We start from the raw sequence: 115,343 nt of genomic DNA on the forward strand, positions 1-115,343 counted from the left end.
GTGAGATCCAAAAACGTCTTGTAATAGTCATTACGAGATCACTACCTTCCCGAAGAACATGTCCATGCCGCAGCTAAATTCAAATTCTCCAGCTTGATCGGTTGGTACGTCAACGGTCTTAGTCACATTGATAGGTAAGTCTTCCTCAAAACCTAAGGCTTTAGAATGTACTACATCTAAGCAACCTTGATCTTTAGTTCTTGTAAATGAAATTTTTGCGGGAACACCTTGTCTCAAATTAACAACTTCTGGATTGTAGCCCCCTGCAACTTCAACTGTGATTTCTTGTGTGTTTTCGCTCATAATAACATCCTCCGATTATTTACTTGATAATTACTTTTCCATGGAACATATCCATACCGCAAGCCCACTGATATTCCCCAGCCTTGCTAGTGTCGATTTCGATTCGTTGTTCTTCATTAATTGGTAAAGCTTGATTGATACCAAAATCTGAAAATACTACTCGGTCCAAACAGCTAGACTTATCTTTTCTAGTGAAATTTAGAATAGCTGGGACACCTTGCTTCAATACTACTGTTTCCGGTGAATAACCACCGTTAACCTCTACGTCGATACTCTGTGAGTCGTTCGCCATATCCGCTTCCACTTCAGCAACTTCATGCTTACCGAAGAACCACCATACGATGAAGCCTATAATAACGAAGCCAACTATCACTACTGCAATCTTTGTCAAAATCATTCCCCCATTTCTTGTTTACATCTGTAATCGTTAAATTCATTTTATTCCTAGTGTCTACATTTGTCAACACAAATATTTTACAAAAAAATAAAGCCACATCCTATTAGGGATATGACTAAGTTTTGACTACACTATTTGATTCAAAATATCGTTCTTATACTTCATGTATTCAGCATCCATATCGTTAGAAGCAATATTAAAATATGGATTCTTGGTTATCTTGATCGGCACTCCTTTGTCAGGCGTCATGATCGCGATTCGATTACCTAACTTGATGGCCTCATCAATATCATGTGTGATGATAAAAAATGTTAGATGCAACGATTTCCACAGATCCAAAATAACTTGGTGGATATCATTGCGAGTAAATTCGTCTAAGGCACCAAATGATTCATCAAACATTACTAACTGTGGTTGATTTGCCAAGGCTCGCGCAATAGCGACACGTTGCCGCATTCCACCTGACAATGAGAAGACATAATCATCCCTCTTGTCAGCCAATTGAACTTGTTCGAGTAACGTATCAACTCGCTTCTCGATCTCTGCCTTGTCGATGTGTCTCATCTTCAAACCAAAGCCAATATTATCAGCCACATTGAGCCACGGATAGAGGGCGTTGTCTTGGAAGACTACTCCGATTTTCCAATCAGGACCAGTTACCAATTCGCCATTTAATAACACTTCACCTGATGTTGGAGGTAGATAGCCTGCGATCGTGTTGAGTAAAGTACTCTTGCCACAACCTGATTTTCCAATCACAGTGATGATCTCTCCGCGATTGATATCAAGCGATAGCGAATCTATCGTTGGCTTATCTGCCTCTGGATAAGTAAGCATCAAATCCTTTACTTCGATAATTTTTTCCACTTATTTATCCCCCAATTCCGTCACATATTTGTCTGCAACGAATTTACTGATTTCCTTTTTGCTAGGTGCATGATCGATCGTCTGTTGTTGCGCCATGAACTTACCTGTAATATACAGTTGCTCCTGAAAAGTCTTCGACAAAAACTTTTGATTTTTCATTTGTTTAGCCGTCAGCCACTTGGAAGTTCCGATTTGGGACTTAGCTTCATTGTATCCCAAGTCATTTTGCTTAGCGGCAGCAGTGATGATTGCCTTTGGATCACTCTGAATCTCTTGATGAGTGCGATTCAATTGCTTCAACAGACCTGCGACTAATTCTGGGTGGCTACGTTCAAAGCCGCCCCGCACCAATGTCACATTAGCCGTGATTCGATTTTGATTACGTAGATCCTCACTAGTGATCAAGAAATGACCATTCTTCAACATCGGAGTCAGTGTCGGTTGCCAAGTATAGGCGGCAGAAATATCGCCACGATTCCACGCCGCCACGATGTCTTGAGTATCCATATCTAATAGTGAGACCTTATTCAGCAGATGGTGTTTCTTCAGCGTCATCATCAAACTGTAATGAGAAGTCGAGGCAAAAGGTGTCGCGATCCGCTGACCTGCCAAATCTTGAAAATCCTTAATCCCGCTACCATTGCGGACTACCAATCCTTCGTTGTTGCCTAAAACGTCATTTGCCCAGATCAATTTGGCATCGATCTTCGACGACATGGCTACAACAGCATTGGTATCACCCATCGTCGCAAAATCAATATCACCAGAGATCAGTGCCTTGTTGGCATCAACTCCGGAATCGAAAATAATATATTTAGTTTCGATATGTTGTTTATCAAAATAATTTTTCACGTAATCTCGTTGCCGAGCTGCGGCGACGTCATTTGGTACTTGTAAAATACCAATCCTAACTTCACTAACTTTTTTTGGGTCGTCCTTTTGCTTTGAACACCCTGACAGGATCAACAGAGCACTGAATAAGACCGCCAAAAGTTTGATTGTCTTTTTCATGATTTACCACTCCAAAAGACGATCTTTCTTTCGATCAGCTTCAATAATTGATCTAAGATAACGCCAGTTATTCCCAAGATGATAATACCAACGAACATGACGTCACTCTTTAGATATTTAGAAGCGTTGATGATCATCCAACCGACACCGTATGTGGCCGCAACCATTTCAGCCGCAACAACTGTCGTATAAGCCATCCCGATCGCAGTTCTAAGTCCCGTGAATATATCCGGTAAGGCCGAAGGAAAAATAACATGGAAGAAAACTTGAGTTTGAGTTGCTCCAAGAGATTCGGCACTCTTGATGTAATCATCATTGACCTTGCGAACGCCAGAGATACATGCCAAGTAAATGGGCGCAAAGGCTGCTAAGTACAAAAGCACTACCTTAGAAGTCTCGCCGATACCAACCCAAAGGATCAGAATCGTGTAATAAGCCAATGGTGGAATCGGTCTAATAAATTGAATTATAGAATCAAAGATCGAATAAATAACTCTGATCCGTCCACTGATCAGTCCCAATGGAATAGCAGTGATGATCGCCAAAATGACGGCACTGAATAGTCTCATCATAGTAATGGCGAAGTGATACCACAAGGGAATCCCATTGTATCCATACTTGCACAAGCCGATAAATGTAGAGATGACCCGTTCAGGACTAGGTAATAATATTTCAGGTGTAATTTTAAATGTTGTAACTAGTTGCCAAACGACTAGTAATATCAGCCATGTGGCAACGGTGATCGCCCAATAGGGTTTCTTCTTGGTTTTCATATTTCCCCCCAAAAAAATAAGTCTAAATCTGATAGTTCGTTAATAAATAGCAATAAAAACAGGGCTGAGACAGACATCATCACAGCCCCTGTTACTATTTAAACACTAAAGTAATCAAAATATTACTCCATAATTGAATCTCTGTCCTCTGTTTGGTCACGGTAATATTCGTATGCAGCTATTCCTAGGTATGATCCCATAATATTATAAATATTCGTATATCCTAAGTTACCTAGTGCACGAGTTACATTGTAACCACGTTGACTAGTTCTGCAGTGGATATAAACAGGAACATCATGTGGAATTTCATCCAATCTGTCTCTGAATTGACTCAATGGAATATTGACAGTACCTTTGATACGACCTGCTTTGTATTCGCCGGGTTCACGAACATCAATGATCTTAGCACCTTTTTCAACTAAACCACGGACATCTGACATAGGAACTTGTTTGAACTCACCATTAAGAACATTTGTAGCAACCAAGCCTGCCATATTAACAGCATTCTTAGCTGTACTGAACAATGGTTGGTAACATAATTCAAGATTTTGTAAGTCTTCAACGTGTCCATGCATGGTGATCATCGTTGCGATAATATCCACTTGCTTGTCCACTCCACTCTCACCTATGGCTTGAGCACCCAAGATTTCACCAGTTGATTTGCCAAAAATCAACTTGAAGAATAGTGGTTTAGCACCTGGCATCAAGCCAACTTTATCTTGTGGGATGACCATAGCAACTTCGTAATCAATATTATTGTCGATACATTGCTTCTCATTCAATCCAGTTGAAGCAGCGTTCATCTTAAATAATCTGATCACTTGTGAGCCGATAACTCCACGTTGCATGATTGGTCTTCCATAGATATGATCGATCACGCCACGAGCTTCCATTTGAGCTGGAAATGCTAGTGCGAGACGTTGTTTCTTTCTGGTGATCATATTTGTTACTTCAATGGCATCACCAACAGCATAGATATCAGGTAGGTTAGTTTGATATCCTTGATCGACTGCGATCGAACCAGTGCTACCCAATTTAACACCGATCTTTTCAGCCAAGTCTGTATGTGGTTTAACACCAATAGCTACAACAACTGCATCAGTTGGAATAGTTTTTCCAGATTGCAAAGTAACATTTTCATCTGAGATTTCTGTTACTCCATCATTAACGATCAAGTTAACATCGTTATCGATGATTTCTTTTTGGAGAATCTGAGCCATGTCGTCATCCAATGGAGCCATAACATGTCCTGCAGCTTCAACAAGCGATACGTTCTTGCCAGCCTTTTTCAAGTTTTCCATTACTTCAAGACCAACGAAGCCACCGCCGATAACAGTCAAATTCTCGGCGTCATTGTCCTCAATGTAAGCTGACAAAGCTTTGATATCCACAACATTACGAACTGTAAAGACGTTCTTATTGTGAATACCTTTGATTGATTCAGGCAAGATAGGATCAGCTCCTGGTGAGAGAACTAGCTGATCATAGCTTTCAGTTCTAGTTTCACCACTGTTCGTGTCCTTGATGGTAGCCGTCTTAGCCTTATAGTCAACATCGACCACTTCACTGTTAACCTTAACGTCAAGATTGTATTGGCTCTTGAATTCCTCAGGTGTTCTCAAGACAATACTATCGGCATCAGGTACATCGCCACTCAAATGATATGGCAAAGCACAGTTTGAAAATGCAACGTTTGGTCCTTTTTCATAGACCGTAACTTCAGCGTCCTCATCTAGTCTTCTAACTCTGGCAGCAACTGAAGCACCGCCGGCAACTCCACCTACTACTATTACTTTTCTACTCATTATTCTTTCACCCTCCTTAGCTCTAATAATACGCTTACATTACCGATTTAGTACATAGTATGACGCAAATTTGTTTAATATATTGCATTATTGCTGTAATCGCTTGACTAACTTGCATTGAAAGTAATTAGTCTCCTATCTCTAGTCAAAAAATGATAATATGAAACTACTAATAAACGAAAGAGGGATTTTTAAATGAAGATTTATTTTGCGAACGGATTATTTTCTGAAGCAGATCGCTTATACAATGACATGGTTGTAAAGAAAATTCGTGATATGTCCGATGATATCGAAGTATATTTACCTCAAGAAAATGGTGATATCAACGATAAGATGAATTACGCTGATTCAATCAAAATTGCACAAGAGGACAACAAAGAACTTCTTTCGTCTGACATAGTTGTTGCCGTCTTGGATGGTGACACAATGGATGACGGTGTTGCGACTGAGATCGGTTTGGCATACGGTAAAGAAATTCCCGTTGTCGGTCTCTGGACAGATCTACGCCAACATGGCTTCAATAATCCAGCAAAACTAGAAGCCGTTAAGACTATTGGTGAAAATCCATTCAGTTACATCAATAACTATACGATCGGCTTGATCAAGATGAATGGCGTTGTTATCAATACGGTCGATCAACTCTTGGTTGAAGTTAAAAAGTACCTCTAATATTTCAATAGTGTTACATAAGCTTTACAGTTGGATTATACCTAATTTACGTTTAGGTTATATCCAACTTTTTTTGTCTTATCCGTTATATGATGTTTCTCGGTTAGAAAAATTAACAAATACGTTTTTATTATCTAAGGGGATATATCTTTTATGAAAATCAAAAGTTTCGCTGCTTCTATATTAACTGTTGCTTCACTTGCACTAGTAACATTAGGTTCAACATCAACTGTGCAAGCTGCTACGGTTACTACTCAAGCTACGTCAGGTGTTCTTTACATCAGTAATGAATCTGGCGCTCGCATCTACGGAACACCTAATACAGACAACGGAATTACTGCTACTGGTGCCAGCCTTACCAATAATTCTGCTTGGGCTTACAGTAAAGCCGCTTCTGTGAATGGTGAATTGTTCTACGCTGTTGGTAAAAACCAATGGGTAAAGGCTTCAGATACATCATCACAAGCTGCATCTACTCAAGCAAATACACAATTGAATAAAATCATGTACGTTAAAGCTAACGGTCAAGTAAATCTATATAGCTCAGCTAACAACGGCTACTTCACAGGTAACACTGTTACTGGTGGTTACGGTTATACAGTTTACGAATCAGCAACTGATGCCAATGGTCAAGTTTGGTACAATGTCGGCCAAAACCAATGGGTTAATGGTCAATTCATGTCAGACGATAACGTTAAACAAACACTTACAATGAACGCAACAGCTTATGATCCAGCTGTATTAGGTTCAAGCATGGGTTACAGTGGTGTTGCCGCTAACCTATCAAAATTCCCTAAGGGAACTCATTTGAGAATCACAGACGGTAACGGTACAGTTTATGATCGTGTTGTCAACGATACTGGTTTGTTTGCTTATAGCAATCCCAACCAATTAGATATCGCAATGCCTAACTCACAAGCATTACAATTCGGACGTCAAAACGTTACAGTTGAAGTTTTAGGATAATATCAAAAAGCCAAATTTCATCAATTAAGATGAAACTTGGCTTTTTTTGTATCCTCACCTGACGTTGATGGTAGACTATTATTTTTTACGCAAGTGCAGTTCAGTCAGTTCACCGATTTGGGTGCGATCGACCACCGTTAGTCGCTGTGCGTAGTCGCCAGTCGGAAACAGACGCTTACCACTACCTAGTAACACTGGTACAATCTGTATCCAAAATTCTGAGATCAGATCTGCCTCTAATAGTTCTGCGACGATCTGACCACCACCAACTATCCAAATACCGCTACCCGAATCTTTTTGTAGACGATCCACTAATTCAGCTACCGGTTCAGCCACAAAATAAGTCTCAGCTGGTGCCGGTATTTGTGGATGGTGGGTCAAGACGTACTTAGTCTTGCCGGGATACATTGGTTCGTCACCCAATTCTTTACTGGTCCATTGATAAGTAGTGCGACCCATGATCAAGGTGTCAAAGAGTGGTTCGAACTGTGAGAACGTTTCTTTATCCTCTAAGTTGGAAGCTAGCAACCAATCCAGTTGATCATTATCAGTGGCTAAATAGCCATCTAGACTGATTGCTCCGTAGAAATACACTGGTTGTTTCATCGTTTTTCCTCCGTTTTGGTCAGTATAACATTTGTTAACTAATAGAGGCGTAGAAGCATCCGGAAGGGTGTTTCTACGCCTTTTAGATTAGTATTAGGTACAATGTAAAAAAATGTTTTTAAAGATGTTTAAACAAATCTGTTGTATTTAATATAATTCCCTTTATAATTATGGATGAACATAGCTCTGCTATTGGGAGGGAAATTTATGAATTCTAACAAATTTGTTCTGACGCTGGATGATCTTCAAGATAAAGATGCTTCATTCTTAGAAACAATTTTTTCAATTGCCAATGGTCACTTCGGTGTCCGTGCCAGCAATCCGATCACCGATGCCGAAAATTTCGACACTCTGGTCAACGGCTTCTATGAGACATCTCCAATTCACTACGGTGAATCTGCCTATGGATATGCCAAATTCAATCAGACTATTATTAATGTGACTAATTTACGTCACATAAAAATCAGTAACGATACCGGTATCGATTTCAATAAATCCGAGTTAATATCAATGAAATTAGATATGAGAACGGGTACATTGACTGAAGATTATCATCTGTTCAATTTAGCCAATGATGAGATCAAGATGGAGATAACTTCATGCATCAGTCAGCACAATCGAAATTGGTATACTATCTCTTATCGCTTCAGCCCTATCACTTATCACGGGAAATTATCGGTCAGTAAATCAGTTTTATTCGATACCACTGCCAAAGTGATCAATTCTGATGACCCTCGTAAATCCAACGTTTCCTATCCACTGTCAATCTACGGAGAACGCAAGGCGATGAATTCGTACAGCTGTATCTTAACAACTAAACAATCTAGTTTGACCGTTCCATTCACTATCAGGACTGCTGATCCACACGACCAATTGATCAACATGAGTCTTGATTTGAATCAAGAACCGACCCTTTCATATGTTGTCGGAATCGGCAATATTTCCAAAACTGGCGATGTGGAACCCTTACCTGAACATTCAATCGCAGAAATAAACGCTGATGCACAAGAGTTTTGGAGTAATGTCTGGCAAAACTCAGAAGTCACTATAAAAGGAGCCGAGCAGCTGAATACGGCTATCCTATATAATATTTTTCAATTGAACCAGTCCGCCGGTAAAGATGGTAAAACTAGTCTAGCCGCCAAGGGATTGAGCGGTACTGGTTACGAAGGACACTACTTCTGGGATACCGAGACTTACGCCCTACCGTATTTTTCATACACTTCACCAAAGATTGCCCGCCGTATCCTTAAGTATCGTTACAGTACCTTGCCACAGGCTAAGAAGCGTGCCGCGGAATTAGGCGTAGCGAGCGGTGCCTTATTCGCTTGGAGAACCATCAATGGTGAAGAAGCCTCGGCGTTTTTCCCAGCCGGTACAGCTCAATATCATATTGATGCGGACATCGCCTACGCGGTTGATTTGTACTGGAAGTCCAGTGGCGACTTCGATTTCATTGAAAAATACGGCTTCAAGATCATACTTGAGACTGCAAGATTCTGGGCCGCTTTTGGTAATTGGAACCAAGACAAGTTCGAGTTCTGGTCAGTAACCGGTCCAGATGAATATACCGCTTTGGTCAATAACAACTATTACACCAATCGAATGGCAAAACACAATTTATCGCTAGTTAAAAAATACGCCGATATGTTAGTTAAGAAACATAATATTCAAATCTCAGATTACGGTACTAATATAGACGAAATAATTAATTTGAATAAAATTTCTCAGGCCGTCTGTCTCCCTTATGATGCTGACAAGCAGATCAACGCTCAAGATGATAGCTTCTTGAGTAAACCACTCTGGCCATTCGACGAAGTTCCTAAGGATAATTATCCACTATTGCTACATTACCATCCCTTGACCATTTATCGCTATCAAGTCGCCAAGCAAGCCGATACCATCTTGGCAGAATATCTATTCCCCGATGAAATTTCCAGTGACCAATTAAACCGTGAGTACAATTACTATAATGCCGTCACTACGCACGATTCTTCATTATCTAAGTCAATCTTTGGAATCATTGCCGCTCGAATGGGCAAGCCAAGTGTGGCTTTTGAGGCATTTCAGGAGTCAGCCTTTACTGACTTGTTGAACATTCATAATAATACAGACGATGGCTTGCATATGGCTAATCTAGCCGGTTCTTGGTTGTCAATTGCTTCAGGATTCTCAGGGATGAAATTGTATGATGATCATATTTCATTTGCCAATCATGTGCCAGAACAGATCAAGAGTTTCAGTTATCGTATCGTGTATAAGGGTAGCTTGTTGGAGATAACTCTTGATCATGAAACTTCCAAAGTTACACTTTTGAATGATAATCCTGCTAGGATCAATTTATGTGGACAGGATGTTATTTTGAACTCGGAGTGTTTGGATATTGAGGTGTGATTTGTTTTGGTACTAAAGTAAGGATATATTTCTATTAGTTAATCGAATATTTAATTTTAACAAACTAGTTAACCTATTATTATCAATCAGTCAGATAGATGTGGATAATCCCATGTCTATTTTTTTGTAATTTCATCACAAAATTAATTACTAATATTTATGTGTAAATTTTCGTTGGCCTTTTTATTTTTATTGACATTCACTATCCGTAGATATATTATTTCCATAGATAATAAATATCTACGCAACTAAATTATTTCAAGGATAAATAAGGAGAAAAAATGAATATAATCTTATTAGGTGGCAATGGATATATTGGCACTGCCGTAACTGAAGAACTTTTAAAACGCACGGATGCAGAAATATACGTCACTTCTAGAGGACAAAAATTAAAGATCATCAATGAACGAGTACATCTGATTCAAACCGATTTAAGTAGTGTGAACGAAATATTGCCACAACTACCTGAAAAAGTGGATACGATTGTCGACTTTATCGGTGCACCGGACAAGGACCTGGGCAAGTTAAAGCAACTCAATGAACTACCAGTCGATTTCATGCTGGAGCTAGCAAACCGTTTAAACGTAAGTCAACTAGGTTATATCGGTGGTAAACTAGGACCAAAGTCATTTACACAATTAAAGTCGGCCTTGATTCAAAAATTACGCGCAAGTGGTCGTAGATTGGCATTAGTTGAACCAAGCGTAGTCTATGGTAACGGTCGCTCAGACTCCATCACTAAAATGGTTCCAATCTTAAAATTATTAGGTGTATTCTCAAAAAAATTAAGACCCAGTTTAGTAACCGAAGTCGCCAGTGAGATGGTAGATCAATTAACAGAAAAGTAGGTGTGGTATTGAAAATATCTAAACAATTCGAAGAAGCAATTTACGTGTTAATAATTTTAGCAACGCAAAAAGACCAAGAGTCTATCAAGAGCAGTGTCTTGAGTGAGCTATTAGAAGTGTCAGATTCATCACTAAAAAAATTGCTTAGAAAGTTAGTCGTAGCTCAAATGATCGAATCATATGCTAGTAAAGATGGCGGATTTCATTTGAAAAAGGACATCGGTTCGATCAACTTAGCGGATGTCATGTATGCCGTAGAAGGTAAACAACCCATAAACTATCAGATCTCCAACCTAGCTGATAAAATCTTTGATGATCCCAACCACATTCAACGTAGCAAAGAGTTCGTGACGACTAGTTTGAATCAGGCCATCAACGGATTTGATGATAATTTAAAACAAGTCCATTTGGATCAGTTGATCCCTGAAAATCGCAATTTAGGTGTGGTTGTTGATTGGAGCAAGCGAAAACCGCATCATTAAATAACATCTGTGCACAGATTTTTGTCAATTCCTCGCTTGTCATAAAATAGTTTATCAAGCAAATTTACCTGCAATGGTAAAATTCATGCAAACGTTTTACTAAGATGATAAATTTTGCGTAATTAACGCAAACGATATCAGAACGAAAAGCGATCTCCCTTACTCCGAAGCGTTTTTTCGAAGCAAAGGAGATCGCTTTTTTTATTAATTACTACAATTATATTTTTTTGTATAAAAAAAGACCTCGTCCAACTGACGAGGCCAATTCTTTTTGAAGTGGTAAGATGAAATCCACTGTAGTTTCATCAACTTCTTATTTATCATTTTACTTATAAATCTGAATCTGAATCTTGCTACTGTAAAAACAAATCTTACTACTAACACTTGTTGTTCAACTAAGGATCCTAGCAAACCATGTATTGAGCTTGCGCGACTACTATATTTTAAGTCGATTTTATGTTAACTTTTGTTGCTAGTCCCAAAATGCCGTTGAACCGTACTACTCTAAGTTTTCTTTGCTCTTTATTAAATCCTACCAGCTCCTAACGGAAACAGTTAAAACTTTTAAATTAGCATCAAATTTTTTAGGGCTACAGTTCCAGGCATTTCATCTTTACCACGTCTTAAATATAACATCACTCGGAAGCGTTTGCAACAATTTTAATTAGACTTTTTATAAATTCTTTCATTTTCTTTTATCTCACTCAAATAATAGTTATCATATACGTCTGAAAGTGGCATGACATAGCCATTTAAGGCCTCTTTTTCGAAGATGCTTTCGTAGTCAGAAATACTGATTTTTTGGCGACTTTCTAACTCTTTTTTAATGAATTCGCTGTCTAAATATTCAGCATATCCGGGAACGATTTCAGCACTGTAAATCTCACCGATCGCACCTGAACCGTAGCTAAAAAGCAACAGTTTCTCATTCGCTTTTACATCACCATTGATCAAATAAGATATCAATCCGAGATACAGCGATCCAGTATACAAATTGCCGACATTGCGACTGAACGCAATACTCTTTTGATAGTGTTCAACTAATTCGGCATACTTGTCTTTCTCCATCGTACCTTCAAGTGTTCGCAATGCTTTCATGCCCATCTTCGTATATGGAATATGGAATAGCATCGTATCAAAGTCAGATGCCGAGAAGCTATACTTCTTCTGAAATCTTTCCCAAAGTGTCGTAAAGAACTCGACGTAAATTTCATTTGAGAATTTACCACGAGCAAAGGCAGTTTTAGAAAATGTCGGTCTCCAAAAATCGCCGACATTGCGGGTCATATATACCGATTGATTTTCTAATTTTAAAATATGCGGATTCTGACTAACTATCATCGCCACTGCACCGGCACCTTGAGTTACTTCACCCGGTGTTTTGATTCCATATCTAGCAATATCACTGGCGATCACTAGCGCTTTCTTATCAGGGTTCATTGCTACAAAATTATAGGCCATCTGTAAACCAGCGGTCGCACCATAACATGCATCTTTGATTTCAAAGGCACGCACGTCTTCTGGTAAATCTAACAAATCCATCAAAAAGGCTGAGATGGACTTTGATTCATCGACGCTACTCTCACTACCAACGATCACTAGACCAATATCTGAATTGTCATCTGTCAATACTCGATCAGCTGCCTCAGCTGCCATCGTAACCGCATCTTGATAAACATCAGGAACAGCTTGTTTCGATTGACCAATACCAATTGTGAATTTATCAGGATCAACATCCCTAGCATTTGCCAACTCAACTATATCGATATATTTTTTTGGTGTATAAAATCCTAGACTATCAATACCAATGTCCATTACTTATTCCTCAATTCCTTTAGAACTTTTTTTGCATTATCCAATGAGTAATTTTTTTCTTTATTCAATTGTGATGCCACGAGCCCAATCTCCGCTTCGGTCGCTCCAGCAGAAACTGCCAGAGACTTGCTCTGCAGGCTCATGTGACCTGCTTGAATCCCGGTCGTTACTAAAGCTCTCAGTGCGGCTAGACTGTTTGCCAGTCCAACCGAACCGATCACAGCACGTAATTCCTTGCTGTTAGCTATTCCCATGATGGCAAGACTCAATTGTGCCATAGGCATGGAACTGATCGCACCACCGACACTACCGATCTCTATCGGCATGATCAAACTACCGTGCAGATGACCGTCCACTATGTACCAATCGCTGAGCGGCTGGTAAGATCCTGAATCACTAGCAAATTGGTGTGTTGCTGATTCTTGCGCACGAAAATCATTACCGGTCGCTAAGACAACGGCGTCAACACCGTTCATGATACCTTTATTGTGCGTTATTGCCCGTTTAACGGACTTTTTAGCAAACTCGGTCAGTAAGACTATCCTCTGAGCAACTTCTTCACCAGACATCGTTTTAGTAGCCAAATTGGCAAAACTAACATCAGCTTGGACCTCGACTAATTGACCTGTACCACTATTCGACAATATGCTACACAGTACATCACAATTTGTTACTTCTGAAACTTTTTTGGACGTTTTTTCTAAAATCGAATTGACGATATTAGCACCCATCGCATCAACTGTATCTACACCTATTTCTAACTCCAACATGTCACCATGAACCTGAAAGTTAAGTGAACCAACCCCACCACCACGTTTGATCAAACTAGGATGAGCTGCATTGGCAAAATCAATTATGGCGGTCTTGTGTTGCTCCAACACTTGCAAAGTATCAGCATGGATAGATTCTAGAACGATCTGTCCATATACAATGTGTTCACTGACCGAAGTCGTAAATCCACCGCTCTGAAATATTCGCTTGGCGGCATTAGAAGCTGCAGCAATAACTGACGGCTCCTCGATCGACATCGGAACGAGATAATCTTTGCCATCTACTCTGAAGTCAGTCGCAAAGCCGTACGGTAGTCCGAATATGCCGATTTGATTCTCACTCAAGCTGTCAGACAGATCTTGTGACAATGGTTTTCTTGAATACAACAACTCAGCCTGTTTGCTGTCGATAATCTGATTCTCCAACAAATAATTAATACGTTCTTGATCAGTTAATTCATATAATTTCATGATAATTTAATTCCCAACGCCATACCCATACCACCACCGATACAAATCGAAGCGATTCCGGTATTTTTATCAGTGCTTCGTAACGCATTGATGAGTGAGACGATCAATTTGGCACCAGTGGCTCCAAGCGGATGACCGATTGCAATGGCACCACCGTGGATGTTCAGTTTTTCATTCGGCAAATCCAAATCTCTAGCGACTGCGACTGCCTGTGAAGCAAAAGCTTCGTTGATTTCAAATAGGTCGACATCATCTAAATTAGTTTTGTACTTTTGGATGTATTTCTTTATTGCATAATATGGTGCGTATCCCATAAAATTAGGGTTGATACCTACCTCTGTATAACCTGTGATTTCAGCCAGATAGTTCAATCCTAGTTCTGCTGCCTTAGTCTTCGTCATCATGATCAAGGCAGCGGCGCCATCATTAAGCGGTGAGGAATTACCGGCAGTTACTGTGCCCCCTTCTTCAAAGGCTGGCTTCAAAGTAGCGATTTTTTCGAGGGTGGTATTAGCTCGAATAGACTCATCTTGAGTGATCGTTTCACCATTAACTTCAATAGGAATGATTTCATCCTTCAACTTGTCCACTGAACTAGCAGCTTTCTGTTGCGACATGAAGGCGAATTGATCCTGCTGCTGTCTGGTAACTGCATATTTTTGAGCGACATTTTCGGCAGTTATTCCCATGTGTTCGTTGTTGAATGCATCCCACAATCCATCACGGAATAACGTATCACCCTTTTTGTCACTGGCTTCCAATTTACCAACACGTTTGGCGTAAAAGGGAGCATTAGACATGCTTTCTACACCGCCAGCAACGATGATATCAGCATCTCCCAATAACAAGGCATTCGCTGCTTCATGCACCGCCTTCATACCTGAGCCACAGACTTGATTCAATGTCATTGCGGTCGATTCGAATGCGGCTCCAGCGTTGATTGCAATCTGTCTGGCGGGATTTTGTCCTGCACCAGCTTGATAGACATTTCCAAAAATAAATTGATCGACAGATTTAGGATCAATTTTATTTCTCTCAAGGAGTTTTTTTACTAACTGTGTACCGAGCTCAACTGCTGATACATCAGCAAATTCTCCACGGAACTTGCCGATAGCAGTCCGCTTAGCATCTATAATTACAATTGAATCCATAAATTTGTACCCTCTCATTTGGTAGAATTACTCTAAGCTTTAATAATAATTTATCTGCTAAATAAAAACAATGAAAACGGTGGTGTTTATCTTATGAGAATCATTGACTTAATCTTATTGTTAAGTGACTTCAACCGAGACAAGCGTGTTTTTGTCGAAGTGGACAAACAAAAAACTGCAGTTGTCGATTTAGAAGCCAAGGACGATGGCGTATATTTAAAAGTTTCCGATAAACTACGAGGCATTAAAAACTGGGAATTCATCTTGTTGATGAATCAAAAAGAATATTATGAGTTACCTCTTTATTATGGTGATAAAAAAAATCATCACCAACTCTTCGGATTCAGAGTCGCTGATGATTGTATTTTGTTAGGTTGATTATTTGGTAGTTTTTTTACCTTTGCTATCTTCAGCTTCAATTTTTTTGCTTAAGTCCAAGATATACTTTTTCAATTCATCTTTAACTTCTGGATGAGTCAATCCGTAATCAATATTTGTCTTAACATAACCGAACTTATTACCAACATCAAATCTCTCACCTTTGAATTCATGAGCAAATACTCGTTGAATCTTATTCATGCGATCGATTGCATCGGTTAATTGAATCTCGTTACCAGCACCGGGTTTTTGAGTCTTCAAAAGATCAAATATCTCTGGTGTCAATAAGTAACGTCCAATTATAGCAAGGTTGCTTGGTGCTTCTTCAATACTTGGTTTTTCAACAAAATTCTTGACGTTATATAGACCGGGAGCTTGCTCGCCATCTGGTTCGATAACGCCATATTTTGAAACGTCCTTTTCAGGAACTTTCATGACCGCGATAGTTGAAGCATGTGTCTTCTCATAGTCGTTGATAAGTTGCTTGGTCAATGGAACCTTATCTGTCATCAAATCATCACCGAGCATGACAACAAATGGTTCTCCAGAAATAAACGATTGTGCTTGAGCAACCGCATCACCCAAGCCATTTGGATGAGCTTGGCGACTGTAATACAAGTTAACACCTAAGTCAGTGGTTGCTTGAACTATCTTCAACAACTCAGTCTTATTCTTAGATTCCAAATTTTGTTCCAATTCCGGAGCAGCATCGAAATGATCCTCGATGGAACGCTTATTCTTACCAGTGATGATCAAAATGTCTTCAATGCCTGAAGCTTTAGCTTCCTCAACGATGAATTGAATTGTTGGTTTATCAACAATTGGCAACATTTCCTTAGCTAATGCCTTAGTGGCTGGTAAAAATCTTGTTCCTAATCCTGCTGCTGGAATGATGGCTTTTCTTACTTTCATTACTTATCTCCTCATTTATTATTCTCATGCATCTTCAAATACATACTCAACCGGCCAGTATTCTTCCGCAAATATGGACCTTTACTTGCTTCCGCAAAACCAACATTAACAGCATTTCCAAACAGAAATATCGTTACTGACATATTGATCCAAAGCAAAAAAATAATGATTGCTCCAATCGTCCCATAATTATCCCAAGCTGATCCGAAATACTTCAAATAGTAAGAGAATAATTGCGACAAGATCAATATGCCTGCGGTAGAAATAATTGAACCGAGTAAGACATAGTGAAGTTTTAATTGAACATTAGGTAAAAAATAAAATAAAGCAAAAACGATCAAGAACATTATAACAATAGCCAGCGGCCATTTCCATCTCATAAACTCATCTAGAGCTGTCTGGAGCTCTTTTACTTCGATCAAACTGATCAGCCAATTCAAGACGGTCTGACCAAAAGTGAATACGATAATTACCACTACGGCAATAACGATCAGGAAGAACGTCATGATGAAGGCCAGCATGCGTCTAATAATATAGTTCAGAAATGTTTGGTTGACGAATAGACTATTGATGTCCAATCCATAAGCCTGGTTCATCGATAACTGTGCTGTATTCAATCCACGTGAAATGGCCCATAACGCCAAAACAATACCTATCGACAAGATGCCAGTGTTAGAACTAGTGATGACCTTTTCTATCACTGGTATAAAAGTAGAGTGTAAATTCTTCGGCAAAATGAACTCCACAAACGCAACTACCGTCGGTCGATCTAAATGTAATAATGGTATCAAGTTACCTACAATAATGAAGGCTGGAAATAAAGAGAGCAGCAGATAATACGTAATGGCTTTTGAAGCCATTGGTATATTAGCATCACTTACGGCTTGCACAACAAATTTCACAAACTCAATGAACTTTTTATGTCGCGGAATATCTTGAGCAAACACGGGCACCTGCTCATTTTTATTTTCGTCCATTTAAATCACCATTATTTCAATAGATATTTAGCGTCAAATTCAGGGTCTTGAGATGTAAGAATCTTAGGACCATCCTTTGTAATAGCAATCGTATGCTCATATTGAGCTGAATTAGAACCATCGGCTGAAACGAAATATTCCCAGCCATCGGCTTTAACGAACTTATCTTTGATCTCCCAAGTACCTAGGTTGACCATTGGTTCGATAGTGATAGTCATCCCTTCACGTAAGCGTAAGCCTTGTCCGGGTTCGCCATAGTGAGGCACATTAGGAGCCTCGTGCATTGTTGGCTGGATACCATGTCCGATAAGGTCACGGACATCCCCCATGTGTTGCTCATCTTCAACATAGTGTTGAATGGCATATCCAATGTCACCCAAGCGATTACCGATCACAGCTTGATCGATACCCAAATAAAGTGCTTTGTGAGTTACGTCCATCAAGTGTTGATCTTCATCTGAAAGATCACCCACAGCATATGTCCAGCAAGAATCACTCTCATAGCCATTCAAATTAACAGTCATATCGACCTTGAGGACATCACCGTCTTTTAAGATCAAGTTTTTGCGTGGGATACCGTGAGCAACTTCGTCATTCACACAGACACAAGTTGCATACTTGTAACCCTCAAAGCCTTTCTCTGATGGTCTCCCACCATGATCAGTTATGTATTTATCAGCGAAATTTTCAATTTCCATTGAAGAAATTCCCGGTTTGATAATATCTCTTAATCCAATGTGAACATTAGCGAGTAGTTCACCAGATTTTCTCATACCTTCTATTTCACGTGCAGATTTTAATGTAATCAACTTTTTGCATTTCCCTTCAAAAAAAATAAAGTCGTTATTATTATAACATTGTCCAGTATTTTCATTTAGATAGTTGTTTATTTTTGCTATAATGTCTCAAGAATATAAATTGAGAGGCATTGATATGACAAAAGTAAAAATCGTTTTTGCTAGTATTACTGGCAACGATGAGGATATCGCATACGTCCTAACGGAGAAATTCGAAGAATTGGGCATGGACGTTGATATGAGTGAAGTTTCACAGACAGATGCTTCAGACTTTGAAGACGCTGATATTTGTGTTATTGCAAGCTATACCTATGACGATGGAGTTGTGCCTGAAGAGGCATTAGACTTTTATGAAGATATGAAAGACCTTGATTTGACTGGCAAAATCTACGGTTCCTGTGGTTCTGGCGATCATTTTTATGAGGACTTCTGCCGTGCGGTTGACGAATTCGCTGATGTTTTTGAGGAAGCCGGCGCAACCAAAGGTGCTGACCCCGTATACGTAGAACTAGCTCCAGAGCAAGCTGATATAGATGACTTAGATAAATTTGCGGAAACAATTGTGGAAAAAGCTAAAGAAATGGATGACTAAACATGGATTTCATTAGAAAGCACCGCGACTTCGCAGTGTATTGTCTATTTGGATTTCTCGCATCTATTATTAACATCGTTATTTTCGACCTATCTCACAATAATTTTGGCATTCCCTTGTGGCTTGCTAATACGATTGCTTGGTTCGTTTCGAATGTATTCTCATTCTTCGTAACTAAGAGATTCGTCTTCAAAACCCCCATGGGTAATTACAAAAAAATCCTTAATGAGGGATTGTATTTTATTTTATCAAGACTGTTCTCATTACTGTTCGACGATGTATTCATGATCGTCGCCGTCTTGATCTTCCCACTCAACAACATCCTCATCAAGGCAATCGACCAGTTAGTAGTGGGACTATTCAACTACTTCTCATCCAAATGGATCTTTAATTACAACAATCGAAACATCATCGAGAAAATCAAACAATTCAAGATTTCTCAAAAGAATGATTCAAAAAAAGAAAGTGAAGCGAAGAGGATTTAACCTCTCGCTTCACTTTTTTATTCGAACTCATCTGGTTCTTCGTCTGTTTGACCAAAGTGATAACTGATAGCATCCATGATCCTATCTGATGCTTTACCGTCACCATATGGATTCTTAGCGTTAGCCATCCGATCGTACTCTGGCTTGTCTTCGATCAAGCGGCTCATTTCACGCTCAACAACTTCTGAGTCAGTTCCCACTAACTTCAACGTACCTGCTGTGACTCCCTCAGGACGTTCAGTTGTGTCACGTAATACCAAGACGGGCTTACCTAGCGAAGGAGCTTCTTCTTGAACACCACCGGAATCAGTCATGATAAAGTAACTCTTCGATGCTAAGTTATGGAAATCAACCACGTCTAGCGGGTCGATCAAGTGTACACGGTCAACGTCGCCGAGAATATCCTTAGCCGTTTGTTGGACAACCGGATTCAAGTGAACCGGATAGATCAATTCAATATCATCGTGTTTCTCAACTACCCGCTTCATAGCTCTGAAGACTTGCTTCATAGGTTCACCTTGGTTTTCGCGACGGTGCATCGTGATCAAGATCATCTTTTTGTCAGGATCGATGATATCTAAGATATCATGGTGGTAATCTTGATGAACTGTACTTCTCAAGGCATCGATAGCCGTGTTACCAGTAATAAAGATGTTGTCACCATTATGATTTTCTTTGAGCAAATTAGCCTTGCTTTCGCTCGTTGGAGCAAAATACAAGTCTGACAAATCGTCTGTCATTTGGCGATTCATTTCCTCAGGCCATGGAGAATATTTGTTCCAAGTCCTTAGGCCGGCTTCAACGTGTCCGATGCTAGTCTGATGATAAAAGGCCGACAAAGCCGCACTGAACGTCGTCGTAGTGTCACCATGGACTAGGACGATATCAGGTTCTTCGGCTTCAATGATACTGTCGAGTTCCTTCAACACTAAGCCGGTAATACCACTGAGAGTTTGACGTTCCTTCATGATATTTAAGTCATAGTCAGGTTTGATCTTGAATATTTCCAATACAGAGTCCAACATCTCACGGTGTTGAGCTGTAACAACGGTGATCGTTTCAAATCGATCACTGTTTTGCTTTAATTTCAAAACTAACGGAGCCATTTTAATTGCCTCTGGTCGTGTTCCAAAGACTGTCATAACTTTGATTTTTTTCAAATTAATCACCTCAATAATCATCTAAAAGTATATCAGAATAGGAATATATTATATAGTCGCCATCTAGTTCGATTATTTATGGATATTTTCAGAAAAAACTTGATATAATAAGTTTTATGATAATAAATATTCCGATGTTAATGATATTGAGTACTCTCACTATATTGCTGGCTTTTTTTATGGTGATGGCAATTTACAATACTTTTATGAAATCCGACAGTAAAAAACACTGGTGGTTTATTTTATTAGGGCTTGTAATACTCTATATCATCGCATTTGTGGTCTATTTTCACATCAAAGGTACACCTTTACTGTAAATACTTTTACAAAAAACATATGAATTAGTTAAGATTTGAGTTAAAATGACTATTGTATTCAAAGATGAATTTATTGGAGGATTATCGATGGTTTTAACAAACGGAAATGAAATTTTCTCAAACGCCCGTAAAGGTAAATATGCTGTTGGTGCTTTTAACATCAACGACTTGGAATGGACTCGCGGTATTTTAGCTGCAGCCGAAGAAACACAAACACCTGTCTTGGTACAAACATCAATGGGTGCTGCTAAGTACATGGGTGGTTATGAACTTTGCCTACACCTAGTACAAGATACAGTTAAAGCAATGGGTATCACAGTTCCAGTTGTTATGCATCTGGATCATGGTAACTATGAAGCTGCTAAAGAATGTATCGAAGTTGGTTACAACTCAGTTATGTTCGATGGTCATGACCTTGACTTTGACGACAACCTTGAAAAGACAAAGGAAATCGTTAAGTTAGCACACGCTAAAGGCATTTCTGTTGAAGCAGAAGTTGGTTCAATTGGTGGTACAGAAGATGGTATTACTGGTGCTGGTGAATTAGCTGATGTTGAAGAAGCTAAGACACTTGCTGCTACTGGTGTTGATTACCTTGCTGTTGGTATTGGTAACATTCACGGTGTTTACCCTGACAACTGGAAAGGTTTAAGCTTTGACCGTCTACAAGAATTAGCTGACAACATCGAAACACCACTTGTTCTTCACGGTGGTTCAGGTATTCCTAAGGAACAAATCATCAAGGCTGTTTCAATGGGTATCTCAAAGGTTAACGTTAATACTGAATTACAACTTGCTTTTGCTGAAGCTACTCGTAAGTACTTCGAAGCTGGCAAAGATCAAGATACAGATGCAAAGGGTTACGATCCTCGTAAGTTACTTGCTCCTGGTACACAAGCTATTACAGATACTGTTAAAGCACGTATCGAATGGTTTGGTACACCTTCAGTTAAATAATTAATTTATTTAATTAATTAATTAAGAAGATGAATAATTCATCTTCTTTTTTTGTGTTCTAATTTTAAATTGGTATACATCAGTTGAACTATTCTTACAGAAAAAGACAATTGTGAAATATTTTTGCATCTTATTTATCACAAATAAGATTGTCACATCAATACCTATGGGTTATTTGACTTGTGAAAACATCCTGTAAGCATCTTTATATATTGTGAATCAAAAATAATGCTGGTATAATAAAACCATAAAAAGGAGAGCAATCCCCTAAGTAAGGAGGTCCTGTGATAATATTGGTATACTCAACAATTTTATCCACGCCTACTCTGCTTCCTACTCAAGCCTCCCTGGAAAAACAAAGCGTGGATGAATCTCTGTAATAGATATCCCCCACAGTTTTATAAGTATCAAACCCCTAATAAAAAAAGGGAACCTAAGATATTTGCCGTCTTAGGTTCCCTTTTTATTTGCTATTCTAAATTCAAAGCTATTCTTGCCAGTCGACTCATCTTATCGACTGTCCACTTTGGTTCTGTAACTAACTGAACATCACAAGTATCGATCCCTTCGACCGACTTTGCAGCATGGTTGACCATCACTTGAAGATAATCACTGACTGGACACCACGAATGTGGCAATGCCATCGTGATGTCACACCTATTATCTTCGATCTCAACATCATAGATCATTCCGAGATTGACTACGTCCACTCCTAATTCTGGATCGATCACATTTTCTAGTGCACACATTATGTCCCCTGCCCGCTGATCAGCAACATCCACTCTCTTATTCATATCTACGACTCCCTTCGAAATATGAATCTATTTGTCTTCACTTTCACAGCTTAAATATAACATCTTTCTAATATTTTTTATACAAAAAAAGACAATTTTATTTATAAAAATTGTCTAAATAGTTGATAAATTAATCGTTATTTACGATTCCATAATCTAACTTATTGATGGCTAATTGTGCGACTAAGTTAAGATAATTCCATGGATTATCGTAGTATGGTTGGAACATCATATCGACGAATGCCAAGTCATCAATCGTATTATTGTTTTGGATGGCAATCGAAACAGCATTAGCTGACTGTGTAACTTCATGCTTGCTGAAGAATTGTGCACCCAAAATCATACGAGTGTCCTTATCATAAACTAAGAAGATCGTCAGCATTTCATTAGTGGGCATGAAATCAGGACGATAATTAGCGTGGTACATGACCCGATCGGCATTGATCCCGGCTTCCAAAGCATTGTGCAGCGTGATACCTGTCGAAGCTAAAGTATAGCCGAACAGTTGCATTGCCGTCGAACCTTGTGTACCCATGTACTTTTGCACATTACCGAAGACGTTCTTACCTGCCAAAGTTCCTTGACGCACGGCATTAGAAGCTAGCGGAATATACAGCGGCTTCCTAGTCGGATTGAAGTTGACTGCGCAGGCATCCCCGGCAGAATAAATATCTGGGTCAGATGTTTGAACGTACTCGTTGATGATCAAAGCATTTCGGCCGTCCATATCGACTTGTCCCTTTAACAGACCAGTATTAGCATCAAAACCTGTACACATGATGACCAAGTCAGCCTTATGCGTATCCTTATCTGTCTTGATGGTGATTTCCTTGCCATCTTCAAACCCTTGAACACGTTCATTCAAATAAACGTGAACGTAATGATCTTTTAATGATTGAATGATCTTATCAGAAAGTGGCTTATCAATATAGTTCTTCAAAATCTGATTACCTGATTGGATCAAAGTAACCTCATGAACTGTATTGGCGTAACTTTCAGCTAGTTCTACACCAACGTAACCCCCACCAACGATAGCGATACTTTGATAATTCTTAGCTGATTCATAAATTCCCTTAGCTTGTTCATAATTCTTACAAAAGAGTATCCGTGGATTCTTGATACCATCAATATTAGGTGTACTTACAACTGAACCCGTAGTCATGATCAGCTTGTCATAGCTATCCTCAAACTCTTGTCCAGTAGCAAGATCCTTGATGATCATCGTCTTATTCTTAGCATCGATCTTCTCAACACTATGCTTCATCTTTACTGTTGCACCAAGGCTCTCCAGTGTACTTGGATCCGCATAAAACATATCCTCAAGTCTATCAACGATCCGACCTAAGTACAGAGCAATTCCACATGACAAAAATGAGATGTTATCTTCACGCTCATATACCGTAACATCTGTTTCAGGATGATCTTTTAAAATCTGTTGAACTGCAGCCGTACCAGCGTGTGTACAGCCAACAATAATAACCTTCAATATGTACCTCCCCATGGGACTTGTTAATATAATCTTATCTAATAAATCAAAAGCCTTTAACATTAAAAGTAACACACTTACATCTATTATTTTACTAAAATGTCCCGAATTGTGTGAGCCTTTTCTTAATGCATTATAATTTAATTTTACACCATTCAATTATCAATTTAGACAAAATAGTTTGTTCAAAAAAGAATACAAAAACGGAATATTTATAATATTCTAATATTATGTCATCTGTTGTCAGATTACCCTATAAATAATTCGGTTATTAGAGTAAAATAATTTAAATTCAATAATTGAAAGTAGGTATAATATGCAAGAAATTAAGTATTCAAATGATTTAACTTCACAGATTTATCAAGATGCCCTGAATATTCGTAAAAAAGTATTTATCAAAGAGCAAAATGTCGACCCTGATCTAGAAATCGACGGTGAAGAAGCCTGCACTCACGTAACTATCTATGTGGATGGCACGCCAGCTGGTACAGCTCGCTATTACCCAACCGATGATAATGGCATCCATGTCCAACGTGTAGCTGTGTTAAAAGAATTTCGTCACCAGAGCCTTGCATCAGCACTACTGCAAGATATTATCGAAAAAGCCAAATCAGCTGATTATGACTACGTGATACTAGGAGCGCAGGATCATGCTCAGGATTTTTATTTGAAGCTTGGTTTTGAAGTTATCGGCGAGCAATATCGTGAAGCTGGTATTCTACACCACGACATGAAGTTCTTGTTATAAGATAATTACCATTGCTTATTGTATAATGAAAAGATAAGCAATTAGTCACAGGGGGATCCGTATGTACAGATATTTTATTCAACCACAATTGAACAAGTACACCAACACATTGATTGGTTATGAGTTATTGATGAAAAAGAAAACCAAAGACGGATGGCGACCACCTCTACATTTTTCTGATATACCATCACACACTATGGCGGAGGTCTTGATCGACACTACCAAACGTCTATCACTCAAGATCGGATCTGTCTCTGTCAATATCAACCGTACACAATTGATGGATGCCGAGGTCAGAAAAGCTATCATCACATCCCAACTGCAATTACGACCACTAAAACTTGTCGTTGAACTGACTGAAGAACCAGGAGATGAAAAGTGGACCAACGATGAAATGATTCCACTGATCAGACAGTTCCTTGAGTTCGGTATGGACTTCAGTCTAGATGATGTAGGTACTGGTGAGAACAAACTAGAACACATCAAGCCACTGATTCCACTAGCATCAGAAGTTAAGTTTGCGCTCCAAAACTTCAAAGAAAAATTTCGTGATCCTAACATTGAAGAAAAAGTTATTTTTTGGCGTGATTATACCAATCAGCACAACTTGCGTTTGATCCTGGAAGGGATCGAAAACGAAAGCGACGATAAACTAGCTGATTCATTACAAATAGACCTTCGCCAAGGTTATTTTTATGGCAAGCCGCATCTACTGAAGATCAAAGAAGACGACGATGTTTTCGAGGATTAAAAAAGCTGATTCCAACACAAATCAAGGTGTTGAGATCAGCTTTTTATTATGCACTTTTTTGTAATTTACGTTGGATCAATTTTACGATTTCCACGAATGGAATGACCGCAAATGATGAGCCTAATACAATAGCCCATTGATGCATGTCTAAGTGAGCCACTCTAAAGGCATCATTTAGTCCAGGCACTAAGATAACTGCCATCATCATAACTAATGAGGCTAGTATAGCCCAGTTAAAGGCCTTGTTCTTAAACAATCCGACCTTGAAGATCGATTGATGAACTGACTTAACGTTGAACGCATGGAACAGTTGGATCAATCCTAAAGTTGCGAATGACATTGTCAAAGCGTCGGCGTGAATCAAAGTTGTTCCACTGTGAACTGGCCAAATAATAGCCGTTGCATAGACCATCAAGACCATCGCTGCTTCAAAAATACCTTGATAGATCACGCTACCTAATACACCGCCAGAGAAGAAATTAGAATTTCTTCCACGTGGCTTGTGATTCATCAAGTTGGATTCTGCTGGTTCCATACCTAGCGCGATAGCTGGGAAGGTATCTGTAACTAAGTTGATCCAAAGCAAATGAATCGGCAACATAGTATCCCAAGCTAACAATGTGGCGATGAATAAGGTCAAGACTTCACCTAAGTTAGCTGCCAATAAGTACTGAATCGCTTTTTGAATGTTAGAGAAGACCTTCCGTCCCTCTTCTACTGCTACCACGATCGTTGCAAAGTTGTCATCTGCCAAGACCATGTCTGAGGCACCTTTCGATACTTCTGTTCCCGTGATTCCCATTCCAATACCGATATCAGCTTGCTTCAATGCTGGAGCATCGTTAACACCGTCACCAGTCATGGCCACTACTTTACCAAGTTTTTGCCAAGCCTTAACGATTCTAACCTTATGCTCTGGTGAAACACGAGCGTAGACTGAGTAATCTTTAACCTTACTATCAAATTCTTCAGTGGACATCTGATCTAACTCAGCACCTGTCAGTACCGCTGCATCGTTACCAGCTTCAATAATACCTAATCTAGCTGCAATGGCTTCAGCTGTGTCGCGGTGATCACCAGTGATCATCAATGGACGAACACCAGCCTCTTTAGCTACACGTACTGCTTCAGCGGCTTCTTCACGTTCTGGATCGATCATCCCGACTAATCCCGCAAAGACCAAATCGTTCTCCACTTGTTCAGAGTCCAATTCAGCTGGAACTTTATCGATATATTTATAAGCCATTTCCAGCACTCGCAAGGCTTGTTGAGCCATATCTTTGTTGTTGTGCAAAATGATTTTTTTATCTTCGGCGGTGATATCACGAATACCCGCTTCAGTCTGAATCTTCGTGACACGTTCTAGCAAAATATCTGGTGCCCCTTTGACCGCAACTAAGAACTTGTCACCAGCTTCATGGATCGTTGACATTAATTTACGATCAGAATCAAATGGTAACTCTGCCACACGAGGTTGTTCTTGTAATTTAGCTGACAAATCAAAATTGTGTTTTTCACCAAAAGTTATCAATGCTGTTTCAGTTGGATCACCGATCATCGTTCCATCTTGTGAGATTTTCGTGTCATTAGCGAAGTTCATCACTCTGAGGGTCATGTCGTCAGTTGATAATTCATCGTCCGCAGTTTGTTGATGATCGAATGTGTATACTTTTTCCACAGTCATCTGATTCAAAGTCAAAGTACCAGTCTTATCTGAGGCAATGATCTCAGTTGAACCGAGCGTCTCAACTGCTGGTAATTTCCGGATAACTGCATTCCGTCGTGCCATTACTTGCGTACCTAAAGCTAAGATAATCGTTACGATAGCTGGAAGTCCCTCAGGTATCGCTGCAACAGCCAATGAGATTGACGTTAGCATCATGTTGATTGGATCCATACCATTAAAGAACGTCCCGACTACGTACATCACGACTGCGATAATTACGATCGCAACGGTCAAGAACTTACCTAAGTGATTGAGGTTTTGTTTCAATGGTGTTGCTGTTTCATCTGCTTTGGCAATCATATTAGCGATCTTACCAACTTCAGTCGACATACCAGTATTAACAACTACACCAGTTCCACGACCATAGGTAACATTACTATTGGAGAACGCCATATTGACACGATCACCGATACCCGCTTGTGCATCTTCGATGACTTTTATTTCCTTCTCAACAGAGACTGATTCACCAGTCAGAGCTGATTCTTCGATCTTCAGAGAATTGGATTCCAATAATCTAAGATCTGCTGGAACCACATCACCAGCTTCTAGTAAGACGATATCGCCGGGGACTAATTCATTACTCTTGATCGTCACCGTATCGCCATTTCGTAATACGTTGGCATGAGGTGTTGACATCTTCTTCAACGCCTCGATGGCAGCCTCAGCACGTGATTCTTGAAAAACACCCAAGATGGCATTAATGATAACAACTGCTAGGATAATGACCGAGTCGATAACATCATGTGATACGACTGCGGAAATGATCGCGGCTGCTAATAAAACTAAAATCATTAAGTCTTTGAATTGCTCCAAAAACTTTTGTAATAATGATTTTTTCTTGCCATCGTCAAGTTTATTGGGACCGTATTCCTCGGTTCGCTGCTTAACTTGATCTGAGTTCAGTCCTTCTTTAGTTGCATCTAACTCCGCCAATACTTCGGCTTCAGTCTGTGCATAAAAGGCGTTAGAAAGTTGGTCATGTTTTTGTTCTGACAATTTGATTCCTCCTTAATCTCGCTAGGTCCCTGTCAAAACAAAAAGAGACCTACGCGCGTTAAAAACACACATAAGTCTCACTATTTATAGCAATACCAGAAAAATCCCTTCGGGTTGATGATATTGCTACAGCGTTAGCTGCTAGTTACTCCCTCATGAATAACAATTCTATGTTATTCAAAGTATATCTGATTGATTCCTCAAGAGCAACTATCATTGATTCATAATTATTTATTAGTTTTTTGCTTGTTCTCATCACGTTCTTTAGCAACTGCCAACTGTCCAACTAAGTTCAAATAGTTAAATGGATTATCGTAATTTGGTTGGAACAACATATCCACGAAGGCTAAATCATCGATCGTATTATTGTTCTGGATCATTACTGAGATAGTATTAGCTGATTGCGCAACTTCATGCTTGCTGAATAATTGTGCGCCTAGGATTTTACGATTGTCCTTATCATAGACTAATCTGATCGTCAGCATCTCCGTTGTTGGCATGTAATCTGGACGATAATAATCATGATAGACGACCACGTCAGCGTTGAACTTCCATTCCAAAGCATTTTTTAGTGTCAGACCAGTCGATGCTAAGGTGTAGTCGAATAGTTCCATGGCCGAGGTAGCTTGTGTGCCCATGTATTTTTGGATGTTACCAAAGACGTTAACTCCAGCTAATGCACCTTGGCGAATGGCATTAGTAGCCAACGGCATGTATGCTGGCTTGCCAGTGGGATTGAAATTAACCGTACAAGCATCACCAGCAGCGTAAATATCGGGATCAGAGGTTTGAACGTAATCATTGATCACGATGGCCCCACGCCGATCCATCTCAACTTGACCGCGCAGTAATTCTGTATTAGCAATAAAACCTGTGCAGACGATAACTAGGTCAGCTTCATGCTCAGCCTTATCTGTCTCGATCATTACTTTATCACCACCGATGAAGCTACTTACACGCTCATCTAAGAAGATGTTGACGCCGTTTTCTTCCAATAAGTCAGTGATATTTTTTGACATGGGTTTATCGATATAGTGATTCAACACTTGATCACCAGACTGAATCAAGGTGACTTCGTGGTCAGTGTTAGCATAACTCTCAGCCAACTCTACTCCAATATAACCTGCACCGACGATCGCAATGTGCTTATGATTCTTAGCAGTCTCGTAGATCTCTTGAGCTTGCGCATAATTCTTACACATCAAGATACGTGAATTGTCGATTCCCATGATCGGTGGAACTTGGACGTATGAACCCGTCGTCATGATCAACTTATCGTAAGTATCCTCGAAGACATCACCAGTATTGATGTTTTCGATCATTAATGTTTTATTCTTAGAATCGATCTTCAAAACATCGTGCTTCATGAAGATTTTAGCACCGAGTTTTTCCAAATCTGAAGGATCCGCGTAAAACATATCTTCTAGACGTTTTACTTTATGTCCTAGATACAAAGCAATTCCGCATGACAGAAAAGAAATATTATCGTCACGCTCGTAGACTGTTACTTCTGTTTCTGGGTGATCCTGCAAGATTTGATCCACAGCCGCCGTACCAGCATGTGTACAACCTACTACAATAACTTTCATAAAAAATTCCCTCCAACTTGGAAAAAAATACCATATTTATTATACCGAAATAACACCTAATTGGATAATATTTGGCTTAAACGGTGATCACCAAAATTATCGACAGGCTAACAATAAATATATTAATATTAAACAATAATATATTATTAGTAGCGTTATACTTAAGGTAGTTATTGTTTAGTAAAAGTATAGAGGGAGGGTCAACTTTGGATAATCTAACAATTGTAATTCCATCTTTGGAACCAGGACAGCGACTACTGCAACTTCTGGATGAAATCATTGCTAAAGCATCTGAAGTTCCCATTATCATCGTTAATGATGGAAGTAGTGAAAAATATAATTCCATCTTTGAGCATGCATCGTCAAAAAGCCCTAACATCCGGGTACTATCTCATGACATTAATAAAGGCAAGGGTGCAGCTTTAAAAACTGCCATGAACTACATTCTAGATAAGATGCCTAACATTACTGGTATCGTCACCATGGACTCTGATGGACAGCACTTATATGACGATGCCTATAAATGTATGGAACTTTTTCAATCACATCCCCACGATCTAGTTCTAGGAGTGAGAAAGTTTGAAAAGGATATTCCTTGGCGCAGTCGCTTCGGTAACAATCTAACTAGTAAACTCTTAGGAGTTCTTACTGGGATCAAAATAACTGACACGCAGACGGGATTGAGAGTAATCCCTCGCAGCTTCATGCAACACTTAGTCGGTGTGGCCGGAGATCGGTTTGAATTCGAAATGAAGATGTTGTTTGAAGCTAAGGAGTCGAATATTCCTATCATCGAACAACCAATAACTACTGTGTATTTGGAAAATAATGCCAGCTCACATTTCAAAGTTATCGCTGACTCAGTATCGATCTATTCTATCTTCTTCAAATACGCTATCCCCTCTTTCTTTCGCTATACCATATCTTCGCTACTTTCTTTTGTCGTAGACATCGGTGTCTTCGCTCTGACGTTGTTGATACTTGGACGAAATAATTACCTGTCCATCACCATTGCGTCAGTCCTATCCCGATTTCTCTCGTCAGCGTTCAATTATCTAGTTAATCGCCACGCCGTCTTCCAAGGCAATTCACAGTACAGTGTCATCAAGTATGCGACCTTGGCAGTAGCACAAATATTTGTTTCTAGCACCTTGGTCTCGGCAGTACACGCACTGACATTGTTCAACCCTACTTACATCAAAGTAGTCGTTGACTGTTTACTGTTCTTTGTTAGCTACCACATTCAAAAGAAATATATCTTTAAAGAATTGTCAGTCTAGAAAAATTTATTCTTAAAATGAAATTTTATTTTTATTATCTAAAAGTGAATTATTACTATAAAAATAATTTGCACAGGATATAAACAGCAAGATTTTGATAATTATTTTATATATTTCAAAATTATATCCTTTTAGACAAAAATATAAAATATTATTTCCTTTTTATAACTTAACAATATATATTACTTCATGGTAATATTGATACTAGTTGCTGTGATATTCATATTTGTTTATGAATTTACCATGTTATGGCAAATGAGTTTTATTATTTAATATTTAGGGGGTGGAGAATGTCAATCAATTTTAATTTTGATAGTTTCCAGTCACTTCTAATCTTAGATGCCAACATTAACGCGGTTATCGTTGGTTTGATAACCGTTGGTATAATCACAATTATAACTGTCATGTCATATTCCTTCGAAAGCATAATGCACGGTAACTTCAGTGTTACCTATCGTATTATCTTTGAATTGATCGAAGGTGTTGTCTTAGCTATCAGTATGATCCTAGTCCAGCATATTTTTAAGGCATTGAATGCTGGAGATATGAGGAATTGGTTCTATGCCACTACTCAGCTGACAATACTCCTATACAGTTTATATACGATGCAAAATAAGGTCGTTGCGGCCATTAATATCATTGCACCGCTTTATATCTTCGGCTATCGAGCAGTCACTGGATATAACAACTATCTATTATTGTTTTCGGCAGCGTTCATCGCGCTGACCTTAACAATTATTTATATCTCTAAAAACACGGACTTGATTTTAACCTCACAATGGCGCTATATCGTACTCCAAGCCATGTACGGCTCGTTTTGGTGGGCGATCATCTGGCCCTTCCACAAGTTTACGCCCTACTATGCGATCAACATGGTCATCGGTTTCATCGTCTACATGTTAATCGTTCGTTACTTGGCCATGTGGGTTCGTAACTCGATCAAAAATTACAATCGCCTATCTGAACAAGTCAATTATGATGAATTGACAGGGATTCGTAATCGAGCTAGTTTCGATCAAGTATCTGAAGAAGTCTTCAAGGTTTATAACAATGAGTCAGCAGTCCCGTTGACCATTGCGATGTTTGACATCGACCATTTCAAGATCTTCAACGATACATACGGACACTTGGCGGGTGATAAAGTATTGAGATACGTTGCCAACCACTTCGAACATCAGTTATTCAGTAAAACTACTCGTGGACAGATATTTCGCTACGGTGGCGAGGAATTTCTGATCATCTTCCGAGGATTGGGTGCTGATGAGAGTGCTAGGATCATCCGTGAGATTAGAGATTCATTGATCAACAATCCACTGGAATACAATGGTGATAGACTTGATGTAAAAGTTTCATTCGGTGTGACTGAGCTCAAACCATCTGACAAGTCGTTCAAAGATATTTTCAACCGCGTTGATAAGTATCTCTACGACTCTAAGGAATCCGGTCGAGACAGGATAACAGTTGAAGATGAAACATTTAGCTTCGAGTAATAAAAATAGGCAAAAAAAACTCCTTGAATTGAATCAAATCAATCAAGGAGTTTTTGAGTTCTTTTGATATTAATCAGTACAAATCAAGCCTTCTGCCACAAAAAAAGATGAAACCATATGGCTTCACCCTCGGGAAGGAATCAGTTGTTTTAAATCTGGTAGTCCCTAAAAATCATAGTACAACATCTGACTTAGGTTCGCAATAGTATTCAATCAATTTATGTTAACTCTTATAACATTTTTATATTTTATTTTTACCATCTCTTAACATTCTTTTAACACGAATTTAAAGAACGTAATGATGTTTTAATGATGGCACTATTATTTTGTCCGCAAAACCGATAATAATCCCTTGAACAAATATTGCTAACAACGTCCCAATACCGACTGCCAACAGTTTGCCTGTGATCAAGTAGCAGATCAGCATGATGGTGATCGGTGGTGTGTAACTGATCAATTGTCCCCAACCAGCTGAACCGTGTAGAAATTGGAACCTTAATAGATAGGCTAACTCATCGTTAGGATGTTGGATCAAATTACAACGTTGATAGATGGAAACTGCTGTCGATACTCCTAACAATCCGATGAGGTCGATCACGACACGTATGGTGAGGCTCAACTGATCGATGTGGAAGGTCAGATAGAGATTCGAGAAGAATCCCACTAAATAACTGAATGGCAGTGAGAATAGCAGATTAGAAATAAAAATATGCCCGTCAAATTTACCGAGTAAGAATTGATTGATGATCGTCACTAGGACCGCATAGACGAACAGAGTTGTTCCGTATGGAACATTTATTAGCTGTGATATATTGACACCAGATGCCATCCAAACGGCACTACCAACGTTACTGTCGATCATCAGTGCATTTGCGGCAGCGTTGAGGATGATCGAAAATATTAAATACCCCATTCTTTTTTTAAAACTATTATCGTTCACGAACTCACCCTCAATTATAGATTAATATGTTTATATTATTACTTTTCACAAAGAGAAAAAAGCCAACTAGTTGAATTTTATCATCTAGTTGGCTTTTTGAATTATTATTTTATTTTGAAGGATGATGCATTTCTTCCATAGAGATCAAATGGAACTTGTGCTCGTGCTCAGGATCATAGGCTTCGATCTGAGCCATCATCCCGGTATCTTCGTGTTCCAAAATGTGGCAGTGATACATATAAACTCCAAACTTGGTGAATCGAACTGCTAGTCTGACTGTCTCACCGGCATTGACACCAACGACATCTTTCCAGCCGTGTTCGTTTGGATAGGCGTCCTTGCCGTTTCTACTCAATACTAAGAACTGATTGCCATGCATGTGGAAAGGATGGATCATGCCTTGCGCCATGTCATTGGTATTCGTTACATCCCAAATGACCGTGTCTCCAATCTTTTGTTTCCGATCGATTCGCTGCATGTCAAACAACTTTCCATCGAGACGGACTTGATCATCCATCCCTGACATGATTGTGTGCACAATCTCCGTACCCGGCGTTGGTACTGGCTCTGGTATCGTGGTCATGTGTTCTGGTAATTCAACATGCTCTGGTTGATATTCACCGATCTTAAACTTCATGATTGGCACATCATCTGTCATCAATGTGACAACATCACCCGGCTTCTTATCACCAAAATCAACGATGACTTCAGCACGTTCAGCGCAGGTCAGCATTAATTTGGTGAAGTGGACTGGCTCTGGCAATGTCCCACCATCGGAAGCAATCTGTGTGAACTCGTGATCGTCATCGAAATGTAGCCGCCACTCGCGACGATTGGCACCATTCAAGATACGTAGACGTACTCGTTGTGTCGTCACATCGAAGACTCCGTTGATAGTTCCGTTTACTAACGCATATTTACCCAGAGTGCCATCGAGATCGTAGTCAGCTTTATAATCCAATTGATTGTCATGATAAGTTCTATCCTGCAAGATCACCGGAATATCATCGACACCGTAATTTCTAGGGAATGGCAACTTTGCTTCCTCATCATCATTAACGATCACAGCAGCGGCTAATCCGTTCCAAACTTGACGTGCAGTATTTGGACATGGGTGGGCGTGTAACCAATCAGTTTGCGCCTGTTGATCGAGTGTAAAGTCAATATCGCGACTGCCATCAGGATAGACGGGAGCGTGTGGACCACCATCAACAATAGGTCCTGTAACGTTCAGACCATGCCAATGAAATGTCGTGACTTCTGGTAATTTGTTAACTAAGTGCACGTGATAATGAACACCTTGCTTGTAGACGACTGTTTTACCGAGGATATTAGTACTGTAACCCCAAGTCTTAGTTTTCTTACCCGGCAAAATCTGTGTCTCGCCTTCCTGTGCCGTCAAAGTATAATAAACATCATTACCTTCGACCTTATCAGGCTTGAGTAATTCTGGAACATTCAATGGTTTCTCTGGAACGTCAGGAACTTCCAACGGAATATAACCACCATCATGTAAGTCAAATATCGGCTCATCGAAGAAATAATCATTGTAAACTTTTGTTTTTCCCAATATTTTCGCCTTCTATACAAATTTTGTCTTACTTTTTGAAAACCCCAAAAGCATTCACAACTGCTTCTAATAACATTCCGATAGCCATCATATACATGGCTATCATATTATTATTGGCAATCACGAGAAAAAGTAATATGGCATAAAAAATCACCATGAATACCGAAAAAGCTTTAGATTCACTCATCAAAGTATCACCACCAAACTTTTTACACCTACATTTTAGTACAACTGGAATAAGTATGATAATAGATATCTAATTATATATTTATAAAAAAAGACCGAGACAGAATTTATCCATCTCAGTCTAAGTCACCTTCTAAGACAACTTACCATTTAAGAACTGTGCTTCACCATTACCAAAGCTCCAATCAGCTTTGGTGTTGCTAGTGATATTTATCATCACATCGGCTGGCGAAATGCCCACCCCTTCATGTAAGGCTTTGACTAAACTAGCGTAAAAATGTTCCTTGTCGATCTGTTCTCTGGGGCTGGACGTAAGACTAAACAACAAGACCTTGTCCGTCCTCTCCAATCCTAGACCAACATCCCAAATAATCATTTCCTCTGGGTCGTGTTGAGTGACTATTTGATAGCGGTCGCGTGGCAATAAGTGTAGTTCATCCGTGGCTACTTTGTAAGAAATATCCAAAATATCTCTGATTTCTTTTTTGTCGCGACCTTTGATCATATCTATTCTCATTAATGGCATTGTATTTCTCCTATTATGAAATTAATTATCTTTGACGATCTTACCTACGGCAATCATGTCAGTCATTGCATCGGCGAATGAACAATTTCAATAATCAACATAAATTCGAAAAAATCTACTTGGTCCACGGAAACTTCAGACTTATATTATTATTGAATTCACGTTGACGTTTTAATTTTTGCATTCGGTCTGCTTGACGCATCTCATAACCTTGGCAGACGAAACGATATTCATCAGTATCGGGAACGATCTCTGGTAGTTCGATACCATGTTCCACTACTACAAATGATGAGAAGCAGGTCAGTCCTAAGAAGCGCTCACCAGTCTTCAAATGTTCACCAATTATTTTGGTGAATACTTCGATCGAGCGCTTGCCGACACCTGACACATATGACTCCGTACACATCGAGTCTTGCAGTCTGAAAGGCAAAATAAAATTAACTTGGTCAACTGATGCTGTGACCGTCTCGATCCTCGCTACTCGTGAAGCGGGAATCGATGAATTATCGTCGATCGTAGCCAGTATTCTTCCGCCAAAAACTGTATCATGCTCATTTAAGTCTGACGAAAAAACGCGGTGATTACTGATCGACAATGTCTGTGAAACATTGATAGTGTTCATACCTTAGATTTCCTTCCTATATAGTAATAATTAATATTATTATACTAGAAAAAATCCTTAATTAATTGTGCAATTACTTTGGCGTGTGTTTCTAAGGCAAAGTGCCCACTGTCCAGTAAGTCTACCTCTACATTCTGATCATCCTGTTTGAATGCCTCAGCTCCGGGGTAAACAAACGATGGATCATTTTTGCCCCAAACTGCCAAGAGTTTAGGTTGGTAATCACGTAAGTATTTTTGAAAATTAGGATAGTCTTTAATATTATTTTGATAATCAAATATTAAATCTAGTTGTCTCTGCGCATAGCCTTCGTCGTGAGTATAGGCAATATCGAGCATATAACCATCCGGTGAGACTGCATTAGTGCGTGTTCCCAATGTGTATTGTCCGATGATCGTTTGTGGCTCAAAGGCCGTACGGTATGAATCTCGTTTTTCTTCAGTTGGGTTGTTCCAAAAGTCTTGACGCGTAGCCCATTTAGACCCTAACCCCACTTGATAGACATTGCCATTTTGGCTGACGATACCTCTAATCCACTCAGGATGTCTGACGGCAATCTTGAAACCGATCGGTGCGCCATAATCGAAGACATACATGTAAAACTTGTCGATTGCTAATTCACTCAAAAAATCTTCCATGATCAAACTTAGATGATCAAAAGTATAGTCAAAAGTTTGATGGTCGGGAGACTCTGATCGACCGAACCCAGGATAGTCAGGGGCAATCAGATGAAAATCATTTTCTAGTTCCGGAATCAGATCACGAAACATGTGACTGGCGGAAGGAAATCCGTGAAATAAGATCATCGTTGGTTTGGATGAATCACCCGCCTCCCGATAAAAAATATTTAATCCATCCACATCGATCGTTTTATATTCTGTCATCTTAGTTATCTCCCAGTTTTTGATCATTAGTCGTCAATAATTTTGTCATCTTGACCTTATCTTCACCGAGTAACTCGTCAGTAACTTGTCCGAACTTCGTCAAGCATTGATTTACCGTCAGTAAAAATGTCCTACCTTTTGTAGTTAGTTCAACTTTTGTCGCTCGACCATCAGCTGATAACTGAACTAATCCTTTACCTTCAAGCGTCTTGACCATGCGTGAAACCGACGAACGTTCGTACCCTAGCTCTTTTGTTATGCTCATAATTGATGAAGGATTATTATCCTCTATATTCATCATGATATACGCATAAGCTGGTTTCATGCCGGTTGGTTCAAAGACTCTATCTGCGACTTTTTCCACCGAGCGCATATATCTGGCTGCCGTGAAATACGCACACGTCTTATAAAAATGATGTTCCATCAAATCACCTCACATCTATCGTGTATATACACTATATAACCATTTAACTCTTTTTTCAATAGCAAACAAAAAAAGCTTGATCGATTTCAAGCTTTTAACTGGTTAGATAGAATCTTCAAAGACCCACGTTAAAGTAGTTTGATAAGTTCCCGCTTTAAGGAATGAATCGTTTAGATACAGTAATAATCCAGTCTTTTTATCCCACCCGATCGAATCAAGCGTCTCACCAGATTGGGTTTGTTTTAATAACGTCTTGTTATTCAAAATATTAATATATTGCCCGTTCTCATAATATCTGAGGCTGGACGAGAGCGTATCGCCACTTTCGTTCTCGAACAATCCCGATTGTGCAACATAGACTTTTTTACTGCGTTTATCTCGGCGATTATCACTGATCTCCACGACATTCCCATTTGGCAAGTTATGCTCATCTTCTCGATATTGGATACTATTTGTATTTAGAGGATTGACTGTTCCGTAGTTCAAATCATTTATCGAGACGCTGAATCCATCCAGAGTATAATTTATCTTTTCGCTGATACCATTGGACCTGTATATCTCATTGTCATTCGCACTGCCGTAGACATACGGTGTATACGAGAATGACTCATCCCCACTGACACCAGCTACTGTCGTCTTCACTTCAACTGAATGACTACGCACATCCACACCGTCAAAGTTGATCTGACTGATGACTAGATCATCACTACCATCTTCAGAATTATTGACGACTGAATACTTACTAGCATCCAGAAGGGTATCGTCAAGTTTCACGCTATTTATCTTTGTACCTCGATGCATCGGGATGACGTAATAGCCATCTTTCAACACTCCGCGGTCACTGTTTTCGATTATATTAGCATCGTAAGTTATCACGTCATCATTACTGACATTATTCAAATTATGCTCTGTGTCATCTGAAGTGGAATAAGTCGTATTAGTTACCGTATTTTCGATCGAAATGTCAGGCTTGTTGATAACTGTTAGATTGGCCTTGTTGGTAGTCATCGTCTTACTCTTTGCATTCAAAATCCCATATTTAAAGGTCAGCTTAGCCTGATATTGCGTACCGTCATCATCCATAGTCGTACTAGGTGTGGTATAAGAAATATAGTCTTTGTAGTTGGAACTACTACTCTTCGCTACCGTCGTCTGCTTGCCATTCTTATCATACTTGTACCATTCGATCGTGATTTTTCCACTGTCAGACGAAGTATCGTCACCAACAGTATCACCATACATTGTAAATGTAGCCGTATCTCCGATATTGACCGTCTGATCGTCTAAGCCTCCGCCAACTCGGACCTCGGCCTTGTCACTAACTTCCGTGCCATCAGGGTTGTGTAATGTACCTGTGATCTCAACCGTACCGACTGCGCCCTTCTTAGCGACTAATTGTGTCGTCTGACCACCGTTCTCCGTATCGGCCGCAAAGTCAGCGATCTCTGGTTTATCGACCGTATAAGTGACTGGACCATTGGAATCTGTCGGAGTTGGGTGTGCATGTACGTAAGTGCTGTCATTAGCCAAACTATTATCGTTAATATTATATAAATAGTCTTCATCAGTCGTAATTGTTAAATCGGTTGCATTGACAGGAGATTTCGCATGAACAGCTGTCAGTTGTGAATAAATATGTGTCTTCGAGAGCCAACCAGTCAGATAGTTCCAATACTGCGTATCTAACTGATACCACGTAGTCCCAGTCTCCTTAGACGTGACTGGAAAGTTCATCCGATACCCACCTTCTGATTCAGGCACTTCTTCCCATTCCGCATCAATACTAGTCTTCTTATACCACCGATAATGAGGACTATCCAGTAGCCCTGTCAGTACCGACCAGACCGAACGACCAGCACTAGTTCTGATAATTACCTGCTGTCCGACTTGTGTGTAGTAATTACTCTCAGGTTGGAGTGAATATCCATTGGTCAACCAAATACCTAGAATTTTGACAACATCTTTATTAGGCGGCTCCATAGGTTCAACCACTACATCGTCAGCTTGAACTGTTTTGTCGGCGGCATCTACCACAAAAAACATAGTCATCGTAAACAAAGCTATGCTTAATATTTTGAGAATTCTTCGTTTGGATTTTTTCCTGTGCATTATTAGTTCTCCTTTGGCGGAAAATAAAATAATCTTTAAACAGTATCTCAAATATTTATTTAGGTTAAATGTCATTTAGTGATAAATATTTTTATATATATTGATATTACAGTTAAAAACAGTACAAAAAGGCTATTCCATACGCACTAATGTGCTTACAAATAGCCTTTAAACCCATATTTACAATATGTCTAATACGAGAATTCTAAAAACAGCTTTATAGATTGAGTTTTATTCCGACATCCTCTCCGATATAATATATTATCGTGGAGGAAATCATGAATATTTCTATTAATAAACGATTATCGATTAAGATCGTCGGCTTGATCTTGTTTTACGCACTGATTTCGACGATCCTAGCACTAACTCTGAATCCTCAAGGAATCATTTGGGGTGGCGATGATGCACCATTTCATATCGGTAGATTGATTTCTCTCAATTACTCATTTGAACACGGTAATTTCATCCCTAGTATTTCAAATTCCAACTTCCGACAAATCGGCTATGGTATCCATCTATTTTATCCTTGGGTCACTATCGCACCGATTGCTTGGCTTTTTTCCATCTTTAAAAATCCTGTAACAGCTTTTTACACTGGTATCGGGATTTATTTTTTCTGCTCTTTTTTTATTAGCCATCTTACGATGAAAAAATTCTCAAATTCAACTGTCAACGCTGTTGTTTTTTCACTATTCTACAATCTTTCCAACTACTTGCTGATAGAAGTTCTGCCACGAACCGATATCGCCGAATTCATTGCTACGATCCTATTACCAGTCTGCTTCCTTGGCTTCTACAATGTATTTTTTGGTGATTTCCACAAGTGGAAAACTCTTGCCATCGGCATGTCGGGCTTATTATTAACCCACCTATTATCCACCGTGATTGTTTCGTCCTTTTCCCTGATTATCTTATTATTCTACGTTATCAAGTCCAATCACTTTTGGGCTCGCTTCAAGTCACTACTCAAGGCGGTCATAATGACCATTTGTGCCAGCGCTATTTTTTTGATGCCTTTTTTGAGTGAGGTAACTTTTCAAAGCTATGCTCAACCCTCACCCTATCACCTTCGAGGAAAAGTCCTCGAAAAAATGGTTCAGGCTAGTTTAGCCAACAGCAGTATCCAGAGTGCGAATGGTAATACTTACAATCTGGGAGTAGTTTTGTTGGTCGCCTTGATACTGGGACTAGTCTTCTTTTACAAGTTCTCTCCGTTGTACCAACGCATCTACGTTTTAAGCTTTTTAGCTTTCTTCATGACGACGGATGTTTTTCCTTGGGATTTATTTCAGGATACTCCCATTAGAGTGATCCAATTTCCATTTAGATTTTTAATGGTCGCAACACTGCTCACAGCCGTCATTGCCGCAAGATTGGTCATGATTTTGATCGAGCGCTTCAGTTTCAAAGTTCAACTACCTGTCATCCTACTATTAACCACCGTTCTCTGTGGATTATGGATATCTTCAGCTCAAGTGGCACAAACACAAAAAATGATTTCTAAAAAATCTCAGGTAATTACTAGTCAGGAAATTCACAAAAAATCGTTTTATGAAGATTATTATGAACAGTATTCACCGGCATCAGCTAGTAAATTCATGCCATCAACTATCTGGCATATCGGTAAGATCAACCGAGAAAAAATCATATTTCACCCCAAAGCTGACGGTGAATCCATCGTCTTCAAGACCGGCGTGTTACTAAAAAATACCGTGGTCGAACTACCTATCGTGCGCTACCAAAATACCCGTCTCACGATCAATGGTAAACCCACAAATATCACCACTAGTAAGAATGGAACTGTTAAAGTCAAACTATCAAAAAAAATAAGCCATCCCGTATTCAGGACGACTTACCAAACGACTAACTTGGCGCTCTTCAGTGCTGCCTTATCATTGGTTGCTTGGATTTATTTATTATTAGGATTGGGAAGAAAAAAATCATATAAATGGTCCGAAATGGAACAAACTCTAAGAGATATCGAATATAATTAAATTAAACTTATTCAAAATTGGGGGAATCGATATGTTTGCGAGGTTGATCAATAGACGTACTAATGAAGTCAAAGTAGTTAAAGTCGGATTTTCATGGACTGAATTTTTCTTCGGGTTCTGGCCCGCACTATTCAGAGCGGATTGGAAATGGTTTCTTATCATGATCCTAGCAGATTTGATCTTAGGAGTATTCACTTGGGGCGGTGGATCATTACTATTCAATTTCATTTTTGCTTTCTTTTATAACAAATTATATGTTAAGGACTTACTTGCTAAAGGCTTTGAGCCTTCAGATAATGGCGACTATAACATTCTGAGATCGAAAGCATATATTTTTTAATTTAAAAAGCAGCACCTAATATCCAATACTAGGATATCAGGTGCTGCTTTTTTGGCGTCTGCGTAACTACTTTATGATCCCTCCCGGAATCGAACCGGGGACCTACTGCTTAGGAGGCAGTTGCTCTATCCTGCTGAGCCAAGGGACCAATATGGCACTATTAATAATAGTGCCACCAAATTAATTATATTTCAAGCAAATTAATCTTTATCCGACTTAGGTGCACGACGTTTACCCTTGTTCTTTTGATCGCGCTGACGTTTTTTAGGTTTAGCCTTAGGCTTGACCGACTGAGCGTGGCGCTTTTCTTTTCGATAAGTTTCCTTATCGGAGAAGGTTCCATCACGATTCAAGAAAACCTTTTTCACTTCTACATCAGCAAAATCTTGTAGATTACGGAAGTCATGACTATTACCAAATGTTAACACATTGCCTGACTTACCCATTCTACCTGTACGACCACCACGATGGACGTATTCGCTATTATCACGTGGGATCATGTAATTAATAACTGTTGTAATATCATCGATATCCATCCCACGTGCGGCAACATCCGTCGTCAACATCAAGTTGACTTTTTTAGTAGCGAACGTTTGTAAAGCTGACTTACGTTGTTGAGATGACATCTTGCTATCCAAGGCCACGAAGTTAGTCTTATTGTGATGCAAGTCACTGATCACCTTGTGTAATGAACGCGAGTTGTTAAAGAAGACGATCCCCTTGAATTTCTTATTGTGAGCTAGCTCTCTGATCAGGGCATCTTTAATATTATCTGTTGCAGCATTAATAAAGTAATGCTTGATACCAGCAGTATACGATTCGTCATCTCGTTGGTCGATCACTAAGAAGTCTTGTCCAAACCACTTGTGCATTTCCTTGAAGATATCATTGCCCGTAGCTGAGAAGAATGTCATCTGAACATCGGATGGCATCTGATCGATAGTTTCACGGACAGATTCTAATTTTGATTCGTTCAACATCTCGTCGGCTTCATCAACGATGACGGTTTGAATGTTGCCTAGCTTGACCTTGCGCATCTCTGTCAATTCTTTGAGACGTCCTAATGTTGCGACAAGTATCTCAGGTTTTTCTTTTAATTTCTTCAATTGACGCTGTGGATTTGCTCCACCAGTCACAGATTGCACACTGCACCCCACTAATTTGGCTAATGGTTGAATGACCGTTCTGACTTGAATAGCTAGTTCTTGTGAGGGTTCCAGAATCAATACTTGTAATCCGTCAACGGGCACTAAGGTCTCTAGCATCGGTATCGTAAATGCTAATGTCTTTCCTGAACCAGTGGGAGCCATTGCTACTAGACCTTTTCCCTCCTTGAATGGCAAATAAACCGATTCTTGGATTTTGGTCAACGACTCGAATTGATTCTCTTTAAAATAATCTTGATATAGTTTTGGTATTTCCACTTTATTTATCCTTATCTGCTTCAAATACAAGCCCAGCACTAGTTCTGGCTTGTTCTAACACCCGATTGACTTTGCGTGCATAAGCGCTCAACTTATCATAAGTTGCCGTGTCATTTTCGTTCATGATCCTAGCGAATTCAACCGCTTCAGAATCCATCGGATTGTCGCTCTTAGTTGTTGGGATCTCTGATAATTTCTTATCTGCACCGGCTTCAGTCAACTTAGTAATATCACCAGCACTATCCATCAAGAGTGTCTTCTTACCGAAGTATATCTCTGAAGGCATATACGAATTCTTAGTCTTCCCAACGATAATATTGACATCAAAGTCGTCATATTTAAGCGTCAAGCTACCTGAACCATCGATACCTGAACTCATGATCTCTGGCTGATAATTGACTTTTTTTGGTGCTCCAAATAACACGATAGAATCATAGACCGCGTACACTCCGAGGTCATATAGAGCTCCACCAGAGAACTTAGGATTGAAAATGTTAGGACTCTTTCCTTCTAGAAAACTATCCATTTTGCTAGAATACTTCATATAAGATAACGTAGCACCTGTTAATTGTTCACGATTGTCATCCACATATACTTGAACCTTCTTAAAGATAGGTTCATGGATGTGGCGAGCTGCTTCAAGCAAGTAAACACCTTTTTCGTGAGCCAAAGTATCCAAGATCGTATATTCACGGATGATGGACGCGCTTGGTTTTTCCACAATGACATTTTTACCATTCTCAATCGCCAATCTAGCTTGTGAATAGTGCAAAGCATTTGGTGATGCGATATAGACTGTATCAAAATCGTCACTTGTGAAGAAATCATTCAAATCTGTACTTATTTGAACGTCGGATTTATTCACATTAGCACTCAATCCATCAATGAATGTCTGTGCCTTTGCTTCAGTTCGTGAATAAACTCGTACCAGTTCAAAGCTCTCTGTTTCATGAGCCGCCTCAATGAATTGCTGTGTGATCCAGCTTGTTCCGATTATTGCTAGTTTTATCATAAAAATCACCTCTCTATTGATTTTACTGATATGTAGCGCTAATTACCACTAAAAACATTACCATACTTACTGATATGGTGTATTATATTATTTTACACTTCACTTAGGAGCATAAGGTTATGAACAAAGAAAAAGATAAATTCGATCTAAAAAGAGAGCTCGGATTTTTCCCCGCGCTCTCTACCGTTATGGGTCTGGTAATTGGTGGTGGAGTTTTCTTCAAGATTTCGAGTGTCACTGCTGCAACAGGATCGCCGAGTTTGACGATTTTCGTATGGTTGTTAGCAGGTTTCATAACGATCAATGCTGGTTTGACTATCGCTGAATTAGCCGCCGCATTGCCTGTTGCTGGTGGAATCTATAAGTATATCGAGTATATTTATGGCAAGGTGCCTGCTTTCTTACTAGCCTGGGCACAATCAGTTATCTATTATCCAGCCGGAATTTCAGCACTATCAATTATTTTTGCAACACAGGTCATTAACTTATGCAATCTTCAAGCGAGTTGGCAGATCCCGATAGCCATTGCTTTGGCAGTCTTCTTATTCTCAGTCAACTTACTCGGAGCTAAGGCGGGTGGCTACATTCAGTCCGTTGCCCTAGTAGCTAAGCTGATCCCGATCGCACTAATTATCGTCGTTGGGTTATTTACCCCATCTGGCAATAATGTCTCACTATTCCCTATCACATCTGGTACACATCCAGACTTCTGGTCTTCAATGGGTGGCGGATTATTATCCACCATGTTCGCCTTTGACGGCTGGATGAATGTCGGTACTATGGCTGGTGAAATGAAAAAACCTGAAAAAGATCTATCACGTTCTATTATTTTAGGATTGATCTTAATCACTTTGATCTACGTCTTGATCAGTTTCGTCTTCATCAAGGCACTACCATTCAACGTCATTCCCGGAAACCAAAACGCTGCTTCTGAAGCCGCAATTAAAATATTCGGTAATATCGGCGGAAAAATCGTCACTATCGGTATCTTGATTTCAGTCTTTGGAGCCGTCAACGGTTACACGATGACTGGACCTCGTGTCAGTTATGTCTTAGGAAACGACGACGAAATAATTTTTAGCAAGTTCTTCGCTAAATTGACAAAAGAAAGTCATGTTCCATTGAATGCTGGTATCGTTCAAACAGTTATCGCTATCATAATGATTTTTATGGGAAGTTTCGACTTTTTGACCGATATGCTAGTCTTCGTCATGTGGTTCTTCTCCATAATGATGTTCATCGGCGTGTTCATTCTTCGCAAAAAAGAACCCGAACTCGATCGTCCATATAAAATCAATTTTTATCCGATACCACCGATCATTGCAACATTAGGTGGTGGATACATAATTATTTCAACCCTATTCAGACAACCGGGATTAGCTATAACTGGTACCGTTATTACTCTGTTAGGCTTACCACTGTACTATTTACATCAATTTAATAAAAGAAAGGAGTCGCTATAATAGCGGCTCTTTTTTTTTAACGTTATAATCTAAATGATTCAATAAACCCCTAAACGTCGCAGGTGTTGATTATGGAAAATCTATTTAAGAATAAATTTGAACAAAAACTAGCTCGGATAACTTTAAAATTACAAAAATTATTAGTTTATCGTATTATTCAAAAAACAGTCATGATGATATTCCCTTTTGTTCTCTTTGGTAGTTTCATCAAGATAATCCAAATCACCATTCTGGGTAAGGATAGTTTCCTGACGGATGTTATTCCCAAGTTGAACAATGATTTTATCTTTGGACAGATCAACGATGTGGCGACGGTCTTATACAGTTTGACTCTCGGATGGGTGTCAGTGATGGCAACTTTTTGTGCCGCAAAATATACTGCTAAACATTTCAATCGTGATGATCAATTAGCTGGGTTAACGAGTATCAGTTCTTTATTGATCATCACTTTTACGTATTCTCGAGTACAGCCTCTGTCGTTTCACGCTGAAGTACTGGGGATACGAGGCTTGTTTTTTGCCATACTATTGGGGATGCTCGTTGGTTGGTTCTTCAAAGTTGCCAGTCCTAAAGCTCCGAATCATCGTTCCAAACACTTATCTAGTAACGTCTTGGAACGGACGTTTATTTCATTGACTCCCATCTCGATCATCATGATCTTGTCCGTTGTCTTCAGTTTTCTAGTCAATATAACCTACTACTCCGATCTACCTAACAGTATTGTTTTTTCATTAGCTACCAACTATCACAGTAACAACGCCTGGATTCAGCTGCTCAGTGCGCTTGGTTTTTCGCTGTATACGATAGTCGCTTCATTTTTTGGATGGTCAGGTATTTATTCACCGATCGAAATCGAAAAAGCCGATCCCACAGTTTTGGAAAATCTTAATTACGCTCTGACTCACCACACCGCTTGGGGTGCACCCAATTTATTTACTAGTAATACACTTTATCACTCGTTCGCCACTTTAGGCGGAACTGGTTCAGTCCTAGCCTTGATCATCGCTATTTTTCTTGTTTCCAAAGATCCGGACTTTCAAACCGTCGCCCGCTGGACGATGATACCAAGTATCTTTAACTTAGGCAGTAGCGTCATGTCAGGGATCCCCATCTTCTTTAATGTTATTTTTATCATCCCCTTTATCCTCGCACCTGTAATTTGCATGTTAGTAGCCGCCATTGCCCTTCAGCTGCATTTGATGCCACCGAGCGTATATCCAATACCGATTGGAACTCCGGGGCTGTTATCGGCATTTATTGGGACCGATGGAAGTTGGCAGGCTTTGCTCTTTTCTATCATAAGTATGATTATTTCAGTTTATATTTATATACCGTTCGTACGTGTGGCAGAAAAACTAAAGACGATCGACAACCTAGCACTTGACGAAGGGGGTATATCTACTGATGAGAGCCTTCAATAACCAAAAAAAGCGGCCTTTCAAATACTTAATAATCTTAGCGACCATCTTGATCATTCTTGGGATTCCTTCTTACATCTGGACCAGAAAAAACGTCTCGACTTTAGCTGGGCGTTACAATTCACCCACAGCACCAATCATCCTAATCCCCGGTAGTAGCGCGACCGCCGACCGATTTGACGGTCTAGTCAAGACGATCAATAACCAATACGGTGAAAATCATAGTCTACTAAAACTAACCGTTAATACCGACGGTAAAATAACTTATAAAGGTTCCATTCGAGCCAATGACGAACGCCCATTCATCGTCGTAGGATTCATCAACAACAAAGATGGTTACAACAATATCAAGAAGCAGGCCGAGTGGTTCAACATTGCCTTCAATCAGCTCAAGCAAAAATACCGTTTCAATAGCTTCGACGCTTTTGGGCACTCCAACGGTGGGCTCATCTGGACCTACTTCTTAGAGAATTATTTCGACGATTCCTCGATCAATATCGATTCGATGCTGACGGTGGGAACACCGTATAACTTCGAAGAAAAGAATAGTTCAAACCGCACACAGATGTTAAATGACTTTATTAAGCATAAGGACAAATTGCCAAGTAACTTGACATACTATTCTATCGCCGGAACACAGCTCTATACGGACGATGGAATCGTCCCCATCAGCAGTGTCGATGCCGGTAAGTACATCTATGAAGGTGACATCAAGCGGTATACCCTCATAACACTTACTGGTAGTAAGGCTCAGCACTCGGATATGATATCTAATAATCAGTTTATTTCGATTTTTCACCAGTATATTATTGGGAATAAATTGAATAATCGTCCCGAGATAAAGACCAATGTTGTCGTCGATTTTAAATAATCGACGATTTTTTTATTTATAGATATAAATTTATCAACTTGTTATTAGTTCGCGACTTCAATACAATTATGGTAGTTTGTATGGGAGGTGCCAGCATGCTGCCAGTTTACTTGTTGGAAGACGATGAAGTTCAGCGCAAGAACTATTCAGAATTTATCAAAAATAGCATCATGATCAATGATGTCGATATGGAACTAAAACTGGCTACTGCCAAAACCGAAGAACTGTTTAGCACCTGCGTCGCCCCAGAAAAAGGTGTCTTCTTCTTAGACATGGAGATCGACAACAATAACACTGCCGGTTTGGAAGCCGCTGAACGCATCAAAAAAGAAATGCCACTGGCACAAGTCGTATTTATCACCACGCATGACGAACTCTCATTAGTCACATTAGAACGACGGATCGCACCTCTGGATTATATCCTTAAAAACAAAGGCATCGACTCAATCAAAGAAAGTATCAATAACGACATCGTACTCGCTCAAAATTACTTTGAAAGTTTTGCACATCACTCTCAAAATTTATTCAACTATCGGATCGGCAGTAGATTCTTCAATGTTCTGATGGACGACGTAATTATGTTGTTCACGGAAAAAATCGCCCCCGGACAAGTCACACTGATAACCAAGAACCAACGTAGTTCGTTCCTAGGATCACTGAATTCGATCGAGTCGCTCTATCCTAGTTTGTTCAGGTGTGACCGTAGCTATTTGGTCAATCTAGATAACGCCATCACCTATGACAATAAAAATCATATTTTGACCTTTATCAACGACTACACTTGTAAAGTTTCATTTAGAAAAAGTCGAGATTTGTTGGAAAAACTTGAGGATGAAAAGGGTAAGTGAACTACTCGTCACTAAAGTAACGAGCTTCTAGGAACACTCCAAACTTGCCGATCAGTATTTCAACTAATCAGTAGAGGTTAAAGCTAATTTACTAAGGCTTGTTCCAAGCCCTTTAATTCTATATTTTTGGCAGCGTTTATATCTCTATCATGTTTGGCATTACATTTAGGACATCGCCACTGTCGGATATCCAATGTGTGTTTGCCGTCATCGTAACCGCAATTAGAGCAGATCTGACTGGTCTTGAATGGATCAACAACAATAAGTTGCTTTCCGTACCATTTACACTTGTATTCAAGCATCGATCTTAGTTCTCGCCATGATTGATTAGCGATAGCTCTTGCAAGCTTATGGTTCTTGATCATGTTCTTAGTCTTTAAATCTTCGATAACGATAATGTCGTTGTCTTTGACTAGTTGAGTAGTTATCTTATGCAAGCGATCGTTTCTTTGATTAGCTATCTTCTCGTTATACTTAGCTACCATGATTTTAGCTTTCATGTAGTTTTTGTATTGAGAGATGTCTTTTGGGGCTGTTAGTCCATACTTCTTATGATATTGAATATCCTTTAAAGCCAAGTTGCGGCGTCTAGCCAGCTTCTTTTCCCAGGCATGTTTCTTACTAGCGAGTATCTTATCAAAACGAATAGTAGGATATTTCTTTCCATCAGAACCGATCATAAGATCAGCTACTCCCATATCGAGACCGATAGTCTTATTAGTCTTATCGAAAGTTTGGTTTTCACGTTCAACAAGAAGAACTGCATAATATTTACCAGTGAATGATTTCTTGATTGTGACAGACTTTATTGTTTCTGGAACGTTCTTACCAGTTTTGTATTTCATACAACCAAGCTTTGGTAGCTTTATCAAACCATCCGTAGTTTCGATATTGTGATTGATACATTTCGACTGGTAGCTTTGCTTAGGATGTTTCTTAGACTTGAATTTAGGAAAATTATGAGTTTTTTCAAAGAACCTTTTGTAAGATGATTAGTAGCTTGTAAACTCGTACTCTCAGCTTTTTTAAGCCATGGATATTCTGTTTTTAGTTGTTTAAGTAAATTATTTAAATCAAAAGCATTAAGGAACTTACTATCAGGATTATTATCATAACGTTTAATGAGCATATCTAACATTTGATTCCAGACAAATCTATTCGCCCCAAAGTTATATTCGATAAGTTCTTGTTGATATTGATTAGGGTATATCCTCAGTTTTTGTCCCTTTAAAGTCATACGTTAGTCACCTCCTTTTATGTTGAAATACAACAATATTATAACATTATAATATTTAGGAGTATTTATATGCTAAAGAAACAACGAACTAATGTTTATGATTTTAACTTCCATGGTTAAGTCGTTTAAGGGTACGTCGGCAAGAACATGGTTTAAAAAATATCCAGAAACAAAAAAGAAACTATGGGGTGGTCACTTATGGTCGAGCAGTTTCTTTATGAGTACTTTAGGAAATATTTCTAAAGACGTAGTAGAAAAATATATTGAGGATCAATTAAAAGAATACAACAATGGTCGCCCAAGACGTTGATTCATCACAGCAATAAATTACCGTGTTTTCTCAATTGTCGACCTTATAAAAAGCAGAGCCTACTTAGGTTCTGCTTTTAACTTCCCAATCAGGTGTTGACTCCATCTAGGCTTCAGATCGATCCTCATCGTATCCTATTTCTTCTCTACCTACTAATCTGTCCAAGGTAACATTGTAGACATCCGCAAATTTAATCATCGTATAAATATCGGGTGTTCTAGTATTGTGTTCGTACTTGGAAATCGTAGTTATGTCTACGTGAAGCAGATTAGAAACTTCACGTTCGGAAAGATTACGTTCTTTACGAAGAATCCGAAGATTATCTCCTAATTGAAGATTTTCACCGAAATGAATATTTTTATTCATGACAAAATACCTCAACCTGTTTACTCTTTTTTTCATGCAATAGTATCATTATTTCATAATAAATTTTTATTGAACAAAAAATTTATAAACGTAAATAATCAACTGATAAACGTAAAATATGCACGGTTATTACTAATATCTTGTCTTCCTTGCAAAATATCTCTACAATTATTTTGGAAACTATGCTTAAACATCAGATACATTCAGAAAGGATCGAGACTAGTCAGTCTTTTTTCATGATATATATACAAAATTATATGAGCTCTTTTGGAAATATTTTTATTTTATTTGCGACACTTCAGCTAGTTCATTTATTTACCCATAACTTCAAATATTATTATTGGATCAACGATCTAATTATTTCTACTGCCTTCGGCATCTTAGGACTGTACACCAATAATTCTTTCATACTCTTCTTCGTCCTAGCTCTTCTCGGACTGCATTTGATCAGGAACCATCCCCATAAGATCGATTACAACAATGGCATCTCGATCGTATTAGCCGCCAACATTCAATTGACACTTTTCAGCTTAAGCACTTTTTTAGCTAGTTTCATCGTCTATGGTCTGACACATCAGTGGAATACTCAAACCATGAAACAATATCAACATATTTTTGCACCCGCTACCTTAATAATCAATCTCATATTGCTATTGATTTGTGTCGGTGTCATCAAGTATTATGAAGTGCAATTTCACCAAGCTAGGCTCAACATCACTCGCTATAATTTGGGAAGAAAAATCTTCGTCATGCTCTTTACCTTATTGCTGACGTTCATGGTCATCCTAGTTATCAGTGACATTGAAGACATCAGTCCCTTGATTCAAATGGTGATCTTGTTGGCCTTTACTGCTATGACCATCTCCACCTATTGGCAAACCCTCGTCTTCATCCAGTCATTCACGATGCGTAAAGAAACGAGTGAAGCTACCGAACGCTTCAAGGAACTAGGCGATTATCTGACTAGTTCACAGCAACAATATGACGACCTGCGTAAATTCAAACACGACTTCCAAAATATCGTACTGTCCTTGGGACAAGTGATAGATGAGCAAAGTTCAGATGAGATCAAACGCTACTATCACGACCTAGTAGAACAGCAGCAGACTTTTGAGAATGTCAAAACTCACAATCTAACTGAATTAAAGTCGATTAAGAATACGCCGATTCAAAGTCTACTCAACCAGAAGTTCTTTATCGCCAAGGCCAAAGATATCGAATTGAAATTCGAACTGACAGACGATGATTATCAAATAAAAAAGAATGACCTCTCAGTCATTCGCATATTAGGTATTTTGTTAGATAATGCCATCGAATATGTACAAAATATCGATGACAAAATAATCACCTGTGCCTTCATCAAGTCCCCCGAAACTTTGGAAATAACGATCGATAACCCACTACAAGATGAGATTAATATCAACCAGCTATTCCAAAGTGGTTATTCAACCAAGGATAAACATCCCGGTTACGGATTAGCAAACATCAAAGATATTACTGATACTTCTAACAATCTTTTCATCGATACTCAAGTAGTTCACCAACACTTGATGATGACTTTGATAATTCTCAATTCATCAGAAGAACAAATCTAAGAAACGCCAAAAAGGATTGAAACAGACATTTTGTTTCAGTCCTATTTTATTGCTCAATCAGCGGTAAGCGCTTACAAAAAATCGTATGTCAAAACACCTCTAAAAGTAGCATGATGCCACCTATAAACATCGAACCACCGACAAACCCATACCACGATGCCAACACATCATATATAACTATTTTTTTGGATACGCTTTCTTTAGGTATAGAAAAATATCCGATTGCAGCAAACAAACGCCAAAACGCAATAACTAACATTCCAATTGCGACAACTGTACGACCCAAGATAATGCTCCCCCTAAGAATTATTCATCAACTCCATTTTGGGGTAAAAAAATAGTGAGGTCAAGGTAATTTCACCTTAATCTCACTTTTTATCACTTTTTAGTTAATTTTGTTACGGATTCTATGTGATTTGTCATTGGGAACATATCGACCGGAGTAGCATCACCGATCTCATAAGTATCACTCAATAAGCGCAAATCACGTGCCAAAGTTGCGGGGTTACAACTAATATAGACGATTTTCTTAGGTTTGATATTATTGATCGCATCTATTAGTGAATTAGCTAACCCTTTACGTGGTGGATCAACCATTAATACGTCGATTTTCTTTTTATCTTTTGACCATTCGTTCAAGACCTCTTCGGTTTTTCCTACAATAAATTCAGCGTTATTGATTCCATTAATTTCAGCATTTTGTTTAGCGTCCTTAACAGCATCAGCAATAACTTCGATACCCGTAACGTGCTTGGCCTTGTCAGCCAATGACAATCCGATCGTACCGATTCCTGAATAAGCATCGACAACATTCTCACTACCAGTCAATTCTGCCTTGTCCACAGCCAATTGATATAAGCGTTGTGTCTGTGTTGGGTTAACTTGATAGAACGAACGTGGTGAGATGCGGTAAGTATGACCTAAGATCTCATCATCGATATAAGGACTACCGGCTAGGAGCATCATGTCCTTGCCCAAGATAACATTCGTAACCTTAGAATTGATATTTAAATAAAGTGATTTGACTTCTTTGTTAGCCATGATCTCTTGCGAAATAGCTTTGTAATGCGAAATATCACGCACACGAGATACCAAGACTACCATCATTTCTCCAGTATAATAAGCACGACGCACCATGATCGTACGAATCTGACCTTTATTCTTAGCCTCATCGAAGCCACGAACATTGTACTTACGTAAAATATCACGCACACGTTTGATCTCAGCATCAATCTTAGGATCTTGAATCAAGTAATCTTCCATCGGGATCAATTCATGTGAATGTCTACGATAAAAACCAGATGTTAATTTATCATTGATCTGGCGAACTGGCACTTGTGCCTTGTTGCGATAATGGAAGGGATCTTCCATACCAAGAGTTTCGTTGACATCAATATCCAAACCAGCTTTTTGAAAGTTGATCTGAATTTGTTTTTGCTTGAATTTCAATTGTTCTGAATACTTCAAATGACTCAATGGAGCGATACCTGTTCTCACATAAACATTGTCGATATCTTCCACTCGGTCTGGAGATTTCTTGATTATATCTAACGCCTTAGCGAATCCATAGCTCTTGCCCACTTTGAGAATCACAGCGTTGACTACCTCACCAGGTAAAGCATTGTCTACGAACAACGTGAAGTCGTCGACTTTAGCTACACCTTTACCTTCATACGACAGATCTTCGATCGTTAACTCTAATTTATCATTCTTTTTTATATTTGGTTTTTCCATATTTTTTCCTTTGCATAGAAAAAGGGTAGCTGGTACTAATTTCTCAGCTTCCCTTTTTCTTATTAGTTTTATATTCTAATCTAATTTCTTCTCTTCTTCAATGATCTTTTCTCCAGCATCTTTTTCATCCAGAGACGATTTCGTGTTGATCGCTTTGAGAGGAATAGAATCTACATTAGCATAAATATTTACATGTGCATGTAAATTAGTGAATTCCATCGGCGCATCCCCACCATATTCACCATCAAGGTTGACCATGATGCGATTGTCATCATTTGCTTTAACACTCAAGTTCTTAGTCTTCGTATAAATAATCTTTGGATTATAAACATGACGACCACCGTTTAGCACTAGAGCAATCAAATGGACTAAATCACGCAAGTTGGTTTCCTTAACGATGATCAAGGAGAATGTCCCATCACCGATAACTGAATTAGGTGCAATCTGTTCCATACCACCGATCGAATTTGTCAATCCGATCAAGAACATCGTGGCCTTACCATCAAAGACACCATCATCATATTCGATATGCATATCTATTGGATTGATTCGAGGTAACATTTCTGCACCCTTCACCAAGTATGCCAAATAACCAAGAATTGACTTATATGCTGAAGGCACTTCATAGGTCAATTCAGTCATTGAGCCACCACCAGCGATATTAATAAAATAATTATCGCCAGCTTTTCCAATATCGACTGGTAGTTTTTGTTTCTTCAAGATGACCTTAGCGGCTTCCACCACATCATCACGAGGTATCTTCAAGGCACGGGCATAATCATTAGTAGTTCCAGCCGGAATGATCGCTAGTTCAGGACGCTTGTCCAGTCCAGCAATTCCGTTGACTACTTCATTGATTGTACCGTCACCACCAGCAGCAACAACCAGGTCAAACCCCTCTTTGGCCACACGGTTCGCTTCGTTTTGAGCTGAATTTTCAGTTGGCGTAGTGCGAAAGGCACTAGCTTCATATCCAGCTTTTTCAATAATATTTAAAATATCTCCTACGTTGTTTCTCAGAGTTTCGTGTCCTGAGGTAGGATTATAGATCAGCCTTGCTCGCATTTACTTCTCCTCACTAACGACTATTCAACTCAGCCATTAGGATCTTGTTAACAACCTTAGGGTTAGCCTGTCCATGTGTCTGTTTCATAATTTGTCCAACTAAGAAACCGACAGCACGATCTTTACCATTCTTGAAGTCGTCGATCGATTGTTGATTATTATCTAAAATTTCCATGATGATTGGCTTCAAAACAGCAGGATCTGATTCTTGAACAAGTCCCTTTTCCTTGACCCATCCTTCTGGCTCGGTTCCATTACTGATAGTTTCTTTGAAGACTTTCTTAGCAATCTTAGAAGAAATAGTTCCATCAGAAATCAACTTAATCATCGTTGATAAATGTTCTGGTGTCAACTTAGTTTCTAACAAACCAATTTTCTTTTCGTTCAAGAACGCATTAACTTCACCCATCAACCAGTTAGAAACAAGTTTTGGATTTGCACCGAAATTGACTGCTTGATCAAAGAAATCAGACATTTCCTTAGTATCTGTTAAGACACCGGCATCGTATTCTGGAATTTCCAGTTCACTGATATAACGTTCACGTCTCTTGTCAGCAGGTTCTGGCAAGTTAGCCTTGATCTCTTCAACCCATTCTGGCTTGATCTCAAAGTCAGGAAGGTCTGGTTCTGGGAAGTAACGATAATCATCAGCACCTGATTTGACACGCATTAAGAATGTTTCGTTAGTCTTCTCATCGAAACGTCTAGTCTCTTGTTCGATCTTACCACCATTCTTGAGAATGGCAGCCTGACGTTTCTCTTCATAAGCTAGTCCTAATCTAACGTAGTTAAATGAATTAAGGTTCTTCAACTCGACTTTAGTACCATATTGGTCTGATCCAGCTGGTGTGATAGAAATATTCGTATCAACACGCATTGAACCTTCTTCCATCTTAACGTCAGATGCACCAGTAAATTGAACGATTTGACGAAGTTTTTCAAGGTATTGATATGCTTCTTCTGGTGAGTGCATGTCAGCCTTTGAAACGATTTCGATCAATGGTGTTCCTTGACGGTTCAAATCAACATATGAATAACCGTTGCTTCCGTGAGTATTCTTACCAGCATCTTCTTCAACGTGAAGTTCAGCGATACCGATTTTCTTCTTCTTACCATCCACTTCGATTTCGATGTAACCATCGTGAGCAAGTGGCTTGTCACTTTGGGTCAACTGATAAGCCTTAGGATTATCAGGATAGAAATAGTTTTTACGATCAAAATGTGTATGATTTTCTATTTGTGCATTTAATGCAAGGGCAACCATAACACCTAAGCGATATCCTTCTTTATTAACAGTTGGCAATGTACCTGGGAAACCAAAATCAATTACGTTAGTATTGGTATTTGGTTCAGCTCCATAAGCAACTGGTGACGGACTAAACATTTTTGACTTTGTCTTTAGCTCAACGTGAACTTCTAGACCAATCGTTGTTTCAAAATTCATTAGTCTTCCCCCTTTAATGCAGTTGGTGTTTTTTCATAGAATTTATTTTCTTCTTGTAATGCATAGGCAGCATTAAAGATTGCTTGTTCATTGAATGGTTTTGCCATGATCTGTAATCCAACTGGCATACCATTAGCTAATCCTGCTGGGACTGATGCTGCTGGAAGTCCAGCTAAGTTAGCGGGGATCGTTAGGATATCGTTCATGTACATAGCTAGAGGATCGTCGATCTTGTCGCCGATCTTAAAGGCTGTAGAAGTAGTAGAAGGTCCCATGATCAAGTCATAAGTTTCTAAGACTTTACCCATTTCTTGGATGAACAACGTTCTCACTTGTGCAGCTTTTCGGAAGTAAGCATCGTAAGCACCTGCAGACAATGCAAAAGTTCCTAGCATGATACGGCGTTTGACTTCATCACCGAATCCTTCAGATCTTGAGTTAACGAATAAGTCTTTGATGTTCTTAACATCATCGGCACGGAATCCATAACGAACTCCATCGTATCTTTGTAAGTTAGATGAGGCTTCACTAGAAGCTAAGACATAATAAACTTCAACCGCATGTTTCAATGTTGGTAAACTAACCTCATCAACTGTTGCACCGAGCTTCTTGTATGTATCGATAGCATTATTGATTTGATTAATGATCTCAGGATCAGTACCTTCATGCCAGAATTCCTTAGGAACGGCAATCTTGATACCTGTCATATCCTTATTGAGGTTAGCGCGATAGTCAGGAACTTCTTTTTCAGAACTAGTACTGTCATGTTCGTCATGACCAGCGATCGCTGATAGAACTGTAGCTGAGTCTTCGACACGTTTTGACATGACACCTACTTGGTCAAGACTGGATGCGAAGGCGATAATACCCCAACGAGATACACGACCATAGGTAGGCTTGATACCAAAGATACCATTGAAAGCAGATGGCTGACGGATCGAACCACCAGTATCTGTACCTAGAGCAGCAATGACTTCACCTGCAGCAACAGCAGCAGCAGAACCACCTGAAGAACCACCGGGAACTTTTTCGAAGTCCCAAGGATTATGAGAAGTTCCAAAGTATGATGTTTCGGTAGATGAACCCATGGCGAATTCGTCCAAGTTAGTCTTACCAATATTGATAGCTCCAGCAGCCGTTAATTTTTCTAAGACTGTGGCACTGTATACGGGCATGAAATTATACAAGATCTTGCTGGCAGCAGTAGTCTTGATACCTTCGCTGACGATATTGTCCTTGATAGCAATAGGAATACCTGACAATGATCCCTTGATACCTGCTTGATCGACTGCTTCGGCATCCTTTACAGCATCATCGTTCAAAGTTATAAAAGCAGCCAATTTTTTTTCGTTACCCTTGATAGTATCAAGTGTTTGACTAGTTAGTTCCTTTGAAGTTAATTCCTTATCAGCTAACTTCTTATGCAATGAGTCGATAGTTTCGTTTAAATAATTCACTATTCATCGTCCTCCTTATCGACAATTGTTGGTACCTTGATCAAATTGTTCTCAGAATCTGGAACGTTCTCAAACATTTGCTCTCTAGTTTGAGTGTGAATGCCCTTATCTTCGCGGAAGGTCGTGCTAGTATCACCCATGTTGTACGTAGGATCTATACCATCAGTATTGACACTTGCCAAGTTGCTTTCCATGTCAACAATTTTTCCTAGTTGATTCACAAAGCTATCAACTTCATCATCTTTGAACCTTAAATTTGCTAGTTCAGCAACATGTAGGATCTCTTCTTTTGAAATCATCAAATTTCTCCTTTTATTTTAGTACATTAAGACTTATTATCGCGTAATCAAGTTACAAGATGGCAACTTCATTAATCATCATTATATACGTGTGATACGAACTTACCGTCAGTACGTGTCACGACAGATTGTTGACTATTAACAGTCTGGATATTGATATCCAGATCAGCATCAGACGGAAGATACTTCGATGCGCTCTGTTGGACAAACTGGGTAAAACTAGTGATCTGTGCCAAGCCATCGAATTGAGTATTGATAGTAATGTCCATCGATTGCAATTTAGTACCATCATAATGAGCCTGCGCCGTTACACCTGAGATATTAGGGAAGTAGTCTTGGACGTTATCCTTGAAGTTGGAGAAGGCGTCTGAATCGCTACTACTAATAGGTGTGGAGCTGTTCACTGCTGGCAAGACTTGATTCTTATAATCTAGTTCCTTCCAACTGCCCAAATCGCCACTCTTACTTACAGAGTATTGGAAATACGTTCCTCCGACTAAGGTATCCTCAGGAGCTACAGAATATAGACCAATGACGATTGGAACATTGCCCACTTCTTTCAACTTCCGCAGACGCTTGACGACTTCCTTAGCTATGCGTTCACCTTGTGTCTTTTGTTCTTCCTTAGTAATCGTGGTGCTGTATGTTGCCCCGTATTGTTTCTTTTGGTAATAGTCGATCTTATTCATAGCTATACCAATTGAGACACCCGCCAGTTTATATTTTCCATCTTGCTTTTGCAGATAGTCTTCTTCAAGCATCTGCTGGAAATACATTGGCGCTCTCTTAGTTGGGCTCTTCGAACCATTGGCAGCTGGGTTCAAACCGTCAGGATTACTCTTAGACTTGCGCCCTAACCAATCCGTAACTTTGGACGATGTTAAAATTTGACCTTCTTGGAAAACATACGAATTAGTAGAGAATTCTTTCTTAGACAACTTTAATAGTCCACTTTCAAAGCTACGACTATTGAACTGATTACTATTATCAGCAGCAGTTATCCCTGAAATTGCACTAGTTTTGTATTTTCCATTACTCATCAAAACATCATATGAGCTTGAATCAGATGAGCTTGCGGTCTGAACAGTACTCTTACTGCTATCATTGCTACCAGACGACAGACTTGAATCTTGTAAATTACCACAAGCAGTCAAAAGAAGCGAGCACATTAATAGTAGTGCTGTAGCTTTTACGAATTTTTTCAAAACTTTTCTCCTAATCCTTAGCATCATCCAGATAATCAGATAATGTTCCTTCATCAATAATCTGCGTTCCCAATTGTTGCGCTTTAGTCAACTTACTACCGGCTTTTTCACCGGCGATCAAAATATCAGTCTTCTTAGTAACTGAACTCGTGACCTTAGCACCATAATTTTCTAGGATCGTCGCTAATTCTGAACGTTTATAATTTGTTAACGTTCCGGTTATAACCACTATTTTATCAGTAAAATGCGAATTTGTTTCATTTGAATTAGAACTACCGACAAAATCCATATTAACATTAACGGACTTCAGTTCATTGATAAGCTTTTGAACATCTTCATTGGCAAAATACATGATGATGCTATCAGCAATGATCTCACCCATAGTATTAACTTCTAGAATTTCTTCTTTAGTAGCAGTTATCAAATTATCTAAGCTACCAAAGTTTTCAGCTAGGATTCGACCGGCTTTGGCTCCGACGTGACGGATACCTAGACCAAAGATCAATCTTTCGACTGAATTACTCTTTGAATTATTTATTGCCGTAAGTAAATTATTGATTGATTTTTCTTTAAACCCATCAAGTGTCGCCAAATCATCAGCTGTTAGCTTATACAAATCGGCAACATCCTTGATCAAACTCTTAGTATACAACTGTTCGATGATTTTGGGACCTAAACCATCGATATTCATTGCATTTCTTGAAGCAAAATGCGTCAGCTGTTCCTTTATTTGAGCCGGACACTTAGGATTGATACAACGAAGAGCTACTTCATCCTCTAAGTGAATCAGTTCTGAATCGCAGTATGGGCAGTGCGTTGGTATTTCAGCTGGGACCGAATCTTCAGGTCGCTTGCTCAATACGACTTGCGAAACTTCAGGGATGATATCTCCTGCCTTGTGCAACAAGACAGTATCTCCAACTCTGATGTCCTTTTGTTTGATCATATCTTCGTTGTGCAAAGTAGCACGTGCCACAGTAGTGCCAGCTAATTGGACTGGATCCATGATAGCAGTCGGCGTCAACACACCCGTCCGACCGATCGTCCAAGTAATCTCGCGAACGATCGATTCGGCTTGTTCAGGCGGAAATTTATAAGCAATCTCCCATCGAGGAACTTTGACCGTGTTGCCCAGACTTCGTTGCATTGCTAAGTCATTGACCTTCAAGACCACTCCGTCGATACCATAGTCCAAATCGTCACGGACTTTGCCGAAACGTTCGATATATTCTTTGACCCCATTCAAACCAGTCGTAACCTCAGCCGTAGGATTAACGTGGAACCCTAATTCTTCAAGTGTTTGAAGAGCTTGGCTCTGAGTTGTGACATTGAGATCATCGAAAGTAACGATTGTATAGATGAAGGTATCTAATTTTCTAGATGAAGTTACTTGGGAATCCAACTGACGTAAACTTCCTGCAGCTGCATTTCTCGGATTAGCGAAAACTTGTAGTCCTTCTTTTTCACGTTCGTCGTTCAAACGCAAAAATTCTTTCTTAGACATAAAGCATTCACCACGAACTTCAATATTCAGTGGACGGTTAAGCTTTTGCGGAATCGTTTTGATCGTCTTTAAATTATCAGTAACATTCTCTCCGATGGTTCCATTACCACGTGTTGATCCTTGGACGAGGATACCGTTCTCATAAACTAGAGATATAGCTAAGCCGTCAATCTTTAATTCCACATTATAGTCAACTTCTTTGCCAACGTTTTTTTCGATCCGTTCGTTATATTCGGACAGCTCCTCCTCAGAGAAGACATCCCCCATTGATAGCATCGGAATATCATGTGTGACCTTACCAAAGTCTGGCAAAGTGACATCACCGACTAATTGTGACGGAGAATCCGGCGTCACTAAATCAGGAAATTGTGACTCTAGTTCTAATAACCGATTGTACTTTTGGTCATACACGTTATCTTCAACTTCAGGGGCATCCTTCGTATAGTACGCTTCACGATATTCGTTAAGTTTTACACGTAATTCAACTAATTCTTCATTGGCTTGTTCTTTAGTGATCTCTGCCATATTTTTTCACCTCTGTAATCATTAGGCTTTTTTAATAGGAGCAAACTCTGCTAACAATCGTTTGATACCTTCATTATCAAATGCGACATCTAATTCAGCATTTTTACCGGAGCCATTAACTTTGACAACTGTTCCTTGACCCCACTTCTTATGGTTGACCTTGTCACCGATATTCCAGTTGATATTTTCAGCACCTTGGGCTCCGCTGGCCTTTTGAGCTTCATCGACTTTGTAACTGGAGTGAAAGGCTGATTGACGACGACGCTGTACATACGGAAGTTTTTGTTCATCAACCTTTTTAACATCAGAACCAGCCATTCCGCCAGCATTTTTATTGACCCAATTGATGTTATCGTCATTGATCTCCTCAACAAAGCGCGAAACTTGATTGCTCTGCAAACGTCCATAAAGCATACGACTGTATGCATCAGTCAAGTACAGACGTTTTTCGGCACGTGTGATACCAACATAGGCTAGTCGGCGTTCTTCTTCTAGTTCTTCTTGCTTCAGCAGCGCCCGACCTAGTGGGAAGATTCCTTCTTCCATACCAACCAAGAAGACGATTGGAAATTCCAAACCCTTCGCAGCATGTAATGTCATCAAGGTTATTTCTTGTTGGTCTTCTTCCAATTCATCTTGATCACTGACTAATGATAGTTCTGTCAAGAATGATTCCAAACGAGTTTCATCCACTTCAGGGTCTGGTTCATAAGCTGAATCAAACTGAGTCGTTACCGTCAAAAGTTCTTCGATATTTTCGATTCGTGATTGCGATTCAAGGTTGTTTTGTGATCTCAATTCTTCCACGTAGCCTGACCTATCCAACAAGTGGTCCATCAAGTCAGTCATTGAAACGGTCTTAGATTCTTCAGCCAAGTCGTCGATTATTTTCGCAAACGATGCAAACGTCTTTCTAGGCTTAGCTGCTAAAGACGACAGTTCGATATTCTCAGCTGCTTCTAGTAGCGACCAACCGTGTTCATCCGCATAGGCTTGGAGTTTGTCGATCGTTCCCGGTCCGATGCCACGCTTAGGGGTATTGATGATTCGTTGAAAACTCATCGAGTCATCTGGATTAGCCACCAACCTTAGATAAGCCATGATGTCTTTGATTTCCTTACGATCGTAGAACTTGTGACCACCGATTATCTTGTATGGGATATTAGCTTGAAGGAGTTTTTCTTCAAAAGTACGAGATTGAGCATTCGTACGATACAAAATGGCAAAGTCGCCGTAGTTGTAGTTCTTGGCAGTTAATTCTTTGATTTGAGAAATAACATACAGAGCTTCGTCTGATTCGTTCTGGCCACGATAAAAATTGATCTTAGCGCCTTGATCATTATCTGTCCACAACTCTTTTGGTTTTCTTTCAGTATTATTGTTGATAACTTCATTAGCAGCATCAAGGATCGTCTTCGTGGAACGGTAATTTTGTTCCAACTTGATCGTAGTTGCCTCTGGGTAATCTTTTTCAAAATTCATAATATTTTTCATGTTAGCGCCACGCCAACCGTAGATACTCTGATCAGCATCACCAACGACACAGACGTTACGATACCTAGCACCTAATTGTTGAACTAACTTATATTGAGCCTCATTAGTATCCTGATATTCATCCACATGGACATATTGGAACTTCTGTTGATAATACTCCAAGACATCTGGACATTGTTCAAATAAGACGTTAGTCTGCATGATCAAATCATCAAAATCCATCGCTTGATTCTTATCCATTTCTTTTGTATAAGCATCATAACAATTGGCTACGACTTGTTCATAAGGTGACTTAGCGTTTTGAGCGAAAACTTCGGGGTTTTGTAGGTCGTTCTTAGCATTACTGATCGTTCCCAAAATAGCACGTGGGTCGTATTGCTTAGGATCCAAGTTCATCCGCTTCAAAATTTGCTTCATCAAAGTTCGTTGTTCGGAAGGATCAGAAATCGTAAATGAACGGGACTTGCCCATCTTGTCAATGTCTCGTCTTAATATTCGAACACACAGTGAATGAAAGGTCGAAACCCAAACATCTTCAGCTGCTTCATCTAGTAGTTTACCGATTCTTTCTTTCATTTCTTTGGCAGCTTTATTCGTAAAAGTGATAGCAAGAACATGCCAAGGCATTACATTCTTGTTTTCGATCAAATAAGCTACACGGTGAGTTAAAACTCTGGTCTTTCCACTTCCGGCACCGGCCATGATCAATAGCGGACCTTCTGTTGTGCGAACAGCTTCTTGTTGTTCTGTATTTAAACCTTTTAACATTGCTTCTTCCAATTTTAACTCCTTCAAATCCTTAATATATCAACATTTGCAAAAAACATCTATTTTACATTGTAGCAAATTTATTATAACAATTATACTATTTAGGACGCGACAACAATTGTGGATAACTTGGTTAGAAACCAAAAAAAGAGACTAGGACTAAGCCTAACCTCTTCATTAAAATCATTCTAAACCTACACGCTTGAAAACTTCGTCAACGTGTTGTAAATGCCAGTGATAATCAAAGGCATCATCAATGTCAGCTTTTGATAGTCGATCTGTTACACGACTGTCAGCTTCTAGTAATTCACGGAAATCTTTTTTCTCATCCCAAACTTCGGCTGTCTTAGGTTGAACGATGTCATAAGCTTGTTCACGACTGAGACCTGATTCTACTAGCTTCAACATGACACGTTGTGAGAAGATCAACCCATGTGTCAAATTCATGTCTTCGAGCATCTTATCTGGGAAGACTGTGAGATCCTTTGTGATCTTAGTAAAACGTGTCAAAATATAATCTAATAATTCAGTTGTATCAGGAATGATGATACGTTCAGCTGAACTATGCGAGATATCACGTTCATGCCATAGTGGTACGTCTTCCAAAGCTGTGAAGGCATGTCCTCTGATGACACGAGCTAATCCTGTTACGTTTTCAGATCCGATCGGATTACGTTTGTGAGGCATTGCGGAAGAACCTTTTTGTCCAGCAGCGAAGTACTCTTCTGCTTCTCTAACCTCAGTTCTTTGTAGATGTCTTACTTCCAAAGCAAAGCGTTCGATCGACGTTGCGATCAAAGCCATTGTTTGAATATACTCAGCATGCAAGTCACGTGGCAACACTTGCGTTGAAATCTCTTGAGCACGGATTCCTAATTTGTTACATACTAATTCCTCAACCTTAGGTGGGACATTGGCAAAACTACCAACTGCACCACTGATCTTTCCAGCCTCTACACCTGTTGCGGCGTGATCGAAGCGTTCAATATCACGTTTGATCTCTGAATACCAGTTAGCTAAGACCAAGCCAAAAGTAGTAGGCTCAGCGTGCACCCCGTGAGTACGACCGATCATGACTGTATCCTTGTACTCAAGTGCTTTTTCTTTTACAACTTCTAAGAATATTTGTAGATCTTCACGAATGATGTCGTTAGCTTGCTTCATCAAGTAACCGTAAGCTGTGTCAACCACGTCAGTTGAAGTGAGTCCGAAATGAACCCATTTCTTCTCTGGCCCTAAGTATCGTGAAACGTCACGTGTGAAGGCAACAACATCATGTTTAGTTTCTTTTTCAATTTCTTTAATTTCATCAATATCAAACTTGGCATTTTTTGCAACCAATTTAGCGTCTTCAGCAGGAACTTCACCTAATTCACTCCACGCCTCTGTTGCAGCAATTTCAACTTCCAACCATGCCTGAAATCTATTCTGATCTGTCCAAATGGGACTCATTTTTTTAGTTACGTATCTGTCAATCATAAGTTATTCTACTCTCCAAATATTAGTTGATAGGATATCTTCCTTTAGTTCTTCTGCGTCGTCTGAAACTATCGAGATATAACCAACATCCCGATTAGCCTCATTCTTGGCCTTGAATCCTGTGTAATAATTGAATTTCCATTGTGCCTTTTCCTGCAATAGATCCAAACTCTGAGGTAGATTACCTTCGACTATTTTCAAAGTCGCAGCATTTACCGTCGGATATATCTCAGGAATCGGCCAATCACAAATAGCTCTAACGTGTAATTCGAATTGTGAAACTCCGGTAGCTTCTTGATAGACATTAGCTGAATAATTGATACCGGGAAAAATCCGTTTCACATATAACACATCAGCTTGTGATACCAAAAATCCAATCCCAAAAATACCAACATAATCTATATTGTCAGCAATTTTTAAAGCCACTCTCTGCATTTCCGCTTCAACATCCGGATTGTTCTTCTTAAACAAATAAGAACTCATCAAATGTGATCCATCGTATATTTCTCTGATCATAGGGAAAGTATGAACCTTACCATTCTTACTCTTACTTACCATAATAGAATATTCGGCTTTGGTATCGATCCAAGCTTCCAAAATGTAAGTACCATTTTCCAGTAAGCTAGTAACTTGATCGACATCACTCTCGTTGTACAAGATATGTTGTCGAAGAATAGTTTGGTTCTTTTGAATTGGTTTCATGATACAAGGAAAACCAATCTCCTCTATCGCCTTTTTGATATCATCAGTCGTTACGATTGAAAAGAAAGGTGGGACGTTGATGTTCAGATCGTTCAACAGCGTACGCTCAATATACCTGTCCTGTGCGATAGATAATAAACCAGAGCCTTGTGCCACGTTGAATTGTGCTTCAAGTTGTGACAATAGGCTACTATTAAAGTTTTCATCCATGTACAAAAGCAAGTCACTTCTACGGCCTAATTCACTTAGATTTTCGATGTTTTCTAATTCACCAACTAAATAATTGTCAGCTGCTTGTGTAGCAATGTCGTCTTCTTCGGTCGTCAAAAGCATGGTTCTAAAGCCCATTCTCTTAGCTTCCAATTCGAACAAATAAGTTTCACTACCGCCGCCAATTATTCCCAGTGTCTTACCGGGCGCAATAAAAGTCATAAATCCACCTTCCTATAAACCAGTCGCTAGTCGTTTTCAGGTTCAAAAACAACTTGTCCATTTTCAAAAGCCTTGATTCGTGCTAACGAGTAAATCGGAGTTCCAGCTTTATCAATCATCTGTCTTCCCTTTTGGAACGACTTTTCAATAACGATTCCGATACCTGCTAGTTTTGCTCCAGCATCTTCTATAATTGTGTTCAAACCGTTAACAGCCTGACCATTAGCTAAGAAATCATCGATTATCAAAACAGTATCCTCACTTGATAGGTACTTCTTAGCAATACTGATATGGTTAGTTGTCTTCTTAGTAAAAGAATAAACCTCAGATGTGTATAGATCGTCGCTCAAGGTGACTGACTTGTGCTTTCTAGCAAACACGACAGGCACTCCAAATTTCAAACCTGTCATTACTGCTGGGGCAATCCCTGAAGATTCCACAGTAAGTATCTTGTCGATGCCTTCATCTTTAAAACGGTTGTAAAATTCTTCACCCATTTTTTCCATTAACATTGGATCAACTTGATGGTTCAAAAAGCTATCAACTTTTAGCACATCTTTGCCTAAAACGCGACCATCTTTTTTTATTCTTTCTTCTAGTTCTTTCACTGCGTTATCCCCCATTTATAGAATAATTAGAGTCTATCATATTTTGATTTTCACTTGATACCTTCATCGTACTTTTTTAGATTATATTTTTGTATAATCCGAATAATTTTGCTTGTATATCCGGGATCGGTCGCATATCCATCCGTTTGAAGTGCAACAGCGGCATCAATATAATCTTTTGATTGTATGACTTGTTTGTATTGTTCGGAATTCCACGTTGTTCCGTTGACTAACAGTTCGGCGTGATCCTTCATTGATTCTCTAAAATCTGCATAGACTCTAAATCGGCCATTGATGGTTACCCATTGACCATTTGTATACTCTTTCGTTTGTAATACTTTGGTGTTATCAGGGTTATCTCCTTTAACACCATAATAATTGTTATAATCCTTCGCTAAAGTGCTGTTGCCCCAATCACTCTCCAGTATTGCCTGTGCAATAGTGATGCTTGGTAAAACTCCGTATTCTTTGCCCAAAGTTACGGCATATGGAGCAAGTTTTTTTACGAATGAATTATGTTCTTGGTCCACCTCTTCAGTTCGAGTATCTTCGCGATATTGAGTGTATTGGCGATAACCGAAAAAGCCAATAAAAATAACTGCAAGGATCATTACCAAAGTTATTACAGATGTATTACTATTCTTCTTCTTACGTCGTGAATTCCGACGACTAGTGTATCTCCTCTTTTGCGGCAATTGCTCACTCTATCCCTTTTTTGTCATTATCTTATATTATAGCCGATATGTTTCAAAAAAATATGACAATAATATGACAATCTAACCTTAATTTTAATTTTTTATCTTTAGATTATGATAATAAATAATCCAGCTCAGCATGGCGATAACTTCTAGCATCCCTGTGAAAATGAAAATACTGCGATAACCACTAAAATTAGCTATCCCAGCTGCCATCATTGGGCCGATGACACTTCCCATTGATTGTGCTGATTGGTTATAGCTGAAGACTCTCCCGAAAATCGCTTGCGGAACTTTTTGAACCGTCAAGATCTGAATGGCTGGCAACAAGGCGGCGTCCGCCATTCCTAAGACAAATCTTAACCCAGCTAATTGCCAGACGTTTTGAATCAAACTAGTCAAAAATAAAGTCACGATGGCTAGAATTAAGAACGCCATCAGATTTATTCTAGCGCCATACTTGTCGATCAACCTACCCACGATGCCTGACATCAGAATCGTTGCCACCCCCGGTGCAGATGTAACTATACCAGTAACAAGATTCAGATGACCTGTGTCAGGCAAAAGTTGCTTCACGAACAAACTCACCATAGGAGTGATAGCGTTAGTCGTGGCCTGAATTGCTAATAGCGAACCAAACAAGGCGATAAAGAAGCCTGCACCGATCTTACGCATTGCTGGTAACAGTGGTTGTAACTCACTTTTAGTAATCGGTGTGAAGTCCTCCTTAACGCCCACTAGCGTCATCAGAAAAACCGTTCCCATTAAAATACTTGTAAGAAAGAAGGCTCCTCGATAGCCAACTAAGGTCGCCAATATTCCACCTAGTAGCGGACCGATCAAGGTCCCCGTGATACTGCCAGTGACTAATTTACTCATCACACGACCGCGCATTGCAACCGGAGCCTCCACCGACATCAAGGCGTTAGCGTTGTTGATATATCCGGAAAAAGCTCCCTGTAAAGTTCTAAAAAACAATAAGAACCAGACGTTAGGTGATAATCCGACCAAGAATATCGTCAAAGTCATCACACCTGACGCTCGCAGACACATCAGCTTGCGTCCCTTTTGGTCAGCCAACCGACCCCACAATGGTGAAACTATTGCCTTAGCCAAGTATGTCAACGAAAAAGCCATGGCTCCTAAAATATTCAACTCAGAACTAGTAAAGTTACCTAAAGTGTCAATGTACAATACAATAAAGGGTATCGTCATCGCATTACCTAGTTCGGTAATCATGCTTCCCAGCCACAAAATATAAAAATTCTTATGCCAATCAGTTTTACTAGCCTTCACCATTGATCACACTCCTAGCGTTTAATTGTTAATTATAGCGTTAGAATGTAAGATTTATTGATGAAAAATGTAAATTTTATGTAAACAAAAAGCCAACTCCTAAGAGTTGGCTGAAAATTTAATTATTATTAGTCCTTAACAACGTTTGAAGCTTGTGGTCCACGATCACTATCTTCAATGTCAAATGTTACAGCTTGACCTTCTTCAAGTGTCTTGTAACCGTCGCCTTGGATAGCTGAGAAATGTACGAATACATCACTACCATCTTCGCGAGTAATAAAACCATAACCCTTTTCTGCGTTAAACCATTTTACTGTTCCATGTTCCATCAGACTGTTCCTCCTGATAACTAATATTTGTGCATCATCTCGTGGTACTTTATGGAAGAAAGCCTTTATTATATAAAACCATTCGAACCATTAACCATTCAAAAATACAACTCTTATACTAACATGTATCCGAAATCATTTCAAACCGTTCCCAAAAATCTGTTTAAATAAATTCATATAATTTATTACAAATTTATTTGTTTTTCAAAGGGATAAAACACTGTACCAACTGTTCTTGAGTAGTGATTGAAGATGCTTCACTGGCAATGTTCATAGCGTTTTCAGTATCTGACAGAACTCCGATTTAATTAACTGCTAAGTGTCCAATCAAGATATCACCTGCCGCGGTCTTGTCGTCGGTAGTGACTTTAAAGACCTTGACAAATCCGTCTTATTTTGAATCAAACGTCCGCTTAGAGTTGATAGTCGTCAAAGCATTTTTGCACCGAGCACAGGTAGTCTAGCGGCGACCAAACGTATAGACGACTCGTCTGCTACTTTGGTACCTATTCATCAAAAATCACCTTTATTCATAATATGAGTATAAACATATCAGCATAACCTAAAAAATCATTGCTTGATGTCATTATTATAGATATCCTATTATTAATAAAGCGCAAAGGATGTAATATGAAAAGAACAGTTAAATTAAGTTTTTATGTTATGATTTTCTTGATTTTTGCTCTAATCGGATATTGGATGCCCATGGTCGGAGACGACCTCAATTGGTGGAGTGCCTGGGGTCTCCAGTATTTCCAGAGTGGCACTTTCACACACTATGATGGTAGATACTTTGGTGACTTGTTGATAATCTTAATGATGAAGTTCAAAAGTATCTCTTTTCTCGCCTACGGTATCTTTCCCACTCTGATCGTTTATCTAACGCAAAAAATACGAGAAGAGATCTCACCTGCCAAAGGACTAGGCTTGGTATCAGCTGGTATCACTGCTACCATTATGTTATTGGCACCCAAACTCATCTTCAAGCAGATTTGGGGCTGGCATTCAGGTTTTGCTAATTACGTTCCTTCGGTCGTCTTTCCATTATTTTTGATCTACTTAGTAATAAAAAATCTCGATCGTGACAACCGTTATTATCGAACCTCAACCATGCTCATCTTCTTTGCGGCTATGTTTGCACAGTTTTTTGCGGAACATATAACGCTCCTAAACTGTTTTAATATCGTCTTAGTATGGCTGTTCTTCCGCAAACGATTCGGCAAGTCCTTCCAAAAAGTTATTTACGCCATCATGGCAGGTAACTTCTTGGGTGCCATCCTAATGTTCATCAATGGCGCATACTTGAAAGTCTTCGCTGGAACTGATCCGTATCGTCACCTCAGTGGCAAACAAGATACGATGTATAACTACTTCCAAAATTATTACAGATTACCAGTCATCATCTTGGCAGTGATCATCTTGTTGCTATTCATCTCAGTGGTAGTTATCGTTTCATTGAGACTGCGGAACCGTCGTAAGCAACAACTAGTGAATATTTCCTTGATTTTATTTTCAATCGTTTCAGTTGCACCATTTCTAGTCATTTCACCATTTGGATCGCGTTGCCTCTTCGCGGCCTTCTGCTTCATAAGTGTTCTGATTGCTATCAACTTGGATATATTGTTAGACAAGTATCACAATTTTATTCTACCGGTCGTTATCTTAGCCACCGTCTCAGCCGGTCTACGTGCCGACTATATGTCAAAGGATTACGGCGATACTTTTGCCCTTGCGATCAATTACTCTGCATTCCAAACCAATGCTAATCGTGATGTTTACTACATACCGTCTTACAAGGACATTGATTACATCTGGTCCGGCGACACACACGATGATGCAATGTTCAAGAGCTATTACATCACCCATAAGGAAAATCCCGTCGTTGCGGTGAGTTACGCGGACTGGACGGATGCACTTCGAATAACTAATAAGAAGTCCTACAAGTCCCAATACTTCATGATGGTAGAATTCGACAAACAAATTCAAAAGAAAATTAACCTGATCAATGAGAAATATTCTAAAAAATAGTGCTTATACTATTTAAGTGATATGTCATGTTAAACATATGATATTTTTTATACTTTTATGACATAAATATTGTGTTATAATCTTTTTGTAACAAGCTGCCACCCCAATCAGGTAGCTTGTTGTATCCGTATTTAGATATCTGCCTCTAAAAAAGGCCATCAATTCAACTGCGAATTGATGGCCTTTTGTTTGGTTCAATATTTATTATTTGTTGACATCGAATACATAACTCGATGAATAAAATGGAACTCGATAAGCACGATATGCATATGCTTTAGATGAAGCATTCTTCATCGTTACATTGAAGACTTGATTACCTTCAGGGTCAACTTCGATGATATTGCTTTCTTTACCATTACTCTTGAAGCCAAAATCAACCAATGTATTACCATTAGATTCACGTTCAGCGTAACCAATTATACTAGTAAAGTTGCTCTTACCTAGATTCTTACCATAGGACCAAGTCTGGTCGATCGTCATATTCTTAGTATCAATATGATATTCCACCGCTTGCGAATACTTACCAGACGTCTTCTTATCTCCGTTAGTTACATTGATATTGTTGTCATACAAGATAACATCTTCACTGTCGCCGTCCCGATTTAGTAAATACAATCCATGTTGTCCACCGGTGATCGTCGTTCCTTGTGTTGGTGTCAAGATCTTATCACGGTATTTTTTAGGCCAAGTTGCTTTTTTCTTACCACTATATATCCAAATAATCTTGCCAGTCTTATAATCTAATTTCATGATCATATCTTGATTACGACCTGAAATCATAATGCTGTTGTCTGATTCGTCATAATCAACCGAGTTCTGATGGAACCAGTCGATCTTGCCGTCAGATCCTGCCTTGTAATCCTTATACATCGAACTAGGTAGAATCTTCTTCAAGTCGATAACTTTTACGACTTTACCAGTCTTGTGCGAAATCTGAACCATGACATCTTCTTTGTACTTCGAACCATCATTGACAGTTGCTAGAATATCTTGATTTGGTAATTCTACCAAGTCGTGATGGATGACAGTAGTTTCATCCTTTGCATTACCAGAGTCATTTGACTTAGTTCCCGTATCAAAACTGTATTCCTTATACACTCTACCGAGCACGTCCGTCTCGATCAAATCATTATAAACCTGTGAACTTTCTTTTTTCTTAGTCAAGATCAACATGCGACCGTTAGAGATCTGTTCGATTGTATGTTGTGAATAATTAGTTGAATACCATCTGACATTACCATCTGCATCAATAGCAAACGGTTCTTTCGTCGTTCGATTGATGATCGTTAATTTATTGTCACCAATGTCCATTTTTGACTTATCAGTATTCTTAACCGTTATCGTCGCATTCTTAATGTATTTTGGAAGTGCGTCTGTCTTGATTTCGATCGTCTTTGATTCCGAAGTACCATCTTGATAAGTGACGTTGATCGTTACGTTATTAGTCTTATTGGCGTATAGCCCAACGACTGGCACTTGATGAGTCTTGGAATATCCACCATTCACCGTATTAGTAATACTAGTACCGTCGCTCTCTCCTTCGACCGTATAAGTTACCTTAGCTGCCTGATCAGTTTTAAAAATCACCAAGGCAGTCAGTGGTGATGTCTTGTATGGATTCACCTTAATATATGGATCATCTAAAGTATTAGTAGCCTTTTTGACTTCAGTTTGATATTTTTTTGTCAGCGCAGCTTGATCGTTCTCACGAGTCTTAATTAGCTTCGAACCAATATTCTTCTTGATCTGTGCCGTTGTCAAAACTTTGGCATTATCACTATCAGAACTAGTTTTTGAACAAGCAACTGCTATTAACGAGAAAAACGCTAATAGCGCTGCTACAACAGCTAGTTTTTTCTTCACTTTTCATTCTCCCTCTCAATTGAATCTAAAAAAAACCTTCCATAATAACTATAAAACAGGCAATCTTCAACAGTATTGAAAATATCGTGTGAGTTTTATAAGAAACTCTTATATTTGCACATCAAAACACTGATTTTTGATTTTGACCCACATTTGGAAAAACTCTCTTACAAAAAGTGAATCATATTATCAACAAATTGATAGTATTATATTAATTGTATTAAAGATAGATACCTCGTATAGATAAACACACATACAAAATTGCAAAAGTCCTACTGGCATAGAACTGAAGCAAAAGAACAAAAAAAAGAGATCTCATAGCTGGCACTATGAAATCTCACACACACACACATTAAAATTTAATTTATAGAAGAAGTAACTGTTTGTTCAATAACATCATACATTGACACATACATATCAGGAGCAACACGTACAAAAGGAATTCCAGCTTTGTTAGTAATAACAGTATCTGAATACCACTTAGTACCTGCAGCAAGCTTGATATCACTATTTTCTTCGAACTTATGATTGTAGACGGAGACCTCATGGTTTTCGGCTACTTTTATTGTTTCTGGACGATTTCTAAATAAAAAACTGTCTTCTGAACTTAAATAATTGTTGGCAGATACTTGATAGTAGTCTTTACCATCAATAGTCCTAACGGTACTTACAGACCATGTACTGTCATCAGGTAACGTTGAATTTGTTTCTTCCCCGGAAGCATTGTAGAGATTGGCCGAATTAGAATCGACCTCAACTTTATAACTAGAGCTAACGCTCTTGGCTTGGGTAGTTGTTGCTGGCACAACAGCTGCTCCAGCACTAAATAAGGCCACGGCCATCAAAGCAATCGCATTTTTTTTCATGATAATTTCCCTCGTATAGATATATTTTTTTGATAATTTCACACAAAACTAAAATTGGGTACACAAAAAGTCCTACTGGCATAGAACTAAAGACATAAAGTGATAATGTTGGCATATTGACTAGTGTTATCACTACACTTATAGTACAAAATTTAGTAAACAATAGCAATACATTTGGTATGTTTTTCGATATAATTTTTTTAATATTTTGCACTAAAAACAAAAAAGAACAGAAAACTGATTCGTAATAATCAGTTTTCTGTTCTTTTTTGTGTATAACTTTTTAAGCCATTTTTTCTAATAATTTGTCATCATCGGATAATTTGGCAAAATAGTATGCGGAATCCTTTAGTTCTCGATATTCTTCAGTTTTACTATTATCATTCTCGATAGCCTTAGCCGAAAAATAGTGCAAATAGTCCACAAAATAGGTCGTATGTTTTTCCTTTGCTAAATTAATTCCCTTGCTCCCAAAATTCCAAGCTTTTTGCATCATTCCTAGTTCAACGTAAGCTCCAGCTAGTGATTTGCAAATATAAATCAATTCGATCTCGTTCGCATTTGGTATTTGCAAGTTCTCTTTAGTCGCTTCTTCGATCATTTCAAAATAATACTGTGCGCGGTCGTTGTGATTTAGCTCCAGATAATTCAGGCCCTTGAAGAGATATGTAAGTAAAGTATAAATATCATAAACATCTGACTTCGTTAACTGCAAGACCTTGTCGAGCGTGAACAAAGAATTATCATATGCCCCATTGTCATATTCCAGTGCCCCGCTGATCAAGTCAAACTGTTTAAGATCATTGTCACTCAACTTACTATGTAACATGGCCATTTTTTCAGGGATCTCATCTAGGTTATCTAAAAGTAAATCACGCTCCAAAGAGTCTAGGATGCTCTCCTCTTCTGAGGTAGAGTTACTAGAAAAATCACTAAACACATCATTTAAACTCAAATTTAACTTTAAGCATAATTTCGTCAAAATATTTACCGTTGGGGAAATATTGTGCTTTTCGATTTTACTGATCGTATTTTGGGTACAGATATCCGCAGCCAATTCAGTTTGTGTCAGATGCATGCTTCTTCTTTTATCATAAATAACCGATCCTAAAAACATTCTCCTCACTCCTACTATTGAGATAATATTATTATTAATAATACCACACAGGATATTAAATAGTCCTTTTATGGAAAACCAGTATTTAACTACTTATATTATGTTAATATTCAAGTACATGAAATGATTTATCTTGGGGGCACTTTTATGTTTTATTTATTCACAAATTTAGAATGTTTTTACAAATCATTTAAACATAAAGTAAGTAGAAAATAAAACAAAATGATCCATTTTGACGCGTTATCTTATCCGGAAATATTCCTTATTAATAATTTACTATTTTTTATACTAGTTTTCATTATAATCCCACAAACAAGAACAAAGTTAAATGTGATACTGGCCATTGTGGCTAGTATCACATTTAATTTTAGAGGTCTATATCATGATGGTATAAATACCGCCCTTATTATAAGCTCCTATTTTCTCTTATTCAATCATTACAAGCCCAAATGGATTAGTCGGATTCTAAATTTATTATTGGTGATATTCATCTGTGCATTCTCCCATAGTTTATCTACTTTGATCGCATTAAGCTTTTTTAGCTATCAACACCAACTCAGTCCTTTATTGATAACGATCGGCGTTCTGACCTATGTGATCGCGCTGTCGTTAGCTGGAATGGGCGTGTTTGCATACAAAAGAATGAAATCATATATCGACTTTGACGATCAGATCATCCTAACAATCATTACTTCAGCAATTTCGATCGTCCTAATCGGCTACTTATCATTCACCGCTATATCCAGAATGCTACGCGTTTATATGATTTACATGCGTGCCAATATAATTCTGACATTAATCATATTTATTTTCATTTTTCTCGGAACTCTGTACTATATTGCTGGGTACTTAAAACAAAGACATGCGGAAGAGGAACTGCAAAAAATCCAAGAACACAACTTGTATATCAAGGAACTGGAAGAAAACTATAACGAGATTCGTAAGTTCAAACACGACTATAAGAATCTTCTATTGTCCCTCTCCGTCTTGTTGGAAAATGACGATAGTAATGCCGCGCGAAAAAAAATCGATGATCTATTGAAAGATTCTAATAACGACAATGATGTCACGCGATTGAATAATCCCAACTTGTTTCATATCAAAGATGACTTAGTTCGTGGAATCATCATCAGCAAAGTTATTTGTGCAAAGAATGCTGGCATTATTACTCAACTAGAAATATCACCGAATATCACCATCCGAAGAAAAAATTCTGTGGCTATAACTAGGATCTTAGGAATCCTGCTCGACAATGCTATCGAAGCTTGTGATAACGTACAAGCTCCCCAAATAGAACTGGCTATCATCGAAGGTACTGATTATACAGAATACGTCATCAGTAATAATACAATTCCTGACACGCAAGTGAATTTAAGCAAGATTTTTTCTAACGGCTTTTCTACTAAAAAAAATCACAGTGGCATTGGATTATCTAATGTTAAGGAAATAGTAAATAAAAAGCCTGATTTCTTTTTACAAACAAAGTTCAAAAATGATGAATTTACTGTCATTTTAACCACTGAAAAGGAGAGTTAGATTTTGTTGAACGTTGCTATATGTGAAGATAACCTTGAGTTAATCGATGTATACAGATTAATATTTAAAAACTACATGAAAGATCATCCCGAACATGAAATGCGGATCGTTATTTCAACGGGGAATCCGACTGAATTCGAAAACTATATCAAGTATCGTAGCGATAATAACGATATGTTCTATTTGATTGACATCGAATTTGCGGACTCTCAAACTAAAGGGATCGACCTGGCTGAAGAAATCCGTAAGCATGACGCTACTGCTAAGATCGTCTTCATCACGACGCATGATGAACTAGCTTATCTAACGTTCAAGCGCAAGATCGAGCCCTTAGATTACATCAAAAAAGAAGATGGGATCAAGGCTATGAACGACTCACTGTACAAAGACTTAGATCTCACCTTCCAACGACTACACGAATTGAAATCACAGCGTCGTCGCACCTTTCATTATAGTCTCGGTTCGAGAGATTATACGGTCGATGTCGCCAATATCAACTATATCGAGACTTCCTCAAGTTCTCACAAAGTATTCCTCCATACTCTGACAGAAATATCTGAATTCCGTGGTAATCTGAATACTATCGAAGAAGAATACGCAAACTTGTACCGCGCACATAAGAGCATCCTAGTTAACTTAGACAATATCCATTCAGTAGATTCATTGAACAAGATGATCTACTTCAATGATGGTTCTAGTTGTGAGGTCTCTCGAAGAAAATTATCCGGGCTCAAAAAGAAAATGGCACAGTAAACCGACTGTGTCATTTTTTAATGCTCAAAATAATTCTGTAAAACTCTGCGAGATGACTTCATAGAATGGTACATACTCGTCAGGTGCCACTCTCGCAAATGGCATACCGGCTGCTGTGTAAATAACTGTATCAGAATACCAATAAGTATTAGTCTCAAGTGCGACTTCTGAACTTTCAACAAAGTCATGATTATAGACTGGAACCTTACCGCTAGGATCCGATACTTCAATTACTTCTGGGCGTTTTTTGTATAGGAAGCTATCCTTTGAACTCAAATATTCATCTAACCCTACTCGATAGAGACTCGTCGATTCTTTGCCATTCAAAATCCGTCCGACCAACCAATCGCTTCCATATGGTAGGGATCTATCGATACTATTTCCAGTTGAATCATACAATTCGGCATTATCCGAACTAACCTCAGCGTAGTTGTGCGGTCCAGTAACTGAACTAGCCTCAACCGTACTGCAATACAGTGAAGAAAATCCAAGAAGAAGCAGAGACGCTGTAATAACTGTCCCTTTTTTCATTTTTACAACTTCCTTTGTCTTAGATTACTTCAGATTTTATTCGAATTATTATCAAATTACAAAAGAATTGCACACAATAAATTACATTTTATTTTGAAAAAAATAGTTATTAATACAATTGAATTAATAATAAAAACCTTATCCATAAAGTAGATAAGGTTTAAGATCTATACTTTTCTTCTCATTTATTTTAAATTTTTAGTAACTTACAGTGAACTAGTCAGAGACCAGTATAAGGAACCAGTATATATTCCTGACGGAGTAGTTCCAAAATTATTTTGCGCCAACAAAATCCCGGTATCATCGACCCAATTATTGGAAATATTGTTCACTAGCTCTTGATTATTCTTCTCTCCACCCTCAGCGATAATTATTGGCGAACCACTAAGATCAGCACTGTCAATATTATTGTCACTATTAAAGGCGTTGTAAGATACGTAACCATCAAAAATATTTCCGTTAGTACTATCCTTCAATGAACTTGAGTTAACACTAAGAGTCCAAGGGTTATTGTAGCTAGTAACCGAAAGATTGAAATTATTCTTACGTTGCAGGAATCTATCATTACTAATGAAGTTGATATCTTCAAAATTTAATTGGTTAGAAACCTGTAGGTTAGCATAGTTCTCAGGCAAAACATTAAACGATACATCTCGATCCACGCCAGATTCAATATTATGATTGTCAATTGCATAAACTGTCACGCTTTGTTGTGAGGCTTCTTTGAAAAACTCCCAGAACTTATCCTCGCCCATCACTTCTTGAAGTGGAAAGGTCAGATGCGCTCTTGAATGATCACCGTCTTCAATATTATCCTTTTCAATTGCAATTCTCTTACTATATTCTTCATTTCCAGCTGTAACAACTATATCTACCAAATCACCTGGTTCAAAAAGTTTCTCATCATACGGAGGTACTACTTCATCTCCCGAATAATCTAGTGTTATTGGGATGGAGGTGTCCTTAGCTTGATTGTAGACAATTGTTTGTTCTGACGGTTGTTCTAAGTCTAATGTATATTCTTTCATTTCAATTATATTAAGGGAATTCGAGTAATAAACAAATTTGGTACGACCTTCATTAATATATTTCTTATTTTCACCGGTACCTTCTGAAGAATAATAGTTTCCAAACAGCACTAACTCCGTTGGATTTATCTTTTGTGGCAATCCTGTCCAATTAGTCCAAAATTGATCCATCTCTATAATACTAATAGTTCGGTTATCCTCATCAATAATTATCCCGGGTGGATATGGCTCATTATGTATTTGCGGAGAGTTACTATTATACCAATAACGTTGCCATGGTTTATCGTTTTTATTCGAAATATCCCCTTTGGTATAATTTGTAAAGTAAGTTGTAATATTTTTCGAATCCAATATTTCAAAATCATTAGCTTTAGTGCTGTTTGCGTTAACACCAGATCTACCTATAGGCGTGTAGTTACGCTCAATTCTATCAATGGCCCATGTAAAATCGCCTGAATACTTTATTTCGTACCTACTCATAAAGAAATCAAAAGCGTCAACGGTATCACCCTCAGACATGTATTTCTTTTTTGTCAAATTGTAAATAGTACTAGTAACTTCGATATTCAATTGGGAGATATTCACTTCGTAGTTTTGAGAATTAGTGGTCATTGAATTATTATCCGTAACTGAAATAGTTACTTTTTTATTAGTATCACCCTTAAAAATGTCCCAAAAATCTGCCCCGATAATATCCTGAATCGGAACATTATAACTAGCTGTTTTGCCGTCATCATTAATAGTAAAGTCAGTAGTTTTCCCAGTCCAATGCTTGTCATCAATCTTGATATTATACGTCAAACTATTATCATTGGAAAATTTTTGTTCCACCCCATCATGATTATTACCATCATAATGAACGACCGTCGCTAAGGTAAAGTTCTCAGTAACCTTATATTGAACATTTTCAATTTTTGGATGTTCGTCTAGAGTAAAAGTATATGGTTGAGTGGTGGCTACATTAAAATTAGGGGTACTTGCGGTAGCGATATTTTGGTCATTATGAAAATTTCCAACCAGTGGTTTAATTGCTACGCTTTTATTTGTAGAATTTTTTGCTTTGACTTTAAAAGTCACTTTCATATTAGGTTGGTCACTGGTCAATTCACCTAAACCAGTAATTTGATCATAATTATACCCACTACCATTGAGTGTACGGCTAATCGTCTTAGCGATTTTTTCGCCTGTTGGAGTGGTTATCTCGACATTTTCTTCACCTTCGACAAGTTCCAAACCATAATCTGCCGAAGTGTTGGGGTCAGTTATGTCGGCTAGGAAGTCCTTCCAACCGGTCGTTCCACTAGTGTAATTGATGTCAAATGTTACATCAAGCTCGTCACCACTACCAACCGTGTCACCTTCGACGATTTCACGTCCCTGCGTTTTGTCGTAGACTGAACCGTCCGCGTCAGCGTATAGGTAGGCTGGGATTGATTCGAAGATGGCTAATTTCTTGGCTGCTCCTTCGTCACTGGCACCAGTTAGTCCCCAACGTAAAGTATCCTTGCCATCTAATTTGAAAACTTTGGGGTCAATAATAACACTTGAGACAGATTTATAAAGTACTTCTTTATTCTCAGTATTTTCATTATCTGTTCCATCAATATGTTTATCATTAAATGCATATGAGATTTTTACTAATCCATTGTCTTGTGGTTCCCAATCGACCGTCAAGTGGTGCCAATATACCATCGAGCCATCTCTAGAATCTGTTTCGGCAGTTATATCTGTATCTTTCGCATTCATACGATTTACTACCATTCCACTTTCAAAGTTCAAATTTACCCACGGTTTTGTCAGTCCTGTGAACAGTACATTAGACTTCATATATGATCCGTAATAGCCTGGAAAAGTAAATGCTATACTTCCTAATCCACCACCTCTACCTTGGTTTAGCGACTCAACAGATGACGGAAAATACGATTCCTTGTCATTTGCACGGACATCTGATTCAGCTCTGGAAAATGTATCAAACATATTAAAGGAGTATTGACTATGCGAACTTATTCCATCTCCATCAACGTATCGAACTGGATGGAAGTTATCGCCACCATTATAACGATTCATTCTACCATCCATCTCAATTGCAAAGCTATTCTGTATGGCATTGTTAGCAGTACTTTCTGGAGTAGGTTGATCAAATCTAGTAAAGTTAGCAAGTGTCCCATAACCAGTTAATTTATCATAGCCGTATACTCCTAATGCTTGGGCACCTGCACCTAATGCGCCTGCACCTCTTTTATCATTTTGAAAAACCAAAGCCATCCCTTCACTGTTATCTTTATCATTACCATTACCAGGGCCAAAGTATAGCCACATTGATAGAGTTTGCTTTTTATTAACTTGAATATAAGTATTAACACCATCACTAGTCTCATCCTTATTCCAAATAGAACCCAACGTTGCTCCACTACCAGTAAATGATAGTATCTTATCATCACTGAGAATATTAGCTGAATTAGTATTGAATGGATAACCCTTAACTTGCGGTGGTTGCTTAATTTCAAAATACTGCGAAACTTTCAAACCTTCAGGAGCATTCTTAATAGCCGCAGCATCACTTTGCGCCACGGTTTCCGCATAAACATTATTATATTTAACTAAAAATCCGAATAAAAGCATGAAAGGTATTACTGCAAATAGTATTTTTTTTAACTTTCTCATGAATCCCTACCCCCTAGGAATTGTTTGGAAAATGCTTACATCCATATTGTACATGATAAACATGTTTAAAGGGGTTCATAAATAGCAAGAATAAATATATATATTAGTATTTTATCTAAAATTATCATTAAATAAATAAACCGCAGAAATTCGTCGCGGTTTATTTATATTAATCGACCAATCCTAGTTTTTTCTTCAGAGCATCAGTTGCCACTCTTGAAACATTGATATGGTTTTCTTTTGCCAGATCACTGATATACTCCGGTACTGTGATTGTCTTCTTAACTGTCTTATACTTAGAACCTAGCCACTTCTTCATATCCACAGTTACATAGACGAGCCTTTGATTATCCTCAAGTTTCCAGTCTCGTGGATCTTGCATCTCCGGATACTTCTCACCTTCTAGCATCGTAGCAATCGCATCTTCTGACCAAAACACTGCATCATTGAATGATGTACCCTGCGTTATCATGCCAGGTATATTAGGCGAAGTCGCCATGAAATAATCTCCATCTTCGTGAAATTCAGTGATTATCACTGGATAAATTAATTTTTCCATGATTAGTTTGTATACGCCATTTGTAGCAGCGTATTCTCCTTTTATTTATACATACATCATACATCTATCACTAAATAAAGAAATGCTTATAGATATTTATGTATTTTCCAATTTACTAGTTGAATCTATTTCCAAAGTATTGGAGACTTGAAGTAGCTATTGTCTTGAGGGGGGATTAAAGGTGGAACAAAAAATCGATCGGACGGTCTCTTACTACCGACGTTGGAGTGGTATGGACTATATCGCGTGGATAATTGCCACAGCACTGATAATTTATGATACAAGGACTATGATAATAGGGGTTATCTTAATAGTTTTTTATTTGAGTCTTTACAATAAAGCACAGATTTCCATGGTCGGTGATCGTAAAAAGATTACCGTTAATAAAAAAGATTGGAAATCCTATTGCAAAGAGAAAGGCATTACATTATTTATTCAATATCATGAGCCCAAAGTAAAAGGACTATTAGGTGAAAATACACCCGAAGTTCTGGCGGAGCATACTGAAGTTTTAAATAGTCATCCTGGTGTTTCAAACGACGGGACACCCAGTGGAGAGCTATCTGAGGACGAGCAATATAATCAAATAGTCAACCAAATGAAGTCTGACGAATATACAGACCTTGACAGCGTTTGGCTTGACGACAAGACGAAACAAATCCTCATTCGCAAAAAACTGCTAACACCTTGGAAGCTCTATAATTATTCGGATTTGATAGATTATCGACCAATGACACGTGGCTCCCACGTCAGCAAGCATCATCGCCTAACTCGTGGAGCTGTTGGTGGAGCCCTCTTCGGTGGAGCTGGAGCAATCGTCGGTGCTTCTACCGGTGGTAAAGAATACGATGCAATCGACAAAATGTCGATTTTCTTGGTTTTTAAAGATGGATATTCACATGAAATAAAATTAATTAAAGCCAGTACTAAGACTTCCTCATTCGTATATAAAATTAACGAAAAATTTATGAATAAGTATATTGGAGCTTTGGAATCGGTTCTTGCACAAAATGCGGCCACAGTTGAGATTCAAGTCACCTCACCAGAGTATAACGAGACGGATAATGTATCTGAAGAAATCCCCGAAAAGGGCACTAAGCAACTCAGGGAACTAAAATCACTCCTAGACGATGGTATATTGACCGAAGATGAATTCAAGAACAAGAAAAAACAAATTTTAGATGATATGTAGCCCTTGAAGGGCTATTTTTTTACAAAAAAACATCACTAAATAAAAAATAGTGACGTTTTCAAAAATTATATTATGAGAATACTCTCTTTACACCGAGAATGTTTCCTCGACCAGAATAAATAGAATGTTCTTGAACAGCGAATGGCCATGATTCGATCATCGTGCTTGCGTCCAAGAGTATACCTACATGCCAAACTGCCCCTGTTGATGGATCAGTGAAGAAGATCAAATCTCCACGTCTTCTGTCATTGAAGTTAACATGTGGAATCCTATCATCATTCCAGAACATCCGACAATTCCATTCGTTGCCCGGTTGGGCATGCTGAATATTTGAAATAGGTGCTGGGTCGATTCCTGATGCGTAGAGTGCTTGGGTTACCAATCCTGAACAATCCACTCCATAATCAGGTGAACTGGCTGCTCCTGATATCCATGGTTGACCAAGATATTTGTACGCTTGATTGATCATTGCCTCAATATGATCTGAGCGTGAACTCGTGATGTTTGTCTGTAAAGGTGCAACATAAGAATCAATCCCATACCATGAGTTCTCCGCAAAACCCATAGCTCGCCACGTTGCTAAGTCTACTACACCTGTAACCGGCAAGCCTTTATTTGCTTGTAAACTTCTCACACTCGCTGCAACTGAACCATCGTATACCGTGTGAGCATTGGAGTAACCAAAATACTTTCTTACTAAGTATGTCTTGATCCCTTCTACTCCATTGTATAGATCATAACCGACTGCCCCACCGGATGGTTTTATTTGTGTATCTTGAATTTGTAGCCACCCATTTGGATTTTGATAGGCTGGTGCAACAGTGGAGTCATTGCTGTTGATCCAAGTATTATTTCCAATTTGATAGTAAGTCAAGCCATTAGAATCGTCTGTCCGATTGTACTTCCAAATCGAATTTGCGGCAAAATCCGGTTGACCACTTCTAACGAAGCCTTGTTCATTACGTGCATAATTAACTGCTCCAGATTGTTTAACACGTACATCACCAGTAGCTAAATTGCCGTACTGTAAGTCAACATCATTACTATTGGTGAATTCATTCGTGGCTACACGATAATATGTCGCGCCGTTCAATGACAGCTTTCGGTCAGCGATCCACGATGTATTAGCTTTTAGACCACGATTTCTAACTTGTGAACCATTCTCATCATACAAATACGTCACTGATCGATCATGCGTCACCACGACGCCTTTGATGTGCTCAATGTTTGATGAATTGGCATCCGACTGAGTACTTGTCGTTTGATTATCCACACTTGTTTGTGTATTTGTAGACTCTGCCTCAGATTGTTGTGTTGGTTCACTGACATCTGATTCTTGACTCGCCGATGTATCTGCATTGGAATCATCTTGTGATGATATTGATGAAGTTTGATCAGTCTCACCAGTGTTTGTCGAGACATTTTCGATTTGTTGCTCCCCAGATTCTGTGTCAGCTTTTACAGTTTGTTGAGCTGTAAAAAACGTCAACAATGCCAATCCACAGATAAAAGTATATTTAGTGCTCTTGTTCATTTTTAAGCATCCCCTTGGCTTGTTGCACATTGATTTTGCGTGTTCCAATTAATATATATACATCAAGCTTATATCTTAAATCAAGTCAATCTTTAAAATAATCCATTACTGGACAAAAAGTCTACAAAAAAATAGCCATAAACACTGACTGAACAATGTTTATGGCTAATAAATATGATGTAGGTTTGTAAATCTGTAGAATGCGGGTAAGAAGATTCGAACTTCCACGGAGATAATTCTCCACAAGATCCTTAGTCTTGCGCGTCTGCCAATTCCGCCATACCCGCGTACAAGTAATATTTTACAATTCATTAATTTCAATTACAAGTACATGTTTGATAAATATTAACTAAAGACTGATATTTTTTATGAATTTTAGTTTTCCACGACATTTTCCACAAACATATCTACTAGTATCGATGCGACGTACTCGTTGATAAAGCGTCTGACAGTGACTGCACTCATATATGTGCACTGTTCGATGCCGTGTGACTTTTTTCAGTGCCGGTGCAAATCTTGAGCCACCAACTTGCGCTAGCAGAACTTTGAATTCACGATCACGATGTTGTGACGGCAAACCAGCATTGTATAGATGATAGTGGCATAATTCATGCTTGATGACACCGACTAGTTCATCTAGACCATAGACTTGATAGACCTTTGGATTGATATCGATGTGACGATCATCCAGATGAAATCTGCCCCCAGTAGTCTGCAAGCGGCTGTTAAAAAAGGCTTGATGAACAAAAGGTTTCCCAAAATTTTCTTGGGAAACCTTTTTGATTAGACGCAATAATTCTTCGTCTGTCATTAAATTTGTGTCATCCTTTGAATATACTTCGAGAATTTATCCATGTTTTCATCTTGAACTTGCTCTGCTTCATTGAACGCCTTACGGTCGATAGTTTGGTCTTCATTGATACTTGCAGTCATCTGCTTGCATCCTTCAACATACTTCTTAAAGACTGAAACCATTGACATGTGTGTCCCCATGAATCTAGCTGGAGCCTTGGCCTTTTCCAACTTAGCTAAAATATCAGAATATGTCTTCGTACCAGATTCGAAGTCGTGCATGATCTTCGTATACTTGACTGAATCGATCTTCTCAACTTGGTCACGGTCCAATGCCTTACGAAGTGTTTCAAATTCTGGATTTAATTTATCTTGTTCATCTTGAATAGTTTGAACTGAACTATTGATCAAATTACCATAAACCATGGCCTTTTTTTGTGTTTGATTCATAATTATTTTTCCTCTTCTTCCAAAGTCTTTTCGGTATAAATATCACGTTCGATCGTAAACCTAGGGCGATGCTTCACTTCATTGAATATTTTACCAACATACTCACCGATCACACTGATACAGATCAGTTGTACACCACCCAGTGCCCAAATTGAGATCATCATCGATGACCAGCCTGAAACAACGTGACCATTTATCTTCTGTACTAAAGTATAGATTAACAAAAAGATACTGATCAAGACAATAAAGAATCCTAATCCCATGATCAACTTGATGGGAACGATCGAAAATGACGTGATCCCATCCATGGCGAATTTAATCATCTTCCGCAAAGGATACTTGGATTCACCTGCAAAACGTTCCTTGCGAGCATAGTATACTTTGTCCGATTTGAAACCGACCAAAGGTACGATGCCCCGCAAAAATAAATTGGTCTCCTTATAGCTCAACAAGACTTCGCAGGCGCGCTTACTCATCAAACGAAAGTCTGCGGAATCAGGTACTAAGTTGACGCCTAACCAGCCCATGAACTTATAAAACATCTCGGCGGTATTGCGCTTGAAGGAACTGTCAGTCTCACGATTATTACGAACACCGTAAACGACCTCTGAACCAGCGATAAAGGAGTCCACCATTCTAGGTATAGCATCAACATCATCTTGCAAATCAGCATCGATCGTCACGACAGCATCCGAATCCTTAGAAGCTGAAGTAACTCCAGCTAATAAAGCACCCTGATGACCGAAGTTGCGACTGAGTTTGACCCCACTGACGATGTGGTTTTCTGCGGAAAACTGATCGATCAATTCCCACGTCTTATCTTTACTACCGTCGTCAACATAGACTATCTTACTATCTGCGCTGATCTTATCCAACTTGATCAGATTGGTGACTATCCTAGTTAGTTCCTTAGTAGTCTCATGGAGCACTTCTTCTTCGTTGTAACAAGGCACAACGATACTTAATTTAAACATTGTGCGAATCTTTCCCCCTCCACTTGCGTTGTATGAATTGGACAACCGTATATAGACCGAGGCCACCCAAGATAGCTACTACCGGCATAAATTCCAGACGGTATCTACCTTGTACCTCGATCAGTAATTGCACTACTGCATACGCCATTAGTGTTAATAGCAACAAGTAAATATTATTGCTGAAATCAAACTTGAACAGTTTCAACGACCCGATCCATGAGAAGATTATCAAGAGCACCGTTCCCATGTAGGCTGCTAGTCTCATCAAGAAAGTGGCGCGATCTGAATGAATCTTATCGAACCCAGTAAAGTCTGTTGCAGTCGAGTTTTGTGCCCACAAACTACTGTTCTTACTCCAAAATAAACTGAACCATTTATGATTAGTATTCAAATAATCGATATTCTCATCGATGACGTGATACTCTTTTTTGCTCATCGTATCTCTGCTATCTTTCAAATCAAAACGATTGACCATTGCCTGATCATAAGTTCCACGGGAATTGTAATCGAGCCCGATGACAAACTTCCACTCTGAGTCTCGATTGGACAAGCCGTATTGATTCAAACCTGAAGATTTGATTGCCAAGCTGGCACCGCTAAAGATGACCAAGTAAATCACTAGTGTCAACAGCGTCTTCCAGATTGCATCAAGATGCAGGCGATTGTTACTTATCAACAAATAAATCACGGCAAAGACGACGATACCAGCAATTACCACTGGTCCGATGGGCCGAATGATACTTCCTAAACCCAAGGTCAAACCTGCCAAGCCAAACGACCAGTACTTGTTTAGCATGAGCAAATAAAAAGTCACTAAGAACAACAGCATCCCCAAGTATTGATTGTTGGTCTGACTGTTCAAGGCGAACCAGTCTAAGTCGATCATCAACAACAAGACTGACAGACGTGCCATCTTGATATTAGCGAAGATCTTGATCACCAATTGATACACCATTAATAAGATCAACGATTGATACAAGATATTTAATAATTGAATCGCCAAGATATTATGACCGAAGATTTTGACTACCGTCATAACGTAGACTAAGAATCCCGATTGATATGCCCACTTGGCAAAATAATCATTATCCATCTGATAAATATCCTTGCCAGCTAGTGCCTTAGGAGCGTTGTGCCAAAAGGCTTTAAAATCACTGACCTGTGTCTGCGGCACTAACTTGATCCAAAGGAGCGCTACGATAGCAAAAATTGCTATCAGGCTGAATAAAACGATGCGATTTTTGATCGGATTCTCATCGGATATCCTGACCAAAACCAAGGCAGCTAATAAAACTAATATAATTGCACAAATAAGAACCAGTATATTGAATACTGGTTCATAAGTTAGATAACTCTTACCAAAATAAACCGCCATCTGTAAGAATACTACAGAGGTGAATATCGCAACGCAGATTAAAACGATTTTACTAATTATACTTTGAAATTTGTTAAGCATCTTTCCCTCTTCTATCGTCCCTCTAAATTGCAGTTTCGTCAGAATGAATATGTGTTGCTACATACTCACCTAACTTCTTAATACATCCCTCGATGTTTTCCATACTTGAAGCATAACTGAAACGAACGTGGCCTTCACCACCAACTCCAAAATAACTTCCCGGTAGGATCGCCAAGTGTTCTTGCTTTAAAACATCGAAGCAGAGTTCGACGTCATCTTGATTCAATCCTTCAGGAATCTTCCCGAATAAGTAAAAGGCTCCATCAGGGTCTGGACATTCAAAGCCGATACTGCTCAGTCCCTTAGCTAGAACATCTCTTCTGCGACAATATTCTTCACGCATCTTGATTGGATCATCAAGGCCATTCGTGTACGCTTCTAGAGCTGCCGCTTGAGTAATTGATGTAATCGAAGTAGTTGCCAATTCATGAATCTTGTTGATTTGAGAAATAATCTCAGCTGGTCCACAAACAATTCCGAATCTCCAACCAGTCATGGCATGTGACTTAGATAGACCGTTCAACAGTAATGTTTGTTCAGGTAAGAAATTAGCAAATGCCTCATGCTTAAAATTATAAGTCAATTCACTATAAATTTCGTCACTTAATACAAATACCTCGTATTTTTTTAATACTTTGGCTAATTCAACTAACTCATTATGAGTATAACTAACTCCCGTCGGATTGCTGGGATAGTTGAATAAAAATATCTTGATCCGTGGATGCTCCTGCATGATCTCATCTAAAACGTCTGGAGTTACCTTGAATCCAGTCCTAGAAGTATCGATATAGACAGGTATTGCACAATTGAAGTCGGCATCCGGACCATAGATCGTAAATGAAGGCGATGGTATCAGCACCTCATCTCCCGGCTGTAAAATAGCGTTAAAGGCAGAAAATACTCCTTCAGTTACACCCGTGGTAACGATTATTTCTGATTCTGGATCGTAATTCAAATCGTACTTAGTGTGCAAATAATCAGCTGCTGCACGTAACAACGCATGATCCCCTTCGGGGACTGTATAGTGAGTTTGATTATTTTCGATCGCCTTGATGGCAGCTAGCTTAATATGATCAGGCGTATTAAAACTAGGTTCACCAATGGTCATGTTGATAACATCAGGAATTGCCTTAGCATAGGCATTGAATTTGAAAATATCTTGTTGCTTGATGGCTACTACTTCTGGTTTCATTAGTGACAGAGTATTTTTTAACATGTTTAAACACCTCCTTCCGCATATTTTAGCACGTTTATTTATGTTAAAAAAATAGACATTCAAAAAAATGAATGTCCAAATATGAAATTCTTTATAGTTGACTATTTATCAAAAACTGTATACGGATTCCTGCGTTTGTGCGCCGTCTTCTGGTACCAATTCTCGATAATCTCGGCACTCTTTTCAGGAATATCTCTTCCCTCTAAGTAATTATCAATGTCTGTATAAGATACACCAAGAGCTTTTTCATCTGGAAGGCTTGGACGATCTTCTTCAAGATCCGCTGTCGGTGTTTTTTCATAGAGATTCTTAGGTGCATTTAGTTTTTCTAACATCGCCCGACCTTGGCGCTTGTCTAATCTAAACAATGGCGTAACATCCGCAGCTCCATCGCCGAACTTGGTGTAGAACCCCGTAATATTCTCCGCCGCATGGTCGGTCCCAACAACGACTCCCTTATTATCCCCCGCAATAGCGTATTGTGCAATCATGCGGGTACGAGCTTTGATATTGCCTTTATTGAAATCAGTAATACTATAACCGTTAGTTTCGACGGCCTTGACCATTGCATCGACACTATCCTTGATGTTGACCCGCGAAACCTTGTCGGCTCCCATCCATTCGATAGCTTGCATGGCATCAGATTCGTCGGCCTGTTCACCATATGGTAGACGCACGGCGATGAATTGATAATCCGTATCTCCAGTCTCATCACGCAGTTCACTCGCAGCCATTTCTGATAACTTACCAGCCAGCGTCGAGTCTTGACCACCGGAGATGCCTAGTACTAATGTCTTCAAAAAATCGTGCTTCAATAAATAGTCCTTCAAGAAATCAACTGAGCGTCGTATCTCCGTTTCAGGATCAATGACAGGCTTAGTACCCTCATACTCAATTATTTCTTTTTGTAGTGGTCTCATTTCTTAGTCACCTATTCTAATATTATTTACATCATTACGAATTTTTTCGATATATTTCATCTTATGACTGTATAGTTTCGATGACAAGTCCACTGGGTAAATTTGTGGGTTCAAAATACGCTTGTATTCATCCCACAGTGAATCAAGATTCTTCGCACAATATTTTCTGATCTCTTGAACACTTGGTGATTGATATACTTGCTTACCATCAACGAAAATATCGTGCAGCAGTGGTTCAGCTTGGAAATCTTCGACTGTCTTGTTGATGTAAGTATATTGTGGATGGAACATGTAAAGTGACGAATGTTCACGTGGATCTTCATTCCAGAGTGTGATGTAATCACCTTCGGACTTGCTGTTCTTCTGATTATTAGTGATTCTCCATACCTGTTTCTTACCAGGTGTAGAGATTTTAACAGCATTACTGGACAATTTCAAGGTGTCCATCATGTTGCCACGGTCGTCTTCGATGCTTACTAACTTGTAGACGGCACCTAGAGCTGGTTGGTCAAAGGCTGTGATGTTCTTAGTCCCGATACCCCAAACGTCGATCTTAGCACCTTGCATCTTCAAGTTAAGGATGGTCTTCTCGTCTAGGTCATTAGAAGCGTAAACCTTGGCATCGGTGAAACCTGCTTCGTCCAACTGTTCACGGACACGTTTCGAGATATAAGCCATATCACCTGAATCGATCCTAACTCCCTGAAAGTTGATCTTGTCGCCAAACTCTTTAGCCACTTTGATGGCACTGGGCACACCGCTCTTCAAAGTATCATAAGTGTCCACTAAGAAGACACAGTTCTTGTGTGTTTCGGCGTATGCCTTGAAGGCTTCGTACTCATTACGGTAAGTCTGAACCAGAGCATGGGCATGTGTTCCTGAGATAGGAATACCAAATAACTTACCTGACAAAACATTACTTGTGGCATCAAATCCACCAATATAAGAAGCACGACTACCCCAAACGGCGGCATCGACTTCTTGAGCACGACGAGAGCCAAACTCCAATACTGGGTCATCTCCACAGACAGTCTTGATCCTAGCTGCTTTAGTAGCAACCAGTGTTTGGTAGTTGATCATATTCAATACGGCTGTTTCGATCAGTTGACACTGTGCTAGAGGTCCTTCTACTTGGAAGATGGGCTCTTCATTGAAGACTAGGTCACCCTCCTTGGCTGAGCGGATCGTGCAGTTAAACGTCATATCCTTGAGCCAGCGTAAGAATTCTTCGTCAAATTCGCCATATTCACGTAGGTATTCAATATCTGAGTCTGAGAATTTGAGATTGTTCAAATAATCTATAACATGTTCCAAACCAGCAAAAATAGCATAGCCATTGTCGAATGGTCGAGTTCTAAAGTAGCATTCAAAAACTGCTCGACGATTATGCAGCCCCTTTTTCCAGTATGTATACATCATATTCAATTCATAGTAATCAGTATGTAAAGTTAAACCTTCGTCTTGATATTGGGTCATCATATCTCCTTGATTAATCACTGAAATTTTGATTGATTATAGTAGCAATCAACACTTAAAGTAAATTGTACCCTTTGTTGACTAATTCGGCTAATTTTTCGATTGAGTAATTTTCCCGGCTCTCTTGATACAGCGCCAAGCCTTTGCGATTTAAAGTATCGTTTCTCCAGTCATGATAAGCGTCCTCCAGTGCGGCAACTAACTGCGATTCATTTTCGGAATCTACCAACCAGCCCGTGCTGTCATTGATGATCTTATCCGTTGCACCGACATTAGTGGCGATGACTGGACGACCATAATAAGCTGATTCCAAATACACCGTTGGCAAACTCTCAGACTTAGAAGTTAAGATCGAAACGTCGCAATCCTCATAGTAGTCACCCGTGTTTTCTTTGAAGCCAACAAAATCCACTCGTTCATTGATACCTAAGTCTTTGGTGAGTTTTTGTAATTCCGACATCAACGGACCATCCCCGACTAATGTCAGATGATAGTTGAACTTCACTTTGCTCAAAGCTTCTAACAGTAACTTGTGATTTTTGACCTCGACCAATCGCGCTACTTCGACGATATTGAACGTATTGTGTCTAGTAGGTAACGGGTTTGAGTTAGAAAAGTCGATCGCATTGAAGACTTCAAACAACTTATTATCGGATATATGTAATTTTTCAAAATACGACTGCAGATTGGGATTCATATAGAAGATAAAGTCTGCCTTCTTCAGTGCATGCAGATTAAGATTTAGCATGACCTTACCCTTCAAGCCCGAAAAGTCGATCCGTGGATCTGAATGAACCGTGATCGCCCACTTAGCTTTGATCTTCTTATGAATCAATGAAACAAGATAGTTGGCTCTAGGACCGTGAGTGTGAACAATATCGATCTCATTGTTATCGATATAGGCAATCAATGGTTTCAATATCGATAAGTCGAACCGTTGCTTTTGAGGCATTACTGCAACTTGCAAGTCGTTTTCACGTGCCATCTTTGCAACAGGACCATCTTCAAAAGTTAACAGACTAGACTCGGTATGAGTCAACTTCTGACCCTTCATCAAGTTAACAATATATGTTCTTGCTCCGCCGTCTTCGTTGCCGGCATTAATATGTAAAACCCTCATAGCACACCTCTCAAATTAATCTTTCTCGTGTATAATAATAATACAGTAAAGGAGAACGGTATGCACAAGAATAGAATAAATATTTTGGGTACACATTTTGACAATTATACTGAAAAACAATTTCATAAATATTTAAGTGACGACATGAACGGCAGAGCTAACAAATTCATCGTCACACCTAATCCTGAAATTGTTCTCTCAGCACGTAAAAATCCCGAATTTTCAGAAATCATCAATAGTGCCGATTACGTCATCCCTGATGGCATTGGAATCATCAAAGGTGCCAAAACCTTAGGCACTCCGATGCATGAACGTATCACTGGGTATGACACTCTGATGTTCCTGATCAAGGCAGCCAATCGCAAACAACTCAAAGTCTATCTACTAGGGGCTCAACCAGAAGTTATCGAAGCCAGCGCAAAACGTATCAAGCGTGAATTCCCACAGATAGACTTGGTTGGTTATCACGACGGCTACTTCAAGGAAGATCAAGAGGTCGTGGCAGATATCGTATCAGCCAGACCTAATATCGTCTTAGTTGCCTTAGGTTCACCTAAGCAGGAATTCTTCATCAACAATTATCGTCGACAAAACGACGCCATCTGGATCGGTGTTGGTGGTAGCTTTGATGTCTTCTCAGGAACAAAGAAGCGTGCACCAAAGATATTCCAAAAACTAAGCCTTGAATGGCTCTATCGCTTGCTCAAAGAACCTACTAGGTTAGGAAGAATGCTAGCAATACCAAAGTACATGCACTTAATAAATGTCGAAAAAAAGAACCCAGAAAAATAAAATTTTCTGAGTTCTTTTTTTGCTTAGTAATGTAACTTGCATTGAATTATTATTATCTCATTTTGATTAATTTTGTATACTAATCTATTACTACTATCTATATGTCTAGACCAGTAACCCGAAAGATTCGCTTTTAACGGTTCTGGTTTCCCCAACCCTTTGTTGAACCCGTCTCGTTGAATGGATTTGATTAACTGATTGATTCTTTTGAGAGTCTTTTTGTCTTGGTTTTGCCACGATACATATTCGTTCCAAGCATCTTCTTGGAACGAAATTCTTAACTCAATTTTCATTATCTAACAAGTCGTGTTCCTTATATTTTTTATTGTCAACGTCATGAGCGCGACGCGTCAGTTCATTTAAATTATTTTTGCTGTAGAAAGGATCCTTTGCGTCAAAGGGAAGTCCACCCTCAGAAATACTTTTTTTAACAAACATAGTAAAAGCAGTGGATAAGTTCATGCCAATGTTGTTATAAACTTGTGTGACTAATTCTTTATCATTTTTATCTATTTTGAATGAAATTGGTATTTTTGGATTACTCATAATACTTCACCTCAAAATTATTCTACAATCTTTAATGACATTAGTAAATAAATAAGATTACTTTTGATAGCAAATGAATATTATATAGATTTACTTTAATCAATATCATTCTTAACGTAGCCATTTTTGTGGTTTGTGACGAATGATAACCACTTCGCCTATAAATGTCTTGGAAAGGTCTGGCTGTTGGTAATCCTCAAGAACCGTGAATTTAAATTTGGACATATAAAAATCCCTCCATAGCCATCAGATGAATTATTGTATTTCATCTGACAACCATAAAGGGATCATCGCACAGAAAAATAAAATTTTCTGAGTTCTTTTTTTAATCGTTAACGCCGATCGTGGTAGGATCGTCATTGGTTCTCATGAAGATTCTAGCATTGAACATCGCATAGGCTAGGATCGAAACGAAGTAAATACTTACAGAAGGCGCCTCGATAACGTGACCCGTTAATAATGCCATGCCGAATCCTAATGCCACACTGGCAACTAAGAGCGACCACTTGAACGACCACATGTACTTGAACTTCCTAAAGAACGTTCCGACCAGATATACCAAGCAGTATATCAACGGCGCCATATAGACGATCGTTCCTAAGAATCCAAACTGGAAGAAGATGTCGATATAATCCATCTCGACCAACTTGGCTTTTTTGATTTTTTTGAAGTTAGTAGCATAACCCATACCGAATATCTTCTGAGCAGGAGTTGCCTTTGAGAAGTTATCAGCTGCGTTTTCGAAGTAGACCGTTCGACCACTCAATAAGTAAGAGACGGTCTTATTAGTCTTGATATATTTTTCTTGATCTTTGGTCAGGCCTTTTTTGGACTTAGCTTGCTTCTTCTTATACTTGATCATCTCACTGTGCAATTCTGCCGTTCTGGAGACGGCCATAGCTGGATAGGCTAAGAATATACCACCGAGCGTTACGACCAACACACCGGCTAAGAATGCCATCAGCTTCTTATTGGCACCGTGCCTGAAGAACTGGATCACGGCTGATAGGATTCCCATGCAAATACCAAAGATAATGGCGATCAATGAACCCTTCGTACCTATCAACAATGCTGCATAAACGGTGATGATGATAGTTATCCAGTAATAAACACGCGTCCAAACGTCGATCTTTTCTAGTGCATACCAGATCATGATCGGAAACGTGATGGAAACGATCGCGCTTAGCTCATTAGCAGCGAAGAACCAGCCACTCTCACCCAACTTGTAGTATGAGTACGAACTGAATGAGCTTTTGGTGAAATGAGCAATTATCATGATCAAACTGACAATATTGATCGCGTAGAATATTCCTCTGGGAAAAAGCTGATTGATTATCCTATCTTCTGCCAATTCCTCGAACGCATATAAGTACGCTAGTAACATGACGGGATAATACAGACTCTTTGCGAGTGTTGTTAATTCAAGTGACGGAACGAATAGTGTCTTTGTTTTGTAGTTAACGGCCAAACTGATAACCGACATCAATGCCAATAAGACAAAGTAGCCGATTATCATAAAGCCTTTTTTGTTATCACGGTTCAATATTAGGTAAATCAATAGATAGAAGACAGTCACAGCCATGACGATCATACGAATGAAAACACCGAATGTAACATCTATATGCATCTTTAGCATTAATCCTGTGATGGAATCTAATATCGGTTGAAATACAATATACAGCATCAAGAAGATGCTATATTTTTTTACAAAGCTTTGCATAAGTGACTCCCAGCTAAATATTTTGAAACTATCTGAAACTATGTTGTAACTATATTACCTTAAATTACGTGTAAAAAAAATGCTTCACTTTATCTTTCTAGATAAAATTCAAACCTGTCACCCGCATATTGTGAACGGACATATTCAAATGGACGTCCATCATCCAATGTCGTTACTTGGCGCAACCGTAGAATAGCTGAACCCCGCTTTACTTTCAAGAGATTAGCAATTTTTTCGGATGAGAGCATGGCAGATACTGTCTGCGTCGCTGTCCCTAATCGTAACCCAGCTTTGTCCTCTAACGCCTTATAGAGTGAGGACGTGATATCTTCTTTGTTTAAGTCACTAACTATCGACGTGGGGATAGTTGCGACCTCGAAGCAGATCGGTTGATCATCTGCATAACGGATTCTTTCCATGCGGAGGATCTGATCGCCATCGGCTAATTTTAGTTTTTCCATTTCACTCATAGAAGGATCTGCGATGTGATATGAGACCGTCTTACTGGATGGCTTCTTACCTTGGTCCTCGGTGATCTCCGTGAAACTCGTCGTACCTGACATTTTTTCCTGGACCTTGCTACTAGCAACATAAGTACCCGAACCGACTTGTCGTTGCAAGATTCCTTCGTCTACTAGAGTTTGGATCGCTTGTCTAAGTGTCATACGACTAACGTCAAAATCTTCGGCTAACTTACGTTCTGAAGGGATTCTCTCTCCAACTGCCCACTTGCCTGATTCGATTTCTTCTTTGATTCTATTATGTATTTGAATATAAACTGGAACTCTCATGTTTAAAATCTCCTTTTGAGCAGTAACGTACGTATTGCACTAATAGATTGATTATACCGTAATTCATCTTAATAATAAAAAAAAGGACCGATAAAATCGGCCCTTTTTCTGTAGTTATTGGGTTAGCTGGATTCGAACCAGCGCATGATGGAGTCAAAGTCCATTGCCTTACCGCTTGGCTATAACCCAATCAATGGAGGGGAGTGGATTCGAACCACCGAACCCGAAGGAGCGGATTTACAGTCCGCCGCGTTTAGCCAGACTTCGCTACCCCTCCATGTCTATACTCGACTTAATTATATTACCGAAAATAGACATACATTTCAAGTATTTTTTGAGAGAATTTTTAAAGTATAAAAAAAGCCGGGACGATTATAATCATCCCAGCTAATATATCAATAATTATCTTAATTAACACCTTGCATCAAAGGTTTGATCTTAGGCACAAGTAAGGCCAAGATGATACCTGCAACAAGAGTAACAACACCTGTGATACCGAAGAACATCATTTCGTTACTTGGGTTTCCAGGTTCGAACAACTTAACAAGTTGCGCATTAGCAGCTTGTCCAGCTGAATCGGCTAAGAACCACATACTCATCATTTGTGATGAGAAGGCCTTAGGAGCTAGTTTAGTAGTAGCTGACAATCCAACTGGTGAAATCAACATTTCACCAACTTCAATGATTGCCCAACTTAGAACTAGCCATAGTGGACTAACCTTACCATTAGAACTCAAACCTACTAGAGGAATGATAAGTACGAAGTATGAAATGGCAGTAACAATTAAACCAAGCCAGAACTTCGAAGGTGAAGAAGGTTGTCTCTTACCAAGCTTGAGCCATAACCAGGCGAAGATTGGTGAATATACAATGATGAAGAATGGGTTAAGCATTTGGAACTGTGGAGCTGAAAGACTGAAGTTAGCAAAGTGTAACTGTGTTTGTTCAGCAGCAAACAATGCTAGAACAACTGATCCTTGTTCTTCAATTGCCCAGAAAATAGCAGCAGCGATGAACAATGGAATATAAGCAACAACACGTGAACGTTCCACTTTTGTAACCTTTTTACTTGTCAACATCATTACGAAGTACCCGATTGGTAGGGCAATACCTAGAATACTTAGGATGATGATGAAGTTATCAACGGTCAATGCCTTAGCGAATGCCATAGCACCTACGATAATAATAATTGCAATAACAGCATATGCAACACGCTTGTAGAATTTCTTTAATTCTGGCCCTGAAATTGGGTCTGGAGCATGGAGACTTGATTCTGGAAGGTATTTTTTACCATCCCACCAGTAAACAAGAAGTCCAAAGAACATACCGATAGCAGCTAACGAGAATCCGGCATGGAAGTTATAGTGATGCCACATCGAGTTAACAGCTTGTGGAGCAATAAGTGAACCTAAGTTGATACCCATAACGAAGATACTGAAACCAGAATCACGACGAGGGTCGCCTTCTGTATATAATCCACCAACCATTTCAGAAACGTTAGGTTTCAACAAACCAGTACCAATAGTGATCAATCCGATCGAAAGGAACAATCCAGTTTGTCCGAACGGGAATGATAAGGCGATATGACCAAACATGATCAATACACCACCCCAGAAAACAGTTCTTCTGGTTCCCAGGATTCTATCACTAATATATCCACCGATAACACTAGACATATAAACTAGTGAACCGTAGATAGACATAACGGATGCAGCTGTAACTTGGTTCATACCAAGTCCGCCCTTATCTATAGCATAATACATATAGAAAAGTAAGATGGCACGCATACCGTAGTAACTGAATCTCTCCCAAAATTCAGTTAAGAACAATGTTCGCAGACCTATAGGTTGTCCGAAGAAACCTCGGTCTTTCTTCTTTTCGTCCATTAAAATATCTCTCCTCACATTACACAACGTTAAGCTTATATTAATCTCTAAAACTAGTTATGTCAAAACTTTTTTAATATTTAGGTCATAAATGTTGTCATATCAACAAATAAAAATAAGAGCCTTTTAATTTAAGCTCTTATTTATTGACAAATTTGACTATTTATTTATAGCGTTTTATAAAAGTTCTCATAACCTTGTGACTCTATGGGCTATTGGTGATGCTTGAACGCCATCGTCGCAGCAACAGCCTCTTTCCAGCCATCGTAGAGCCCTTTGCGGTCATTTTCTCTCATTTTTGGTTCATAAATCGTGCCAGTTTGATAGTTCTTTTTAACATCTTCCAAATCGTCCCAATAATTATTTCCTAATCCAGCTAGGAAGGCTACACCTAGTGAAGTCGTCTCTAATTCGGACGAAACTTGTAGTGGGATGCCTAGGATATCTGACTGAAATTGCATCAAATAATCATTAGCCGTTGCGGCACCGTCGACTTTTAAGACCTTGATAGGAATCCCCGTGTCAGAATTCATTGTCTCGATAATATCCTTGGTCTGATAAGCGATCGCCTGCAAAGTTGCCTTGATAAAATCATTGTCAGTCGTACCACGGGTGATACCGAAGACTGTACCATGAGCCTTGTCATCCCAATATGGTGCACCTAAACCTGAGAATGCTGGCACAACATAGACTTCGTCGCGATCGGTCGACTTCTTAGCCGCCGAGTCAGTATCAGACGTATGCTTGACGATCCTCATCCCATCGCGCAACCACTGCAATGCTGCACCGGCGACGAAGATACTACCTTCCAAGGCATAAGTTATCTTGCCATCGATACCATAGGCGATCGTCGTCAGCAAGTTATTATCGGACAACGCTGGCTTGTTACCAGTATTCATGACTGCGAAGGCACCTGTACCATATGTATTCTTGACCATCCCTGGTTCAAAGGCCATCTGACCAAAGAGTGACGCTTGCTGCGAACCAGTCATCCCTGTGATGGGAACTTCTGAACCATAAAAATGATAATTCTTGGTGATACCGAAATGTTCAGAGTTGGATCTGACCTCTGGCAACATCACCTTCGGGATATTGAATAACTTGAGCAACTCGTCATCCCACTTGAGGTCGTTGATGTTGTAAAGCATCGTACGACTGGCGTTAGCGTAGTCTGTTAGGAAACTATCACCATCAGTTAGCTGCCATAATAACCACGTATTGATAGTTCCAAATAACAACTCGCCCTTTTCTGCACGTTCCTGTGCACCGTCCACGTGATCGAGTATCCAACGAATCTTGGTTGCCGAAAAATACGGACTGACGATCAAGCCCGTCTTCTTATGGATCTCTTCTTCGTAGCCATCCTTGATCAATTCGTTAGCAAGATCTGAGGTTTGGCGACTTTGCCACACGACAGCATTGTAAATCGGCAAGCCAGTCTTCTTATCCCAGATCACCGTCGTTTCACGCTGACTAGCAATCCCGATCGAATTGATCTGTTCGGGCTTGATCCCTGACTCGATCAAAGTCGTGGCGATCGTCGTTTGAACTGCATTCCAGATCTCAGTCGCGTCATGTTCGACCCAACCGGGATTGGGCAGGATTTGACGAATCGGATGACGTGCCGAGGCGATTTTTTTGCCACTATGGTCGAAGATGATTGCTCTAGCCGTAGTGGTTCCTTCATCAATTGCAAGTATGTATTGTTTTTTAACCATTTTTATCCTCACACAATCGATAACAGCAAAAAGGTTTAATCACTTACATAATTAAACCTTTAATTGTTATTAATTTATTAATTAAATTTATCCACCGTATCTATTTAATAGCTTTATGCTTGAACTGTCTAGTAGCACTTACCGCTTGTTGCCAACCTTCATACAAGTAATCTGAACGTTCCTTGTCCATTGTTGGTTTGAAAGTTGCGCCAGTAGCGTAATCCTTCTTGATCTCGTCCAAGTCTTCCCAGTAGCCAACAGCCAATCCAGCAAGGAAGGCAGCACCGAGCGCAGTCGTCTCCAAGTCCTTAGCACGCTGAACTGGTGTTTGTAAAATATCAGCTTGGAATTGCATCAAGAATTTGTTGTTAGCAGCTCCTCCGTCAACTTTCAAGGTTGGAATATCGATCCCGGTATCTTTTTTCATCGTGTCGATAACGTCACGTGATTGATAAGCCAATGATTGTAATGTTGCCTTGATGAAATCTTCACGTGTCGTTCCCCGTGTCAATCCGAAGACTGCCCCACGAGCATCTGAATCCCAGTATGGTGCACCTAGTCCCGTGAAGGCTGGTACTACATAGACTTCGTCATCATCATGCGAGCTGATAGCAGCTTCTTCAGATTCTGGTGCTGAGTCCACTAGTTTCATAGCGTCACGTAGCCATTGGATGGCTGAACCGGCAACGAAGATACTACCTTCAAGCGCATAGTAGACCTTGCCGTTGATCCCATAACCGATCGTCGTCAATAAGTTATTGTCTGACAATTGTGGTTCTTCACCGGTATTCATAACAACGAAGGCACCTGTACCATATGTATTCTTGACCATACCCGGTTCAAAGGCCATTTGTCCAAATAGAGCTGCCTGTTGGTCACCAGCCATCCCAGATATAGGAACTTCTGAACCGTAGAAATGATAATCCTTAGTCTTGCCATAAACTTCAGAGTTGGGACGGACTTCAGGAAGAATTGCTTCAGGAATGTTCAAAATCTTCAAAATGTCTTCATCCCACTTCAATTCGTGGATATTGAATAGCATCGTACGACTTGCATTAGAGTAATCAGTTACGTGAGTTACACCACCTGATAGTTTCCATAGTAGCCAGCTATCGATCGTCCCAAATAATAACTCACCCTTTTCAGCACGTTCTTGTGCACCATCAACGTGATCCAAGATCCAGCGAATCTTCGTAGCTGAGAAGTACGAATCGATCAATAGACCAGTTTTTTCGTGGATCATGTCACCATGACCGTCTTCTTTGAGTTTGTTAGCAATATCCGTTGTCTGACGACTTTGCCAGACGATTGCATTGTAGATCGGTAAACCAGTAGTCTTATCCCAAATCACAGTCGTTTCACGTTGATTAGTGATTCCGATACCTTTGATTTGATTAGGTTTGATTCCAGATTCAATAAAAACATTCGCAATTGTGGATTGTACAGCGTTCCAGATTTCATTAGCATCGTGTTCTACCCAACCCGGTTCTGGGAAGTGTTGCGTAAATTCACGTTGGGCATCAGCGACCTTGCTTCCTTGCTTATCAAAAATAATCGCACGTGTACTTGTAGTTCCTTCATCAATTGCCATAATGTATTCATTTGACATTTCTGCACCTCATCTCTTTAATGTAAGCGTTTCATAATAAAATTCTATAACATTAAGCTAAATATTGAAAATCAAATGACTTGATTTATAATAATTAGCTATTTCACAAACATTTTACTATTATTTTTATCTAAATACTTAATAAATTTCAAATAAACTGCAAAAATCGCCATCGCCAGCACGGAAATGATCCATCCGAGCTTCAATCCCGGCACCCGATACCGTAATTCTATCTTATGGTATCCCTTACGCAGATTGATTGCCATCAAATTACTGACAACTTTGTGGATTTTTATTTTTTGGCCATTATCATAGGCACTCCAGCCATTGTCATAGGGAATACTGAGTAATAGCGGTGCTTTTTTTTGAACTAGAATGGTCCCGCGGACGGTATCGTGATCGAGATCAGAAGTTATCTTCATTGAGTTATCTCGGAACTTACTCATGCTTGCTTCATACTTATCGTAATCCAACGATTGGAAATAACTCGGGTTGATCTCTAGTGGCTTGTGCGTCAAGATCTTGACCTCGACCGTCTCATTCTTGGCAAACTCACCTAGTTCTGTAACGGCGGCTCTTTGGATCTGGACTTGCGAAGTCTTGATACGTTTGCCATTAACATAGATCCGGGAAGCGTGATAATTAAATGGCGCAACATAAAAGTATAACGGTCCTGCAGTTTCAGTTTTCAACTGATAAGTGTACATCGTTCTGCGCTTGACATCTTGTTGCGACATTTTAGTGATCGAAGCATTCTTCAAATACTGCGTACTGTCGCCATTCAGGGATTGCCACAGCCGATTTTGATTATCCAAAGCTCGTTTCGGTAACATCTGAAAATCATAAACATCTGGATCGACTAAGAATCCCAAACTCGGAGCCTTGTAATGAACATTGACGGTATAACGATGGAATAACTGATTGATATCGAAGTAAACTCCAAATAACGAGTTGGTTATCTTGGTTCCTCCAAAATAACTGATCCTTCTGACATTCAAGCTGAAATAACCTAGTTGATTCATCATCGTCATCGTATCTTGATTGAGTGTCGAGCTGTAGAGGCTCAATCCATTGATATTGAACAAAACCGGATCGTTATAATTATTGTACTGATCAGGAAAGGCCTTATTCAGACCCGACTGCGAGACGATGATCCGGTGACCGGGATGACTACTATCCTTGACCTCAGTCAGAACCTCATTTTCTCGTTGATATTGCTGACTATAGATCTTCTGATTACCTAAATATGCCGTATCAAGAACTGAATTGAAGTTGGCGAAGACTTCAAAGGATATCATCAACAAAATACCGATACCAAAATACTTGTTCCGACTAAAAGCTATCATCAAGATACACGACACGACGATACACAATAAGCTCAGCCAGAAATAATGACCGTTATAGGCATTATCAGGCGTCTCATAGCCCATTTTTTCGATGAACTTGGGGATCAGCCACTCTGTCGCATAACCGATACAGATCAACATTCCAGCTACACAGCTGGCTTTGATGATAGTTTGGGCATCTTTGAACACTCCAGCTGAAAAGGCCTTGTGTGCGACGAATATGCAGACGAACGAAAAGATAAAACTATTCCTGAAGGGAAAACCGGCTGGATTCTGAAACATGTGCCAAACGGTATTAAAAGTCGTAACGAACATGCTCAATAACAAAATGCCGATCAAAAAGAGCGAATGATCCTTGTCGAGCTTTGACACGCGATCACTCAAGAAATAACTCAACAACAATATCAAGACTGTCGAAGTCATAAAGACGGACGGACCGTGATGCAGTCTCTGAATAAAAGTATTCCCGCCGATCCCCAGCTGAGTGAACGCCTCAAGACCAAAGCGAGCTGACGGTAAATAATTGAAGCTGTTAAAAGAAGTCTTCGCCGTCTTGAGCATCCCCATCAGTGTCGGCACCAAAACGATAGCTGAACTCACCCCCGCCAGTATTGAAGTCACTAAGTAGTTTCTGATAGTGATGAATCTAGTCCGTTGCTTCATCAAGTCATCTTCTAAGGCTAGGTATATGAAGAAACAAACTGAAAAAATACACAGCATGTAGCCAAGATAGTAATTAAAAATAATAGATAATAAGAGCGAAAAATAATACAAGGCTAGTTTGTTATCTTGGATGACTCGCATGACGCCGACCGCCACGATCGGCAACATGATCAGCGCATCGAGCCACATGAGGTCATAGAAGTACGAGGCGACGAAACCACAAAAACCATAAGCAATCGTAAAAATATAATTGGACGGACGCGATTGCTTAAAATACTGTGTCAAAAAATAGGCCATCGAAATGCCCATCGCGGATATCTTCAGCATGATGATCACGTCTGCGGCAACTGGGACTGATTGGGCCTTGAACAATACTAACAACAAGTTGAATGGTGACAACAAGTAATAACTGATGATCGGAAAAAAATTATCTCCTAATGATTGACTGAATAAGTATAAATGAATATTCCCATGGACCAACTGACGTCGTAATTCTGTCAAAAAAGCAATGTACTGTGTACCTAAATCACTCGTTAAAAAATTATTATTTCCAAATGGGACTAAACCGTTGTACCAAAATATCACTGAAATAATTAGCAGATTGAGTAAGAAAGCACCCAAATAATACACAATACGATTTTTTTTCATTTTAAACTCCCGTCAAAACTACCTGAAAATCATAAATAATTAATAACATATTATCAAGTCGATTACATCAAAAAAGGCTTGCGTAAGCAAGCCTAGAGTAGTGTAGTTTTTCATATTTTCATACCTCTTGATAGTTTTTGTTTCGATCGTTTTTGTTTTATTTTTAATTTAATTTAACAATTTCTTTGCGTTATGGTTTTTGACCATTCTACCGCATACAGTAGCGATCACTGAGACGCCAGCGATAGTTAAAAATGGATGTTTCTTCATATGATTCACCTCGTTTAGATCATCTCTTTGATGACCATGTACATATAGTACCGAGATAATATGAAACAATTTCGCACAAACTTAGAAAAAAGTATGAAAAATTTTTAAACAAAATATTAATCTAACAATATGGAAGTCAAGTCCGTAAGTAGCCACCCTCTTGATCGACCGCCTTTTGAGCCGCTGAATTCAAGTAATCGTAGGGGTTATTGAAATTAGGTGAGAATAGCATGTCTAAGAATGCCAACTGATCGATCGTACCGTGATTCTGGATCAGCACGGAAATAGTATTCGCTGATTCGGATACGTCGTGCTTACTTGTGATCTGTGCACCTAATATCTGACGATTGTTGCGGTCGTAGATCAATATGACCGTGACTGGGTATGGATCTGGCATGAATTCTGGACGGTAAGGTTCTTCGTAGACTATGCTTGCGACATTGAAGAGTGACTCCTTGGCGTCATGTAACGTCATCCCCGTGCAAGCTACCGTCCGACCAAAGATCAACATGCCTGTCGTCGCTTGTGTACCGATAGAACGCAATCTACGCTCAAATGTATTCATCCCTGCTAACATCCCCTGTCTCACAGCATGAGAAGCCAACGGTGAGTACTTGTTGGATGCCGTCGGATTATAGTGAATGACTGACGCATCACCGGCAGCCAGGATGTCATTATTTGAGGTATGCATGTATGCGTCAGTGATGATTGCTCCATTGTCAGCCATCTTCACCTGACCTTGTAACAAATCAGTCTGGGGAATCATGCCCGAACTTATCGCCGCCATATCCACTTCGTATTCACCAGCATCGGTACTGACTAGTAGATCACCCGCATCGGTATCGTCAAATGACATGACCTTAGCGCCCGTGATCACCTTAACTCCGTGATCAGTCAAGTCACGTGTGACCATCTCACTGATGACCGGCTCGACGTACTTATTCAATAAATACGGAGCTTGCTGGATCAAGACCACCTCATGGCCAGATTCAGCGTAACCTTCAGCTAACTCTACTCCGATATAACCACCACCGATGACGGCGATTCTTTTCTTATCCTGCGTGTATTGGCACAGGTCGTGTGCCTGATCGTAAGTTTTGCACAGCATGACCTTAGGATTTTCGATCCCACTGATAGTCGGGATAGCCGTCATCGAACCCGTTGCCACGATCAACTTATCATAAGAGTCAGTCGTCATTTTTTTGGTCGTCAGATTCTGAACCAATAAGCTGTGTTTTTTAGCATCGACTTGGATCACGTCATATTGCATCTTCATATCCACACCTTGCTTAGCAAAATCCTCCGGCTCAGCATAAAGGGCATCTGAAAGCGTCTTGATCGTACCCTTAATATGTAGATATGTTGCGCAAGATAAGTAAGAAATACTGTCCTGTCGTTCGTATACCGTAATATCTGTGTCTGGATAATTTTTTAAAATCTGTGAAACTGCTGCTATTCCAGCGTGAGTACAACCAATTATAACCACTTTCATAATATTTACCCTTTCTTTTTTATTAATATTGTCATAGTATATTATAATGCTCTTTCGAAAATAAATAATGATTAATGAGGAGGAATTTTTATTGGAACAGATTTACCGTTATTTTGTACAACCACAAATAGATACAAACACTGATACCATCATTGGATACGAATTGCTAATGAAGCAATTAACACCTGAAGGATGGCGCCTACCCGCCTCGTTTTCAGACATCGATCCAAAAATAGTTGCTGAATTATTGATTGAAACTACCAAAGTTCTATCTATTAAAGTACGACGTTGTTCGGTGAACATCAGCCGTGAGCAATTAATGACTACATCCATCACTAAGGCTATCATCAAAAGCCAAGAACAACTTTATCCAACAAAATTGGTTGTCGAACTAACTGAAGATGATGCTCCAAAAAATTACTCCGTACAAGAATTATTGCCACAACTTCAAGAATTCTTAGACAAAGGTATGCAAATATCACTCGATGACGTCGGTACTGGCGATAATTATTTTAGTGATATTCAAGAATTATTACCTTTCGTTCACGAAGTGAAGTTTGCTCTACAAAACTTCGCTTTAAAATTCCAAGATCCAATGCTACAACAAAAAGTGCACTTCTGGCATGCGATCAGTCTCGAATATGGCTTACGCTTGATCTTAGAAGGTATCGAAGACAAATTCGATGACCAGATAAGCGCCGAGATGGGTATCAATTATAAACAAGGCTATTATTACAGCAAGCCTCGATTATTGAAACTACCCGCAGATACTTGTTTTGGTTAAATATAAATCAAAAAAATCCTACGATCATTGACGAATAGTCGATAATCATAGGATTTTTATTTTGGAACGATTTTATTAAGTCTATTCTACTGCAGCTTTGCTATTGGCCTTTTCTACAGCAGCGATTGCTAGCGCACTGACATAGTTGATCGGCTTGTCAAAGTTTGGTTGGAACAAGAAGTCGACCATTGATAATTCATCGATCGTTACTTCTTTTTGGATGGCTAGTGATAGTAAGTTAGCTGATTGAGATACATCATACATGCTAGTTAGAGCACCACCGAGTACGACACGTGTCTCTGGGTCCCAAACTAGATTCATCAATACTGGTGTGGTCGTCAGCATGAACTCAGGGCGGTAGTTATCTTCAAGAGTTACACTTTCGACTTTTTTATTGAGGGCTGCGGCATGTCCAGCAGTCAAACCACTAGCAGCATAGGTTCTACCGAATAGTTCCACGGCTGATGATGATTGTGTACCGATATACTTAGCCGTATCTTTTTCGATATTGGCACCAACTAAGATACCTTGACGTACAGCGTTAGTTGCTAATGGGATATATTGATCGTCACCCGTTGGATTGTAGTGAACTGAGGCAGCATCCCCAGCTGAGAATACGTCAGGTTTACTTGTGTGCATGTATTCATCAACGATCAAGGCACCATTAGGTAGCGTCTCAAACTCGTCTTTGAACATATCTGTATTAGGACGGAAGCCGACGCACATTACAGCCACGTCTGCCTTGTATTCATTCTTGTCAGTCTTAACGATCACACCGTCAGCTGTTTCTTCGAATGATTGGACCTTTTCGTTCAAGCCTAGTACAACACCATTATCAAGATAGTCTTTTTCAGCTACCTTAGACATATTCTTATCCAGGTTCTTAGCAAGTACATCAGGTAGAGCATCGATCAAAGTCGTCTTCTTACCCAAAGTAGCATAGCCTTCAGCTAATTCGGCACCGATATATCCAGCACCGATAACGATGGCACTATTGATGTCTTTAGCATTGTCACGCAATTCAACGGCGTTAGACCAGTTCTTGCAGAGACGAACCTTGCCTGAATCAATTCCGGGGATATTAGGAATGATTGGAGCTGAACCTGTGGTAATGACTAACTTGTCGTAGTCTTGTTCAGTTACTTCGCCAGTTGTTAAGTCCTTAACTGTCAGTTGCTTGTTGTCGAAGTCGATATTAGTTACATCGTGCTTCATCTGCATGTCTGCACCCAACTTGGCTAGATCATCAGGACTTGAATAGAACATCTTGTTAGGATCTGAGACACGATCACTTACCCAAAGAGCGATCCCGCATGACAAAAACGACAAATTGTCATTGCGTTCATAAACGGTAACTTCCCAGTCTGGATGTGCCTTCAAAATATTCATTGCTGAAAATGTTCCTGCGTGTGTACAACCGATAATACTAACTTTCATAGTATTTACCATCCTTCTATTGTGATTTTTTAAACTATCACTATTGAAAGATGCATTTTATAAGTAAGCGCTTTACCCTTGCTCCAAAAAAAAAGCTCCTCAATTGCGAATCACCTATTGCACCAGTAATAGTAGTAGTTCCCTTCTCTCTCAATAACCAAATTCCCTTTTTTGACTGTAAAAAAAGAAGTATTTATATTATCATCCTAAAACTTATTTTTGTGACGTTAAAAACAAATAAAATTTTTTGTCAAAATTGAATAGAAATGTTTAAACATATGTTGTATACTCTAATTGTGAAAGAGGTACAGATATGATTCCAATGCAATTCCTTCCTTTTATTAAGTAACCGACATAAACTAGCACGATACACATCCTCATATCGTGGTAATTTATCCAAGGGTAGAAGCATAGAGTTGCCCCCCTCAATCAATTTTATGTTTCTACAATTGTTCCTTCAGTTCCCATTTTCCCATTCCGATGATCACTGATTGAATGCTTTCATTAATTAATAAAATCCCTCTCTATTTTTGACAAATTTGGAACCCTCATAATCATATCTGACCACTTACACTACTGATAACCCGTTGCACAGTGAGTGCGACATAAATAAGCCCGTCCCCCCAAGAGGCGAGCTTATTTTTTTTGCGCAAAAAAAAGGGAGTGGAATAATTCCACTCCCTTAACAGTATGCCAGTTGCAGGATTTGAACCTGTGACCGCCGGTTTACGATACCGATGCTCTACCAACTGAGCTAAACTGGCATTCGCGCTTATAAAAAATACATCTAATTCAAATTGAACTAGATGTATTAACAGCGCACCTAGGTCGCCCTAAGCTATAACTCCGAATGTCAGACTCGAACTGACGACACCCTGATTAACAGTCAGATGCTCTACCAACTGAGCTAATTCGGAATAATCAATAGTCGCTTTTCAACAACTATTAAATTTTATCAATCTACTAATAAAAGGTCAATATCTATTTAGCATTTTCTTTAGTAATTTTAGTAACTCCACCCATATATGGTACTAAGATTTCAGGAATCGTCACTGAACCATCTTCGTTTTGGTAGTTTTCTAGAATCGAAGCAACACATCTACCGACAGCTAATCCTGAACCGTTCAATGTGTGGGCCAATCTCGTCTTACCATTTTCGTCACGGTAACGGATCTGTGCACGGCGGGCTTGGAAGTCTAGACAGTTAGAACAACTTGAGATTTCACGATATTTTTCTTGAGCAGGTAACCATGTCTCCAAGTCATAAGTCTTCGTTGAACTAAAACTAGCGTCACCACTTGATAGAACGATCACGTGATATGGAAGGTTCAACTTCTTGAGGATGTTTTCAGCATCAGCTGTCATCTTCTCTAATTCATCGAATGATTGCTCTGGCTTAGCAACTTTGACCATTTCGACCTTGTTGAATTGATGCATACGGATCAAGCCTCGTGTATCTTTACCAGCACTACCTGCTTCAGAACGGAAACTTGGTGACAAGGCTGTGACTTTCTTAGGAAGCTCTGCGCCGTCAAGGATCTTACCAGCAAAGTAGTTAGTCAATGGTACTTCGGCTGTTGGGATCAATGTCAATGGATTCTCATCAACCATGACTGTATAGACGTCTTCAGTAAACTTAGGGAATTGAGATGTACCAAACATCGCTTGGCTATTGACCAAGTATGGTGTGATCATTTCGGTATAACCCTCTTGTTGGTGTTGATCCAACATGAAGTTGTAGACTGCACGTTCAAGACGAGCACCTAGACCGACATAATATACAAAACGGCTACCTGAAACTTTTGAAGCTTGGTCAAAGTCCAGGATACCTAGATCTTCACCGATCTCCCAGTGATGCTTTGGTGTGAAGTCGTATTCAGGGATGTCGCCCCACTTACGAACTTCTTTGTTATAGCTCTCGTCAGGTCCGACGGGAACTGAGTCATCAGGGATATTAGGTAGACGAACCAAGATATAGTTCATCTTGTCATCTGTGTCTTGCAACTTTGTGTCTAACCCCTTGATGTCAGCACCAACTTGTTGCATATCAGCGATTTGTTGGTCAGCGTTTTCTTTATTACGCTTCTTTGTAGCGATTTCTTGAGAAACATTATTTCTCTTTTCTTTCAAAGTTTCACTTTGAACTAATAATTCACGACGTTGCTTATCCAAGTCTAACAAATGATCGATCTCTTCAGCAGTAACACCACGTGAAGCTAACTTATCCTTCGTCCAATCTGGATTTAGTCTGATCATCTTCATATCAAGCATTGATATATCCTCCTAATGTTTGTAAACAAAAAAAGTAGTCATTCATCCTGTAAAGGGACGAATAGACTACTTTTCGCGGTACCACCCAGTTTCAATGTATCTCAAATACATTGCACTCTCAGACTATATCGGATCAATCCGAACGGCATTACCCGTTAGCTAGAGCACTGGAATACGAATCTTAACGGTTCACACCATCCACCGTCTCTCTGGAAGATTCTAAGTAGGCACTCTCTACGCTTTGTTTATTTATCTATATATTAAGTTAAAACTAACCAAAATTCAAATTAATAGTGATTATGTCTTTTCTCATGAGCAACATCAATATCGTCAAGCTTCAAGTACTTAGTATGATGCTTGAGCTTGTAGTAGATCCAGCAGACGAACAAGACGATCAAACCACTATAACTGATCAATAGACGCATCACGTTGAAATCAACGAGTGAACGAATGTCTTGTCCAATGATAATGATGATACCCAAGACGATGGCAAGGATCGGACCAAATGGGAACCACTTAGCCTTATACGTCAAGTCGTCAAGACTGTATCCCTTATTGAGATATGCCTTCCTGAAACGATAGTGTGAGAAGGCAATTCCGATCCAAGCGATGAATCCGGTCAAACCACTCGCAGCAACTAGTAATTCGTAGAATGAATCACCATACAAACTAGTAAATAGCGCTGCACCACCAACTAAGGCTGTTAATAGTAATGAAAAGATCGGAACACCACGGTTATTAGTACGTTCAAAAATATGTGGTGCCATGTCTTGCTTACTCATTGACCAGAGCATACGACTTGCAGCATACAAACCTGAGTTAGCAGCTGAAACAACTGAGGTCAAAATAACCGCATTCATGATCCCGGCTGCTAGCGGAATACCAACTCGCTTGAAGACGATCGTAAACGGACTGATTGCAATATCTCCTGCATCAGATCCCAAAAGATTAGGACTTGTGTAAGGAATAAGTGCGCCAATAACAGCAATAGATAAAATATAAAATAATAAGATTCTCCAGAAGACTTGTTTGATAGCCTTAGGGATACTCTTTTCGGGAGTTGCTGACTCACCGGCGGTGATACCGATCAACTCAGTACCCTGGAACGAGAACCCAGCAACAACGAATACACTCAATACAGCCGGTACACCACCAACGAATGGGGCTTGCTTGTAAGTGTAGTTAGATAGACCAACCGGACCATGTCCACCTAAAATACCCATAATTGTTAAAATACCAGTAATTAAGAAAATTATAACAGCGGTAACCTTGATCGACGAGAGCCAATATTCGGTTTCACCAAAAGAACCTACCGAGATAAAATTAATAACCAATAAGATGATCATAAAACTTAAACTGATCTTCCATGAAGACCAATCTGGGAACCAGTATCTAACAACGATCGAGATAGTCGAAAGGTCAACGGCTAAGGTAATTGCCCAGTTGAACCAATAATTCCACCCTAAGGCGAATCCAAAGGCCGGGTCGATAAACTTGGTTGCGTATGTAGCAAAAGACCCTGAAACCGGCATATATGTAGCCATTTCCCCCAAACTAGTCATCAAAAAATAAACCATAATTCCGATAGCAACATACGCTATCAATGCTCCTCCAGGACCAGCTGTTGAAATTGAAGAACCACTAGCAACAAAGAGTCCAGTTCCGATTGATCCACCAAGAGCAATCATAGACAGATGTCTAGTTTTCAACGACCGATTCACATCAGTGTTTTCCATTTTTCCGTTTCCCCTATCTAGGATTTTTAAAAAAATCCTTATTACCAGAAGAAACTACTGACAATAAGGATTTTATTTTCATCCAAACAATCAATAGCCCAACGCACCAACGTGCGACAGTCTGTTATCTGTTAAATAACAGCCCAATCTACTCACCGATAGGAGCAAGTAAACTTCGGCAATGCCACCTTTCACACTAGATCAACGTACCCTACCGTACTCAAAAGTGCTAATTATTGACAATGCGCCTCTATCTGATTACAAAATATTATAAATAAATGTTAACATAGTAGCAAGTAGTGTCACAAATTTATTAGAATTAATTTAATATGCCAGACTCGGGGGAATTGAACATGTTAGAGCAAGTGTTCTTAGTAAAACAAGATGTTGAAAAATATCGTATGCTCACGGTGATCAAGTCATTGCCACCTCAAGAGCTTAATCTCAGTAATATCAGTAACCGAATGCAATTCACATATCAGAAGACTTACAATATCTTCCAAGCCTTATTGGACGACATCCTAGCTGTCGCACATGAGTTAGACCCGGAAGTCACCAAGATCGAATCGATCGACTTCTCTAAGATCGCAATCGACACATACAGATTGTATCTAGTTCAGAACTCCATCGTCTTTCAAGCCTTCAATTACGGACTGACTAGTGCCAACCCATCCTTTGAAGCTTTTAGTAACGAACACTTCACTAGTAAGTCCACTCTTAACAGAAGAATGTCTGGCTTCAGGTCATATCTGAAGAACTTTGGATTAAAAATTTCTAATTCAACGTTGGAAATAAAAGGTGATGAAAAGAGTATCCGTTGGATGGCATTCTTCGTATACTGGCACATCTACCACGGTCAAGGCTGGCCCTTCCATCTGATCAAACAAGACGATATCGACGACATCATCGACCGTTCCAGCAAAACCTTCAGTAACCCCATCACTTACATCCAACTAGAGTATTTCCTAGCCATATCTCGTATCCGACTCACTAAACGTAACTATATCACTAACATGGACACGTACACGGATGTCTTCGGTTCACAGAGACTGGGTCAAGACGTCTTGCGTCGTGAGGACTATTCTATCGTACCGATAGACGCCTTGGATAATGAGAATAAATTGCTGAACTTATTCCACAATATGGTCTTCCAGTCTAGTGAAGAAATCTATAAACGTGCAATGAACTTCAATGTAAAGATCGCCCCCAAGGTCTATGCACTAGTTTATCACTTTATAGACTTTTTGAAGGAAAATTATCGCAACGACATGACTGTGTATCACAATCAAAAAATCCTTCAAAACATCATGGCTTACGTCTCACGTGAGATCATCTTCTACTATGTAATGGCTAACGACGGTGTGATCAAAGGTAGCTACTACGATACCAACCCTGAAGATACCAGAACGCTGTCATCGCTCTATAAGAACATCCACAAGTTCTTCTCTAGTGTGGATGATACAGAGTACCACGGTGTGCATAATGCCGCTGAGGCCATTGCATATGACCTCTACCAGGCTATACCTACTTATATCAACACTATCCAAGAAGAAGATTACATCAAAGTCAAAGTCTTGGCTGATCCCGGTAATGCCGTCGAAGAAGTCATCTTGCGAAATGT

99 protein-coding genes, 6 tRNA genes, 2 pseudogenes and 1 riboswitch (2 of these 108 cut by a window edge) are annotated in these 115,343 nt (G+C 39.2%); of the genes and pseudogenes, 28 read left to right on the forward strand and 79 right to left on the reverse strand.

Annotated elements, in window-relative coordinates:
- The 7 genes from AC27FM_RS06750 to AC27FM_RS06780 form a co-directional block, all read right to left on the reverse strand.
- On the reverse strand, window positions 1–31 hold the 5' end (the start) of the coding sequence (locus AC27FM_RS06750; protein ID WP_487086975.1) for a copper-translocating P-type ATPase. The gene continues 1,895 nt to the left of window position 1, outside the view; the window shows 31 of its 1,926 coding nt (coding positions 1–31); its start codon is at window positions 29–31; its stop codon lies beyond the left edge, outside the window.
- Entirely contained in the window at window positions 31–303 is a 273-nt protein-coding gene (locus AC27FM_RS06755; protein ID WP_487086976.1) for a cupredoxin domain-containing protein, read from the reverse strand. The genes AC27FM_RS06750 and AC27FM_RS06755 overlap by 1 nt, the downstream gene beginning before the upstream one ends.
- A gap of 19 nt (window positions 304–322) precedes the next feature.
- Complete coding sequence (locus AC27FM_RS06760; RefSeq protein WP_487086977.1) at window positions 323–700, reverse strand: cupredoxin domain-containing protein; 378 nt, start codon at window positions 698–700, stop codon at window positions 323–325.
- Between the two features lie 126 nt (window positions 701–826).
- Complete coding sequence (locus AC27FM_RS06765; RefSeq protein ID WP_487086978.1) at window positions 827–1,567, reverse strand: ABC transporter ATP-binding protein; 741 nt, start codon at window positions 1,565–1,567, stop codon at window positions 827–829.
- Window positions 1,568–2,578 carry a taurine ABC transporter substrate-binding protein gene (locus AC27FM_RS06770; protein ID WP_487086979.1) on the reverse strand — a complete coding sequence of 337 codons (1,011 nt, stop codon included), beginning with the start codon at window positions 2,576–2,578 and terminating at the stop codon, window positions 1,568–1,570.
- Window positions 2,575–3,351: an ABC transporter permease gene (locus AC27FM_RS06775; protein ID WP_487086980.1), complete on the reverse strand. Its 777-nt coding sequence runs from the start codon at window positions 3,349–3,351 to the stop codon at window positions 2,575–2,577. Before AC27FM_RS06775 ends, AC27FM_RS06770 begins: the two co-directional genes overlap by 4 nt.
- Before the next feature lie 122 nt (window positions 3,352–3,473).
- The gene (locus AC27FM_RS06780; RefSeq protein ID WP_487086981.1) at window positions 3,474–5,156 is read right to left on the reverse strand and encodes an FAD-dependent oxidoreductase; all 1,683 of its coding nucleotides are present in this window, start codon (window positions 5,154–5,156) and stop codon (window positions 3,474–3,476) included.
- A gap of 195 nt (window positions 5,157–5,351) precedes the next feature.
- Here AC27FM_RS06780 and AC27FM_RS06785 point away from each other — a divergent pair, with 195 nt between their 5' ends.
- Both AC27FM_RS06785 and AC27FM_RS06790 read left to right on the forward strand, forming a co-directional pair.
- Complete coding sequence (locus AC27FM_RS06785; protein WP_487086982.1) at window positions 5,352–5,825, forward strand: nucleoside 2-deoxyribosyltransferase; 474 nt, start codon at window positions 5,352–5,354, stop codon at window positions 5,823–5,825.
- A gap of 153 nt (window positions 5,826–5,978) precedes the next feature.
- Window positions 5,979–6,791, forward strand: coding sequence for an SLAP domain-containing protein (locus tag AC27FM_RS06790; RefSeq protein WP_487086983.1), 813 nt, complete (start codon window positions 5,979–5,981; stop codon window positions 6,789–6,791).
- A 78-nt stretch (window positions 6,792–6,869) separates the two neighbouring features.
- On the opposite strand, the gene AC27FM_RS06795 is transcribed toward AC27FM_RS06790, so the two are convergent.
- Complete coding sequence (locus AC27FM_RS06795) at window positions 6,870–7,397, reverse strand: dihydrofolate reductase family protein (protein ID WP_487086984.1); 528 nt, start codon at window positions 7,395–7,397, stop codon at window positions 6,870–6,872.
- Between the two features lie 207 nt (window positions 7,398–7,604).
- Here AC27FM_RS06795 and AC27FM_RS06800 point away from each other — a divergent pair, with 207 nt between their 5' ends.
- From AC27FM_RS06800 to AC27FM_RS06810, 3 genes are all read left to right on the forward strand, one after another.
- Window positions 7,605–9,791: a glycoside hydrolase family 65 protein gene (locus AC27FM_RS06800; RefSeq protein ID WP_487086985.1), complete on the forward strand. Its 2,187-nt coding sequence runs from the start codon at window positions 7,605–7,607 to the stop codon at window positions 9,789–9,791.
- A 281-nt stretch (window positions 9,792–10,072) separates the two neighbouring features.
- Entirely contained in the window at window positions 10,073–10,639 is a 567-nt protein-coding gene (locus tag AC27FM_RS06805; RefSeq protein WP_487086986.1) for an NAD-dependent epimerase/dehydratase family protein, read from the forward strand.
- A gap of 8 nt (window positions 10,640–10,647) precedes the next feature.
- The gene (locus tag AC27FM_RS06810; RefSeq protein ID WP_487086987.1) at window positions 10,648–11,121 is read left to right on the forward strand and encodes an RrF2 family transcriptional regulator; all 474 of its coding nucleotides are present in this window, start codon (window positions 10,648–10,650) and stop codon (window positions 11,119–11,121) included.
- A gap of 660 nt (window positions 11,122–11,781) precedes the next feature.
- Here AC27FM_RS06810 and AC27FM_RS06815 read toward each other — a convergent pair.
- Genes AC27FM_RS06815 through AC27FM_RS06825 form a run of 3 tightly spaced genes read right to left on the reverse strand, consistent with a single transcriptional unit; the run spans window position 11,782 to window position 15,328 of the window.
- Window positions 11,782–12,936: a hydroxymethylglutaryl-CoA synthase gene (locus AC27FM_RS06815; protein ID WP_487086988.1), complete on the reverse strand. Its 1,155-nt coding sequence runs from the start codon at window positions 12,934–12,936 to the stop codon at window positions 11,782–11,784.
- On the reverse strand, window positions 12,936–14,177 hold the full coding sequence (locus AC27FM_RS06820; RefSeq protein ID WP_487086989.1) for a hydroxymethylglutaryl-CoA reductase, degradative: 1,242 nt from the start codon (window positions 14,175–14,177) through the stop codon (window positions 12,936–12,938). Before AC27FM_RS06820 ends, AC27FM_RS06815 begins: the two co-directional genes overlap by 1 nt.
- The gene (locus AC27FM_RS06825) at window positions 14,174–15,328 is read right to left on the reverse strand and encodes a thiolase family protein (RefSeq protein ID WP_487086990.1); all 1,155 of its coding nucleotides are present in this window, start codon (window positions 15,326–15,328) and stop codon (window positions 14,174–14,176) included. Before AC27FM_RS06825 ends, AC27FM_RS06820 begins: the two co-directional genes overlap by 4 nt.
- Before the next feature lie 93 nt (window positions 15,329–15,421).
- Between AC27FM_RS06825 and AC27FM_RS06830 the strand changes: the two genes are divergently transcribed.
- Entirely contained in the window at window positions 15,422–15,706 is a 285-nt protein-coding gene (locus tag AC27FM_RS06830; protein WP_487086991.1) for a hypothetical protein, read from the forward strand.
- On the opposite strand, the gene galU is transcribed toward AC27FM_RS06830, so the two are convergent.
- From galU to map, 3 genes are read right to left on the reverse strand one after another with little or no spacing between them, the layout of a single operon-like run.
- Entirely contained in the window at window positions 15,707–16,618 is a 912-nt protein-coding gene (gene galU / locus AC27FM_RS06835) for a UTP--glucose-1-phosphate uridylyltransferase GalU (RefSeq protein WP_487086992.1), read from the reverse strand.
- Between the two features lie 11 nt (window positions 16,619–16,629).
- Window positions 16,630–17,595 carry a YihY/virulence factor BrkB family protein gene (locus AC27FM_RS06840; protein WP_487086993.1) on the reverse strand — a complete coding sequence of 322 codons (966 nt, stop codon included), beginning with the start codon at window positions 17,593–17,595 and terminating at the stop codon, window positions 16,630–16,632.
- A gap of 11 nt (window positions 17,596–17,606) precedes the next feature.
- Window positions 17,607–18,404 (reverse strand): type I methionyl aminopeptidase, encoded by a 798-nt coding sequence (gene map, locus AC27FM_RS06845; protein ID WP_487086994.1) that lies wholly within the window; start codon window positions 18,402–18,404, stop codon window positions 17,607–17,609.
- 124 nt (window positions 18,405–18,528) lie between these two features.
- Between map and AC27FM_RS06850 the strand changes: the two genes are divergently transcribed.
- Window positions 18,529–18,984 (forward strand): flavodoxin, encoded by a 456-nt coding sequence (locus AC27FM_RS06850; RefSeq protein WP_487086995.1) that lies wholly within the window; start codon window positions 18,529–18,531, stop codon window positions 18,982–18,984.
- A 2-nt stretch (window positions 18,985–18,986) separates the two neighbouring features.
- A complete protein-coding gene (locus tag AC27FM_RS06855; protein WP_487086996.1) occupies window positions 18,987–19,469 on the forward strand; it encodes a GtrA family protein in 483 nt (160 codons plus the stop codon).
- A gap of 17 nt (window positions 19,470–19,486) precedes the next feature.
- Here the strand turns inward: AC27FM_RS06855 and wecB are convergent, their stop codons facing one another.
- Entirely contained in the window at window positions 19,487–20,629 is a 1,143-nt protein-coding gene (gene wecB / locus AC27FM_RS06860; RefSeq protein ID WP_487086997.1) for a non-hydrolyzing UDP-N-acetylglucosamine 2-epimerase, read from the reverse strand.
- 404 nt (window positions 20,630–21,033) lie between these two features.
- On the opposite strand from wecB, the gene fba reads away from it, so the two are divergent.
- Entirely contained in the window at window positions 21,034–21,903 is an 870-nt protein-coding gene (gene fba, locus AC27FM_RS06865; protein ID WP_487086998.1) for a class II fructose-1,6-bisphosphate aldolase, read from the forward strand.
- Between the two features lie 470 nt (window positions 21,904–22,373).
- Here the strand turns inward: fba and AC27FM_RS06870 are convergent, their stop codons facing one another.
- Both AC27FM_RS06870 and AC27FM_RS06875 read right to left on the reverse strand, forming a co-directional pair.
- Window positions 22,374–22,697 carry a metal-sulfur cluster assembly factor gene (locus AC27FM_RS06870; protein ID WP_487086999.1) on the reverse strand — a complete coding sequence of 108 codons (324 nt, stop codon included), beginning with the start codon at window positions 22,695–22,697 and terminating at the stop codon, window positions 22,374–22,376.
- Window positions 22,698–22,827: 130 nt separating this feature from the next.
- Entirely contained in the window at window positions 22,828–24,183 is a 1,356-nt protein-coding gene (locus tag AC27FM_RS06875) for an FAD-dependent oxidoreductase (RefSeq protein WP_487087000.1), read from the reverse strand.
- Window positions 24,184–24,499: 316 nt separating this feature from the next.
- Between AC27FM_RS06875 and AC27FM_RS06880 the strand changes: the two genes are divergently transcribed.
- Window positions 24,500–24,931, forward strand: a complete 432-nt coding sequence (locus tag AC27FM_RS06880; RefSeq protein ID WP_487087001.1) for a GNAT family N-acetyltransferase — start codon at window positions 24,500–24,502, stop codon at window positions 24,929–24,931.
- Between the two features lie 61 nt (window positions 24,932–24,992).
- Window positions 24,993–25,682: an EAL domain-containing protein gene (locus AC27FM_RS06885; RefSeq protein WP_487087002.1), complete on the forward strand. Its 690-nt coding sequence runs from the start codon at window positions 24,993–24,995 to the stop codon at window positions 25,680–25,682.
- A gap of 46 nt (window positions 25,683–25,728) precedes the next feature.
- Here the strand turns inward: AC27FM_RS06885 and AC27FM_RS06890 are convergent, their stop codons facing one another.
- Both AC27FM_RS06890 and AC27FM_RS06895 read right to left on the reverse strand, forming a co-directional pair.
- Window positions 25,729–28,404 (reverse strand): cation-translocating P-type ATPase, encoded by a 2,676-nt coding sequence (locus AC27FM_RS06890; RefSeq protein ID WP_487087003.1) that lies wholly within the window; start codon window positions 28,402–28,404, stop codon window positions 25,729–25,731.
- A 227-nt stretch (window positions 28,405–28,631) separates the two neighbouring features.
- Complete coding sequence (locus AC27FM_RS06895) at window positions 28,632–29,993, reverse strand: FAD-dependent oxidoreductase (RefSeq protein WP_487087004.1); 1,362 nt, start codon at window positions 29,991–29,993, stop codon at window positions 28,632–28,634.
- Between the two features lie 206 nt (window positions 29,994–30,199).
- On the opposite strand from AC27FM_RS06895, the gene AC27FM_RS06900 reads away from it, so the two are divergent.
- Together AC27FM_RS06900 and AC27FM_RS06905 are read left to right on the forward strand one after the other, a co-directional pair.
- Window positions 30,200–31,273 carry a glycosyltransferase gene (locus AC27FM_RS06900; RefSeq protein ID WP_487087005.1) on the forward strand — a complete coding sequence of 358 codons (1,074 nt, stop codon included), beginning with the start codon at window positions 30,200–30,202 and terminating at the stop codon, window positions 31,271–31,273.
- A 290-nt stretch (window positions 31,274–31,563) separates the two neighbouring features.
- The gene (locus AC27FM_RS06905; protein WP_487087006.1) at window positions 31,564–32,763 is read left to right on the forward strand and encodes a GGDEF domain-containing protein; all 1,200 of its coding nucleotides are present in this window, start codon (window positions 31,564–31,566) and stop codon (window positions 32,761–32,763) included.
- A gap of 286 nt (window positions 32,764–33,049) precedes the next feature.
- On the opposite strand, the gene AC27FM_RS06910 is transcribed toward AC27FM_RS06905, so the two are convergent.
- The 8 genes from AC27FM_RS06910 to AC27FM_RS06945 form a co-directional block, all read right to left on the reverse strand.
- Window positions 33,050–33,676 (reverse strand): DUF6198 family protein, encoded by a 627-nt coding sequence (locus tag AC27FM_RS06910; RefSeq protein ID WP_487087209.1) that lies wholly within the window; start codon window positions 33,674–33,676, stop codon window positions 33,050–33,052.
- A gap of 136 nt (window positions 33,677–33,812) precedes the next feature.
- Window positions 33,813–35,273, reverse strand: coding sequence for a multicopper oxidase family protein (locus AC27FM_RS06915; RefSeq protein WP_487087007.1), 1,461 nt, complete (start codon window positions 35,271–35,273; stop codon window positions 33,813–33,815).
- Window positions 35,274–35,301: 28 nt separating this feature from the next.
- Entirely contained in the window at window positions 35,302–35,460 is a 159-nt protein-coding gene (locus AC27FM_RS06920; RefSeq protein ID WP_487087008.1) for a hypothetical protein, read from the reverse strand.
- A gap of 132 nt (window positions 35,461–35,592) precedes the next feature.
- Entirely contained in the window at window positions 35,593–35,985 is a 393-nt protein-coding gene (locus AC27FM_RS06925) for a tautomerase family protein (RefSeq protein WP_487087009.1), read from the reverse strand.
- Between the two features lie 115 nt (window positions 35,986–36,100).
- Window positions 36,101–36,607 carry an acyl-CoA thioesterase gene (locus tag AC27FM_RS06930; protein WP_487087010.1) on the reverse strand — a complete coding sequence of 169 codons (507 nt, stop codon included), beginning with the start codon at window positions 36,605–36,607 and terminating at the stop codon, window positions 36,101–36,103.
- A gap of 44 nt (window positions 36,608–36,651) precedes the next feature.
- On the reverse strand, window positions 36,652–37,491 hold the full coding sequence (locus tag AC27FM_RS06935) for an alpha/beta fold hydrolase (RefSeq protein ID WP_487087011.1): 840 nt from the start codon (window positions 37,489–37,491) through the stop codon (window positions 36,652–36,654).
- A 1-nt stretch (window position 37,492) separates the two neighbouring features.
- Window positions 37,493–37,915 (reverse strand): MarR family winged helix-turn-helix transcriptional regulator, encoded by a 423-nt coding sequence (locus AC27FM_RS06940; RefSeq protein ID WP_487087012.1) that lies wholly within the window; start codon window positions 37,913–37,915, stop codon window positions 37,493–37,495.
- 102 nt (window positions 37,916–38,017) lie between these two features.
- Window positions 38,018–40,024: a hypothetical protein gene (locus tag AC27FM_RS06945; RefSeq protein ID WP_487087013.1), complete on the reverse strand. Its 2,007-nt coding sequence runs from the start codon at window positions 40,022–40,024 to the stop codon at window positions 38,018–38,020.
- A gap of 278 nt (window positions 40,025–40,302) precedes the next feature.
- Here AC27FM_RS06945 and AC27FM_RS06950 point away from each other — a divergent pair, with 278 nt between their 5' ends.
- Together AC27FM_RS06950 and AC27FM_RS06955 are read left to right on the forward strand one after the other, a co-directional pair.
- A complete protein-coding gene (locus AC27FM_RS06950) occupies window positions 40,303–42,018 on the forward strand; it encodes a hypothetical protein (RefSeq protein ID WP_487087014.1) in 1,716 nt (571 codons plus the stop codon).
- 31 nt (window positions 42,019–42,049) lie between these two features.
- Window positions 42,050–42,358, forward strand: a complete 309-nt coding sequence (locus tag AC27FM_RS06955) for a DUF2628 domain-containing protein (RefSeq protein ID WP_487087015.1) — start codon at window positions 42,050–42,052, stop codon at window positions 42,356–42,358.
- Window positions 42,359–42,432: 74 nt separating this feature from the next.
- On the opposite strand, the gene AC27FM_RS06960 is transcribed toward AC27FM_RS06955, so the two are convergent.
- The 3 genes from AC27FM_RS06960 to AC27FM_RS06970 all read right to left on the reverse strand — a co-directional run bounded on the left by AC27FM_RS06960 (window position 42,433) and on the right by AC27FM_RS06970 (window position 44,794).
- Window positions 42,433–42,506: transfer RNA gene (locus tag AC27FM_RS06960), tRNA-Arg, on the reverse strand.
- A gap of 52 nt (window positions 42,507–42,558) precedes the next feature.
- Window positions 42,559–43,782: a DEAD/DEAH box helicase gene (locus AC27FM_RS06965; protein WP_487087016.1), complete on the reverse strand. Its 1,224-nt coding sequence runs from the start codon at window positions 43,780–43,782 to the stop codon at window positions 42,559–42,561.
- Window position 43,783: 1 nt separating this feature from the next.
- Complete coding sequence (locus AC27FM_RS06970) at window positions 43,784–44,794, reverse strand: Gfo/Idh/MocA family protein (RefSeq protein ID WP_487087017.1); 1,011 nt, start codon at window positions 44,792–44,794, stop codon at window positions 43,784–43,786.
- A 119-nt stretch (window positions 44,795–44,913) separates the two neighbouring features.
- On the opposite strand from AC27FM_RS06970, the gene AC27FM_RS06975 reads away from it, so the two are divergent.
- From AC27FM_RS06975 to AC27FM_RS06990, 4 genes are all read left to right on the forward strand, one after another.
- Complete coding sequence (locus AC27FM_RS06975; RefSeq protein WP_487087018.1) at window positions 44,914–46,257, forward strand: APC family permease; 1,344 nt, start codon at window positions 44,914–44,916, stop codon at window positions 46,255–46,257.
- 71 nt (window positions 46,258–46,328) lie between these two features.
- Entirely contained in the window at window positions 46,329–47,678 is a 1,350-nt protein-coding gene (locus AC27FM_RS06980) for a PTS transporter subunit EIIC (protein ID WP_487087019.1), read from the forward strand.
- Complete coding sequence (locus tag AC27FM_RS06985; RefSeq protein ID WP_487087020.1) at window positions 47,662–48,546, forward strand: alpha/beta hydrolase; 885 nt, start codon at window positions 47,662–47,664, stop codon at window positions 48,544–48,546. Before AC27FM_RS06980 ends, AC27FM_RS06985 begins: the two co-directional genes overlap by 17 nt.
- A gap of 95 nt (window positions 48,547–48,641) precedes the next feature.
- Complete coding sequence (locus tag AC27FM_RS06990; protein WP_487087021.1) at window positions 48,642–49,394, forward strand: DNA-binding response regulator; 753 nt, start codon at window positions 48,642–48,644, stop codon at window positions 49,392–49,394.
- Window positions 49,395–49,477: 83 nt separating this feature from the next.
- Here the strand turns inward: AC27FM_RS06990 and AC27FM_RS06995 are convergent.
- A pseudogene (locus tag AC27FM_RS06995) lies at window positions 49,478–50,631 on the reverse strand (RNA-guided endonuclease TnpB family protein).
- A gap of 106 nt (window positions 50,632–50,737) precedes the next feature.
- Here AC27FM_RS06995 and tnpA point away from each other — a divergent pair.
- Window positions 50,738–50,941: pseudogene (tnpA, locus tag AC27FM_RS07000) on the forward strand (IS200/IS605 family transposase); the annotation flags it as partial.
- Between the two features lie 105 nt (window positions 50,942–51,046).
- Here tnpA and AC27FM_RS07005 read toward each other — a convergent pair.
- Window positions 51,047–51,307, reverse strand: coding sequence for a helix-turn-helix domain-containing protein (locus AC27FM_RS07005; RefSeq protein WP_487087022.1), 261 nt, complete (start codon window positions 51,305–51,307; stop codon window positions 51,047–51,049).
- A 236-nt stretch (window positions 51,308–51,543) separates the two neighbouring features.
- Between AC27FM_RS07005 and AC27FM_RS07010 the strand changes: the two genes are divergently transcribed.
- Window positions 51,544–52,902, forward strand: a complete 1,359-nt coding sequence (locus AC27FM_RS07010) for a sensor histidine kinase (RefSeq protein WP_487087023.1) — start codon at window positions 51,544–51,546, stop codon at window positions 52,900–52,902.
- A gap of 88 nt (window positions 52,903–52,990) precedes the next feature.
- Here the strand turns inward: AC27FM_RS07010 and AC27FM_RS07015 are convergent, their stop codons facing one another.
- The 15 genes from AC27FM_RS07015 to AC27FM_RS07085 all read right to left on the reverse strand — a co-directional run bounded on the left by AC27FM_RS07015 (window position 52,991) and on the right by AC27FM_RS07085 (window position 69,938).
- Window positions 52,991–53,188 carry a hypothetical protein gene (locus AC27FM_RS07015; RefSeq protein ID WP_487087024.1) on the reverse strand — a complete coding sequence of 66 codons (198 nt, stop codon included), beginning with the start codon at window positions 53,186–53,188 and terminating at the stop codon, window positions 52,991–52,993.
- 92 nt (window positions 53,189–53,280) lie between these two features.
- Window positions 53,281–54,636 carry a 23S rRNA (uracil(1939)-C(5))-methyltransferase RlmD gene (gene rlmD, locus AC27FM_RS07020; RefSeq protein WP_487087025.1) on the reverse strand — a complete coding sequence of 452 codons (1,356 nt, stop codon included), beginning with the start codon at window positions 54,634–54,636 and terminating at the stop codon, window positions 53,281–53,283.
- Between the two features lie 75 nt (window positions 54,637–54,711).
- Window positions 54,712–55,701 (reverse strand): diacylglycerol kinase, encoded by a 990-nt coding sequence (locus AC27FM_RS07025; RefSeq protein ID WP_487087026.1) that lies wholly within the window; start codon window positions 55,699–55,701, stop codon window positions 54,712–54,714.
- A 13-nt stretch (window positions 55,702–55,714) separates the two neighbouring features.
- On the reverse strand, window positions 55,715–57,145 hold the full coding sequence (gene gatB / locus AC27FM_RS07030) for an Asp-tRNA(Asn)/Glu-tRNA(Gln) amidotransferase subunit GatB (protein WP_487087027.1): 1,431 nt from the start codon (window positions 57,143–57,145) through the stop codon (window positions 55,715–55,717).
- Window positions 57,145–58,602: an Asp-tRNA(Asn)/Glu-tRNA(Gln) amidotransferase subunit GatA gene (gene gatA / locus AC27FM_RS07035; protein ID WP_487087028.1), complete on the reverse strand. Its 1,458-nt coding sequence runs from the start codon at window positions 58,600–58,602 to the stop codon at window positions 57,145–57,147. Before gatA ends, gatB begins: the two co-directional genes overlap by 1 nt.
- Window positions 58,602–58,901 (reverse strand): Asp-tRNA(Asn)/Glu-tRNA(Gln) amidotransferase subunit GatC, encoded by a 300-nt coding sequence (gene gatC, locus AC27FM_RS07040; protein WP_487087029.1) that lies wholly within the window; start codon window positions 58,899–58,901, stop codon window positions 58,602–58,604. Before gatC ends, gatA begins: the two co-directional genes overlap by 1 nt.
- 71 nt (window positions 58,902–58,972) lie before the next feature.
- Window positions 58,973–60,106 carry a CamS family sex pheromone protein gene (locus AC27FM_RS07045; RefSeq protein WP_487087030.1) on the reverse strand — a complete coding sequence of 378 codons (1,134 nt, stop codon included), beginning with the start codon at window positions 60,104–60,106 and terminating at the stop codon, window positions 58,973–58,975.
- A 10-nt stretch (window positions 60,107–60,116) separates the two neighbouring features.
- The gene (ligA, locus tag AC27FM_RS07050) at window positions 60,117–62,135 is read right to left on the reverse strand and encodes an NAD-dependent DNA ligase LigA (protein WP_487087031.1); all 2,019 of its coding nucleotides are present in this window, start codon (window positions 62,133–62,135) and stop codon (window positions 60,117–60,119) included.
- Window positions 62,136–62,156: 21 nt separating this feature from the next.
- Window positions 62,157–64,397, reverse strand: a complete 2,241-nt coding sequence (pcrA, locus tag AC27FM_RS07055) for a DNA helicase PcrA (protein WP_487087210.1) — start codon at window positions 64,395–64,397, stop codon at window positions 62,157–62,159.
- Between the two features lie 183 nt (window positions 64,398–64,580).
- Complete coding sequence (purB, locus tag AC27FM_RS07060) at window positions 64,581–65,876, reverse strand: adenylosuccinate lyase (protein ID WP_487087032.1); 1,296 nt, start codon at window positions 65,874–65,876, stop codon at window positions 64,581–64,583.
- A gap of 3 nt (window positions 65,877–65,879) precedes the next feature.
- Complete coding sequence (locus tag AC27FM_RS07065) at window positions 65,880–67,010, reverse strand: ATP-grasp domain-containing protein (protein ID WP_487087033.1); 1,131 nt, start codon at window positions 67,008–67,010, stop codon at window positions 65,880–65,882.
- A gap of 26 nt (window positions 67,011–67,036) precedes the next feature.
- Window positions 67,037–67,618 (reverse strand): xanthine phosphoribosyltransferase, encoded by a 582-nt coding sequence (locus AC27FM_RS07070; protein ID WP_487087034.1) that lies wholly within the window; start codon window positions 67,616–67,618, stop codon window positions 67,037–67,039.
- A 50-nt stretch (window positions 67,619–67,668) separates the two neighbouring features.
- The gene (locus AC27FM_RS07075) at window positions 67,669–68,229 is read right to left on the reverse strand and encodes a glycoside hydrolase family 73 protein (protein WP_487087211.1); all 561 of its coding nucleotides are present in this window, start codon (window positions 68,227–68,229) and stop codon (window positions 67,669–67,671) included.
- A gap of 177 nt (window positions 68,230–68,406) precedes the next feature.
- Window positions 68,407–69,612: an MFS transporter gene (locus AC27FM_RS07080; RefSeq protein WP_487087035.1), complete on the reverse strand. Its 1,206-nt coding sequence runs from the start codon at window positions 69,610–69,612 to the stop codon at window positions 68,407–68,409.
- A gap of 125 nt (window positions 69,613–69,737) precedes the next feature.
- Window positions 69,738–69,938, reverse strand: coding sequence for a cold-shock protein (locus AC27FM_RS07085; RefSeq protein ID WP_010020786.1), 201 nt, complete (start codon window positions 69,936–69,938; stop codon window positions 69,738–69,740).
- A 630-nt stretch (window positions 69,939–70,568) separates the two neighbouring features.
- On the opposite strand from AC27FM_RS07085, the gene AC27FM_RS07090 reads away from it, so the two are divergent.
- The gene (locus AC27FM_RS07090) at window positions 70,569–71,966 is read left to right on the forward strand and encodes a hypothetical protein (RefSeq protein ID WP_487087036.1); all 1,398 of its coding nucleotides are present in this window, start codon (window positions 70,569–70,571) and stop codon (window positions 71,964–71,966) included.
- A gap of 204 nt (window positions 71,967–72,170) precedes the next feature.
- Here AC27FM_RS07090 and AC27FM_RS07095 read toward each other — a convergent pair whose 3' ends face one another.
- The 3 genes from AC27FM_RS07095 to AC27FM_RS07105 form a co-directional block, all read right to left on the reverse strand.
- Window positions 72,171–73,829: an aryl-sulfate sulfotransferase gene (locus AC27FM_RS07095; protein WP_487087037.1), complete on the reverse strand. Its 1,659-nt coding sequence runs from the start codon at window positions 73,827–73,829 to the stop codon at window positions 72,171–72,173.
- Between the two features lie 359 nt (window positions 73,830–74,188).
- Window positions 74,189–74,695, reverse strand: coding sequence for an SLAP domain-containing protein (locus AC27FM_RS07100; protein ID WP_487087038.1), 507 nt, complete (start codon window positions 74,693–74,695; stop codon window positions 74,189–74,191).
- Window positions 74,696–74,978: 283 nt separating this feature from the next.
- A complete protein-coding gene (locus tag AC27FM_RS07105; RefSeq protein ID WP_487087039.1) occupies window positions 74,979–75,812 on the reverse strand; it encodes a helix-turn-helix domain-containing protein in 834 nt (277 codons plus the stop codon).
- Between the two features lie 519 nt (window positions 75,813–76,331).
- Between AC27FM_RS07105 and AC27FM_RS07110 the strand changes: the two genes are divergently transcribed.
- The gene (locus AC27FM_RS07110) at window positions 76,332–77,348 is read left to right on the forward strand and encodes a sensor histidine kinase (RefSeq protein ID WP_487087040.1); all 1,017 of its coding nucleotides are present in this window, start codon (window positions 76,332–76,334) and stop codon (window positions 77,346–77,348) included.
- Between the two features lie 3 nt (window positions 77,349–77,351).
- Window positions 77,352–78,101: a LytR/AlgR family response regulator transcription factor gene (locus tag AC27FM_RS07115; protein ID WP_487087041.1), complete on the forward strand. Its 750-nt coding sequence runs from the start codon at window positions 77,352–77,354 to the stop codon at window positions 78,099–78,101.
- A 24-nt stretch (window positions 78,102–78,125) separates the two neighbouring features.
- On the opposite strand, the gene AC27FM_RS07120 is transcribed toward AC27FM_RS07115, so the two are convergent.
- The 3 genes from AC27FM_RS07120 to AC27FM_RS07130 all read right to left on the reverse strand — a co-directional run bounded on the left by AC27FM_RS07120 (window position 78,126) and on the right by AC27FM_RS07130 (window position 82,883).
- Window positions 78,126–78,632 (reverse strand): hypothetical protein, encoded by a 507-nt coding sequence (locus AC27FM_RS07120; protein ID WP_487087042.1) that lies wholly within the window; start codon window positions 78,630–78,632, stop codon window positions 78,126–78,128.
- A 206-nt stretch (window positions 78,633–78,838) separates the two neighbouring features.
- On the reverse strand, window positions 78,839–82,324 hold the full coding sequence (locus AC27FM_RS07125) for a hypothetical protein (RefSeq protein ID WP_487087043.1): 3,486 nt from the start codon (window positions 82,322–82,324) through the stop codon (window positions 78,839–78,841).
- A gap of 169 nt (window positions 82,325–82,493) precedes the next feature.
- Window positions 82,494–82,883, reverse strand: a complete 390-nt coding sequence (locus AC27FM_RS07130) for a type II toxin-antitoxin system HicB family antitoxin (RefSeq protein WP_487087044.1) — start codon at window positions 82,881–82,883, stop codon at window positions 82,494–82,496.
- Window positions 82,884–83,064: 181 nt separating this feature from the next.
- Between AC27FM_RS07130 and AC27FM_RS07135 the strand changes: the two genes are divergently transcribed.
- Window positions 83,065–84,075: an SHOCT domain-containing protein gene (locus AC27FM_RS07135; protein ID WP_487087045.1), complete on the forward strand. Its 1,011-nt coding sequence runs from the start codon at window positions 83,065–83,067 to the stop codon at window positions 84,073–84,075.
- A gap of 70 nt (window positions 84,076–84,145) precedes the next feature.
- Here the strand turns inward: AC27FM_RS07135 and AC27FM_RS07140 are convergent, their stop codons facing one another.
- From AC27FM_RS07140 to AC27FM_RS07185, 10 genes are all read right to left on the reverse strand, one after another.
- Entirely contained in the window at window positions 84,146–85,609 is a 1,464-nt protein-coding gene (locus AC27FM_RS07140) for a C40 family peptidase (RefSeq protein ID WP_487087046.1), read from the reverse strand.
- A 201-nt stretch (window positions 85,610–85,810) separates the two neighbouring features.
- Window positions 85,811–85,896, reverse strand: a tRNA-Leu gene (locus tag AC27FM_RS07145).
- Window positions 85,897–85,958: 62 nt separating this feature from the next.
- A complete protein-coding gene (locus AC27FM_RS07150; protein WP_487087047.1) occupies window positions 85,959–86,420 on the reverse strand; it encodes a SprT family protein in 462 nt (153 codons plus the stop codon).
- Window positions 86,420–86,851 (reverse strand): hypothetical protein, encoded by a 432-nt coding sequence (locus tag AC27FM_RS07155; RefSeq protein ID WP_487087048.1) that lies wholly within the window; start codon window positions 86,849–86,851, stop codon window positions 86,420–86,422. Before AC27FM_RS07155 ends, AC27FM_RS07150 begins: the two co-directional genes overlap by 1 nt.
- Before the next feature lie 2 nt (window positions 86,852–86,853).
- Window positions 86,854–87,825 (reverse strand): glycosyltransferase family 2 protein, encoded by a 972-nt coding sequence (locus tag AC27FM_RS07160; RefSeq protein WP_487087049.1) that lies wholly within the window; start codon window positions 87,823–87,825, stop codon window positions 86,854–86,856.
- Complete coding sequence (locus tag AC27FM_RS07165) at window positions 87,818–89,281, reverse strand: glycosyltransferase family 39 protein (protein WP_487087050.1); 1,464 nt, start codon at window positions 89,279–89,281, stop codon at window positions 87,818–87,820. The genes AC27FM_RS07160 and AC27FM_RS07165 overlap by 8 nt, the downstream gene beginning before the upstream one ends.
- A 22-nt stretch (window positions 89,282–89,303) precedes the next feature.
- Window positions 89,304–90,497 (reverse strand): aminotransferase class I/II-fold pyridoxal phosphate-dependent enzyme, encoded by a 1,194-nt coding sequence (locus AC27FM_RS07170; RefSeq protein WP_487087051.1) that lies wholly within the window; start codon window positions 90,495–90,497, stop codon window positions 89,304–89,306.
- A 101-nt stretch (window positions 90,498–90,598) separates the two neighbouring features.
- The gene (nadE, locus tag AC27FM_RS07175; protein WP_487087052.1) at window positions 90,599–91,417 is read right to left on the reverse strand and encodes an ammonia-dependent NAD(+) synthetase; all 819 of its coding nucleotides are present in this window, start codon (window positions 91,415–91,417) and stop codon (window positions 90,599–90,601) included.
- Window positions 91,418–91,420: 3 nt separating this feature from the next.
- A complete protein-coding gene (locus AC27FM_RS07180; RefSeq protein ID WP_487087053.1) occupies window positions 91,421–92,896 on the reverse strand; it encodes a nicotinate phosphoribosyltransferase in 1,476 nt (491 codons plus the stop codon).
- A 52-nt stretch (window positions 92,897–92,948) separates the two neighbouring features.
- Window positions 92,949–94,013: a glycosyltransferase gene (locus tag AC27FM_RS07185; RefSeq protein WP_487087054.1), complete on the reverse strand. Its 1,065-nt coding sequence runs from the start codon at window positions 94,011–94,013 to the stop codon at window positions 92,949–92,951.
- Window positions 94,014–94,073: 60 nt separating this feature from the next.
- On the opposite strand from AC27FM_RS07185, the gene AC27FM_RS07190 reads away from it, so the two are divergent.
- On the forward strand, window positions 94,074–94,805 hold the full coding sequence (locus AC27FM_RS07190) for a WecB/TagA/CpsF family glycosyltransferase (RefSeq protein ID WP_487087055.1): 732 nt from the start codon (window positions 94,074–94,076) through the stop codon (window positions 94,803–94,805).
- A gap of 23 nt (window positions 94,806–94,828) precedes the next feature.
- Here the strand turns inward: AC27FM_RS07190 and AC27FM_RS07195 are convergent, their stop codons facing one another.
- The 11 genes from AC27FM_RS07195 to AC27FM_RS07245 form a co-directional block, all read right to left on the reverse strand.
- Window positions 94,829–95,098, reverse strand: a complete 270-nt coding sequence (locus AC27FM_RS07195) for a Txe/YoeB family addiction module toxin (RefSeq protein ID WP_487087056.1) — start codon at window positions 95,096–95,098, stop codon at window positions 94,829–94,831.
- On the reverse strand, window positions 95,088–95,351 hold the full coding sequence (locus AC27FM_RS07200; RefSeq protein WP_487087057.1) for a type II toxin-antitoxin system RelB/DinJ family antitoxin: 264 nt from the start codon (window positions 95,349–95,351) through the stop codon (window positions 95,088–95,090). Before AC27FM_RS07200 ends, AC27FM_RS07195 begins: the two co-directional genes overlap by 11 nt.
- 325 nt (window positions 95,352–95,676) lie before the next feature.
- On the reverse strand, window positions 95,677–97,071 hold the full coding sequence (locus tag AC27FM_RS07205; RefSeq protein WP_487087058.1) for an O-antigen ligase family protein: 1,395 nt from the start codon (window positions 97,069–97,071) through the stop codon (window positions 95,677–95,679).
- An 89-nt stretch (window positions 97,072–97,160) separates the two neighbouring features.
- Window positions 97,161–97,862 carry a GntR family transcriptional regulator gene (locus AC27FM_RS07210; protein ID WP_487087059.1) on the reverse strand — a complete coding sequence of 234 codons (702 nt, stop codon included), beginning with the start codon at window positions 97,860–97,862 and terminating at the stop codon, window positions 97,161–97,163.
- A gap of 117 nt (window positions 97,863–97,979) precedes the next feature.
- Window positions 97,980–98,051, reverse strand: a tRNA-Gln gene (locus tag AC27FM_RS07215).
- Between the two features lie 5 nt (window positions 98,052–98,056).
- Window positions 98,057–98,139 (reverse strand) — tRNA-Tyr (locus AC27FM_RS07220).
- A gap of 130 nt (window positions 98,140–98,269) precedes the next feature.
- Window positions 98,270–99,748, reverse strand: a complete 1,479-nt coding sequence (locus AC27FM_RS07225; RefSeq protein ID WP_487087060.1) for a peptide MFS transporter — start codon at window positions 99,746–99,748, stop codon at window positions 98,270–98,272.
- Between the two features lie 212 nt (window positions 99,749–99,960).
- The gene (glpK, locus tag AC27FM_RS07230) at window positions 99,961–101,466 is read right to left on the reverse strand and encodes a glycerol kinase GlpK (protein WP_487087061.1); all 1,506 of its coding nucleotides are present in this window, start codon (window positions 101,464–101,466) and stop codon (window positions 99,961–99,963) included.
- A 100-nt stretch (window positions 101,467–101,566) separates the two neighbouring features.
- Window positions 101,567–103,075, reverse strand: coding sequence for a glycerol kinase GlpK (gene glpK / locus AC27FM_RS07235; protein ID WP_487087062.1), 1,509 nt, complete (start codon window positions 103,073–103,075; stop codon window positions 101,567–101,569).
- Between the two features lie 98 nt (window positions 103,076–103,173).
- Window positions 103,174–105,732, reverse strand: coding sequence for a YfhO family protein (locus tag AC27FM_RS07240; protein WP_487087063.1), 2,559 nt, complete (start codon window positions 105,730–105,732; stop codon window positions 103,174–103,176).
- Between the two features lie 406 nt (window positions 105,733–106,138).
- On the reverse strand, window positions 106,139–107,494 hold the full coding sequence (locus AC27FM_RS07245; protein WP_487087064.1) for an FAD-dependent oxidoreductase: 1,356 nt from the start codon (window positions 107,492–107,494) through the stop codon (window positions 106,139–106,141).
- 91 nt (window positions 107,495–107,585) lie between these two features.
- Between AC27FM_RS07245 and AC27FM_RS07250 the strand changes: the two genes are divergently transcribed.
- Entirely contained in the window at window positions 107,586–108,278 is a 693-nt protein-coding gene (locus AC27FM_RS07250) for an EAL domain-containing protein (protein ID WP_487087065.1), read from the forward strand.
- Window positions 108,279–108,359: 81 nt separating this feature from the next.
- Here the strand turns inward: AC27FM_RS07250 and AC27FM_RS07255 are convergent, their stop codons facing one another.
- The 5 genes from AC27FM_RS07255 to AC27FM_RS07275 form a co-directional block, all read right to left on the reverse strand.
- Window positions 108,360–109,715 carry an FAD-dependent oxidoreductase gene (locus AC27FM_RS07255; protein WP_487087066.1) on the reverse strand — a complete coding sequence of 452 codons (1,356 nt, stop codon included), beginning with the start codon at window positions 109,713–109,715 and terminating at the stop codon, window positions 108,360–108,362.
- A 691-nt stretch (window positions 109,716–110,406) separates the two neighbouring features.
- Window positions 110,407–110,479: transfer RNA gene (locus AC27FM_RS07260), tRNA-Thr, on the reverse strand.
- Window positions 110,480–110,559: 80 nt separating this feature from the next.
- Window positions 110,560–110,632: transfer RNA gene (locus AC27FM_RS07265), tRNA-Asn, on the reverse strand.
- A 64-nt stretch (window positions 110,633–110,696) separates the two neighbouring features.
- Window positions 110,697–111,986: a serine--tRNA ligase gene (gene serS, locus AC27FM_RS07270; RefSeq protein ID WP_487087067.1), complete on the reverse strand. Its 1,290-nt coding sequence runs from the start codon at window positions 111,984–111,986 to the stop codon at window positions 110,697–110,699.
- Window positions 111,987–112,273: 287 nt separating this feature from the next.
- Window positions 112,274–113,722, reverse strand: a complete 1,449-nt coding sequence (locus AC27FM_RS07275; RefSeq protein ID WP_487087068.1) for an amino acid permease — start codon at window positions 113,720–113,722, stop codon at window positions 112,274–112,276.
- Window positions 113,723–113,808: 86 nt separating this feature from the next.
- Window positions 113,809–113,983, reverse strand: a riboswitch (Lysine riboswitch).
- Window positions 113,984–114,075: 92 nt separating this feature from the next.
- On the opposite strand from AC27FM_RS07275, the gene AC27FM_RS07280 reads away from it, so the two are divergent.
- A protein-coding gene (locus AC27FM_RS07280; protein ID WP_487087069.1) for a helix-turn-helix domain-containing protein crosses the window boundary here: on the forward strand, window positions 114,076–115,343 show its 5' portion. 271 nt of this gene lie beyond the right edge of the window; only the first 1,268 of its 1,539 coding nucleotides appear in the window; it begins with the start codon at window positions 114,076–114,078; the stop codon falls past the right edge of the window.

Source organism: Companilactobacillus sp. y65-5 (genome assembly GCF_057541095.1).

What these genes read in the sequence shown, in the direction of transcription:
- AC27FM_RS06755 (WP_487086976.1), bottom strand. Translation starts at nt 303, where the DNA reads ATGAGCGAAAACACACAAGAAATCACAGTTGAAGTTGCAGGGGGCTAC.
- AC27FM_RS06760 (WP_487086977.1), bottom strand. Translation starts at nt 700, where the DNA reads ATGATTTTGACAAAGATTGCAGTAGTGATAGTTGGCTTCGTTATTATA.
- AC27FM_RS06770 (WP_487086979.1), bottom strand. Translation starts at nt 2,578, where the DNA reads ATGAAAAAGACAATCAAACTTTTGGCGGTCTTATTCAGTGCTCTGTTG.
- AC27FM_RS06775 (WP_487086980.1), bottom strand. Translation starts at nt 3,351, where the DNA reads ATGAAAACCAAGAAGAAACCCTATTGGGCGATCACCGTTGCCACATGG.
- AC27FM_RS06780 (WP_487086981.1), bottom strand. Translation starts at nt 5,156, where the DNA reads ATGAGTAGAAAAGTAATAGTAGTAGGTGGAGTTGCCGGCGGTGCTTCA.
- AC27FM_RS06785 (WP_487086982.1), top strand. Translation starts at nt 5,352, where the DNA reads ATGAAGATTTATTTTGCGAACGGATTATTTTCTGAAGCAGATCGCTTA.
- AC27FM_RS06790 (WP_487086983.1), top strand. Translation starts at nt 5,979, where the DNA reads ATGAAAATCAAAAGTTTCGCTGCTTCTATATTAACTGTTGCTTCACTT.
- AC27FM_RS06795 (WP_487086984.1), bottom strand. Translation starts at nt 7,397, where the DNA reads ATGAAACAACCAGTGTATTTCTACGGAGCAATCAGTCTAGATGGCTAT.
- AC27FM_RS06800 (WP_487086985.1), top strand. Translation starts at nt 7,605, where the DNA reads ATGAATTCTAACAAATTTGTTCTGACGCTGGATGATCTTCAAGATAAA.
- AC27FM_RS06805 (WP_487086986.1), top strand. Translation starts at nt 10,073, where the DNA reads ATGAATATAATCTTATTAGGTGGCAATGGATATATTGGCACTGCCGTA.
- AC27FM_RS06815 (WP_487086988.1), bottom strand. Translation starts at nt 12,936, where the DNA reads ATGGACATTGGTATTGATAGTCTAGGATTTTATACACCAAAAAAATAT.
- AC27FM_RS06820 (WP_487086989.1), bottom strand. Translation starts at nt 14,177, where the DNA reads ATGAAATTATATGAATTAACTGATCAAGAACGTATTAATTATTTGTTG.
- AC27FM_RS06825 (WP_487086990.1), bottom strand. Translation starts at nt 15,328, where the DNA reads ATGGATTCAATTGTAATTATAGATGCTAAGCGGACTGCTATCGGCAAG.
- AC27FM_RS06830 (WP_487086991.1), top strand. Translation starts at nt 15,422, where the DNA reads ATGAGAATCATTGACTTAATCTTATTGTTAAGTGACTTCAACCGAGAC.
- galU (WP_487086992.1), bottom strand. Translation starts at nt 16,618, where the DNA reads ATGAAAGTAAGAAAAGCCATCATTCCAGCAGCAGGATTAGGAACAAGA.
- AC27FM_RS06840 (WP_487086993.1), bottom strand. Translation starts at nt 17,595, where the DNA reads ATGGACGAAAATAAAAATGAGCAGGTGCCCGTGTTTGCTCAAGATATT.
- AC27FM_RS06850 (WP_487086995.1), top strand. Translation starts at nt 18,529, where the DNA reads ATGACAAAAGTAAAAATCGTTTTTGCTAGTATTACTGGCAACGATGAG.
- AC27FM_RS06855 (WP_487086996.1), top strand. Translation starts at nt 18,987, where the DNA reads ATGGATTTCATTAGAAAGCACCGCGACTTCGCAGTGTATTGTCTATTT.
- fba (WP_487086998.1), top strand. Translation starts at nt 21,034, where the DNA reads ATGGTTTTAACAAACGGAAATGAAATTTTCTCAAACGCCCGTAAAGGT.
- AC27FM_RS06870 (WP_487086999.1), bottom strand. Translation starts at nt 22,697, where the DNA reads ATGAATAAGAGAGTGGATGTTGCTGATCAGCGGGCAGGGGACATAATG.
- AC27FM_RS06880 (WP_487087001.1), top strand. Translation starts at nt 24,500, where the DNA reads ATGCAAGAAATTAAGTATTCAAATGATTTAACTTCACAGATTTATCAA.
- AC27FM_RS06885 (WP_487087002.1), top strand. Translation starts at nt 24,993, where the DNA reads ATGTACAGATATTTTATTCAACCACAATTGAACAAGTACACCAACACA.
- AC27FM_RS06895 (WP_487087004.1), bottom strand. Translation starts at nt 29,993, where the DNA reads ATGAAAGTTATTGTAGTAGGTTGTACACATGCTGGTACGGCGGCTGTG.
- AC27FM_RS06905 (WP_487087006.1), top strand. Translation starts at nt 31,564, where the DNA reads ATGTCAATCAATTTTAATTTTGATAGTTTCCAGTCACTTCTAATCTTA.
- AC27FM_RS06910 (WP_487087209.1), bottom strand. Translation starts at nt 33,676, where the DNA reads ATGGGGTATTTAATATTTTCGATCATCCTCAACGCTGCCGCAAATGCA.
- AC27FM_RS06920 (WP_487087008.1), bottom strand. Translation starts at nt 35,460, where the DNA reads ATGAGTGAATCTAAAGCTTTTTCGGTATTCATGGTGATTTTTTATGCC.
- AC27FM_RS06925 (WP_487087009.1), bottom strand. Translation starts at nt 35,985, where the DNA reads ATGCCATTAATGAGAATAGATATGATCAAAGGTCGCGACAAAAAAGAA.
- AC27FM_RS06930 (WP_487087010.1), bottom strand. Translation starts at nt 36,607, where the DNA reads ATGAACACTATCAATGTTTCACAGACATTGTCGATCAGTAATCACCGC.
- AC27FM_RS06935 (WP_487087011.1), bottom strand. Translation starts at nt 37,491, where the DNA reads ATGACAGAATATAAAACGATCGATGTGGATGGATTAAATATTTTTTAT.
- AC27FM_RS06940 (WP_487087012.1), bottom strand. Translation starts at nt 37,915, where the DNA reads ATGGAACATCATTTTTATAAGACGTGTGCGTATTTCACGGCAGCCAGA.
- AC27FM_RS06945 (WP_487087013.1), bottom strand. Translation starts at nt 40,024, where the DNA reads ATGCACAGGAAAAAATCCAAACGAAGAATTCTCAAAATATTAAGCATA.
- AC27FM_RS06950 (WP_487087014.1), top strand. Translation starts at nt 40,303, where the DNA reads ATGAATATTTCTATTAATAAACGATTATCGATTAAGATCGTCGGCTTG.
- AC27FM_RS06955 (WP_487087015.1), top strand. Translation starts at nt 42,050, where the DNA reads ATGTTTGCGAGGTTGATCAATAGACGTACTAATGAAGTCAAAGTAGTT.
- AC27FM_RS06970 (WP_487087017.1), bottom strand. Translation starts at nt 44,794, where the DNA reads ATGATAAAACTAGCAATAATCGGAACAAGCTGGATCACACAGCAATTC.
- AC27FM_RS06975 (WP_487087018.1), top strand. Translation starts at nt 44,914, where the DNA reads ATGAACAAAGAAAAAGATAAATTCGATCTAAAAAGAGAGCTCGGATTT.
- AC27FM_RS06980 (WP_487087019.1), top strand. Translation starts at nt 46,329, where the DNA reads ATGGAAAATCTATTTAAGAATAAATTTGAACAAAAACTAGCTCGGATA.
- AC27FM_RS06985 (WP_487087020.1), top strand. Translation starts at nt 47,662, where the DNA reads ATGAGAGCCTTCAATAACCAAAAAAAGCGGCCTTTCAAATACTTAATA.
- AC27FM_RS06990 (WP_487087021.1), top strand. Translation starts at nt 48,642, where the DNA reads ATGCTGCCAGTTTACTTGTTGGAAGACGATGAAGTTCAGCGCAAGAAC.
- AC27FM_RS07005 (WP_487087022.1), bottom strand. Translation starts at nt 51,307, where the DNA reads ATGAATAAAAATATTCATTTCGGTGAAAATCTTCAATTAGGAGATAAT.
- AC27FM_RS07010 (WP_487087023.1), top strand. Translation starts at nt 51,544, where the DNA reads ATGATATATATACAAAATTATATGAGCTCTTTTGGAAATATTTTTATT.
- rlmD (WP_487087025.1), bottom strand. Translation starts at nt 54,636, where the DNA reads ATGGAAAAACCAAATATAAAAAAGAATGATAAATTAGAGTTAACGATC.
- AC27FM_RS07025 (WP_487087026.1), bottom strand. Translation starts at nt 55,701, where the DNA reads ATGCGAGCAAGGCTGATCTATAATCCTACCTCAGGACACGAAACTCTG.
- gatB (WP_487087027.1), bottom strand. Translation starts at nt 57,145, where the DNA reads ATGAATTTTGAAACAACGATTGGTCTAGAAGTTCACGTTGAGCTAAAG.
- gatC (WP_487087029.1), bottom strand. Translation starts at nt 58,901, where the DNA reads ATGATTTCAAAAGAAGAGATCCTACATGTTGCTGAACTAGCAAATTTA.
- ligA (WP_487087031.1), bottom strand. Translation starts at nt 62,135, where the DNA reads ATGGCAGAGATCACTAAAGAACAAGCCAATGAAGAATTAGTTGAATTA.
- pcrA (WP_487087210.1), bottom strand. Translation starts at nt 64,397, where the DNA reads ATGTTAAAAGGTTTAAATACAGAACAACAAGAAGCTGTTCGCACAACA.
- purB (WP_487087032.1), bottom strand. Translation starts at nt 65,876, where the DNA reads ATGATTGACAGATACGTAACTAAAAAAATGAGTCCCATTTGGACAGAT.
- AC27FM_RS07065 (WP_487087033.1), bottom strand. Translation starts at nt 67,010, where the DNA reads ATGACTTTTATTGCGCCCGGTAAGACACTGGGAATAATTGGCGGCGGT.
- AC27FM_RS07075 (WP_487087211.1), bottom strand. Translation starts at nt 68,229, where the DNA reads ATGATCCTTGCAGTTATTTTTATTGGCTTTTTCGGTTATCGCCAATAC.
- AC27FM_RS07080 (WP_487087035.1), bottom strand. Translation starts at nt 69,612, where the DNA reads ATGGTGAAGGCTAGTAAAACTGATTGGCATAAGAATTTTTATATTTTG.
- AC27FM_RS07085 (WP_010020786.1), bottom strand. Translation starts at nt 69,938, where the DNA reads ATGGAACATGGAACAGTAAAATGGTTTAACGCAGAAAAGGGTTATGGT.
- AC27FM_RS07090 (WP_487087036.1), top strand. Translation starts at nt 70,569, where the DNA reads ATGAAAAGAACAGTTAAATTAAGTTTTTATGTTATGATTTTCTTGATT.
- AC27FM_RS07100 (WP_487087038.1), bottom strand. Translation starts at nt 74,695, where the DNA reads ATGAAAAAAAATGCGATTGCTTTGATGGCCGTGGCCTTATTTAGTGCT.
- AC27FM_RS07105 (WP_487087039.1), bottom strand. Translation starts at nt 75,812, where the DNA reads ATGTTTTTAGGATCGGTTATTTATGATAAAAGAAGAAGCATGCATCTG.
- AC27FM_RS07120 (WP_487087042.1), bottom strand. Translation starts at nt 78,632, where the DNA reads ATGAAAAAAGGGACAGTTATTACAGCGTCTCTGCTTCTTCTTGGATTT.
- AC27FM_RS07125 (WP_487087043.1), bottom strand. Translation starts at nt 82,324, where the DNA reads ATGAGAAAGTTAAAAAAAATACTATTTGCAGTAATACCTTTCATGCTT.
- AC27FM_RS07130 (WP_487087044.1), bottom strand. Translation starts at nt 82,883, where the DNA reads ATGGAAAAATTAATTTATCCAGTGATAATCACTGAATTTCACGAAGAT.
- AC27FM_RS07140 (WP_487087046.1), bottom strand. Translation starts at nt 85,609, where the DNA reads ATGAACAAGAGCACTAAATATACTTTTATCTGTGGATTGGCATTGTTG.
- AC27FM_RS07150 (WP_487087047.1), bottom strand. Translation starts at nt 86,420, where the DNA reads ATGACAGACGAAGAATTATTGCGTCTAATCAAAAAGGTTTCCCAAGAA.
- AC27FM_RS07155 (WP_487087048.1), bottom strand. Translation starts at nt 86,851, where the DNA reads ATGAATCAAACACAAAAAAAGGCCATGGTTTATGGTAATTTGATCAAT.
- AC27FM_RS07160 (WP_487087049.1), bottom strand. Translation starts at nt 87,825, where the DNA reads ATGTTTAAATTAAGTATCGTTGTGCCTTGTTACAACGAAGAAGAAGTG.
- AC27FM_RS07165 (WP_487087050.1), bottom strand. Translation starts at nt 89,281, where the DNA reads ATGCTTAACAAATTTCAAAGTATAATTAGTAAAATCGTTTTAATCTGC.
- AC27FM_RS07170 (WP_487087051.1), bottom strand. Translation starts at nt 90,497, where the DNA reads ATGTTAAAAAATACTCTGTCACTAATGAAACCAGAAGTAGTAGCCATC.
- nadE (WP_487087052.1), bottom strand. Translation starts at nt 91,417, where the DNA reads ATGAGACCACTACAAAAAGAAATAATTGAGTATGAGGGTACTAAGCCT.
- AC27FM_RS07180 (WP_487087053.1), bottom strand. Translation starts at nt 92,896, where the DNA reads ATGATGACCCAATATCAAGACGAAGGTTTAACTTTACATACTGATTAC.
- AC27FM_RS07185 (WP_487087054.1), bottom strand. Translation starts at nt 94,013, where the DNA reads ATGAGGGTTTTACATATTAATGCCGGCAACGAAGACGGCGGAGCAAGA.
- AC27FM_RS07190 (WP_487087055.1), top strand. Translation starts at nt 94,074, where the DNA reads ATGCACAAGAATAGAATAAATATTTTGGGTACACATTTTGACAATTAT.
- AC27FM_RS07195 (WP_487087056.1), bottom strand. Translation starts at nt 95,098, where the DNA reads ATGAAAATTGAGTTAAGAATTTCGTTCCAAGAAGATGCTTGGAACGAA.
- AC27FM_RS07200 (WP_487087057.1), bottom strand. Translation starts at nt 95,351, where the DNA reads ATGAGTAATCCAAAAATACCAATTTCATTCAAAATAGATAAAAATGAT.
- AC27FM_RS07205 (WP_487087058.1), bottom strand. Translation starts at nt 97,071, where the DNA reads ATGCAAAGCTTTGTAAAAAAATATAGCATCTTCTTGATGCTGTATATT.
- AC27FM_RS07210 (WP_487087059.1), bottom strand. Translation starts at nt 97,862, where the DNA reads ATGAGAGTTCCAGTTTATATTCAAATACATAATAGAATCAAAGAAGAA.
- AC27FM_RS07225 (WP_487087060.1), bottom strand. Translation starts at nt 99,748, where the DNA reads ATGGACGAAAAGAAGAAAGACCGAGGTTTCTTCGGACAACCTATAGGT.
- glpK (WP_487087061.1), bottom strand. Translation starts at nt 101,466, where the DNA reads ATGGTTAAAAAACAATACATACTTGCAATTGATGAAGGAACCACTACG.
- glpK (WP_487087062.1), bottom strand. Translation starts at nt 103,075, where the DNA reads ATGTCAAATGAATACATTATGGCAATTGATGAAGGAACTACAAGTACA.
- AC27FM_RS07240 (WP_487087063.1), bottom strand. Translation starts at nt 105,732, where the DNA reads ATGAAAAAAAATCGTATTGTGTATTATTTGGGTGCTTTCTTACTCAAT.
- AC27FM_RS07245 (WP_487087064.1), bottom strand. Translation starts at nt 107,494, where the DNA reads ATGAAAGTGGTTATAATTGGTTGTACTCACGCTGGAATAGCAGCAGTT.
- AC27FM_RS07255 (WP_487087066.1), bottom strand. Translation starts at nt 109,715, where the DNA reads ATGAAAGTTAGTATTATCGGTTGTACACACGCAGGAACATTTTCAGCA.
- serS (WP_487087067.1), bottom strand. Translation starts at nt 111,986, where the DNA reads ATGCTTGATATGAAGATGATCAGACTAAATCCAGATTGGACGAAGGAT.
- AC27FM_RS07275 (WP_487087068.1), bottom strand. Translation starts at nt 113,722, where the DNA reads ATGGAAAACACTGATGTGAATCGGTCGTTGAAAACTAGACATCTGTCT.